Origin of the sequence: Peribacillus sp. FSL E2-0159 (assembly GCF_038643155.1) — a bacterium.
GTDB classification, from domain to species: Bacteria; Bacillota; Bacilli; order Bacillales; family DSM-1321; genus Peribacillus; species Peribacillus simplex.
On sequence record NZ_CP152053.1, the window covers coordinates 2,454,702 to 2,570,044 of the forward strand.

The following is a 115,343-nucleotide window of genomic DNA, read 5'->3' on the forward strand; positions in this document are numbered from 1 at the left end:
TTTGCACGCCCTAAATAGGAGAGCCGTACCTTGTTTCTATGGCGTTCAAACATTCCGCTTTTTATGTAGATTTCCAAGGCTGCTTGTGAAATCATGGAACTGTCAATATCAGCTGTTCTTTTATATAGTTGGAAGCTGACCGCTAATGGTTTAGGTAATACGGCAACACCTATACGTAGTCCTGGAAACATTATTTTAGAGAAGCTTTTTAAATAAATGACCATTTGATGAGTATCACCGGAAAAAATGGGGTCTACCTTCATATTCTCTTCGAAATCTGCTAAATAATCATCTTCTACAATATAGACACCATACTTTACAGCAAGTTTTAGTATCTCTTCTCTGTCCTTTTTAGAGTAAGAAGTCCCTAACGGATTATGGAAACGAGGCATCGTATAAAAGAATTTAATTTCCTGACTGCTAAAAATCCGCTCTAATTCCTCTAAATCAATACCTTCTGCAGTTCGTTGGATTCCTAGCACGGAAATCTCGTACGCTTTCAATTGTTCCACAAATAGATGATAACTAGGCTGTTCAACAAGTATATGGGTACGTTCATTTGGAAAAGGGATGAACGTTAATAAGGAAAGTGCTTGTTGCACGCCAGAAGTAATGAAAATCTGTTCTTCTTTGGCGAAAACCTGATACTGCTCTAATTGTTTTTGTATCACTTTTATTAAAGAGGGTAGTCCTTTTGGAGTGCCATAGATAAACAATTCCTGCTGATAGGTATCGATGGCTTTGTTGATGCAATGTTGAAAGTCATGATACGGAAATTGATGCCAAGCGGGAGCGGAAGTAACAAAGTCGATTTCTTCTGTTGGTTCACTTTTACCATCAAATACTTTTTGAACGACATAATATCCACTTTTAGGAACCGCGTAGATTAAATGCTTCTTTTCCAATTCTTGCAGAGCTTTCAAAACTGTACTTTTACTACATTGATGTTGTTCGCTTAATTGACGAATCGATGGGAGTTTAAACCCCGCTTTGAGCTGTCCATTCTGGATGAGAGATTCAAATTCATTACACAAAGCTACGTATTTTAACATGAATACCTCCTAAAAACTGTACCGTTACAGATGCTTCTTATTTGTATTGTATCGTAGTGGAACTTTTAATACGATACTAACAACCGGCCGGGTGTTGAAAAGGAGGATTTATTCAATATGCCAGAACATAAAAAAGCCTATATTGCGGCGATACTATATGCCTTTGTTATTGGATTTTCATTTATTTTTACAAAAATATCATTAATGGAAGCGAGTCCGTTAGATACATTGGCACATCGATTTACGATGGCTTTTTTGATCGCGATAATTATTAAGCTGTATCGGAGGACATCAGTGAAAATGAGCGCAACCGATACTTTGAAAATTCTTCCGTTAGTGTTCCTTTATCCAATTTTATTCTTTACATTTCAAGTATTTGGGCTCGTATATACCTCATCTTCAGAAGCGGGTATTATCCAAGCGACCATACCAATTTTCACGTTATTATCAGCTTCATTATTTTTGAAAGAATATGCAGGCAAAGGTCAAAAAATTTCCCTTTATTTTTCTGTGATGGGGGTTATCTTTATCTTTGTCATGAATGACTTGCAACTTGCGGCTCACAGTTTGAAAGGAACGATCCTAATCTTATTATCCTCGATTGCCGCCGCTTTCTATAATGTGGTAGCGAGGAAGGTAACAAAGCAATATTCACTATTTATGTTAACTTATGTGATGACATTCTTTGGATTTGTGACTTTTAATAGTATGGCCATCATCAACCATATAATTAACCAATCTATAAGTAGCTTTTTATTACCCTTCACAAGTAGTGCATTCCTCATATCAATCGTATATCTTGGGGTATTATCGTCACTGCTTACCGCTTTTTTATCAAACTATGCATTATCTATATTACCAGCATCTAAAATGAGCGTTTTTAGTAATTTAGCGACATTGATTACGATTATAGCAGGGGTGAGTTTCTTACATGAATCGATTCATTATTATCATATTATAGGTGCAATCATTATTCTTGTTGGGGTAATCGGCACGAATTATTTTGGTGGAATTCAATCAAAGCATATTAGTAAGACTATTGTCGATCCATTGCTGAAAAGGGAGGTAAAGTGAATGAATAAATATGTGTTGTTACTCTTGATTAGTGGTATATGGGGATCTCAATTCTTCTTTATTGCATTAGTTATAGAAAATGTTGGGGTTATTACATTGTCAGCTATCAAAGCATGTATCGGCGGTATCTGTTTACTCTTCATTGGTTTTTTTTTAGCAAAAGAAGAGCGAAGAGTACCTAGGAGTTATTATAAATGGTATATAATCATTGCTTTTTTCGAGGTTGTACTACCATTCGTGTTTATTGCACAAGGCCAGAAATCGGTGCCTAGCAGTATCGCAGCGGTGCTGATTGGGATGGTTCCTATATTTACCATCCTCTTTTTACTAGCATTTTTCAAAAGAAAAAGCACAAGGCCGGAGATTACAAGTATCCTATCCGGATTTGCAGGTATTGTCTTCCTTTCCTGGCCAACACAAGGATTCCAAGACCTCACTAACAGTATTCAGGGTAACATCCTATTGATATTGGCTGCCATGAGTTTTGGATTATCATTGATTTTCATGGAGAAATTAAACGAGGGATCTTCTGTTATTCATATGAGAAATGTATTACTGATTGCCAGTGCATTGCTCATTCCCATGTCCCTTTTGTTTGAGCAATCTTTCAAATTGGATTTAGCACGATCTCAATCTATCTATTTAGCGATTTTAGGCATTTTCCATGCAGGTGTTGTTTATGCATTATTTAATAGGCTGATTCGGCAAGAAGGCGCATTATTTACTTCATATAGTAATTATATAGTGCCGGTCATTGGAATGATTTTAGGCTTTTTCTTTTTACATGAAGCGTTGTCTATTCATCAGTTGATTGGAATGGGCATAATTATGATGTCATTAGTTTTTTTAGACGGAAAAACAATAACCAAGTTGATAAGAAAGTAGTATTTTATTATATGTGCTCTGGTCCGTTATCTTTAATTGTACTAATAAACGCAGAAAGTTTAGAATACGTATATTTAACGAAACTAAATTGAGAAAAGGGGAGCAGGTTTAATATATCTTTGTAAGATCATTTTTTGTTTTTGATCCGCAAATGATTTATATAGTAGAAGAAGCATCTGCTGAGGTTAATGCAGATGCTTCTTCTACTAAAGGTAACTGATTTATTAGCGCTAACCAGTAATAAATGCTTATATTTTATTTATTCTGCATTAGATAGTGAAGCGTTTTTATCCATCTTCATTATGATAAATCCACTCCAGGCAAACATTAAGGATGCAAGGTAAAAGATACTGCCAATCGTTAAAAAGTCGACTAAATATCCGGTTGCAATCACCGCAGCTGCAGCACCGATGGATGTCCAAACATGGTAGTTTCCAATTTCCTCACCCGCTGTTTTCTTTGTAACATATCTTGCAAGTACCGTTTTTTCAGTGTTTTTTTGTACAGCCCCTAGTATCCCCATAATGATTTGCAGGAGATATACATGCCAAATTTCATATGCGAGAGGAAAGGCAAGAAGGATAAGTGCCATCCCCCATGAATAGATAAGGAGAAATGCTTTGTCACCGTCTCTGTCAGTGAATTTTCCGATTAAAGGATAGCATAGTGCTGCAGTCAGTGAGAATATTCCATATGCCCACCCGAATTGCGAATAACTGGTGCCTACATTTTTGATTAGCAAAATATAAAAAGGGAAAATCATGCTGGCAGCCATTCCAACAGTGCCTTGGTAAAAAACAAAACGTTTATAATTCATGAATGATACTCCTCATAGAAAAGATTCATGAAGCGATTATCAGGATCATATTTCTTCTTTAATCGAAAGAATTCCTCAGTACGCGGATACGCTTCAAATAATTGTGTCTTGGTTGGATACCCATAATAGGGCAAATAGTAGCTGCCGTTATGGTCAAGCGTCACATTAATCATGTTACGGATGACCCTTCCTGTATTTTCCTTACTTTCGTTATCTGTCCCTTGATTGATGAGCATCACTAGAGCGAACATATCATCCTTGGCATAGGACATGAGGGATTCATCATTATGTTCCACATAACGAATTGTAATGTTTAATAAATTAAAATCTTTCTCATCAGATAAGGTTCTTCTTAAATCATCGATATAATCAGCAAATTGATCAATCGGAACAAAGTATTCTTGCAGCACTTCGGTTTTGGATGGGTTGCTGTAATCCATAAAGGCAGAGTCCGACCGCATCACATTATTTCTCGAAACCAAGTTACCATTAATATTGGCCGTGTAGGATTTTTGAGTTTCCCAAAACCTTTTTTTACCCCGGTCATTATAACGTGAGAGGCCAAGAAAGAATTTAGGCACGGCAATGATCGTTTCCCGTTTGAGAGAATTGTAGCTAGATAGCTTTGTTTGGTCATTTGCCCTATAATAATCCGTTACATACATTTCATCCAAATAGGAGCCAGGAGCAACGGATATTCTTGCCAGATGCATTTTAACATCATCGTTTTGAAGAACATCCCTTTTAAAGTACGACGTATATTCATCATAATGGAGTGATTTAGTTTTAATTTTATAAAGTTCGTCATCGGTAAGGTGGAGTGTTACATCGAGAATTACTCCAAACAAACCATACCCGCCAATAACCGAATGGAAGAGCTCCGAATTTTCTTCGCGGCTCACTGTAAGGATTTGTCCTTTTGCGTTAAGTAATCTAAAAGATTCCACGGTTTCTATCAAGGCATGATGACGGATATCGCGGCCATGGACATTAACGCTCAAAGAACCGCCAATGGTAAAAATGTTTTGAGATTGACTGACCTTCAGTGCAAGTCCATATGGGTTTATATATTCCTGGAGAACAGCCCAGGTTGCTCCGCTTTGGACCGTGATGAGTTTTTCTTTTACATCCAAATCAAGTATTTCATCATAGTGCTTCATATCGAGCAGGATCCCGTTTGGATATAACGTTTGACCTCCTTGGCTATGCTGCATTCCGGCAATGGAAATTGGATCATCGTTTTTTTCGGCATCCAAAACAACCTTCTTGATTGCCTCTTCACTATCTTCTGCCTTTATCGATTTCATTTTAACTGGCATCAGCCGGCTGATATCTTCTGCAATAGGGTGGTCAAGCTTGAAATTAAAAGCCTGCAGTGATAATCCAAATAATAGTGCATATAGGGTGATAAAGAAAAATCGTTTCATGATATCTGGCTTTCGACTCCTTGTTTAATATGTCTGATACTCAATTGAAATAATGAAATGTATGAACTTTATAGACTAATGGAGTTACCCTTACCACTCAGTGAGAAAGGGGTTAATTTGAATTAAATGTCAGTTTTTCCGAAAATGAATCTTTTGTTTTATGTATTAGTTCTTAGTTTTCAGCCCATTAATGATTGTTTTGGTTAGCGGTATGGAAAGTGATTCCAAGCTTTGTTCTGAGTTGTTTAATCCCCAATGATAGATGATTCCCATCAGGCTTTGGATGATAAGCTGTGAAATTTCGTTAACTGATTGGTCAGTGTCAATGTTGTTTTGTTCTTTAGCCTCTTCAACTAATGAACGAATAATTTGGAAGAGTGAGCGATTTGAATTCAAAAAGTAAGTATGTTCTTTTGAATCTAAAGCGGAACTGTAAATCACTTTCATTAAATTTTTGCCCATTTCTTCTTCCAGAAAACGCATTAATTTGCATATGAAAATAAACAATTTCTCTGTAGCGTCCATATCGACTGGGAACGAACGGAAGACTTCGCGATAGTAATCATCGACTTCTATGAATCTAACTAAAAAAATGTCCGATTTCGCTGAAAAGTGTTGGTAAAATGACCCTTTTGATGTGCCGCTTTTTTTCACGATCTCGTCAACGGTAACTTTATCATAACCTTTTTCGCTAAATAGCTTTAAAGATATTTTTAAAATTTTTTCACGAGTCTTTTCTCCCCTAAGCTGTTTCTTTCTGGGTTCAATCATAAAAAACCTCCAAATGATAATTGACAGAATATTCCTGTATAGTTTAATATCAGACTACAGTCTAGTTAAATGATTGGTGGTCTATTTAATCTAACGTAGATCATGAATATTCACAACGCTTTCTTAATTGCATTTCGCACATTCAGAAAGCGCTTACAAAGTTTTGAGATCAAGTATGGGGAAGGTTAATTCAGGTTTAAATAGGATGTTTTTCAAATAGAAGAATTAGGTGAATAGTTTGTTATATTTTTCTTAAGATTCCTATACAATCGGTTACTGTCTTGTAGAAAGGCTTATTCCTCTTTAGCCCTGAGTATATGGATTGTATTTTTAATATTGTTGGATTCAGTATATGTAGATGGAGGGGGGTGGTATCAGGATAAATTGAGAGTCTAGGAATGAACCAGAATGTCGGGAATCAGGAAAAGAGATGTGCGGTAAACTTTTTTTGGAAATAGCAGAATGAAAAGGGAGGAAATAATCATGAATCATTCCAGTGGTGAAATTGAGAAAAGAACGATCAGTAAAACGATGAAACGGATTCTTCCATTTATCTTGATCCTGTATATCATCGCTTACTTGGACAGGGTCAATTTAGGCTATGCTGCTTTACAAATGAATGCTGAATTAGCCTTATCAGCTGAAGTTTTTGGATTGCTTTCTGGTATTTTCTTCATAGGCTATTTCTTTTTTGAAGTTCCTAGCAACATGATCATGCATAAAGTGGGAGCTCGGATATGGATTGCCCGTATAATGATTTCGTGGGGGCTTGTGGTAATATTAACAGGTTTTGCGCAAACAACGATGCATTTATATATTCTCCGTTTTTTATTAGGTGTCGCCGAAGCTGGTTTTTTCCCTGGTATTATTTTGTATTTAACTTATTGGTTCAGGGCCCGCGAAAGAGGAAGGGCAACAGCGGTTTTGCTTTTAGCCCTACCGATTGGCGGATTGATTGGTGCGCCTGTGTCGACATGGATTCTTGACAATATTACCTGGTTGGGTATGGCAGGGTGGAGATGGATGTTCATCCTTGAAGGCATTCCGGCCATTATTATTGGTGTTTTTGTTGTTTTCTATTTATCTAATAGACCGACGAACGCTAAATGGTTATCTAAGGAAGAAAGTGATTGGTTAGAAGGGGAATTGAGTGCGGAAAGGAAAGTTAGCTCGAAAATAAATAAAGTCACTAAGCTTGATATGCTGAAAGATTTGAAAATCTGGAAGTTGGCCATTTTTTATTTCGCAGGGTACACATCTATCTATGGATTGTCATTCTGGATGCCAACAATCATAAAATCTTTATCGGAAAATGCAACAACCAATTTAGAAATAGGCTGGTTAGCGATGATTCCATCGTTAGTCGGTATACCTGCCATTATGTTTGTAGGCTGGAATTCAGATCGGACCAATGAACATAAATCACACTTGCTCGTTTGTCTCATGATAGCAGTTGTCGGATTTATTGGGTGCGGATTTTCGGATAGTGTCTTTATGATGGTGCTTATGTTAACGATTACATCTTTCGGGTTATACGGATTCAGTGGATGTTTCTTTGCCTATATGACATTTTTCTTCACTGAGTCCACTGCACCAGTGGGAATAGCCTTAGTCAATTCATTTGCGGCTTTAGGCGGTTTTGTAGGACCGATGATTCTCGGAACTGTTGCATTTACTCAAGGGATGTTTATTTTATCTGGATTACTTGTTATAGGAGTCATCACCCTATTATCATTAAAACTGACAAGTGCTTCAGATGAAAACATCGTAAAAGAAGTTGAAGTCAATATTAATCAATTATAACGGTTCTAAATGTATTGAAGATTAAAAGTGACTAAAAAAGAAACATCATTGGAAATCACAAGGTTTCCATGATGTTTCTTTTTATATTTTCATATAGGAAGTACATATATATGGGATGAAAATTCCAGTTAAGCATGTCAATATTTAATCTATATCGCAGGTTCTGCCCAATAAGACTTGTTTGTAGTTTTCGGCGGGATTAGAATGGAGATGAGATACAAGTGCATTCGAAAAGACCAGGGATTCCTTTCCTTTTCTTTTCAAGTGCTGACTTCATATTTATTCATTACAGGAATAACAGCAGAAATGAGGTGATGATGTGGAAATTCATTTGGTGGCAAAAGATGAGATTGAGGCTCAAGGAATTCGGTGGATAGTGGAGTCCCACCTAACGGGAGTTAAACTGATCTTATGGAAAACGATTGAAGAATTTGAAAAGGGCATGCGCAATCAGCAACCGGAATTCGTTATTTTGGATATGGATATTTGGACGGATGATAGTGAGGCGATGGGTGTTTCGTTAAAGCGGAGGGGAATACGATGGTTAGGCATATCATCTGAGCGAATCTTTCAAACGGCTTATCGAGCCTTACGTTTTCGTGCTGAAGATGTTTTATTCCGTCCTTTTTCTTCGGCGGATTTGGTAAAACATATCCAACAATTGCGTTTTCAATTGAGAAATGGTCCAGGTCTTCTTTCGACAAACACTATGGATGATGAGAATTCTCTGGATATTGGGTATCCTGATTTCTTCTTGACAGACCGGAGGCATGAAAGTCGAATAACCATGGTCGCTTTTTTGACACCTGATAACAAGACCCTTCCTTTAGTTTATGATGAACTGCAACGATATTCTTTTACTGGGAAGAATCAAATCTTCGCTTTATCGGATTTTATTTTATGTGTTCAGGAAACAAAGGAAATGGAGGTATATAAGGAAGAGTACCAAGCGTTCCTTGCTCACTGGAAAGAAAGAATGGATGAGCCCCTTGCCATCATAATAAAAGCGGCAACTTCAGATGAGTCTTTAAAAAGGATGTATCAGCAAACACGTGAATTTACGAGACAAATCTTTTTCGATGGATATGATATCATTTTAGCCGAAAGTCAACAGACTTCTCCTCAAGAAATGGATCCATTCCTCACTCCTCTTGAACAAAGACTTTGGATAGAAATGCTCGAAAGGCGGGATGCGAAAGCCATCAGGAACTGGATTGAACGTGAATTCCTAACTTATGAACGACCATACCCTGACCCGGAAATCGTTCGTATTCGCCTTACAAGCGTACTCGCGCAGATTCGTAGGCATATGAAATCCTACAACTTGCAAACTGCCTCTTTAGAAGCAATATACTATGATGTATTTCAGCAAATTGTACATAAACCTGTCATTCATCAAATAGTAAAAGAGCTGCATGCATTCACCACCCATATGCTTCTGCAGGATCATGGACAATTACAGGAAGGGGCACGCACACTTTGCGAAAAAGCAAGAGAGCTGATCGAGTCCAACTATTGGGACGCCCAGTGGAATCTAGCGAGTTGTGCAGATACTCTGCGTATCAATAAAAGCACACTCAGCCGTCGTTTTGCAGCTGAATCCGGCGAGTCTTTTCGAAATACGCTGCATCAAGTTCGAATTAGGGAAGCTAAACGTTTATTAAAGGAAACGGATTTATCATTGGAGGAAATCTCACAATTGGCCGGCTATTCACATCAAACTTATTTCAATGCCAAATTCAAACTGCTTGAAGCTTGTACACCATCAGCATATCGGTCTGGATTATAAAAAAGGACGATTCAATATATGAATCGTCCTTTTTATTTATTTCATAACAATGTAATTTGTGAAATTACTCATAAAAAAATAAAGTTAACTACAAAAGATTGCGATAAATTATAAAATTATCATTAAATTATAATAAATTATTCTGAATTTTTCTTATAGAATGAAAATATAACAAAAACAAGGGGGAAATGAAAATGAACACGATTACAAACAAGGTTATCCGATATACAGGAACAGAATTGCATACAAAAGGATGGCAACAAGAAGCAGTGCTTAGAATGTTAATGAATAATTTGGATCCTGAAGTCGCTGAACGTCCAGAAGATTTGGTGGTATACGGAGGGATTGGGAAAGCAGCTCGTAACTGGGAATGCTTTGATGCAATCGTCAAATCACTAAAAGAGCTTGAAGAAGATGAAACTTTATTGGTCCAATCAGGGAAACCGGTGGCCATTTTTAAAACGCATTCGGATGCACCACGTGTCCTGCTTGCAAATTCAAATATCGTCCCTGCATACGCGAACTGGGAAACATTCCACGAACTTGATAAAAAGGGATTGATGATGTATGGGCAAATGACAGCAGGCAGCTGGATATATATTGGATCTCAAGGAATCGTACAAGGTACATATGAGACCTTTGCCGAGCTTGCAAAACAACATTTCAATAACTCGTTAAAAGGTACCATTACTTTAACGGCAGGTTTAGGAGGAATGGGAGGGGCACAGCCGCTAGCAGTTACAATGAACGGTGGTGTCTGTATCGGGATCGATGTAAATGAGACAAGAATTGACAGAAGGATCGAGACTCGTTATACCGATGTGAAAACGGATTCATTGGATGAAGCCATTCGTTTAGCCAATGAAGCTAAACTTGCAGGGAAAGCATTATCGATTGGTTTGATTGGGAATGCTTCCGATATTCTTCCGGAAATGATCGCAAGGAACTTCATTCCTGATGTCTTGACGGATCAGACTTCGGCCCATGATCCGCTAAATGGATATACACCTTCAGGTATGTCAATGGTGGAAGCGGCAGAATTACGAAATTCCGATCCAGAAAAGTATATTGAACTCTCTAAAGCTTCAATGGCCAAACATGTAAGAGCAATGCTTGAAATGATGGATAAAGGAGCCGTGACGTTTGATTATGGAAACAATATCCGTCAAGTTGCGAAAGATGAAGGGGTAGAGAATGCTTTTGACTTCCCAGGCTTCGTTCCAGCTTATATCCGTCCACAATTCTGTGAAGGAAAAGGTCCATTCCGCTGGGTGGCTTTATCTGGTGATCCAGAAGACATTTATAAAACAGACCAAGCAATTTTACGCGAATTCGCTGATAATGAACATTTATGTAACTGGATCAGAATGGCTCAAGAAAAAATCCAGTTCCAAGGTCTGCCTTCCCGCATATGCTGGCTTGGTTATGGGGAGCGCGCCCGTTTTGGTAAAATCCTCAATGATATGGTTGCAAGCGGTGAATTGAAGGCACCAATAGTGATTGGGCGTGACCATTTGGATTCAGGCTCTGTCGCCTCGCCGAATCGTGAAACTGAAGCCATGAAGGATGGTTCGGATGTAGTGGCTGACTGGCCGATCTTAAATGCAATGGTGAATGCAGTGGGCGGTGCAACCTGGGTTTCCGTACATCATGGCGGCGGCGTAGGAATGGGTTACTCCATGCATGCAGGCGTTGTAATTGTGGCAGACGGCACAAAAGAAGCAGGAGCAAGGATTGAGCGAGTGTTGACAACGGACCCTGGGATGGGTGTAGTGCGTCATGTTGACGCAGGATATGAACTGGCAGAGGAAACAGCACGTGAAAGAGGTATTAATATCCCGATGCTTGATAAAGGAATTGATAAATAATGACAAAACCAATTTGGATAAAACATGCCGCTCAACTTGCAACCCTTACCTCTGATAGGAAAGGTCCTCGTTCCAAGGAGGCAATGTCAGAGCTTGGGTTGATCGAAGATGGAAGTATATGGATGGAATCTGGTTTGATCCAAGCGATCGGTACGACCAAAGAATTGGAAGAACTCTATGCAGATAGAATGCATGAAGCGGAAGTCTTTGATGCAACTGGCCATTTGGTGACACCTGGGCTAGTTGACCCACATACGCATGTTGTATATGGCGGGAGTCGGGAACGTGAATTTGAAATGCGTCTAGAAGGCGCAACATATATGGATATTATGAACGCAGGTGGGGGCATCCATGCTACCACCCGCATGACAAGGGAAGCAAGTGAAGAAGAATTGATGGAGCAAACCATGCGACGACTTGATTCGTTTCTCGCTCATGGCGTGACTACAGTAGAAGGTAAAAGTGGTTATGGAATGAATTTGGAAACCGAATTGAAGCAGTTGCGTGTGATGAAAAAGTTACAGGAAGAGCATCCGATTGATTTAGTTCCTACCTTCATGGGAGCCCATGCGGTTCCAAAGGATTATAAAGGCCGTGAGGATGAATTTGTTGATCATCTGATTAATGATATGCTTCCAATCGTCTCTGAAGAAAAGCTTGCAGAATTCAATGATGTCTTTTGTGAAAAGGGGGTTTTTACCCCTGAACAATCTGAGCGGATTTTAAATGCGGGGAAAAAGTACGGCTTGATCCCTAAAATTCATGCTGATGAAATTGAGCCATACGGTGGAGCTGAATTAGCTGCGAAGATAGGAGCCATTTCAGCTGAGCATTTGTTAAAGGCTTCCGATGAGGGGATTACTGCTATGGCGAAGTCAGGCACCATTGCCTGCTTGCTTCCAGCTACCGCCCTGTATTTACGAGAAGAAGCGGCCCCTGGACGACGAATGGTTGATGAAGGTGTAGCTGTTGCCATTTCGACCGACTGCAATCCCGGATCTTCACCGACGACATCCATGCCGCTTGTCATGAATCTTGCATGCATTTCGATGCGGCTTACCCCTGCAGAAGCTCTAACGGCGGCGACATACAATGCTGCTTGTGCAATCAACAGGCAAGAAAAGGTCGGATCGCTTGAAGTTGGAAAACAAGCGGATGTCGTTTTATGGAATGTTGAAAACTATCAGGAGTTGCAATATTTATTTGGGGTCAATCACGTTAAGTCTGTATGGAAAAATGGTGTGCAAGTAGTGAATGACAGAGTGAAGACTGATTCCAAAAGCCTGACTGGACTTTAAAAATCACTAAAAAAAGATACGGCCTCAATTCTCAATCAATATCTACCCATTCCATCCGCTGTAAAAATCAGGGGATGGAATGGGCTTTTAGAAGTATTTATCAAATGTAATGGTGCTGAATGGTAGGATGGTGGTTTATCATCCTACCCATTGCCAGCGTTAAATGCTTTACTGCTTTACAGTGAAATTAAATGAAAGTGTTTTAAGGAAATCGTGGAAATGAATCTTCCATGTGGAGGGAATTTTATGTGGATAATCACTATCCATTCGAAAAATGGCATAAAAATGTTTGAGTTTACCACAGAAAAGGAAGCTAGGGAAAAATTCGAGGTAATAGAAGGCTGTAAAATCCTTAGTGAAGTCATTTATTTCAATGATTTATGGTTAGTTGAATCTTAAAATTAAGAAGAGAAACTATATATTCATAGCTTAAAAGACAAAAAAGATAGAAAAATATGAAATAAATTATAAAAAGATTGTTATTTCATAATTCATTGCTGAATTTTCATTATAGTATTAAGCTTAATCATAAAATGAAAAGCTAGCTGTAAAATAATTTCTAACATGCATGCAGGTGTACATTCCTTGTTTGGTAATGTCAGTAAAATATCATTATTTAGTGGAACTGAAATCTGTTCATTTAATATCAGGGACACTGCCGGAGTATTACAGTAATAGTTTTTTGATACATAAATCTGATAAATCAAAAAATGGAGGGGATTCTTTGAACGAACAAAAATTCACTATAGACGATGCCCCATTTAATAAGTTTCATTTTCGAATTGCTGGACTTACATTCGGTTCAAGCTTCTGTGATGGCTATTCCCTTGGGATCATTGCGATGGCATTGACAGTATTCGGGCCTCAAATGAACATGAATGCTATGTGGGCAGGACTGATCGGCAGTTCCGCTTTAATCGGTCTGTTTGCCGGATCTTTAATACTTGGAAGACTTTCTGATCGTGTAGGCAGACAGAAAATCTTTCTCGTAAACTTTTTACTTATCACGGTAGCTACTATTTTACAATTTTTTGTTAGTGGTCCGGAAGAACTTTTCATTTTACGGTTACTAATTGGTTTTGGACTTGGAGGAGATTATGCCGTCGGTACGACTCTACTCGCCGAGTTTTCACCAAAAAAGTATCGCTCCTCGCTCCTCGCATCTATAAACGTAGTATGGACGCTTGGATATGTAGCATCAAACTTTGTTGGTCATTACCTGGGACAGGTTGGTTCAGACTCATGGCGTTGGATGCTTGTTAGTGCTGCCATTCCTGCTATTGTGGTTTTAATCTTAAGAATAGGAACGCCTGAATCACCAAGATGGCTTGTCAGCATGGGGCGTGTCGAAGAAGCTCGCCAGATTGTAAAAAAACACCTTGGATCAAACGTTGAAATGGGAGAAACGATTACTGGTACTGAAAATCAAAGGACTCTAGGATTTCGTGGACTTTTCAGTAAAAAGCTTCGTAAGCGTACGGCTTTTGGTGGAATATTCAAATTAACTCTTGTTATTCCGTACTTTGCAATCTACACTTTCCTTCCGTCTATACTAAGTACAATGGGTTTTGAACAAAACTTTTTTGCCGATACCATGTTAAATCTATTCTTGCTTGTTGGGGCAATTTTTGGTCTTTGGTTGCTTGCAAAATTTTCTCGTAGAGGATTTACTATCGGGGCTTTCACGATCCTTACCGTTTCATTGTTTTCACTCAGCTTCTTACACAATGGTACTCAATTCTTAATGTTGATAGCCTTCTTGATCTTTACTTTTTTCATGTCAGCAGCATCAAACCTTACATTAGTATACCCAGCAGAGCTTTTTCCAACTGAGATCCGTGGATCTGGAATAGGTATGGTTACGGCAATTAGTCGAATTGGTTCTGCGATTGGAACATTTCTGCTGCCTGTTTCTTTAAGTTCATTTGGATTAAGTGCTTCAATGGCAGGAATGGCAGCAATTCTGCTGATTGGCTTGATCGTATCGATAGCCTGGGCACCTGAAACGAAGAATCTTTCTTTGCATGAAGCAAGTGACCCTTTGCTAGAAGCGGGAAACTTATCGAAGGGAACCGATATTCCCTTTACAGAAAATAAGAAAATAACATAAGATTAATTTCCAGTTAATAAATGAGAAGGACCAAATTTTTTTCTCCTTCTTGATGAGTCATAGGTGAGGAGATGTGTAAGGATGATAACGACCGATTTTTTACACCCTAAAGATATTAAAGAGGTTGCACTAGGTGATGGTGCAGCCTCAATCGAAGAGATAATAGCGGTTGCAAGATATGGTGCAAAAGTTACTTTCACCGAGGCATATTGTGAAAGGGTAGATAAATCACGAAGCTTAATAGAAAAGTTTTTAGAAGATAATAGATTGATTTACGGTGTAACGACAGGTTTTGGCAGTAATATGACAGAAGTGATTTCTCCACAAGACGCAGAAACCCTTCAACGGAATATTGTTCGTTCACATGCTGTTTCAGTAGGGGAACCTCTTGAAAAAGAAGTCGTAAGAGCCATTCAATTGATGATACTCGTGAATTTAGGCCAGGGTTATTCAGGGGTCCGTTTACAAGTTTTAAAGCTTATCGCTTCACTGTTAAATCACGATATACTTCCCTATGTTCCAGGTGAGGGGTCAGTGGGGTATCTGTCTCCTGAAGCCCACATGTCCTTATTGGTGATCGGGGAGGGACGGGCGTGGTACAATGATGAGCTTCTTCCGGGAAAGGATGCGTTAGCACAATCTGGATTGAAGCCAGTTACGCTTGGGTGTAAGGAAGGGCTTGCTCTTATAAGCGGAACTGCTTCCGTCACTGCGATGGCTGTCCTGGCTTTATACAATAGCATGCAAGCAGCAAAAACCGCGGACATTACGGGAGCTATGTCATTAGAAGTGCTAAAAGGTACAATAAAAGCATTTGATCCCCGTCCACATGCATTGAAAAAACATGAGGAACAGGCTAAGACAGCCAGAAATGTAACAAGGATTCTTGAAGGCAGCCAAATCATTGATGCTTACAAGGAACATAGATTACAAGATGCACTTAGCTTACGATGCATTCCACAAGTCCATGGAGCCATAAAAAGAGTATTGAAAGACGCTGCTGTTTCAATCGAGAATGAAATGAACTCTGTAAGTGACAATCCTCTGATTTTTCCGGAAGAGGAAGATGGAATTGCACTAATGGCTGGGAATTTTGATGGGTCATTTGTTGGGATATACGCGGATATGATTTCCATTGCGTTAGCAAACTTAGCCAAAATAACAGAACGCAGAATAGATCGGCTTGTAAACCATCACCTTAGTGAATTACCTAATTTCTTAGTGGTTAATCCAGGTTTAAATAGTGGCTACATGATTCCACAATATACAGCTGCCGGGCTATTAAATGAAATCAGAGTGCTCTCGCATCCAGCAACAATAGATAATATCCCTACATGCGCAAATCAAGAAGACGTGATAAGTTTTGCCTATTTCGCTTCGAAGAAAGCCTATATGATTTCGAAGAAACTTGAATATATTTTAGCCATTGAACTGATGACGGCAACGCAAGCGATGGATTTTCATCTACCATTGAAACCGTCACCGGTTACGGAGAGGGTTTATCATTTAGTTCGGACCGAAGTCCCGAAGGTTGAAGAAGATCGCTTTTTCCATCCTGACATTGAAGCGATTTATAGGCAAATTCATGAAGGTGAAATAGTGAAACTCGTTGAAATGTCGATCGGGGAAATAGAGTTCTAAAACCATATGGAAGCTGTTTTACTTTATTAAATAAGGTAAAATGGCTTCCTTTTTTTAAAAGGAAGGATCATATTTAAAGGAGGAGGGATGTAAGATGCACTATGATGTAATTGTAATTGGAGCTGGATCTATGGGAATGTCCTCAGGTTACTATCTAGCAAAGAATGGACAAAAAGTATTATTATTGGATTCCTTTGCTCCTCCTCATAATAAGGGCAGCCATCACGGGGAAACAAGAATTATTAGACATGCTTATGGTGAAGGCAGGGAGTATATTTCTTTGGCACTTAAATCCCAAAAGCTATGGGGGGAATTGGAAAGAAATTCGGGGAAACAATTATTTCTTCCAACGGGGGTCCTGAATGCTGGAAGCGAAAATTCCACTTTCATTAAACAAGTGAAAGCGGGCTCAAAGGAATATGGCTTACCAATGAAAATCTTGGATTCACATGAAATTCATGATAGATGGCCTGGAATAACACTGCCAGAAGACTACATTGGGTGCTATGAATCTACTTCGGGCGTGTTGAAAAGTGAAGAGTGCTTAAGAGCGTATCACCAACTTGCGAAATCGCATGGTGCGGACATCATTGTAAACAGTGAAGTAAGGAAGATAGTTGTTCATGGCAATGGGGTCACGATTAAAACGGATGAACAGACATTTCACTCAGAATCTTTAGTGGTTGCAGTTGGGGCATGGGCCCCGAAAATATTGGCGATGTTAGATTTGAATCTGCCGCTAGAACCCATTAGGAAAACATTTGCCTGGTTTCATGCAAATGAAAAATTATATAATCATAATGATTTTCCGGCTTTTACTTTTGATACTTCAGTTGGTACATACTATGGCTTTCCTAGTATAAATGGTTCTGGAATGAAAATAGGGAGACATGATGGGGGAAAAAGTATAAATCCTGATGGCTGTATCGAGGGTTTTGGTGAATTGGATGAAGATGAGGGAGATTTGGTGAAATTTTTGCGGAAATATATGCCTGCTGATCAAAAAATGAAATATGGGAAAACTTGCATCTACACCATGACCCCTGATGAGCATTTTATAGTAGATAAACATCCTTATTATCCACACATTGCTATAGCAGCAGGTTTCTCTGGACACGGTTTTAAATTCAGCAGTGTCATGGGAGAAATTTTGAGTGACCTTATTATTTCAGGTAAAAGTGAGAATGATATCTCACTATTTTCTATAAATCGATTTAATTAAAAATGAGAAGACTTGAAAAGATATTTCGCCATAGTAATGAAAATACAAAGTCGCAAGTTTAACTTGAACCAACATATAGAATGAAAATTAAAGTCGTTGATTCCATATCATAGGAATCAACGACTTTTTTTATCAGAAAAAAAGGTTTAGCATATGTTTTTGCCGGTTTATTGATATTACATCTATGTAGATAATCTTCTGTTTAATCAAAGATAATATTAGAAGAAAACATCAATGATATTCAAGATAAATGAAAAAATACAAAAACATATGTTAGGTTAGCTAACAATTGTATTGTCGAAATAAAAAAAACATGCTAGAATAAGAATATTCCGAAATATGAAACACCAATTCCGAATTTCGGAATTTATGAAATTTAATGAATGTGAAATACTTATTTTTTTATCTACATATTTATAGGTTTTTTTGTTCGAAATTTCTGTAAATAGGAGGAGTCTACAATGAATACAGTTGATTTGAATTGTGATTTAGGAGAGAGTTTTGGCTCATATCGAATTGGAAATGATGCAGAGATTTTGGATTATGTAACATCTGTAAATGTTGCTTGTGGATTTCATGCGGGCGATCCGACCGTTATGAGAAAAACGGTTCAACTTGCTTTAGAGAAAGATGTAAAAATTGGTGCCCACCCTGGATTACAAGATTTAATTGGTTTTGGCCGACGCAATATTAATATTTCACCACAGGAAGCTTATGATATTGTTGTCTATCAAATTGGTGCATTAAATGGCTTTTTGCAATCTGAAGGCGGGAATATGCAACATGTTAAACCACATGGTGCTTTGTACAATATGGCGGCAAAGAATAAAGAGTTGTCTCTTGCCATAGCTGAAGCTGTATACAAAATTAATCCTGAACTCATTTTATTTGGCTTGTCGGGCAGTGAATTAATACGTGCTGGACAGACCATTGGATTACAAACGGCTAGTGAAGTGTTTGCAGATCGGACATATCAACAAGATGGTTCATTGACTTCTCGTATGAAAGCGCATGCAATGATAGAAAATGATGATGAAGCTGTTGCACAAGTAATTCGAATGGTTAAAGAAGGAAAGGTTTTGTCACAGCAAGGAACTGATGTGACTTTAAAGGCAGATACAATTTGTATTCATGGGGACGGAGCACATGCTTTAACCTTTGCAAGTCATGTAAAAAAATCCTTAGAAATATCTGAAATTACAGTTAAGTCTATTTCTAAATAAAATCACAAACATCTAGGAGGCAGATTCCATTGGAGCAAATCAAGAATTCAACTGACCCGAAAAAAAATCATTCTAAGCCAAAAACTAACAGGACCTTATTGCTAGGTGCAGCATTTCTTATGGCAACATCAGCCATAGGACCAGGTTTTTTAATGCAGACAACTGTTTATACCCAAAGTCTTGCAGCAAGTTTTGGGTTTGTTATCCTTATTTCAGTTATTCTTGATATTTTTGCACAAACAAATGTATGGCGCATTATTGCTGTATCTGAAAAACGAGGACAAGAGATTGCAAACATGGTTCTCCCTGGACTAGGTTATGTTCTAGCGGCACTCATAGTTATGGGGGGGCTAGCATTTAATATAGGGAACATCGCAGGAGCTGGACTTGGTCTAAATGCGATGATTGGAATTTCCCCAACAACTGGGGCAGCAATTAGTGCAGTTATTGCAGTATTAATATTTGTAGTAAAAGAAGCAGGAAAAGCCATGGACCGCTTTACACAAATTGCAGGCTTTTTTATGATCTGCTTGATGATATATGTTGCATGGACAACTTCCCCTCCAGTTGGAGAAGCAGTAGTGAAGACATTTGCACCTGATAAGATTGATATTATCGCAATCGTTACATTAGTTGGAGGATCTGTGGGTGGCTATATTACATTTGCTGGCGGTCATCGTCTATTGGATGCAGGAGTGAAAGGTGTCGGAGCACTGCCACAAGTAACAAAGAGTTCAGTAATGGGTATTTTAATAACCACAGTTATGCGAGTTGCATTATTTTTAGCAGTTCTAGGTGTTGTATCTAAAGGCTTGCAAATTGATTCAGAAAACCCTGCGGCATCCGTTTTTCAACTTGCTGCTGGAAATGTAGGTTATAAAATGTTTGGTGTCGTCATGTGGGCTGCCGCGATCACATCAGTTGTTGGAGCCGCATATACTTCCGTTTCATTTATCAGGACATTCAGCGAAAAAATAAATAATAAGGCGAACTGGATAATTGTTGGCTTTATAGTAGTATCGACTATTTGCTTTTTGTTAATTGGGGAACCGGTTAAAGTACTACTTGTAGTAGGGGCAATTAATGGTCTGATTTTACCAATTGCACTTGGTACACTTTTAATTGCGGCATATAAGAAGAATATTGTGGGTGATTATAAACATCCTTTATGGTTGACGATTTCAGGTGTATTTGTGGTAATCGTCATGGCGTTAATGGGCGTATATACATTAATGAAACAACTGCCCGCTCTTTTTTAATGATACATCAATAAAACGGGGTGGAAGTGGCGTGCGAGTTTGTCACTGACTCCCAGTTCTTAATAGGAGATGAATATTAATGATCGATCTTTCTCAAGCTACCCCGGCTGAATTGCGCGCAATGATCCGCAACAATGAATTGATTAAGCCAACTGCTGGAATGGCAAACGGATATGCACAAGCGAACTTGGCCATCTTAAAAAAAGAGCATGCTTTTGATTTTTTATTGTTTTGTCAGCGTAATCCTAAGTCTTGTCCACTTCTAGACGTAACAGAAATTGGTTCTCCTATTCCTAAATTTGCTGCTCAGTCTGGTGATATACGTACAGATATTCCAAAATATCGGATATATAAATATGGTGAATTAATGGAAGAAGTAACGGATATTTCAGATTATTGGGAAGATGATATGGTTGGGTTTTTAATCGGTTGCAGCTTTACATTTGAACATGCCCTTTTAAACAACGATATTTCCATTCGTCATATTGAAGAGAACTGTAATGTACCGATGTATAAAACGAATATTTCATGTGTTGAAGCAGGGGTATTTCACGGGAAAATGGTAGCGAGCATGCGTCCGATTCCTCAGAAAGATGTGGTGCGAGCGGCTCAAGTTACATCGCGTTTTCCTGCTGTTCATGGTGGTCCAATCCATATTGGAGATCCGGAGGCGATTGGTGTTTCTAACATAAAGCAACCTGATTTTGGTGATGCAGTAACGATTCGTGAAGGAGAAGTGCCGGTCTTCTGGGCTTGTGGAGTAACGCCTCAATCTATCGCAATGGAAACAAAACCGGCGATTATGATTACGCATGCACCAGGACATATGTTTATAACGGATATCCGTGATGAAAAATTAGGCGTTTTATAATATTACTAACAGAAAGAGTTGAGTTCTATGCCGGAAAAGCTTTTGAATACATGCATACTGTCTCCCTTAGGCGATTCCGCAATCGTGATTACTTTTGGGAATGAAATTAAATACGACATTCACAAAAAAATTAAAATGTTTAAGGATTTGCTTGAAGATGAACCTTTTGTTGGATTTATAGAATGTGTGCCGGCTTTTACAAATTTGACAGTATTTTATGATCCTCTAGTTATCTATAAGAAACAAAAACAAAGCAATAATGATGAATTTATTTCTCCATATGAAGTGGTTCGTTCTATCATGGAAAGGAAACTACAGTGGTTAAAAGAAGATAAAAAGCTGACACATCGAACTGTTTCTATTCCTGTATGTTATGGGGGGGAATATGGCCCGGATTTGGAATATGTAGCTCGTTATAATAATTTAACTACTGATGAAGTCATCCATATTCATTCAAATGGTGAGTATTTAGCCTATATGATTGGATTTGCTCCAGGTTTTCCGTTTCTCGGTGGACTGTCAGAAAAAATTGCAACACCTAGACGATCTTCTCCTAGAATGTCCATACCAACAGGAGCAGTTGGAATTGCAGGTATGCAAACGGGTGTATATCCAATATCTACGCCTGGAGGGTGGCAATTAATTGGACAAACGCCAACCAAACTATTCTTACCAGATGTAAATCCTCCAAGTCTATTACAAGCAGGAGACATTGTGAAATTCCATCCAATTTCTAATCAAGAGTATAATGAAATTATTCTTAAGGAGGGGTTACAGTGAGCCTGCGTGTAATCAAACCGGGATTATTAACTAGTATTCAGGATCTTGGAAGAAAAGGGTTTCAGCAACATGGAGTGATTGTAAGCGGCGCAATGGATGCATATTCCCTACGAATTGCCAATATGTTAGTTGGCAATAAAGAAGGTGAAGCGGCCATGGAAATTACGTTAATGGGTCCGACTCTTAACATAGAAAAAAATTGCTTGATCGCGATAACAGGTGGAAATTTATCACCTACTATTGACAGTCAAGCTGTTCCAATGTGGAAGCCTGTTTATGTAAAAAAAGGCTCTATTCTTCGATTCGCGGGATGTAAAACAGGTTGTAGGACTTATTTGTCTGTAGCGGGAGGATACGCTATTTCTACAGTTATGAATAGTAAAAGTACATATCTAAGAGGGGAAATTGGGGGCTATAAGGGAAGAGCATTAAAAGTAGATGATGTTGTGGATTTTAATGAAACTTCTACGATTCTAGATAAACGGGAGTTTAAAGAAGCGTTTATCGCTCCAAAGTGGTTTGTCAATGAAAAGGAGTTTATGCCAAGTCGCATGCCAGTTATTCGTTTCATAGATGGAAGCCAGTACGATTATTTTACGGACTCTAGTAAAGTTAGTTTTGCAGAGAATTTGTTTAAAGTTTCAAACCAATCTGATCGTATGGGCTATAGAATATCAGGTCCTTTGTTAGAGTTACAGGATAAAAGGGAGCTATTGTCTGAAGCAGTAACTAACGGGTCTGTTCAAGTTCCTCCTGATGGAAACCCTATCATTCTTCTTGCGGATAGCCAAACAACGGGGGGATATCCTAAGATAGCTCAAGTGATTACTGCAGATTTACCATTAATTGCTCAGGTCAAACCAGGGGAAGCTATTCAATTTTCACGAGTAACCTTAAAAGAAGCCGAGCAGCATTTCCTTCAAAAAGAACAACAATTAAAAGAATTAAAGGTTTCAATTTCATTAGCTCTAAAAAACATCATGTAATATAGTTACTTCATCAAGAAGTAAAAAGAAGGAAGAGAGTACTCTTATTAAAAGGGTACTTTCTTTTTTTGTTAATACATAATAAGTGAAAGATGGAGCCTCTATTTATTTTCTTTATTCAAGGCAGTTTTTCAAATAAATTGTTGCTTTATTTTACCTTAATACTTGATGGCTGATGTGACTCCAACAAGTATTAAGGTAATGACTGTATCAAGAATTACTTTATCTTGCGTTTAAGCTTAGTATTAACCATTGAATTTCTATGTGGATTTTTATAGCTCCTATCTGATTAAATGTTTCGATCTATCAGAATTCTCTATCCCATTTTACTATGTATGTGCAGTTCTTCTTTCAGTCAATAAAAATCTTGAATACTAATATCTTTTTGTGAGAGTATGTCTCAATAATTTCACCTCTATATACGTATTTTCATTAAAAAACATTTGTTTTCGGTAATCGATTTTATCATATGCAAAGACTGCAAAAACAACATACATCCCTTAATCATACTAACATCTAGAAAAACTTCCATCAGCATTTCCTCCATTGCAAACTAAAATATAAAAACTGGAAAAGAGAAAACTTGAACATTGAAATATAGTACAGGCAGTTCTGCACATCAGACCTGTTTTTTTTATTTTAAAAAGATAGGGGAATTCTCCCCTTAGGATAGGGAAGTTCCCCGATATGGAACAATCGGGCAAGATCTTACAATTAGAGTATGGTAATTGTTTGTAATAAGGAGGGAGGAATAATAATGCAGGCAAAAGTCGCTGTAAATCAAAAAACAGGCAAATCAATTGATAATGCTTTTGCATCACATTTTGCTAAGTCTATGTTTCTAGCAGTTTGCGGACTTGTATTCTTATCGTTTATTGGTACGAGAATGTTTACACACGTAGATTTAAACCTTTATGGCTATATGGTGGGGACGATTATTTTTATTGGGGGGTTCTTTTACAGGTTTATCGCATGGGGAGAAAGGCCGCCAACAAAGGTTTTTATAAAAAAAGGCATCAAACTTATATTTAGAAAATCAACGCCTAAAACATCAGTTGAACATTTAGCAACATACAATTTTATCTGGAATAGGGGAATTTACCGATGGACTCAGCACGTTCTAATCGGATGGGGATGTATCCTTTCCTGCTTCGTGACATTCCCTCTAGTATTTGGATGGATGTACTTTACCATGGACGACAATGGCTACTACAACATCATCGCAATGGGGATCCGGGTAATAACAGTACCAGCTGAGGGGATCATTGCGAACTTATCATATAACTCTCTGAACATTACAGCTGTGATGGTTATTACTGGAGTATGCATGGCTCTATACCGCCGCTTGAAAAATATGCAGGCAAGAGCAGAACAAAAATTCATGTATGACTTTCTTCCTTTATATATGCTGTTATTAGTCAGCATTACAGGATTGGCACTTACGTTTATGAACATCTTTTTGCACGGTGCAGGACAGCCAGCTATGTCACTGATTCACCAGTGGTCAGTCATTATTACATTGATTTATCTTCCATTCGGAAAACTTGCTCACATACCTTTCCGCCCACTGAGTGTATTTGCCAGAAACTACAGAGAGCATTATGCGGAACAATCCATGAAAGAATGCAAAGTTTGCGGTAATGAGTTTGTTTCAATAGAACAATCAAAAGATGTCATAGAGGTTCTCGGTAAGAATGAAATAGAATTTCAAACGAAGGATGGCCACCATCTCGCCGAAATGTGCCTACCTTGCCGAAGAAAATACCGGATTGCCCAATTTTCCGGATTTCCTATCCACGAGGTAAAAGTTAAGGAGGCTAACCAGAATGCAAAGGGATAAGTTTTTTAAAGATGTAGAGAATGTGTTACACCCTAATGAAACATTGGTTAAAACGCATTGTGCATATTGTGGAATGCAGTGCGGAATGAATTTAAGGGTAAATAGAGCGACAAATAAAATCATTGGGGTTGAACCACGTTATGACTGGCCCGTAACTGTTGGGAAAATGTGTCCAAAAGGGGTTACAGCTTACCAGCAGACGAACCATGATGATCGCATTTTAACACCGCTTATTCGTGATGATGCATCATTAAAGGGAACAAAGGAAGGCTTCCGAGAAGCCAGCTGGGATGAAGCATATGATTTAATCGCGAAAAAATTCGGTGAGCTTCAAAAAAAATATGGAAAAGATTCATTATCCGTTTTCAGCGGCGTATCAATGACGAATGAAAAATGTTATTTAACAGGGAAATTTGCACGTGTGGCTCTTGGCACGCGCTACATTGACTATAATGGCCGATTCTGCATGTCTAGTGCGGCCGGGGGATTCCTTCGTTCTTTCGGCGTAGATAGAGGTTCAACATTACCCTGGACAGATATTCATGAAACTGATTGCTTATTTCTTGCAGGAAGCAACACAGCAGAATGCCATCCAACTTCTATGTTCAGAGTCTGGAACGTTCAAGAAAGAGGCGGTTACATTATCGTGGCGGATCCCCGCGAAACGCCTGTTGCGAGAAGAGCGGATGTTCATCTTGACTTGAAACCGGGAACGGACCTTGCCCTTGCTAATGGAATCTTAAATGAATTAATTCAAAATGGTTATGCTGATGAAGAATTTATTAATAATCATACAAATGGATTTGAAGAAACAAAAGAGCTTGTAAAAGATTTTACGCCGGAATATACGAGTGAGCTTACAGGTGTTGCACCGGAAAAGATCATTCGCGCAGCAGAGATTTATGGAAGATCACCGAATGCAGTTGTCATGTTTGCCCGTGGAATTGAACAGCAGCATAAGGGCGTTGACAATGTATCTGGATATACAAACATGGCGCTTGTAACAGGTAAGATTGGCCGTCCGAAGTCTGGTGTAGCAACTTTCACTGGTCAAGGAAACGGACAGGGTGGACGCGAGCATGGCCAGAAAGCGGATTTATTGCCAGGATACCGGAAAATTACGAATCCTGAACATGTGGAAGAAGTTTGTAACGTATGGAATATCACTCCGGAAGAAATGCCTAAGCCTGGTGTTTCTGCTTATGAAATGTTTGAACTGATGGAGCAAAAAACGATTCGCGGATTATATCTGCTATGTTCTAATCCTGCAGTATCTGCGCCTAACCTGAATTTTGTCAGAAGGGCGATGAAAAACTTGGATTTTATGCTGTGTTCGGATTTCTATCTTTCTGAATCAGCAGAGTTTGCGGATGTGATCCTGCCGTCCGTAACGTGGTCAGAAGATGAAGGAACAGTTACAAACCTTGAAGGGCGAATTATTAAGATAAATAAGGCACAAGAACCAATCGGAAAATCTAAGCCCGATTGGCAAATACAAGTAGAGCTTGCAGAACGTCTTGGGAGAGGAAGATATTTTTCCCACTTGAAAACTGCAAAAGATGTGGCAGATGAATTCAGACTGGCAAGTAAAGGTGGAAATGCCGATTATTACGGCGCCACATGGGATAAGATTGACAAACAGGACGGGGTATTTTGGCCTTGTAAGGATGCAAATGACAAGGGAACGCCGCATATGTTCTTGGATAAAAAATTCTATCACGCAGACGGTAAAGCCAAAATTTGTGCACTTCCTTACCGTCCCCCTGCTGAGGAGCCAGATGAAAAATATCCGCTTCGTTTAACAACTGGACGTGTCGTTTACCACTATCTATCAGGGAACCAGACGAGAAGAATTCAGTTCCTTCGTGATATGTGTCCGGAACCTTACGTGGAAGTACATCCGGATACAGCAAAAAAATACAATATGGACCATGAGGATAAGGTCCGCCTGTATACCCGAAGAGGTGAGGCAATCTATAAAGTGAAAATTACAGAAGCAATTCGTGAAGACACTGTATTTGTTCCATACCACTTTGGGCACGAGCAATCTATCAATCTATTAACCATTGCAGCGCTTGATCCAATGTCCCGTATGCCGGAATTTAAGGTCTGTGCAGCCCAAATGGAAAAAGTCGAAATAAAGAAGGTGCAATAAATGAAAAAGAGGCTCTACTTAGAACTTGAAAACTGCATAGGATGCAGGTCATGTCTAGCGGCATGTACACAATGCGGAGGGCATGAAGAGCGGAACAGAAACTATGTATATGATGTAAACCCTCTGGTCAATCGGCAAACGATGCCTCTTATGTGCCTTCATTGCGTAAATCCTGCCTGTGCAAGGAGTTGTCCGGCCCAGGCAATCCAAATCCATGAGACAGGGGCCGTGTTATCAGCACTCGTTGAAAAATGTATCGGCTGCCAAAATTGTACGATTGCTTGCCCATATGGAATACCGAAATTTGACACTGAACAAAACTTAATGTACAAATGCGATTTATGTATCGACCGGACAAAAGACAGTATCCCGCCAATGTGTGCAAGTGTTTGCCCATCCAATACACTTCAATGGTTGACAGATGAAGAAATTGAAAATAAGAGAAAACAATTTAATCTAGATAATGGAAAATGGGTGACTAGCCTTCCTTATCTTGAAAGTGAAACGAACGTTAAGGTAAATCTCCCAGGTATTTTACAGGGGATAACCAAGCTATATTAGGAGGGATTAGGATGCCGTCAGATAAAAATAATAAAATTCCCTTTAATGAAGATAATTACACTCATAATATTGAACGGAATAATGAAAGAAAGCTTGACAGACGTGGGTTCATGAAAACATTGGTGGGTGCTGCTGGCGTATTCGCCATTTCCTCCCTCCCTTGGGGGGCGGTCGCGGCTAAAGAATTGATGGGGCTTGGGGAGAAGGAGTATCCTCACAAAAAAATCACAGATGTAAGCAAACTTGCAATTGGTGACGCAAAGAATTTTAAATTTCCAGGTGATCATGATGATGCCATTTTGATCAGATTGTCAGAAAAGAAATACGTAGCATACCAAAATGCATGCACACATCTTCGCTGCCCAGTTTTCTGGGTGAAGGAAGAGGGCGAGATGATCTGCCCTTGCCATCATGGGAAATTTGATGTTGAAACAGGTGTTCCGACTGCAGGGCCGCCAAGAAGGCCGCTGCCTGAGATTCAGGTGAAAGTGGAAAATGGGGCGGTATACGCAGTAAGGGTGAAGCGTTATGAAGTTTAAGTTTATCGGTGTCGCGTTGCTTTGTGCCTTCTTGATGATGAATATTGTATTCACCCAATTCATGGTTCACCAATTTTATTATGAAAATTATATAAATGTTCTAATATTTGGTGGATTGAACATTGTTGTGTTTCCCTTAGCGTTATTTACGTATAAAAAAACTAAATACGAAAAGGCGTGAATCAAATGAACAGTGAAACATACCTTGATTTTTGTTTTGTAAAAAAAGCATCTGGAAATTTTGCTGCTGAAATCGATAAGCTACTTTCAAACCTTTTTAAAGGTGTTCTTCTTAACTGGTATTTAGATGAAAAGTCAATAGATGGAGTCGATATTGTAGTTGCCGAAGTAAAGGGAATGAGCAAATGGGAGTCTGAAGAGGAAACTATTGAATTTATCGAGAATCATGCAGAAGATACATTCTGGAAATATTTGCAGGGTTATCAAATGAATGTTTACATGGCAAAGAGAGGATGCAATACCTGTGGAACACATTAAAATAGAAGATATACAACCATTAATATCGGAAAAAACAAGTGTAGCTATCTTAGATAATGATGGCCAGGATAAAGCTCCTTTCGTTTCTAAAACCATTGTTAAGGTGGAGCTTTGTCCTGATATAACACATCTGCGTATTTACTTTGACGACATTAATTTTTTCGCTGTCCCGTTGATATCCAATGTGACTAAAAATGAAAATGAGTGGTCTGCTTTTGACAAAAATGCGAGTTTACAATATGTAATTAGAAGAGAGAGTGGTCAGGATGTTTAGAAAAATTCAGCTTCCATTACAGACCTTAAACCTCGTTGTAGGATTTATGGTGTGGGTATTAATTTCGTCCCTGCTGCCTTTTATTAAAGAAGATATCGCAATACCGGATGGTCAGCTTGCGCTCGTAACAGCTGTTCCGGTTATTTTAGGATCTATTCTTCGCATTCCCCTAGGCTTTTACGCCAATCAGTTCGGGGCTAGGAAGATTTTCCTGATTAGCTTTATTTCCCTGTTATTCCCTGTCTATTATATCAGTATTGCGGATTCTCTTGCTGATTTGTTGATTGGAGGGCTTTTCCTTGGTATTGGGGGGGCCGTATTCTCTGTTGGAGTAACCTCTTTACCGAAGTATTATCCTAAGGAACGCCATGGCTTTATAAACGGAATTTACGGTGCAGGAAACCTCGGAACGGCTATATCAGCATTTGCAGCACCTGTTGTAGCTACGAAGGTTGGCTGGTCAACAACCGTACAGCTTTATCTTTTGATTTTGGCAATCTTTATCGCGGGTAACTTCCTATTAGGCGATAAAAAGGAACTGAGAGTAAAGACACCGCTTTTAGAACAAATTAAGGGCGTCTACAAAAATGAAAAACTATGGCTCCTAAGCTTATTTTACTTTATAACATTCGGTTCTTTTGTTGCATTTACTATTTATCTGCCAAACTTTCTTGTAGCGAACTTTGGATTAGATAAAGTTGATGCAGGTGTAAGGACAGCAGGCTTCATTGTTCTTGCTACTCTTATGAGACCTATTGGCGGGTGGCTTGCCGACCGCTTCCATTCTCTTATTCTGCTCATGTTTGTTTTTGGAGTATATACGATTTCATCAATGATCCTATCCTTTGCTCCATCAATTGGTTGGTACACATTTGGCTGTTTAAGTATCGCTCTCTGTGCTGGAATAGGAAATGGTGTTATTTTCAAGCTTGTGCCCATGTATTTCCAAAAGCAGTCTGGTATTGTGAATGGAATTGTGTCCGCAATGGGAGGTTTGGGAGGATTTTTCCCGCCGTTAATTTTATCCTTGTTATTCAATATCACAGGCCATTATGCAATAGGGTTCATGGCATTGTCAGAAGTTGCACTTGCAAGCTTGATATTAGTAGTCTGGATGTATTACCAAGGTAGAATGGCGCTTGCCAAAGAGGTGATTGACAATACAATAGAAGGCATTTTAATCACCGATACCAGTGGTAAAATCATTTCAGTAAACCCTGCGTTTACAAATATTACGGGCTATCAGGAAAATGAAGTAATTGGAAAGTATCCTAGTATACTTAAGTCAGGTAAACAGTCACAAACTTTTTATAAGGACATGTGGAAATCTATTGAAAAAAATGGTTTCTGGCAAGGTGAAATCTTGAATAGCCGAAAGGATGGACAACAATATCTACAATGGCTGACAATTAGTGCAATAAAGAATGATGCTGGGGATGTTGTCCAATATGCCGGAATGTTTAGTGACATTTCAAGTCATAAAGTGAATAAAGCATAAAACTATGTGAAGTAAATCATTGAATTCCCAGTCTTGAAGCGGAGTTTCAACGTACAAGAAGTACTAGTGCAAACTTTCCCGCTGGATAAGAAATCTTCGTCAGCTTTTACATCGCTCAACTTAAAGCGTAACTTTTGAGAGGACCGTTGCGTATTTAGTCGGCCTGCCCGATAATTTGCGACAAACGAGAAAGGAGGGTGGGAATGAATACTCAGCCACTCAAAAAAAACATTAGTTCTTATATTATTCAAACTCATGAAGAAGAGATTAAACGAATTGCAATGGAGCTTCATGAAGGCGTGGGACAGTCCCTCTACAGTCTTTTTACAGGTATGCAGCTCATTGAAAAGGCAATCGAACAGCCTGCCATGAAAAGCTATGCAGGTGATATGAACCAGCTATTGGAAAAGACAATTCAAGAAATCAGGCTATTGGCTGTAGAATTGCATCCTCCTAGCCTTACAACTTTGGGGCTGGTTTCAGCTATGAAAAGTTATCTAAATTTATACACTTCAACATATGGCATTGAAGTTGAGGTAGAGAATCTAGGTGTTGAATCGCAAATCTCAGATAGAGATAGCATTACACTTTTCAGAGTCTGCCAAGAAGCATTGGTGAATATAGCAAGGTATGCTGATACGATGAAGGCAAGTATAATATTCAAATGGAAAAAAAACAAGTTAATGATTATGATTAAAGATTCAGGAAAAGGGTTTGATGTGGAAACCGCTTTGAATAAGTCGAGCGGACTTGCTGCCATGAGTGAAAGAATGCATTTGATTGGCGGAAAATGTATCATATTTTCAAAAATAGATGATGGTACTTCTATAGAGATTTCACTTCCATTATATTAAAATGGACTAAACAAGGGGTTTGCTAATTTAGCAATCCCCGTTGTTGTTTCATATTCATTTATAACAATACATATACAAACAAAGCTAAGGGGGAGCAGCTTTGATAAAAATTTTGCTTTGCGATGATCACGCCGTTGTAAGAATGGGCTTAAAGATGCTATTAAATAATCATGCTGATATGGAAGTGATAGGGGAAGCTTCCGAAGGGAACGAAGGAATACAGCAAGCACTAGAACTTCAGCCTAATGTGGTAGTCATGGATTTAAGCATGCCTCATGGGAAAGATGGCTTATCAGCAACTTCAGAACTGAAAAAACTAATGCCAGAAGTAGCCATATTAATACTTACTATGCATGATGATGAAGAATATTTGTTCAGAGCTATTCAAGCGGGGGCTTCAGGCTGTATTTTAAAAAGTGCCCCGCATGAAGAGTTATTGGTAGCAATTCGATCTGTATCGACCGGAAATGCTTACCTTCATCCATCTGCAACAAAAAGGTTAATGGAAGTATACATAGACAGTGTAAAGCAGGGGGTCCCTGATACTTTTAATCTGCTTTCGGACCGTGAAAAAGAGGTACTGACATTGATTGCGAAGGGATTTTCCAATAAAGAAATTGCCGGACAGCTTGTCATAAGCGTGAAAACGGTTGAAACCCATAAAGGAAACCTGATGGAGAAGCTTCAGATGAAAACAAGACCTGAACTTGTTGCATTTGCTTTAAAAAAGGGGTTATTAGGGTATGGAATTTAACGGTTGCAATAAATCGAGAAAAGATCAACCATATAAACAAGCGTGTGAACAAGTACTAGAAGAATTGAGCTGTGATTTTGTTGGGCTTGCTTTACAAAACAGCAACGGACCAGACGTAAGCTGGCATTATGCCGCTGGGAACAGAAATGATAAATACAAAAGAATAACTGTTCGATATGGAAAAGGGATAGCAGGTAAGGTCATATCAACAGGCAGGCCGATGATGATTGAAGGTTTTCCTAATGATATCCTCGGCAAAGCATTAGAATATCCTATCATGCTCGCGGAAAATCTCAGCTACGCTTTCGCAGTTCCAATTCAATTAAAAGGTGTTCTCAAAGGAGTATTATTAGTAGGTAATAGAACAAATCAGCCTATTTCTGAAAGTGAACAACATACGATCCTTGATGCAGCGAAAAAATTGGAAAAGGAATTAAATAACTCAATTTAAGGGCAACAGGAGGACTATGTATGGACTGTAATAATCATTTGAAAATGGAAAAAGAGAATTCTTCTGAATCCAATGATGCGACAATTCTCGTCAATGAATCTGGTGTTATCTCTTTTGCGAATCAACAGGTATGTGAAAATTTTGGTTATTTAAATCATGAATTAATAGGAGAAAAGCTTTTAAATCTTATGCCTGGTGTAAATCTTCAGGCCAGTGGTGAAGGGGAAATTATCCACCAGCTCGGAATCCACAGAGATGGTCATGCTTTTTCACTTTTTTTCAGGGTGAATGCCTTTTCGCTTGAAAAAGAGGTCTATTACTTGGTCGTGTTCCATAAAGTGAAAGACCAATCACGGCTTAATCAACAGCAATCCTATCCCATAAATGAGCTTGTTGATTTAATGTACGCACTAGATGAATCTACGATTGTCGCTTTTACAGATGAAAAAGGCAAGATAACATCCGTTAATAAGAAATTTTGTGAGGTATCCAAATATTCAGCAGCAGAGCTTATTGGGAAGGATCACCGAATTATCAATTCAAGGTATCATTCAAAGGGATTTATGCAAGAACTTTGGCGAACAATTTCATCAGGAAGCGTATGGCGGGGTGAAATTAAGAATAAAGCGAAGGATGGAACCTATTATTGGGTGGATACCACAATTGTCCCATTCTTAAATGAAAGAGGGAACCCCTATAAATACCTGGCAATTAGGAAGGAAATTACCGAATATAAACGAGTTGTAGAGGAATTAGGAAAATCCGTTAATAAAATGACCGATTTTCAATTTGCTTTGGATGCTTCCTCAATTGTAGCAATAACCAATCATAGAGGGACCATCAAATATGTCAATGATCAATTTTGCCGGATTTCAAAGTTTTCAAAAAAAGAGCTGATTGGACAGGATCATCGAATTATTAACTCGGGATTTCATTCAAGAGAGTTTTTCAGCAGTCTTTGGAAAACAATTTCAGCAGGGGAAGTATGGAAAGGCGAGATTAAAAATAAGGCCAAGGATAGTACTTATTATTGGGTGGATACGACAATAGTCCCTTTTCTTGATGAGTACAATAAACCTTACCAGTATTTAGCGATTCGTTATGAAGTGACCCAGCGCAAGCTTGCGGAAGAAAAGATTCAGAAAATGACGGGGAAAATCATTGATGTGCAGGAAGAAGAAAGAAAACGTATTTCCCGAGAGCTTCATGATGATATCGGACAAAACTTATACAGCCACCTTATAACGATTAACAGGCTGCAAACAGAAATGGATCATCCCCTGTTAGATCAGATGCAGGATGAAGCGACCGAAATTATCGAAGCACTTCGGCAACTATCATGGGAATTAAGGCCATCGGTACTTGATGATCTTGGTCTGTTCCCTGCCATTCGCTCTTTATTGCTGCAATTTTTAGAACATCACCATATCAAGGTCCATTTTGACTGCTATTTGAATTGCCGTCTAAATACAAACAAAGAAATTACTATTTACCGTATTATCCAAGAAGCATTAACAAATATTCGGAAATATGCTCAAACCGAAGAAGCTACAGTGAAGATCTGGGAAATAGAGAAAGAAGTTCGAGTGGAAATAGAAGATAAAGGAAAGGGTTTTGATATAGAAAAAGTTAATCGTGGAGTAGGCTTATTCAGTATGGAGGAAAGAGCCAGAGCTTCCGGTGGAAACCTTATCCTTCATTCTGGTGAAGGGAAAGGTACAAAAGTAATTTTGAAAATGCCTATGGCGAATGGATTTTTGTAATTCTCAAGCAACTTAATTCGCTAACGCTTCAGCATTTCCCAATTCAGGCTCTTACTATGTGCTTGATTAGTCAATAACCCATTGGTAATTCCAATTTGCAATACAGGGGAAAAAGAAAAATCTAAGGGTGATTCAATGCTTACAGGATAATTAAAAGATTCGATCAGAATGAAAGTCAAGTCGGAAAATCTAATGAGAATACAGGATCAGAGCATTTTCGAAAAAACAACATATGGAAACAGTTATATTACATCCTTTCTTTCAAGTTTTATAATAGAATGATAGTTAAGGAAAAAATGTTTCATGAAAGGAGATAATGTATGCAGGCACATAACAAAACGGTCGTGAAATCCATGCAAATTCTAACCCTTTTCTTAAATCATCCGAAACTGACCTTTAATGAAATGATGGAACTTTCCAATTTGCCTAAAACGTCGTTACACCGTATGGTGGGATCATTGGAAGAAATGGGGTTTTTAACAAAGGACGATGATGGCCATTATTCACTAGGACTGATATTCCTGCAGTTCGGTCAACTGGTAGGGGAGCGTTTGGATATCAGGTCAATTGCCTATCCCATCATGAAAGACCTTCGGGATGATGTTGAAGAAGCAGTGAATTTAATTGTAAGGGATAAGGATGAAGCGATGTATATTGAAAAGGTGGACACCCTGCATCCTGTCCGTCTTTATACATCTATTGGAAGGCGTTCGCCATTATACGCTGGCGATTCTCGAATCATCCTAGCGTATTTGCCAGAAGAAGAGCGTGAAAATTATTTGGGAAGGATGCAATTAAAACCAATCGCCATTGGGACGATAACGGAAAAAACTAAACTCCGTCATGCTTTGGATGAAGCGAGAATGAATGGTTACACGATAACTTCATCGGAACTTGAGGATTATACAAAAGCGGTGAGTGCACCGATACTCAATGGTAAAGGTCAAATAGTAGCTGGTATTAGTGTGGCTGGGATTGAAGCAAGATTTCAGGAAGATCGCTTGCCTGAATTGATTGACAAAGTAACGAAAGCCGCCAAGGCCATTTCCATGAAGCTTGGTTCTCAAACACATTGTTGAGTAAGAAAAAAGTCGGCAAATGACAAAAATGTTGGAAATCGGACAAAAAACCCGCAAAAAACCCGGAATCTTACAAAAAAGACGGAAACCAACTCAATAATCTTTATTGATGGTAGTTATTTCGATTAAGAGTAAATTGACGAATTCAAAGAACCCTGACAAAAAGATTGTGTGGGTTCTTTGGGTATAAAGGAGTGTATTGAATGTATTCACAAAATTTGATTGAAACTATAAAAAATATGGATAACAACGATTAAATGTATTTACCAGTTTCATAGATTCATATACATCTATATTGTTCTCAAAATCGATTACATATATCACTCAAATGTTTCTCGAAGGTGATAGGCTAGCTGCATTTTTAATAGGTCTTCCGGTTTTTCCAGTGAGATTCCAAGGGTATCTTCAATCTTTCTAATTCTTTGATAGAGCGTGTTGATATGAATATGTAGGTCCTCGGCCGTTTTTGCAGCATTCCGATTACATTTAATGTAGGAAAGAAGCGTTTGTTCGAGTTCACTATTTCGTCCCCCTTGGGTTGCTAATGGGGTGAAGATTTCTTGGAGAAAATCCCCAACTTCTTCATTTGAAAGATTTAAGAACAGGCGATTAATTCCTATATCAGAAAACTCAATGGAACCTGTACGTTTACGAGAAGCAAGGTACGTTAATGATTTATCTGCCTCAGCATCCGTCTTCTTGATTGATTCAATCCCTTTGTACGACATTCCAATCCCGGCATACATTTTTTGTCCATCATATTGCTCCCACTCGCTTAAAAGTGAATTTATCTTTTTAACCACACGGGTCCTTTCAGAAGGGTGTTTTACAGAAAAGAGGATTGATACCTTGTTGTGGTTTCCAAAAATAATTTTCACTTCTTTCTGAAAGTGGTAATTCATTCGAGAAACAAAACGATGAACGGTGGTTCGAAGGACGCTAAGATCATTGTGATTAGATAATTCGATTTTTATCGTGAAAAGATCATTGTTTAAATCAACTCCATACTCCAGCCCCTGTTGATAAAGCTGGTCGGAGTTCTCATTTTTTAATAGATCTGAATAAAAGTCATGGATTTTCTTATTATGGAATTCAGTTAATAATTGTCTCTTCGCAAGTTCTAATGCTAATACCGATGCTCCTCTTTCTACTATGATATTTTCCATCTGGGTTAATTTCCGAGGAACAATGACAATGATACAGGCATCACATACCCGATTTACAAGGATCGGATAAATGAACAAAGATGTTAATTCAGTATCGATGACGTCAACATACATAGAATCATACTTTTCGGCACATATTTTCGTTATTTCATCCATACTTAAAATAGATGTTTGCATTTTACTGTCCTTATAGAATTTACTTTCATTAAAATCGACAAACAAGACAGGCAGGCCAAGCATCAGGTTTAACTCCTGTGTTATCGTTTGAATCCCTTTATTTTGGATGGAGAGTAGTGTAAGAGTACTATGAACTTCGTTTTGCTTTACCAGCACTTGATTTTTTCGATTAATTTCAGTAAATAATCTGGCATTTTCAATAGCAATGGCAATTTGTGCAGATAATCCTTTTAGTATTTGGAAATCCCATTTGGTGATATGTGCTACACGCTTTCCTCTATCAATACTTAATACGCCTAATATTTCATTTCGAAAACTTACAGGGACTGTCACACTCGTATGAATTTTTGGATATGGAAAAGCAGACTCTAGAAATTGTAGGTTTCTCTTCGATATTCCTTTCATAGATTCCTTTACATGTAGAGAAGATATATAAAACCTCGTTTGTCCATCTTGAAATGTTTTCCCGCAAACAGATTCTCCGCTTTTATATTGAACCTGTTCTATTTCTTTATTCCAACCTTTATAAGCCCTGCAGACCAAGCGGTCAATAGAAGGGCTGTACAACCATAAAGCGGATACATCTGCTCCTGGAATGACAGAGGCAACGTTATCTAGCATTGTAGTAAGTAACTCACCTAAATCAAGTGTAGAAGTGATATTTTGTACGCCGTCAATTAGTTTTTTTAATTTAACTTCCTTACTTTTGGTTGCAAGCTCGGAGTATACAGGAAACAACAGGGAATTTAAAAACTCCGTATCTTCTTTGGTTAAAAGAGGCTTGCTATCTTTAAACAAGATTGCTATTTTGTGATTTTCTGGAAAATCAAGCAGATAATAATTTTGATGATCTAAGGAGAATGTAGAATTTTCTACTGAAGAATCTGGGAGTGGATTTTTTTGAACAGTTTGTTTGATTACTAGACTCCATTTTTGTTCAAATGGGCTGAATGCCCATATCTGATAGTCTTTCAAAGACAACTTTTGACTCAAAAAGGTTCGTATCATTGAGCGGTTAATCAAGTTTCTTTCACCTCAGTGTGAGAATTTACATTGAATTATAGAAAAGAAGGGATATATACACATTGATGTAAGTTTACCAGTGTTATATTATTCTTGTAAATATAAATATTTTAAAAATTCTGATTAAATTGACAAATCGGTAAAAATGTAAAAGGGGGTGTAAGTATAACTAAAATGTAAGCGCTTAACTATTTATTAATTTTATTTGAAGAAAAGGGGAGAAAGAAAAATGAGTCAATTATTGTCATCAATGGCGGGGAATGTATATAAAATTTTAGTTAAACCAGGTGATCAAATCGAACCAGGCGAAGAAGTTGCGATTCTTGAATCTATGAAAATGGAGATCCCGATTACCACGGAGTCCAAAGTAACGGTCAAGGAATTAAAGGTAAATGAAGGTGATTTTGTTAATGAAGGTGACGTTATCCTAGTATTGGAATAAAAAACTATTTATGCAAGAACATTCCTTGCTGCCGATTTTTTCAGTTTACTAATATATAAATCAGAGGGGGGCTTTCTATGAAAAAGATTAGTAGATTATCTATTCTTTTATCATTATCAATTTTATTGATTATTGCAGGATGCTCACAGAATAACACGGCGTCAAACAAACCAGCTTCTGAAGGAACTCAAAGTAACGGTGAACCAAAAAAAGGCGGCGACATCGTAATTGGGTATGATACGGATATTGGTAATTATGATCCTATTTTGGGGAACTCAGGAAATGATCATGCGCTTTTATATCCTGTCTATGATACTCTCGTGAACTATAATAGTGATTTAGAACCAGAACCTGGGCTCGCAGAATCATGGGAAACACCTGATAATAAAACGATTATTCTCCATTTAAGAGAAGGCGTAACCTTCCATGATGGAACGGCATTTAATGCAGAAGCGGTAAAATTCAACTTGGAACGTGTGAATTCAGAGGAATCAAATGTATCCGATATCGCTAATGTTGAAACGGTAGAAGTGGTCGATACCTATACTGTCAAATTAAGCCTCAAACAGCCAGACTCTTCGATAATTCTAGCTTTGTCAGATCGCTCTGGAATGATGGTTTCACCTACAGCTGTCGAGAAGCTTGGTGCAGATTTTTCGCAAAATCCTGTTGGGGCAGGTCCATTTAAGTTTGTGAAGTGGATTCATAATGGGGAAATTAAGTTCGAAGCCTATGAGAATTATTGGCAGGAAGGTCTACCATACCTGGATAGCATAACTGCAAAAATCATGCCGGATGAAAACACCCGTTTAAATGCTTTTAAATCCAATCAATTAGATTTTTATTGGAATGTATCTGCTAATAATCTTCAAGTCTTGAAAAAGGATAAAAATATTACTCTCGATACAAATATGCGGGTCTATTTCCATAATATCTATTTGAACACAAAAATGGCACCATTTGATAAGAAAGAAGTCAGACAAGCTTTCCTTCATACCATCGATCGGGAGGCAATTGTTAAAGCTATCTATTTGGGGAATGGAGAACCAGCGTACCAGGCTTTTCCTAAAGATTATTGGGCTGCCAACCCTGATATGAAAATTGATTATGATCCAGCTAAATCAAAAGAATTGTTAAAGAGTGTAGGAATGGATAAGGTTAGTTTTGACATGTTCGTTCCAACAGTGCCTGAGTATCAAAGGGTTGGTGAAGCAATTCGGGCTCAAGCAAAAGAAGGTGGTTTTGAAATCAATATTCAAACAATGGAACTAACAAAGGGAGTAACTTTGTACTTTAACGAAAAACAAATCCCTGCAAACTTAACCTCATGGACTGGTCGTCCAGATCCACAGCAGACGGTTAATTTGTTACTAAGTGGAAACGGTTTCTATAATGCAGGCGGAGAAACAAGTGCAGAGAAGGAAGAATTGATTTCTAAGGCTGCTGCTTCCAATGACCTGAAAGAACGTGCAGACTTATATGCAAAAATCAATGAAATGGCTATTTTAGACGAAGCAATGACGGTTCCGCTTGTTTTTACACCTGTTACTGCTGCAATGACACAAAAAGTTAAAGGATTTGAAGGAACATTACTTGGAAAACCTAGAATTTCCTACCTATGGATTGATAATTAATAGAAAGTGGGGAGAGGCAAATGTTTTTTAAATTTTTACTTCGACGGTTGATGTATGTAATCCCAATGTTAATCGTAACAACTCTGATTGTCTTTTCCCTGATTCTGATCATTCCGGGGGATCCTGCACTTGCCCTTCTTGGTGATAATGCAACAGAAGAAAAACTTGCCCTGGTGAGAAGTCAACTGGGTTTGGATCAACCTGTACTGATTCAGTATTGGAACTGGCTAGTCAATGCCATACAAGGTGATTTGGGCCGATCACTATTTACAGGAGAAATTGTTAGTGAAGCAGTATTTTTAAGGCTTGGCATTACTTTTCAACTTGTTATCGCTGCCCTCCTTATTTCCTTTCTTTTCGGAATGTTTTTTGCGATTGCTTCTATTATTAAACCAAATAGTTGGATTGACTATGTTGCTAGATTTGTTGGTATCCTTGGCACCGCTGTCCCCAACTTCTGGCTGGCGATGCTGTTAATCGTCGTATTCAGTGTTAATCTAGGGTGGCTGCCGGCCACAGGTTTCACTAGTTTTTTTGATAGTCCCAGCGGTTATTTCCAAATGATTATTCTTCCTGCCATTTGTTTAGGGGCTTTTGGTTCTGCACAAATTACTCGGCAATTGAGATCCTCCCTTCTTGAAGTACTCGATACAGACTATATTCGAACTGCTTATTCCAAAGGGTTAGTACTTTGGCTAGTGATTTGGAAGCATGCCTTACGAAATTCTTTACTACCTGTCATTACAACTATAGGACTCTTATTTGGGAATATGCTCGGTGCAACGGTTGTAATAGAAACGGTGTTTGCCATTCCTGGTATGGGCCAGCTGGCTGTGAACTCAATTTTGCAAAGGGACTTCCCAATGCTTCAAGGTGTTGTACTTGTGATGGTCATGTTGGTCCTTGTGATCAATTTCGTGACCGATGTTGTCTATAGTATTTTGGATCCGAGGATCGAATTTGATTGAGAAGGAGGATAATAGATGCATTTCCGTTTGGTATTCCAACGATTAGTTAATGAAAGACTCGCATTTGCCAGTTTAATTTATCTACTCTTTTTAGTGTTTTTATCGCTATTTGCTCGTTTTATTGTTCCATTTGATCCTGAAGCACAGGATTTAGCGAAAATCATGTTGGTGCCAAATGGAACTCATTGGTTTGGAACTGATGAATTGGGAAGGGATATTTTCAGCCGTGTACTCATGGGATCACAGGCAGCTATCCAAGCAGGCTTGGTGGCAATTCTTATTCCCCTTGTTGTCGGGGTACCGTTAGGGATTTTATCCGGTTATCTTGGTGGTATTGTGGATGACATCTTTATGAGAGTTGTAGATGCTATATTATCTTTCCCTGCTATTCTTCTTGCTTTAGGAATTACAGGAGCGTTGGGCGTTAGTTTAATGAATGCAATGATTGCAATTGGAATTATTTTCACCCCGCAATTTGCTCGTTTAGCAAGAGGGCAAACGCTTCAGATAAGACGCGAACCTTATGTGGAAGCAGCTAAAATTTCAGGGGCTGGACCATTGTGGATTATGGTTAAACATATAAACCCTAATATCTTATCGCCCATAATTGTTCAGGCATCCTTTAGCTTCAGTTTAGCGATTATCGTGGAAGCTTCCTTAAGCTTTCTCGGCATGGGAGCGCAATCTCCTCAAGTCAGCTGGGGCGGCATGCTTCAACAAGCATACAGTATGATTTTTGTGAACCCATTAATGATGGTTTTCCCTGGTGTAGCCATCCTGATTTCGGTTTTAGCAGGAAACTTTTTTGGTGACGGGATACGCATTGCGATTGATCCTAAAATGAAAAGAACTTAGGGGGTATTGAATTGAGAGAAACTTTTGAACCAATTTTAGAAGTAAAAAATCTTTATTCGTATATCCCAACACGAAAGGGTGAAATAACTCCTGTTAACAATATTTCCTTTTCCATTGGAAAAGGAGAGATTGTTGCTTTAGTTGGAGAATCTGGGAGTGGAAAAAGCGTTACAGCATTATCCATCATGGGTTTGAATGCTCCATCTATCAAATATAGCAAAGATAGTATGATTAACTATAAAGGCGAAAATTTGCTGAAAATGAAGAAAAGACAATTGAAAAAGATACGAGGAAACGAAATTTCGATGATTTTCCAAGATCCGATGTCTTCCCTCAATCCACTTCACCCGATTGGTAAACAAATTGCCGAATCAATCCAGATTCATCAGGGCGTCAGTTATAATACGGCAAAAAAAACGGTCATTAATTTGCTATCCAAAGTCGGAATTCCTGATCCTGAAAGTAGACTACTCGACTATCCACATCAGTTGTCCGGAGGTATGCGGCAGAGAATTATGATTACGATTGCTCTTGCATGCAACCCATCTTTACTCATTGCAGACGAACCCACGACAGCTCTCGATGTAACCATTCAAGCACAGATATTAAACGTCATGCGTCAGCTTCAAAAAGAGACAAATATTTCTATCCTGATGATTACCCATGATTTAGGGGTGGTCGCAGAGATGGCCGACCGAGTACTAGTTATGTACTGTGGGGAAATCGTTGAGGAAGGAGATGTTAATTCTCTTTTCCAAAATCCGCAGCATCCTTATACAAAAGGATTGTTAGAAAGCGTACCTAAATTGAGAGGTGCTTCAGAAAAGTATCTCCATACGATTCCAGGAGCGGTACCTAACCCACTTGAACTTCCGGCTGGTTGTAATTTTTATACTCGATGCAGCAGTGCAACGAAAAAGTGTCTTCATCATGCCCCGAAGCTTACTAAGACTGGAACCAAGAGCCAGGCAGCATGTTGGAATATGGTAGAGCAACAAACAGAAGAGGTGACCATTCATGCATGAACCATTAATTTCCATTAATGATGTAAAAAAATATTATCCTATCGGGAACGGTTTATTTGGTAAGAAAGACAAATGGTTGAAGGCGGTTGATGGAATTAGCCTTAATGTCCGTCAAGGTGAAACGGTTGGTCTTGTTGGTGAATCCGGTTGTGGAAAATCGACACTTGGTAGAATGGTTGTAGGTTTACTTGAACCGACATCAGGAGATGTGAAATTTGAAGGAAGCTCCCTGTTATCCAAAGGAAGGAATAAGAAGGAGTTAGGAAAAAATATTCAAATGATCTTCCAGGACCCCTATTCCTCCCTCAATCCGAGGATGACCGTTGCCAACATTATCGCTGAACCACTCGTACTTCATAAAATTGGAACAAAAAGTGATAGACAGAAACGGGTGGATGAACTCCTTGAAAAAGTGGGGCTGACTTCAGCTCATGGTGCCCGTTATCCGGAAGAATTCTCTGGCGGTCAACGTCAAAGAATCGGAATTGCCCGGGCTTTAGCCTTAAATCCAAAACTGATCGTTTGTGATGAACCTGTTTCAGCATTAGATGTATCCATACAAGCTCAAATATTAAACCTGTTAAAGGATATCCAAGAAGATATGGGCTTATCTTATATATTTATTGCGCATGGATTACAAGCGGTAAAACATATCAGTGATCGGATTATCGTGATGTATTTAGGAAAAGTAATGGAAGTTTCAGAAACTAATCAGTTGTTTGAGCATCCACTTCATCCCTATACAGAAGCACTGATTTCAGCAGTACCAGAACCCGATCCATCTATTCGTGATAGAGAACGAATCATTCTAAGTGGGGATCTTCCAAGTCCTTCTAATCCACCAGTAGGCTGCAGATTCCATACTCGTTGTCCGCTGGCGGATGAGCGTTGTAGAAGAGAAGATCCGCCTCTTGAGCAAGTATCGGAAGGAAGATGGGTAGCCTGCCTCTATCATGGATAATTTAGAAATAATGACTGAAGATTACAAAGGGAGGATTTATGAATGACGTGGGAAACTGAAATTCAGGAAATACGCCGCCGTGAAGAATTAGCAAAACAAATGGGCGGCGAGGAACGGGTTGCAAAGCATAAATCCCGAGGTAAACTAACTGTCAGGGATAGAATTGCTAGTTTACTAGACGATAACTCTTTTCATGAAACCGGTGCTATTACGGGAAAAACGAAATACAATGAAAATGGGGAATTGATAGAATTTACCCCGGCAAATTTCTTATTGGGAACCGGACGGATTAATGGGTGTAAGGTTGTAGTCGGCGGGGACGATTTTACTGTTCGAGGCGGCGCAGCTGATGGTGCAATTATGGGAAAACAAATCTATGCAGAACGTATGGCCCATGATTTGCAGTTACCCTTAATCCGACTCGTTGATGGTACTGGTGGTGGAGGAAGTGTTAAATTTCTAGATACCGCGGGTCATACATATGTTCCAGTCAATCCTGCTTGGGATTTGGTCGTTGCGAATATGGAACGTATTCCTGTTGTGGGCTTGTGTTTGGGTTCTGTAGCAGGCCTTGGAGCTGCAAGGGTTGTCGCTTCCCACTTTTCTATTATGGTAGAGGAAACTGCACAATTATTTGTTGCAGGTCCTCCTGTTGTTAAATATGGCATGGGACAGGATTTGACGAAAGAAGAATTAGGTGGAATTCAAGTTCATCGTTCCAGTGGAGCTATCGATAATATTGCTAGTTCAGAAGAAGACGCATTTGAACAAACTCGTAGATTTTTATCGTATCTGCCATCAAGTGTGTGGCAAATGCCCCCTGTTGAAAAAAGCGAAGACAATCCACTTCGTAGAGAAGAGCGTTTAATTTCAGTCATTCCTAGAAACAGAAGATCTCCTTATAAAATTAGGGAAATCCTGCCGATGATTTTCGATGCAGACTCAGTCTTTGAAATGGGGCGTTATTATGGCGGGGGCACTCTTACATGTTTTGCTCGGCTTGACGGATATCCAGTTGGGGTATTAGCTTCGGATACGTATGTAAATGGCGGCGGTATGACAGCAGAGAGCTCAGAAAAAATTGAAAGATTTGTAGACCTTTGCCAAACCTTTCATTTGCCGATTATCAATTTAGTCGACCAGCCTGGAATGGTAATTGGACTCCCAAATGAATTGAAGGGAACCATTCGTAAAGGGACTCGCGCTATAGCGGCTATCTACCAGACGAAAGTTCCGTTGATAGAAATTATTATGCGTCGTGCTTTTGGAGTAGGAGGGGCCGGCATGACCAATGGACACGGTTTAAATATACGCTACGCGTGGCCTTCTGGAGATTGGGGTTCACTCCCGCTTGAGGGTGGTGTCCAGGTTGCTTATCGCCGAGAACTAGAGGCAAGTGACAATCCAAAGGAGCTATTAGCGGAAATACTAGAACGGATGGAATCCGTTAGGTCACCAATACGGACAGCTGAGGCTTTCGGCGTGGAAGAAATTATCGATCCTCGAGATACCCGACCACTTTTATGTGAATGGGTTAAGGATGCTTACGCACTTCTTCCGCAAATGCTTGGACCTTCAAGTCATGGAATGAGACCCTAATATAGAAAAAGGAGGGGAAGTATGTTGAATCCATTAATGGAAGGAGCTTTTCCGGAAGAAGTCGTTACGAAAAGTTTGGAATACTGGTCGGAAGTTGCAGGAGAAAAAACATTTCTTTACTATGGCGAAGATGAGAAACGGATTTCGTATCAAAAATTCAATCATTTAACAAATAGTATTGGCCATTCTTTGTTATCAAAAGGAATCCAAAAAGGGGACAGAATAGCTGTTTTTTTAAAGAATCCACTGATTTCAACGATGGTCATGTTCGGAATTTGGAAATGTGGAGCAGTTTTTAGTCCGATCAATTTTAACTATCGGGGCAAGCTTTTGAGCTATCAACTGAAAGATTCACAGCCCAAAATGCTCATTACGGAGCGACTGATGGTTCCAATATTAAATGAAATTTCTACAGAAGTCGGCGAAATGACCACCATTGTCCATAATCCGATGGATGGTGATCATGACTTTATTGCGGAACTTACCGATATTTCGCTGGATGTAAATTACAATGAAGCTTCTCTCGAACGTTTGTTGCGAGGGGATACTAGTAATCTTGATGTTGAATTGAATTATTGGGATACCGCTAATATCATTTATACGTCTGGAACAACTGGGCCAGCAAAAGGTGTCGTTCAATCACACCGGTGGATTAATGGTTATACCGTTGGCAGTAGGCAAATGATTTCATCTGATGATGTCATTTATAATGATCTCCCACTTTATCATGTTGGCGGTGCCTTTTTTAATATTGCAAAAGCTGCTTATGAAGGCTGTACGGTTGCACTATGGGATAAATTCAGCCCTCATCAATTTTGGAGCAGGATAAATAAAACTGGAGCAACTATGGTAACGTTACTTGATGTTATGATTCCTTGGTTGATGAACGCCACACCGAACGAAAATGATCGAAATAATACATTAAACAAGGTGCATATGCAGCCACTACCCAAATATCATAACGAAATTGCAAACAGATTTGGCTTTGATATCGTTACGGCTGGTTTTGGGCAAACGGAATCAGGTAACCCTTTGATCAGTATTATCCTCGAGATAGAAGAGGGTGAGGGTACACCGGTGTCTCTTTATAAGGGTCTTTCACGGGAGGAAATCATTGCTCAATGCAAGCTTAACAAGATCCCAATTCTAAACGGGAACCAGGAGTTGAAAAAAGGATTTATGGGAACTCCACCCGCTTACTTTGAAATCGCTATACTTGATGATCATGATTTAGAGGTTCCTGTTGGTCAGGTTGGCCAACTGGCTATACGGCCACGTTTGCCACATCTGATATTATCTGAATATTTAAATAAACCTGAATCCACAGTAAAATCCTTTAAAAACCTTTGGTTTCATACGGGTGATGCTGGATACCTAGGTGAAGATGGAAATTATTATTTCGTTGACCGGCTCGGAGGCGTCATTCGCTGTCGTGGCGAAAAAATTTCATCCTATCAATTGGAAGATATTATTAACGGACATCCTGAAATTGAACTTACTGCAGCTTTTCCAGTTCCTGCGGAGGTTGGGGATGAAGACGATGTAGCTATCTATACAGTAAAGAAGACTGGTTCCTCATTGAACGAGGAAGAATTAAAGGATTGGGTTAAGGATAAGCTTCCTAAATACATGTGGCCAAAGTATATTCGTTTCGCCTATGAATTACCTAGGACGCCTACTAATAAAATAGAAAAATATAAGTTAAGAGAGGAACTTATGTCACAGTTGAAATTACAACCTTCCAATTAATTCTTTTAAAGAGAAAAGAATCACTTTTTTGCCGAAGGAAAAATTGGTCATGGAGGTATAAGAGAATGAAAGAACTATTGCAAAAAAGCTGGCCTAAAGAAGTCTCAAAAACATTAACGTATAGACTCGGGCAAAGACCCCTGCATGAGTATGTAAAACAAAATGCCATTGATAAACCCGATCAGCTTGCCTACTCGTTCTATGGGAAGGATTTAGTGTGGAAAGAAGTTGATGAATCCGTAGATAAATTTGCTCAATTCCTAGCGGGCCAAGGTGTGGAAAAAGGGGATTGTATTTCCTTATTTATGCAAAATTGCCCTCAGTATATCATTGCCCACTACGGAATTCAGCGGCTTGGAGGAATTGTCGTTCCTTTAAACCCTATGTACAAAGAATCTGAACTTGAATATTTGATAAATGAGGCAAATGTAAAAGCAATTGTAGTAGGTCAGGAACTATATCGTCGTATTGAAAATGTTCGGACGAAAACTCCGTCTATCGATTTTGTTGTTACGACTAATTATGCTGATTACCTGCCGGAGGAACCAACATTGTCATTACCCCAGGACTTAACACTTGAAAAAGATCTGTTTAATGACTCATATGATTTCAACCGAATCTTAAGTGAAAATGAACCATTTTCTAATCATGTTGAAATCGACCTTTGGAATGATATCGGATTAATGGTTTTTACATCAGGAACAACAGGAAGACCGAAAGCTGCGATGTTACCGTATGGCAGTGGACTTTTTAAAACCGCTGCGTCGATTCAAGGCAATCAATATGATTCTAGTGAACGTTTTTTATCGATTGCCCCACTATGCCATATCGCCGGGATGGTTATGGGAGTGAATATTCCAGTATATACTGGGTGTCAGTGTAACCTTTTAACCAGGTTTGACCCTATGACAACCATTGATGCCATTGAACAATATAAGATCACGGCGTGGTATAGTATCGTTCCAATGAATGTCGCGATTTTGAACATACCGGGAATTGAACAAAGAGATTTAACTTCCCTAAAGAAGAATTTAGCGACTAGTTTTGGAGTCCCTGTTACCGAACAATTAGCAAATAAGTGGAAGCAAGTCACGAAAGGATGCATAATGCATGAAGCATCCTATGGATTAAGTGAAACACATACATGTGATACCTTTATGCCGGAAGACCAAATTAAATGGGGAAGCTGTGGAATTCCTACTTTTGAAACTTATCTCAAAATTATCAATACAGAAACAGGCGAAATTGCCGTTCCTGGTGAGAAAGGTGAAATTGTCATCAAGAATCCTGCTGTATTTAAAGGTTATTTAAATCGACCAGATGCCACAGCCGAGACGCTGAGAGATGGATGGGTTCATACGGGTGATATTGGAAGTGTGGATGAGGATGGTTATTTATTCTTTCATGGGCGTATTAAAGAGATGATTAAAAGTTCAGGTTATAGTGTTTTCCCTGAAGATGTAGAAGCTTTGCTAAATGAGCATCCAGGAATCCTTCAAAGTGCAGTAATTGGAGTACCAGATGAAAAAAGAGGGGAAAGCATAAAAGCCTTTATTGTACTAAATCCGGATTATGTTGGAAGGATTTCAGAAGAAGAAATGGTTATATGGGCGAAAGAGAAAATGGCAGTCTATAAGTCTCCTAAATATGTAGAATTCTTACAACAGCTGCCTGCAACTAGTTCAGGTAAAGTGTTAAGAAGACTACTTAAAGAACCTGAAAGAAAGGAAGTCTGACATGACCGATCAAGTAAAGGACATCGTAAAAGATTCAGTTGACGATTTAATCGAAAGGAAAGAGCATGCTTTACTAAATGGCGGCATAGAGAAAATTAAGCGTCAACATGAAGCAGGCTATTATACTGCGAGAGAAAGGATTAATCTTCTGGTTGATCCGGATTCTTTCATGGAAGTTGGCATGCTCAATCATTCTGACATACCCGGTTTAGAGCATAAAAGTGCCGGTGATGGACTTATTGTTGGAATTGCCAAAGTAGATGGAAGACCAATTGTGGTACAGGCAGGTGATAAAACGGTGTTTGCTGGGACAGAAGGTGCCGTTCACATGCGAAAAGCGAAAACCATCCATGAGTATGCGTTAAAGCGCGGTTTACCTATGTTCTTCCTCCATGAAGGCGGAGGGCTTAGAATGCCTGATGGTATGGGATCAGACGGAATCAGCGATAAACTTTTTCCACAGGAAATGCTGACACATAGCAGACAGGTTCCTTCAATCACAAGTATTCTAGGTGATAGCTTTGGAGGTCCAACATGGATGGCCGTTTCTTCTGATTTTGTCACTCAGCTAAAAGGAACTTGTATGGCCGTTGCTGGTCCGCGAATGATTGAGATGGCTACTGGTCAGCAGGTATCTACAGAAGAATTAGGCGGTTGGAAGGTCCATGCCTTAGAGACAGGTCAGGTAGATGCATTCGGTAATACAGAGGAAGAGTGTATTGCACAGATGAAAGAGTTCTTCAGCTATATGCCGTTAAATGCAACAATGGAAACTCCCTATAAAGAAACCAATGATGATCCTTACCGAAAAGTAGACAAATTGTTGGATATTTTACCAAACAAAACAAATAGAGCCTATGATATGAAGAAAATCATCACCGAAATCGTCGATGATCGTCAATTCTTTGAGTATAAGGAGTTTTATGGCCCTGCACTTTTAACGGTTTTTGCCAGAATGAACGGCAGATCAGTTGGAATTGTTGCCAGTCAGCCCATGAAATACGCGGGCGCATCTGGCGTACAGGAATGCGAAAAAGCCACTGACTTTATTTGTTTATGTGATTCCTATAATATTCCAATGATTTTTTTACATGATACCCCTGGATTCAGAATAAGCAATGAAGCTGAAAAGCAAAAAATACCAACCAAAATTATGGTCTGGAACCAAGCGCTCGCTCATTCAACCGTTCCGAAAATATCGGTTATTATTCGAAAAAGTGTGGGTGCTGCTTATGGAAACATGTGTGGACCCACAATGGGTGCGGATTTTGTTGTTGCATGGCCCACCGCGGAGATTAACTTCACGGGACCAGAAGTGGGAATCAATGTTGTATATGGCCGGCAGTTAGAGGGGCTGGAAAATGCTAAGGAAGTTCGAAAAGAGCTTCTTGAAAAGTGGGCATTCGATAGTTCTCCGTACAAAGCGGCAGGAAAACACCTTATTGACGATGTTATTGATCCAAGGGATACTCGAAGCTTTCTTTGTAAAACGCTAGAGTTTGCGGTTGTGAAAAATGGATCGATGAGTGAAAGAAGATTAGCAAACTGGCCGACAGGTATTTAAAAGAGGGAATTACGAATACAAATAGAAGAAGGTATAGGGAGGAAAAAAATTGTCTAATAGAGATGCAGTGATTGTTTCAGCGGTAAGGACTCCGATTGGAAGGCAGGGTGGTGCATTAGCCAGCCTGAATGCCCACGAATTTGGTGCAGTGGTTTTGAAGGAAGCGTTAAGAAGAGCAGGCGTAAACGCGGATCAAATTGACGATGTTATTTTTGGAAATGTGTTAAGCGGCGGAGGAAATATTGCTAGATTAACAGCTTTACAGACAGGGTTATCTCTTGAAATTCCTGGATTAACCATTGATCGTCAGTGTGGTTCAGGCATTAATGCAGTTAACATAGTTGCACAAGCGATCAAATCGGGTGCAGGAGACATCTACGTCGCTGGCGGAACAGAAAGTATGAGCCTCGCTCCCTATTTAATGGATCGAGCAACAAAAGCGTATAGTCCAGTACCGCCAAGATTTCGGTCATCACAACTTTCACCAAAGGAAATTGGGGATCCGCCAATGGGGATCACGGCTGAAAATCTTGTTAAAAAATATAACATTACTCGAGAAGAACAAGATGCGTATTCATTTAGAAGTCAACAAAGAATGGCAGCAGCCATGGAACAAGATTTCTATAAAGAACAAATTGTTCCAATTGATATTCCGGTTAGAAAAGGGGAGCCAATCACATTTTCAGTCGATGAGCATCCAAGACCAAATACCACTCTCGAAGGTTTAGCAAAACTTGCACCAGCTTTTCTAGAAGGTGGTACGGTTACCGCTGGAAGTAGTTCGGGACTTAATGATGCAGCAAGCGCTTTAGTTGTGATGTCCCGCGAAAAGGCATCTGAATTAGGATTAAAGCCTCTGGCAGTCATTCGTGATTATGCCGTAAGTGGTGTGGATCCAAACATTATGGGAATTGGTCCAGTACCAGCAGTGAGAAAGCTACTTAAGCGGACAGGTTTAACGATAAATGATATTGATTTGGTTGAACTGAACGAAGCGTTTGCTTCACAGGTTATTGCCTGCAATCGAGAGTTGGAAATCAACGAAGAAAAACTAAATGTAAATGGTGGTGCAATTGCACATGGCCACCCACTGGGTGCAACTGGAGCTATATTAATGACCAAAGCAATCTATGAATTACAACGAACCAATAAACGTACTGCAATTATTACGGCTTGCATTGGCGGCGGCCAAGGTATTGCTACCCTGATTGAACGAGAAGGATAAGAAAAGGTTGGCTTATTGATTTTTTGAACACCAGTAACATACTAACCATTTAGTATTTAACGAGGAGTGTAATAAATGGATCTACATGATGTAAAAGATATTGCGGTATTAGGTGCGGGATCCATGGGCCATCAAATTGCCATGTTATGTGCATTAGGCGGCTTCTCGACAACCATCTATGATATTCAGGAACCGGCTTTGGAAAAGGCGAAGGAAAACCTTGAATTTCAAATGGGTAAGTGGATCCAAAAAGGCAAGATTAGTAAGGAAGCTTTAGAGGAAGCATTCGCACGTTTATCTTATACTACTAATTTAGAAGAGGCTGTGAGAAATACAGACTTTGTTATTGAGGCTGTCGTTGAAAAGCTGGATGTAAAGCGGAATCTGTTTGCTGCTGTTGATCGATTGGCTCCAGCACACGCTATATTGGCTTCTAATAGCTCTACCATTGCAAGTTCAAAAATTGCGGATGTCACTTCTAGACCAGAAAAAGTTTGTAATATGCATTTCTTCTTCCCTGCTTTAGTCATGGATTGTGTGGAAGTGGTGATGAGTGATACAACTTCTCAGGAAACCGCTGATGTCACATTGGCAGTGTGTGAAAAGATTAAGCGGACAGGTGTATTGCTGCGTAAGGAAACATGGGGATTTGTAGCAAATCGTCTGCTTTTCGCTCTTAACAAAGAGGCGCTTAAGCTATATGAGGAAGGAATTTGTGATTATAAAGACATTGATATCATTGTCAAAAAGTCACTAAATCACCCGTTAGGGCCATTTGAACTAATGGATTTATCTGGAATCGATGTTGGTTATTATGCACTTGAAGAAAAATACAAAGAAACAGGAAATATTGAAGATAAACCTCCAGTAAGTTTAGAAGAAAAAGTGAATGCTGGGACACTTGGAAGAAAAACTGGTAAGGGCTGGTATGAATATAAGGGAGCAGGGGTGAAGGTAAAGTGAATAATCAATTAGTGAAATTAGAAAAGAGTGACAATATTGCTATCGTAACGATTGACAATCCGCCATTAAATGTTTTAAGCAACCAGGTAACAAATGAGTTAAAAACAACCTTTGATGATCTTGCCAATGATTCTGAGGTTGTAGTAGTAATCTTGACCGGTGCTGGAAGCCGTGCGTTCATGGCGGGTGCTGATATTAAAGAATTTCCACAATCAATCGGCCAAACAGGCATGAAGGAACGGGTATTGGAGCAGCACGCTGTCTTTAACCAAATCGATTTTCTTCCAAAGCCAACAATTGCTGTATTAAATGGGCTGACCTTCGGTGGAGGATGTGAACTTGCCATTACCTGTGATATCCGGATCGCTGAAGAACATGCTCAGCTAGGATTGCCTGAAATAAAATTAGGAATCTTTCCAGGCGGCGGAGGTACCCAGCGGCTTCCTAGAATCATAGGGGAAGCAAAAGCAAAGGAGCTTATGTTTGTTGGTAACCCTATTACTGCTCACGAAGCTGAAAAAATCGGCTTAGTAAACAAAGTGGTTGAATCAGGACAAGGAATGAACGAGGCAATGATTTTGGCCAAGCAAATTTGCGGATATTCCCTTCAAGCATTATCCCGCATAAAGAAAGCGGTTGATGAGGGAACAAATATGGAGTTTTTTGCTGGAATCGAAAGGGAAGCTGAACTTTTTGAAGAAGTATTTTTGACAGAGGATGTTAAAGAAGGTGTTTCTGCATTTATTGAAAAAAGAAAGCCTGTTTTTGCCCATAAATAGTAATGAAACAGGCCGTATAAAAATTGCAGAGAAAGGAGAGGAAATATGTTTAAGAAAATTCTTATTGCCAATCGAGGAGAGATAGCCCTCCGAATTATACGTACTTGTAAAGCTATGAATATACAAACGGTAGCTATTTACTCCGAGGCAGATGCGGAAGCCCTTCATGTGCAAAGGGCGGATGAAGCCTATTCTATTGGAGGACCGCGAGTTAACGAAAGCTACCTAAATATGGATAAAATCATTAGAATTGCTCTTGAGACAAAAGCGGAAGCGATTCATCCAGGATACGGATTGCTTTCGGAAAATGCGGTTTTTGCAAGAAGATGTGAGGAAGCGGGAATTACCTTTATTGGACCAAATCCAAAGGTCATTGAGCAAATGGGCAGTAAGATTGAATCTCGTATAGCAATGGAAAAGGCTGGAGTACCGATTGTTCCAGGTATTCGTTATCCTCTGGAAAATGTTGAAGAAGCAGTCCTTGTTGCCAATGAAATGGGCTTTCCTGTGATGCTAAAAGCTTCTGCAGGTGGCGGGGGAATTGGAATGCAGCTCGTGAATAATGCTGAAGAACTTCGAAAGTCATATGCTGGGAACCAGACTCGTGCGAGAAACTTTTTCGGTGACGGTGCTATGTATCTCGAAAAGTATATCCAAAACCCTCGTTATATCGAGATTCAAATTTTAGCCGATAAATTCGGAAATACGGTGTACTTATGGGAAAGAGAATGTTCCATTCAACGCCGTCATCAAAAGGTTTTAGAGGAAGCGCCATCTCCGTTTTTAGATGAAGCAACACGCAAGAAAATGGGAGAGGCTGCTGTTAGGGCAGCTAAATCATTAGGTTATAGTAATGCTGGTACCATTGAGTTTTTAGTAGACTTTGAAAAGAACTTTTATTTTCTCGAGATGAACACCAGATTACAGGTGGAGCACCCTATTACCGAGGAGATCACTGGAATTGATTTAGTAGAAAAACAATTAAGAATCGCATCCGGTGAACCATTAGGAATCACCCAATCAGAAATTAAGATAAATGGCCATGCAATCGAAGTTCGTATTTATGCGGAAGACCCAAAAACATTCTTCCCATCACCTGGAAAGATAACAAAATTAAGTATCCAGATGGTCCGCATATCCGACATGAATTGGGGGTGGAAGAGAATTCGGTCGTCACTCCCTACTATGATCCTATGATTGCTAAATTAATCGTAACTGCGGATACTCGTGAGGAAGCGATTGAACGACTTCATTCAGCATTAGACTCCTATCATGTCGAGGGGATCAAAACAAATGTTTTATTCCTAAAGGAGCTGACGTTACATCCAGCATTCCAGTCTGGGGAAACAACAACCAATTTCCTGGAAAGAAATCAATTTAGTTTGAGCGCTAAATAACATAGCAATTTGAGAGATAACAGTTATCTATATGAGGAGGAAGTTTTTAAGATGAAAAGTTGGATTGTTAATAAATTAGGTGACCCTAGTGATGTATTAGAGTTGAAAGAATTACCGGTACCTTCCGTTGAAGATGGGAAACTATTAATTCAAGTGGAAGCTTCCTCCCTTAATTTTTTTGACATCTTACTCTGTCAAGGTAAATATCAAGAAAAGCCGCCGACTCCATTTACTCCAGGTGCAGAGATTGCAGGGATTATCCGCGCAGTGGGCGAAGGAAGCCGGTTCAAGGTAGGGCAGCGTGTAGTAGCAACTCCTTCATTACCAAAAGGCGGATTATCAGAATGGGTCAGTGTTCCAGAAGAGTCCGTCTATGTCATCTCAGATTCATTGTCCCCAAGTGAAGCTGCATCGATGTTTATTACCTACCAAACTTCTTTTTATGCTTTATATAACCGTGCCAACATTCAAAAAGGAGAGGTCCTATTGGTTCATGCAGGAGCTGGCGGCGTAGGATCGGCTGCCATTCAGCTTGGCAAGGCAAGAGGAGCGAAAATTATTGCAACCGCTGGTGGACCTGAAAAGGTTCAATTATGTAAAGATCTTGGAGCCGATATTGCCATCGATTATCTGACTGAAGATTTTGTTGCTATCGTGAAAAAGGAAACAGATGGACGTGGGGTAGATGTCATTTATGATCCTGTTGGCGGCGATGTGTTTGATCGTTCGAGAAAATGTATCGCCTTTGATGGTCGCCTTTTGGTCATTGGGTTTGCCGGGGGCCGGATTCCAGATGCTCCAGCGAATCATGCCTTGATTAAAAACTATTCTATTGTCGGCGTTCATTGGGGTTTGTTCCGCAGATTACATCCAGAAAAGGCAGTTGAAATCCACGAAGATTTAATGAGTCTCTATGAACAAGGGTTGATTAAGCCTTTAATTTACCGTGAATATGATTTTAAGGATGTTCCTTCGGCATTAGATGTACTGGCTGATCGTCAAACCTATGGAAAATTAGTAGTTTTACCATAAGTAGAAGGTAGTAATGAAAAAAAATAATAGAAATAGGAGCTGAGTAATATGAATTTTTCTTACAGCGAAAAGGTAGTTAAGTTACAGGAAAGAGTAATCAATTTTATGGAAGAGCATGTTTATCCAAATGAAAAGTATTATAAGGAACAATTAAATCAACAGAAAACACGCTGGTCTGATGTTCCTCCAATTATGGAAGAACTCAAAAAAAAGGCGAAAGCAGAAGGATTATGGAACTTGTTTTTGCCGGAAAGTGAACATGGTTCCGGTTTAACCAACCTGGAATACGCTCCACTATGTGAAATCATGGGCAGATCCGTTATCGGACCGGAAGTTTTTAATTGTAGTGCACCAGATACAGGCAACATGGAAGTTCTCGTTCGTTATGGTACTGAAGCGCAAAGAAAACAGTGGCTTGAACCTCTTCTAGCTGGAGAAATCCGTTCTTGTTTTTCGATGACAGAGCCGGATGTGGCTTCTAGTGATGCGACCAATATTGAAACAATAATTGAAAGAGATGGCGATGAATATGTAGTAAATGGAAGGAAATGGTGGTCTTCTGGTGCTGGAGACCCACGTTGCAAGATTGCCATTGTTATGGGGAAAAATGACCCAACCGCTGTTAGACATGAACAACAGTCTATGATTCTTGTTCCATTGAATACACCGGGTGTTAAGATTGAACGAATATTACCAGTATTTGGGTACGATGATGCACCGCATGGACACGCGGAAATTGTCTATGAAAATGTTCGTGTGCCTGCTGAAAATATGCTTTGGGAAGAAGGCAAAGGATTTGCTATTGCCCAAGGCCGACTTGGGCCAGGTCGTATTCATCACTGTATGAGATTAATTGGTCTAGCTGAGCGTGCGCTTGAAGACCTTACCAAGCGTGTACAAAGCCGATCCGCTTTTGGTAAAAAAATTGCTGAACAAGGCGTTGTTCAAGAGTGGATTGCCGATTCTCGAATTGAAATAGAACAAGCACGTTTATTGACATTGAAAGCAGCTTATATGATGGACACGGTTGGAAATAAAGAAGCAAAGACTGAAATCGCCATGATTAAAGTAGTTGCTCCAAATATGGCTCTGCGCGTACTTGATCGCGCCATCCAAGCCTTTGGTGCAGCAGGTGTTAGTGAGGATTTCACTCTTGCTTATCATTGGGCCAATGCTCGTACGTTAAGAATTGCGGACGGTCCTGATGAAGTTCATCGTCGTCAAATTGCTAGATTAGAGCTGCAAAAATATCAAACAGCCGATTTTGCCACAGTCCGTTAATCAGTCCTATACCGTAAACTAACAACCAGTTTTGATTCTATTGCGGATGTTGAAGTAGTGGGAGATAGGCTCTCACTATATGAATTTTTTGCTGCTTTGTGAAAGGAGTTAAGAAAAATGAATGTATCCTTTCGTGATACGATTGCGGTTCGAAAAGGCGAGGAACTCAATGAGGAGATTCTTCAGAAATTTATTCGTGAAAATATAGTGGAAGCGCCAATAGGAGATTTAGAGATTGAGCAATTTGGTGCAGGTCATTCCAATCTCACCTATTTATTAAGGATTGGGGAATGGGAGGCAGTGTTGCGCAGGCCACCGCATGGGCCTGTTGCAAAGAAAGCCCATGATATGGAAAGAGAATATACTATTTTATCTAATTTACACCCATTATTTCCGACCGCACCTAAACCGTATATCTTTTCGAATAATCATTCAATCGTTGGCAGCCCTTTTTTTATCATGGAAAGAAGGAAAGGGATATTATTAGATAAAGAGTTTCCTCTACATCTTCATTATGATAAGGAATTAGGAAGAAAAATTTCTGAACATATGGTAGATAAATTGGTAGAACTACATCAGGTTGATTACACTAAAACTGAATTACTAAACATTTCTCAGCCGAATGGTTTTATGGAGCGTCAAGTTGCAGGCTGGATTAAACGGTATGAACACGCTAAAACGGACAAGATATCCGGTGTTGAGGAGTTAACTACATGGTTGTTAAAAAATATCCCAGTCTCACCAAAACCGACCGTCATTCATTATGATTACAAATTAAACAATACGATGTTTTCAGAGGTTTTTGATAGAATTACAGGGTTATTTGATTGGGAAATGACCACAATCGGTGACCCGCTTGCAGATGTTGGCGTTGCCTTAAGTTATTGGGTGGAAGATGGAGACTCTGAAGAATTAAAAAATGCCTTAGGTAGATCTATAACCGTAAAAGAGGGTTTCTTCACTCGCGAGGAATTTTTAGAGGATTATGCGAATAAAAGTGGTCGCGATATCTCAAGTATCCATTTTTATCTTACATTCTCGTATTTTAAAATGGCTGTTATTGCCCAACAAATTTATATCCGTTACTTCAATGGGCAGACAAGTGATGAGAGATTTTCAAATATGAATCAAGCCGTCGCAAATTTAATGCAGTATGCATTCTACTACTCCAGGGGTGTATTACCATGGTAAGGATTCACCTTCTTTTTAATTTAGGCTGTGTTAAACAAGTCTGTTGATTTCCGCTCCAGGTACACAGCGCCGAGCGGGCGGCCCAGGAGCCTCCTCAAGTACTAAGTCTGTGGGGGTCTCCCAAGAACTGATTTTCCCGCAGGAGTCTCGTGCCTTACGCTCCAATCAACAGAGTGTGCAAAATCAACAATTAGCTTTAACACAGACTTAATTTAAATTAAAAGGAGTAAAAAAATAGAAATGGGTGATTTGATGCGTTTAGAAAATAAAGTAGCAATTATTACTGGCGGTGGCGGTGGAATAGGAAGAGCTGCCGCTATTCGATTTGCAAAAGAAGGTGCCCGGGTCCTGGTTGCAGATTTAGGAGAAGAAGAGGGGATTAAAACCGTTCAGTTAATAAAGAAAAGTGGCGGAGAAGCAGAGTTTGTTCGTGTAAATATGACTAAACCAGAAGATGTAGAACACATGGTCCAAAAAGCAGTTGATACATTTGGCAAACTTGACATCCTATTAAACAATGCAGGTGTAAAAAGTGATGAGAAAAAAATACCGGATGTTACGCTAGAAGAGTGGCAGGAAGTATTTGATATCAACACAACTGGTGTATTTCTGGGAATGAAATTTGCAATTCCAAAGATGGAGTCGGGAGGTTCCATCGTAAATACTGCTAGTATCGCAGGAATCAAAGGCCAAAAGCTGGTTGCCGCTTATTCAGCTTCAAAAAGTAGTGTCATTGCTCTTACAAAAACAGCAGCAACGGAATTTGGAAAAAAGAATATTCGTGTGAATGCGATTGCTCCAGGTATTATTGATACAAATATGGTGGAAGATTGGAAACAAACAAAAAAATGGCCAATTTTATCTACTGCCAATGTATTAAATCGAATCGGAAAGCCTGAGGAAATCGCAAATACCCTTTTATTCCTAGCTTCCGATGAGTCTTCCTTCATTACAGGTGAAACGATCGTAATTGATGGCGGTACATTAAATCTCTAGATACCAATATATTTATCCTGAATAGTTCCTTTGTAAAATGCTCTTATCAAAAAATATGGTTCTGGTGCTATAATGATGCAATAGAATTATAGAATTGTAATATCCTGTTAACTTTGGGATTAAGCAGCTACTCCGAACAACTTATGAATGAATTCAACCTCATTTTGGTCAGACTTTGCCCGTTGATGAGGTTGATCTTTTTTAACCATATGCATAGCTTCGATACCACTCAAAATATACGTGGCTGTTCGAAACGATTTCAATCCCAACATAGAACGAACCCGTTTTTTTATAAAACGATGATCTTGTTCCACAATGTTGTTCAGATACTGTATTTGTCGTACTCGTATGCCTTCTGGCATACTTTTTTCTTCTTTTAACTCTTGAATCGCTACAGGATAAAATGGGTTCTTATCAACCGTAATCACACGTGGAGTTGTAGAATGGCAAGCAGCCAAGGCTTTCTTAAAAAAGCGCTTGGCAGCTTGTTTATCTCTTAATTCACTTAGATAAAAATCAATCGTATTCCCATCTGAATCGACTGCACGATACAAATACATCCATTGTCCTTTTACTTTTATGTATGTTTCATCTACTCTCCACGAGTCATTGGTCTGCTTGAGATGACGACGAATCCTCTTATCTAAATCAGGTCCATAATGATGTACCCAACGCATATCGTTGTATGAGCCATTGATAGGCCACGTTCCCCCATCATTTCTTCAAAATTACGAAAACTAAGGTTGTACCGTAGGTACCATCTGACAGTGAGAAGAGTAATTTCTGGTTGATAATGTTTCCATTTAAATAAATTTTCCTTGGACATACTGATGATCACACACCTTTTTTAGAGTAATAGTATTAGTATGTCCAAGATTTAGAGATTAATTGCAATTGTCTTGAAGTTTTTGCACCAGAACCGGGTTCTTAAGTGGGTCCAGTTGGTAGTTAACAGGGGGGTTACTTCAATAAGGGAGGTTGCTGCGACTAAAGGGACAGGTAAGGTTATGCGTAACGTGTGTAAATGAGGTTTTATTTATTATTCTTAATAATAAATGAACTACATCATTATTCAAGAAGCTTTGCTACATCAGTAACAGTTTTTTATAGTTGGTTTCCGACTTTATTTTTCATTTTTTGTAATTATTCTTATAAAATAAGCTTTTAGAGCTTGAAAAGTTGCCGAGATTTTTGTTAGTACACACACATTAATGAAAATAGAAAAATCATGTCATTCTCGGAAAAAATTTTCCTGAAATAAGATAACGTACATAAGATAGTCAATTCCTACATATAGGAAGTAAAGCCACTGCTTATGGTGGTTTTTTGCCGTTCTTGATCTTCGAGTAAATACAGAGCCAAATCGAAAAGGGGAACCATTCGGGGTTCACCTTTTCTGATATCGTAAGACTTGTACTCAAGATTGTTGGTTCGCCATTAAATACGCACAAAGTCAGATTGATTTATATTTCTCGGCACCCCGATGTCAGCCATTGTAAGTAAACCTGGTTTACGAAGGGCATCAATTTGCTTAGCGGTATTGATAATCATTGCAGCGGTTGCGGTATCTCCAAAGATGCCGTTTGGAACAATCAACCTTTGGGTTTCGTTCCCCTCAATAACGATTTCATCTTCCTGTTTAATTCCTGCGGACATCGTTAAATCCAAGGTAATTTCCTTTCCGTCCTCAGTCTTGCCCGTGGAAATTTGATGAAGCCCCATAACATCCCCTGGTTTTAAGGTAGTTAGCGGAACGGTCATATTTTCGCTTGCAATCGTTGGTTCAATGGTATTGTTTACACTTGATAGTTTCCAATTCAGCCCATAAGCGATTAACCTGACAGACTCCTCAAGACCTACATGCCCAATTTTATTCCGTTCAGCTAGATATTCAAACTCTTCTCGGGTCATCCCGATTCCGACCTTTTTTTGTAAGGGGAGGCGCCTTTTCGAAACATCAACTTTACGATTGACCTTAATGTGGTTAACCATGGTCAATATTGTTGTAAAAGAAATGGCCATAGTATCCATGATGTACCCAGGGTTGATTCCGGTCCCAATGACACTAAGTCCTTTTGCTTTAGCATAATCATCTATTCCTTTTGCAAGTAGAGGGTAGCGATGCCAGGGGAAAGAGAGCTGTTCACAGGTGGAAACCACTGAAAAGCCGTGATCTAAAAGCTCTTTGATTTGGGGCCATACTTGTTGTGCGTTAGAACGGGTTGCATGTAGGGCGATAGGGTGGTCAGCTTCAGTATTTACTTCTTGTATATGGGAGACTACATACTTGTTCGTTTCTTTTTCATTGATTAGTAAGCCAATATCTTTTCCTACCTTATCGGGATCAATATCGACAACACCGATAATCGATTGTGGATTGGTTTGGTAAGCACTGCGTAGAATTTCAATTCCGATGGGACCCAATCCGAATACTGTGAACTGAGAATATTGTATAGTCATTCATCTCTCATCCTTTCAAATATCGTATAACAAAAGGCTAACATTGAGTGATAAATAATAAAAATAGTTAATTTTTATATATTTATAAAGAATAGTTATAAAAGAAAGCCAATGAGTGAGCGGATATAGTGAAGAATCATTCTTCTATTTTGGGTTACCTATCGAAGGGATTGTGGAATTCCGGTTCAAGCCGCAACATAAGTTGGATGTTGGACAGCGATACATGTTAATCTTCTATGGAGAAACCGCCATACTGTCCCCGGTTAAAACCTTTTACTTGAAGGGACTCTAGACCTAGCAAATCTCAGTCCATAGCATCTCCGTTTTTTTTGCATGTTGGACATTTTCTCGCTTCGGTTAATGAAGTTTCAAAAATAATTATTGAGTTGCATTACCTAAGGCTCGAGAATTTGCAGAAACGTTATCCGGTTTTATGTGATACAGAGAAAGTTAATGAAGAGAAGGTATTGTTTCGTTTTTTTATCGAAACAATACCTTATTTAGTTTTGTATATAAAACCACTTTTTCTGTTGGAAAAATATTAACCTGAATATTATTGACTATTATGAAAATTCAATATAACATTAAATATCGGTAACATTGTTTGTTATATAAAACAATGTTTGCTGTCATCTTTTGAAAGGAGGAGTTGGTGAAGTATGATAGTTTGATAGACATTTCTTTATCGAAAATCATGAAAGCGCATTCAAATGAGCCTATTATAAGGGGGAAATAACATGTTACAAGGTCAAAAAAGATGGTTGTACATTGCGATTCCTATTTTTTTCTTCTGGTTTTTCGGTCAGATTGATAAAGTAGGTATCTCTGTTATCCAAACCGATCCGGGTTTTTTAAGTGATCTTGGTTTAACTGGACCGGATAAAAATGCGAAAATTGGCTTGATCTCCTTTATATTCATGATTTCATACTCTTGTTCCAACATTTTTTGGGGAGTTATTATCGACAAGTTAGGGGCACGGAAAACAGCAGTTTTAGGTTTACTGGTATGGACAGCGACAATGGTCATGGGAGGGCTGTCCACTTCATACGAAATGTTTTTAATTAGTAGAGTCATCCTCGGAATAGGGGAAGGTATGATGATCCCGATATCGGGTAAATTCATTTCGAATTGGTTTAATAAACGAGAGCTTGGCAGGGCACAGTCATTCTGGATTACTGGAAACTACCTTGGCCCGGCAGTGGGTACCGTTATGCTCATTCTAATCATTTCAACATTTCATTGGCAGGCCGCATTCTTTGCTCTCGCCGCCTTTAACTTGTTTATAAATATTCCAATGTTCCTGTTTTTGACTCGTAATACACCGGAAGAACATCCACGCATGAGTAAAGAAGAAGTCTCCTATATTCGCCAAAAAGACGAAGCGGATGATGTGCAGTCGAAGCAATTCTTCGCAAAGGATTATCGTTATTGGGTTGTCTGGTTTGGCAATTTGATGTCGTCCTTTCTTTTCTTTGGAATCAGTATTTGGCTTCCTACATATCTCGTTGAGGCCAAAGGCTTTGAAAGGGAAGCAATGACTGGTATTACTTCATTATCTTGGCTATTCGCGCTTGGATTTGTCCTGGCTGGCGGATTTCTGGCGGACAAAACGAAGCGCCCGAGTTTGCTTGCGACGATTCTTTTCATACTAACAGCTGTATTTTTGACAATCGCTGTCATTGCACCAAATCCAATTTTTGCAGGCGTTTCCATGGGGCTCGCCATGGGAACTCAGGGAGGAATGTTTCATCTAACCAATTTCTTCATCATCAAATTTTCAACACCTGAAACAGCGGGCCGTGCAGCCGGTTTAATGGGGTTCACAAATATTATGGGTGGATTTTCAAGCTATATTATGGGGTGGAGCCGAGATTTGTCTGGCGGTGATTTTGGTCCCTCCATTGCCATGTTGATTGTAGCAGCCACTCTTGGGTTTGTGGCGTACTTGTTTATGATTAAACAAGAAGTTGCCGAATATCACCTAAGTAATACGACAGGAAACAAAGTAACTTTATAGAGCGCTAAAAAGTTAATAAAATACGTTTTTAGAAGGGTTTCAGGGTTTCTCAGTAAGAAGGGGTACTAGAACCTTACTGAGAAACCACAATAAAATCTTGAATACTTATTGACGAGTACACAGGAGTAAGGATAACCACAGATTGATATAGAACAAGTAACGTATTCCCGAACAATGGTTTCAGTTTTTTTCACAGCTTACATTGACAATAAAGCGATTACATTTTAGAATTGTTTATATAAAAAACATTGTTTTTCATACAAAACAAATGGTGATTTTGAAAAAATATATGCTAGTATACAAGACCGTATACTTGATTGGAACCTAGATCTTTGTATAACCGTTCATCACGTTTGAAAGATAACAGAAGGGGTGGAGACAATGGGCATGGCCTTAAAAGATAAAGTCGTATTGATTACAGGGGGAGCTTCTGGAATAGGAGAAGCTGTCACACGCCGTTTTATACAAGAAGGGGCAAAAGTGAGCATTATTGGCCGCTCCAAAGACACGTTAGCGAAAATGAAAGAAGAATTTGGTGAAAATATCCTTACATATCAGGGAGATGTAAGCAAATACGAAGACAATGAGCAAGCGGTCCAAGCTACTGTTGAGCAATTCGGAAAGTTAGATGTTTTCGTTGCGAATGCCGGCGTCTTCGATGGATTTGCCAAATTTGCCGATGTGACTCCTGAGGCGCTTTCCGAAGCGTATGATTTTCTTCTCAATATTAACGTAAAAGGCTCTTTTTTCGGAGCGAAAGCCGCTCTTGAAGAACTGAAAAAAACAAATGGCAATATTATTTTTACCGTGTCAGGTGCAAGTTTTTATCCAGATGGCGGCGGTGTTTGGTACACAGCGAGCAAACACGCCCAAATTGGATTGATGCGCCAGCTTGCGTTCGAACTATCTCCTTCTATCCGGGTAAATGCGGTGGCACCAGGGGGCACATTGACAGCACTCACGGTGATTCCACCGCTGCGTCCATTTGTGAAAATCGTCGATAATGATACGAAAGCAAGCAGCATTAAAAAACGGAATATTCTTCAACTCGCCCAGATGCCGGAAGATCACGTTGCGGCGTATGTACTGTTAGCTTCTGACGAATCACGCGCGATCACAGGTGAAGTCATTTCCAGCGACGGCGGATTGTCAGTTCGAGGACTTGGCTAGGCTGACAAAGTTTTTAATACTGTTTTTAGCTAAATTGTAAGACAGGATCGGAAGTGGATTTTCCTGCTTATCTTCAGGAAAGGAAGCACTTTCTTTATCAGATCAAAACGAAAGCTATTTCCAAGCGAAATATAAATGTAGTAAATCATTCGCTATTTTAAGAAAGATATTTCAAGAATAGGTGTTTTAAGAGTTAGAGATTTTCCTTGAAAAGTTCAGTAGTCTTAAACTCTACTGTTCAAAGAAATGCCAAAAATAAATAAGGGGGGACTGATATTATGCCATACGTAAAAGTGGAAGATTTAAGTATTCATTATGAAATAGAAGGTAATGGAGAACCATTAGTATTATTACATGGTATGAGTAATAATTCACAGTCATGGAAGGAGCAAATCCAGGAATTAAAGGAGCATTATACAGTAATTGCATGGGATGCTCCGGGTTATGGGAAAAGTTCAGATCCAGCAGAAGAATTTAGAAATTTTAAAGATTTTGCACATATTCTGAACGGCATGCTAGATCAGCTAAAGTTGGAAAAAATCTATCTGCTCGGCCATTCAATGGGAGCGGCAATTGCGATAGAGTACTGTAGCCTGTACCCTAATAAGATTAATAAACTTATATTAGCCGACTCGACAAGAGGGGCTGCTGCTCTTACCCCAGAAGAGAACGAGATGAAATTGAAAAATCGATTATTTTCAATTGAAAACCTTTCTACTGAGGAGATAGCGGATAAGAGGATAAAAGCATTGCTATCTCCCCATGCTTCAGAAAGAGTCTATAAGCGAGTAAAAGAGATCATGACACAGATAAGACCGGCAGGATATCGTTCGGTAGCCAATTCACTTTATCATCTGAATCAAATGAGATTGTTATCTCATATAGATGTTCCTGTTCTTGTAATTTGTGGTGAGTTGGATACAGTAACTCCCATAAAGGAATCGGAAGCAATTCATGAGGAACTAATAAACTCCAGGCTAGTGATAATTCCAGAAGGCGGTCATTTGTGTTACCAGGAAAATCCTGAAAAGTTTAATTCGAGCATTTTGGAATTTTTGAACGATATTGAGTAAAAAAACAAATTGGAATTGCTTAAGGCTTCTAAACCATATTTAGAAATGCCTTTGTAAAAAACAGAAGCTTAGATTATTGAAGGGGATGGATAGTAAAAATGCCTAACTATACAATCGTGGATAAAGAAACTTGTATTGCTTGCGGAGCATGTGGTGCTTCAGCTCCGGATATTTATGATTACGATGAAGAAGGTATTGCGTTTGTTATATTGGATAATAATGTTGGGGCAGCGATCATACCTGATGAACTAGAGGAAGATATGCTAGATGCTTCAGAAGGATGTCCAACCGATTCTATTAAAGTAGCTCAAGCGTCATTTGATGGCAATCCTAATAAATTTGAATAATATTTCTAGATACAAGATAAAGGACTTTTTGTTATTGATAATAGATGTATAGATTTATTAATTAGGAAATTGAAAAGTCTAGTGTTTTAGAAATGGTGGATTTTCAACAGTCTTTATCCATCATTTGTTGGAACGATTACTCGAATAATCATTAAGTCTATCCCTTTATCTATGTTCGATATGAACAACCAACCTAGAAGAACAAGGAGTGATTACATTGACAGAAGAAAAGAAGGTCTATGACATAACAATTATTGGCGGCGGCCCAGTTGGCTTGTTTACGGCGTTTTATGGGGGAATGAGGCAGGCAAAGGTGAAAATCCTTGAAAGTCTTCCTCAATTGGGAGGACAGCTTTCGGCTCTTTATCCCGAAAAATTCATTTATGATATAGCTGGATTTCCAAAAGTAAGGGCACAGGAATTGATAGAGAATTTAAAAGAACAAATGAAAATATTTGAACCAACAATTTGTCTTGAAGAAGCAGTTGAACAGCTGGAAAAGCAAGCAGACGGAACATTTAAGATCACCACAAACCTCGATACTCATATCTCTAAATCAGTGATCATTACTGCTGGAAATGGAGCTTTTCAGCCTCGTAAACTGGAATTGGAAGATTCAACACAGTTCGAAAATAAGAATTTGCATTATTTCGTGAATGATATGAACCGCTTTAAAGGAAGAAAAGTGGCGATTCTAGGTGGTGGGGATTCTGCTGTTGATTGGGCCCTTATGTTAGAGCCGATTGCTGAAAAAGTAACATTGATACACCGTAGAGATAAATTCCGTGCGCATGAACATAGTGTAGAAAAATTATTGAATTCCTCTGTTGACGTCAAAACACCTTATATTCCCTCTGAACTGGTTGGAGCAGATCAGATTACTCAAATTGTTTTAGAACATACTAAGTCTCAACAGAAAGAAGTGGTTGACGTAGATGATTTAATTATTAACTATGGCTTTGTCTCTTCTCTTGGTGCGATTAAAGAATGGGGTCTAAACATCAATAAAAATGCAATTATCGTTAATTCCAAACAAGAAACAAATATTTCAGGCATTTACGCAGCCGGGGATATTTGTACATATGATGGAAAGGTTAAATTAATTGCTTCTGGATTTGGTGAAGGTCCTACGGCAGTTAATAATGCTAAAGCCTATATTGATCCTATGGCAAAAGTTCAGCCGATGCATAGTACTTCCTTATTTAGCTGACCTATATATCTAGCAACAAGGTCTTCTGAAGAAATGAATTAAAAAACATATAGGAGAGACCCCTAATTTAAATTGTGAGAGATAGGGGGTCTCGATTATCCTGATTTTAATGGAAATGAAAAGTAAAGTAGATTATAATCCCTTAAAAATAACGTTTTTCGAGGCTTAACAGGTTTTGTTCCCAAGTAAAGCAATAGGTTGATAGTTCAACATAGGGGAAAGGTTAATATGATTGCAATAAAATAAAAGTCGAAATCCTTTACAGCTAGGAATTCGACTTTTTAGTTTGTTTTAAGTAACGCCTCTATAGCAATTCTTCACAATATTAATTCCAGGTGATTCCTAATACGGAAGCTTAAACAGCCCTAGACGTAAAAAATTTTCGATAACGGCTATTCTGTTTAAAATTCAAATGTTCCTTTTACCAACGGAATGCCCTTTTCTACCATAACTTGTCCTCTTGCCACTACAGTGGCGATTGCCAAAGTTTCCTTTTGCAATAATACGATATCAGCATCCTTCCCGGTTTGGATACTGCCCTTGTTTGAAAGTTTCAGCACTTGTGCGGGATTCGTGGTGATGACCTTCAGTGCCGTTTCAAGGGGGATTCCTTCTTCTAAAACAGAATCACGCACTTCCTGATATAGTGAAGATACTTTTCCTACTTGAAGGCCTGCATACTCACCATGGGTGTTGAAAAATGGAAGGCTTGCCTGCCCGTCTGAAGAGAAGGTGATGTGTCCGACTGGAATCCCTTCTTCAAGCATCATGCGCAAGGCCATGCTGCACTTCACTTCGCCATCATCAAGAAACTGAGGTATGGTGCTTGTAGTAAAGTCTACGTACCCGCCCCGCTTAGCGTAATCAATTCCCGCCTTGAATAATTTTTCATTTCGGTTAATATGTGTCGGATGGAGCTGCCGAATCGGGATGTTGGTTTTATCAGCAATTGCATGTAACAACGAAAGCTCGCCATCTCCGTCTCCTACATGAACTTCTAATATACCTGCTTTTCCTGACAGAATACCGCCGTTGCGTGCCGCTGCGGCGATTTTTGTCAATTCCTCAAAAGTGGGTTCTGATGATCTATGGTCGGAGATGGCAATTTCCCCGACACCGATAATTTTGTCGATAAAAATAAGGTCATCTTCGATTTTTCCTGTCAATGTTTTTACTGGCACTTGGTAGGAACCTGTATGTATGAAACAGGAAATACCCTCTTCTTCAAGCGCCCGGGCCTTGGCAAGCAGGCTTTCCATTCTACGCGTAGTCCCGTCCGTTCCAAGCAAGCCGACAAGGGTTGTAATACCTGAAGTCGTAATGTCCGTAAGCATCAGCTCGGGGGTTCGGGTTTTGAATCCGCCCTCGCCGCCTCCGCCAATAATATGAACATGTGAATCTATGAAACCTGGAACAACCAAAAGATTGGTCGCATCAATGATTTGAATAGGGGCAAAGTTTTCAGGAACCTCGATTCTGTCATCTATGAATGCGATTTTATCGCCTGTAATTAAAACGTCTTTTCTTCCTAAGTAATTGGGTGAGTATATCTCGCCATTTTTTATTAAAGTAAGCAATGCGTTTCTCCTCCTGTTATTAATTCGTGTTTTATATCAGAATGGACCATAACCGATGAAGTGAGCCGAGATGACAGCTATCAATCCGATGAGATATTGAATGAGTACCAGCGGCAGAATCCACTTCGCCCATTTCGTCCATGGTATGCCCGCGATTGCCAAGCCTGCCATCAAGGTGGTTGCGGTCGGGAAAATCATATTTCCAATTCCGTCCGCAAAAGAGAAAGACAACACTGCAGTTTGGCGTGTAATATCCAATAAGTCTGCGAGCGGAACCATAATTGGCATGGTCAACATCGCATGACCGGTGCCGGAAGCTAGAATAAAATGAATGAGAGTTTGGAAGCTGTACATGCCGGCAACACTTAAATACGCCGGAATATGCTGAATAGCTTCAGATATTTGATGCAGCATAGGGTCGACGATATGTCCCTCATTCAATACGACAAGAATGGCACGTGATACGCCGATTATCAAAGCGCCGCCGAGCAAGGCTGCAGATCCATTGGTAAAGGAGCTGACGATATGATCTGCAGACAATTTTCCGATGATTCCAATTACAATAGTCAATATAATGAATAAGGCAGCGATTTCTGTCATGTACCATTGGAACTTGATGACTCCAAACGCCAAGACGATATAGTTAATTAAGAAACTGCCTAAGATGAACTTATGTCTCGCTGTTAACTTCACACTTGATTGCAACAGTTTTTTCGATTCTTCTTTAGTATATTTTCCATAGATTCCGATGGAAGGATTTTTCTTTACCTTCATTGCGTAACGATGGATATAAAAAACGGAAACAAGGTAGACGATAATAAATAAAATAAGACGCAACCCTATTCCTGAGAACATCGGCAATTCAGCAATCCCTTGCGCAAGTCCTACTGTGAATGGATTCATGATTGCAGTCGTGAACCCTGACAATGCCCCAACAATGACGATGGCGGTTCCCGTAATTGTATCGAATCCTAGAGCCAACGCCAGCGGAATGATAAGAGGAAGATAAGCTAGTGTTTCCTCCGCCATTCCCATTAAGGAGCCGCCTACAGCAAAAAACAGCATCACGACAGGAATCAATAGCTTTTCACGTGTCGCCAACTTCCGAGCCATTGTGGCGATAAGCACATCAACAGTCCCTGTTGCTCGTAAAACACCGAAAAATCCTCCGATTATCAATAAGAAAAAGATAATATTTCCGGCTTCTACCATTCCGGTGTGAATCGCTTTTATCATATCGAAAAATTCGACCGGTGCAGATTCTATCCATTTAAAAGAACTGGCGTCAACAGTTGTACGTCCATCTGCTTCAATCCTTGCATATTCCCCGGCCGGCAAAATGTAAGTGAATATAGTTGCTATTGCGAGAATGCAGAGTAGCAATACAAAAACATTGATTTTTCTCTCTTTTTTCCCCTTTGTTTCAAGCGAAACAGCCTTCTCTTCTATTTGGCTCATAAGTGTCTCTCCTTTGTTTTTAAAATAAGTGCATGGAAGTAATACGCTTACAAAATATTGCCGGCCTATCGACTATCATCTGTTTATTTCGTATTCTGCTGTTTCCCTCCTTTTCAAGTACATAGGCACTTCAATGCTTTTATATATGCAAATTCCGTGCCAACATCAGGTAATTGATTTTTATGGAAACATTATGGTTGGATTGAAGTTTAGGGTCTTTATTGGTTCTTTTTGGTGATATAATAGTACCAATTAAAAGACAGGTAGGTGTTTTTATGTCAAAATCATCACTTACACTTATAGCGGGAAGCTCAAAAACAAAGGAAGCCTTGCAGGAGCAACTGGAACAACTGCTGGGAGACTATGTTCATATCAAAAGCCATGCTGCCGATGAAGGAATACCTCGATCTCTGGGAGATGGGATTTTCTTGTATTCATCAGATGCCGCTTATGATAAGAAAAAGGGAATGTGTAGCGTAAATGCCGAGAAAATAATTGTGGGAAAGAGAACTGTTAATCATGAATACATTGACAAGCTATTAAGAATACCAGTGGGTTCGGCAGTTCTTTTGGTGAATGATGATGATGATGCAACTATAAACCTTATTGAATCCTTATATCAGCTTGGTATCGATCATGTTCAATTTATCCCTTTCAGGAAGGGGATTTTATTTTATGAGAATGTCCAAATAGCCGTTTCACCAGGAGAAACACATTTGTGCCCCCCTTACATAAAAGAAGTAATCGATATAGGCGTGCGTCTTTTTGATATAACAACAATTCTGGAAATTGTAGAATGCTGCGGTTTACAAAAAGATATATCGTCGAAGATTTCAGAGAGGTATATTAGCAATATCATTGAATTACAACGTAAGCTGTTATATGCAGAGCGTGATGCCAAGCAGATGAGCGATCATATCCAAAATGTGTTGGGGACTGTCGATGACGGAATATTAGTCGTTAACGAGGAAGGGCTGATAACGGTATGCAATAATCAGCTTGCGGCTTTGTTCCATATTGATGCACAAGATGTGGTCAATAAGTATCTAGAGCATGTAATGAATCGCCGGGATATTATCGATTTCATCATGGAAAGTAATGATGAAAGCAAGTTCTTCAATATAGATGGCGTGGATGTCGTAATTTTTCGGTTACAAATGATGAAAGAAAATACAATCGTTGCAACCTTCAAAAGCGTACATCAAGCCTTTGAAATAGAAAAGACCGCTCAAAGAGAAATGCGAAATAAAGGATTTTATACAAAATACTGCTTTGATGATATTATCGCCGAGGATGAAGTAATGAAAGAGCGTAAGCAGATTGCCAAGAAGCTTGCCCTGTCGGAGCATCCGATTTTAATTCAGGGAGAGACAGGAACAGGAAAAGAACTATTTGCTCATGCTATTCATGAGCATTCATTGCGAAAGAACGGACCGTTCCTGGCTGTCAACTGTAGCGCTTTAACAGAAACGTTACTTGAAAGTGAATTGTTTGGCTACGAAGAAGGGGCATTTACAGGGGCACAAAGGGGAGGCAAGAAAGGACTGTTTGAAATGGCGGATAACGGGACTATCTTTTTGGATGAAATTGGTGACATAAGTCTCACGGTTCAATCCCATCTGCTTCGAGTTCTTCAGGAGGGGGAAATCCGTAGAATTGGGGGCAAAAGAATCGTTCCCATTAATGTTAGGGTGATTACCGCGACGAATAAAAATCTTCATGATAAGATACGGGACGGTTCATTCAGAACAGACTTGTTTTACCGGCTGAATGTACTCAATCTTTACATACCGTCACTCAAAGAGAGAAAAGCGGATATTCCACTTTTGATAAAGCATCTCATCACAAAAAGCGGGAAGTGGGTAAAAGTAGAGCACGACGTTTTGGAGTATTTCATGCAATATGAATGGCCCGGCAACATACGGGAACTTAAAAGCACAATCGATTATATGCTGACGGTTTGTGAGGGGAATGTCGTGACGAAAAGTGACCTTCCGTTCATGCAAGGGCATGCGGAAGACAGTGTGACGGCAGATTATCCCGTCTGTAAAAGTATGCTGGAAATTCAGGAGCGCGCTTTCATCTTGGAAGTAATCAAGCAATACAACGATAAAGGAAAAGCGGCAAGCAGAGAACTAATTTCTAGTCAAAGTCAAGAATCGGACTTTGTCTTGTCCCCTCAGCAGATCCGACGCCGCTTGGATATTTTAGAAATCGAAGGATTTGTCGTCAAAGGAAGAGGAAGGGCCGGCACTAAGATCACCGCTGAGGGAATAGAGTATTTATATTTTCTTAAGTCAAAGCATGCTATGCACTGATATAATTAGTCACTACCAATATGGGTGGTTCGCACATTTGAACGTTTTTATTCGTTAAGCGAAACCTAAACTCAATACCGGGGTCCCGCCCCAGCGCCAACAAGCCAGTATTTAAGGATAGTACTTAGCGAAGTTTAGGAGGTAAAATAATATAGCCCAATTTCTCAGTGTCATAAACGAGAAATTGGGCTTTTTTAACATCCCAAGAATCTCATATATCGCTAAAAGCATGATCATTTTTTAACGTTTTCAAAATATGCTTAGTCAGCATTGATGCATCCGTGTTTTTCCAAACTGCAGATATGGAACTTGATAATTCCGAGTTATCGATGTTCAAGGCTTTGACTTTGCTTTTTCCCAACAAACTCACCATATCTTCCGGCATGAGTGCTACGCCTAGGTTATTGGATATTAGATTGGCTATCGTCAGTAATTCAGAGCCTTTACATAATTCTTTAGGTGAAAATCCAGCAGTTAGACAAGCCTTTTCCAAAAGGAATTGAAGGGAGTGTGCTTGTACGGCATCATAATGGATAAAAGGTTCGTCTTTTGCTTCGTATAAATGTATAGCATCCTTTTGGGCTAGCGGATGATCAATTGAAACGACCAATTGTAAAGGGAACCTCATGAATTCAATCATGCTTAATCCTTCATTGGCGATGATGTTACTATGAATGGGCGTTCGGATGAAACCGATGTGATAATTTTGTTGGTTTACGAGTTTTACAGCCCTTGAGGATGTTGTTTCATGAACGTAAAATTCTGTTTCCGGGTATTCTCCTACAATCTTTTTCAATAGCTTCGGGATAAATATGCTAGCTGCAGAGGGGACAGTAGCAATCTTCAGTTTAGGCTTGGGGATGGTTTTATTTTCAACTATGTAATTCACTGTTTTCTCAATATCTTCAAAGGAAGGAGCTAGTTTTTTATAGATGTACTCCCCTTCTTCTGTCAATGTAATTTTTCTTGTCGTACGATTCAATAATTTAAAGCCTAGTTGTTTTTCGAGGGATAAAATCTGTTGGCTAAGTCCGGGCTGGGATATATGCAGGGTTTTGGAAGCCTCACTGAAACTAAGATGGTTAGAAACCTCTATGAAATAGCGGAGGGATAGGAAATTCAAACAATCACCCACTTCGATCGGAATTGGAAATAAAAGGAAAAAGTATTGACAATAGAAAGGGTGGACTTCTAATTTTCCCTCTCAAGCAAAAGCTGGAAGCAACGATTAAAAGCTAGAAATATGCTAGGAAGGTCATTTTATAATATAGACTTATAAGTTTATAACAATAATATATTTCTAAAATGGAAGAGTCAATATTATCCTTAAAGAAAGGAAGAATAGGTAATAAAAGGTAAAATATTACTATTTAATAGCGGATTTTCCTTGTTTTTAATAGGTGTTTTTACACAATTATGCTTGTTATTTCGATTTATATAAAAGTTTTTAAGAAAATACTAGTTCTTTTGGTTTATGTGTCTAATTTTGTAAAAAAAGGTAAAGTGAGGTGGTCGGTAGAATAATAAAACTATCATCTTTTGCGGATGAAGAAAATAAATGAGGGGGGAGTTTTATGAAAAAATTTCATAAGTGCTTTTTATTGGTTATGATTTTGACGGTAACCGGTATTATCGCGGCTTGCGGAGACAGTAAAGCAGGTGTCTCGGGCAGCGGAAACCAAAACCTGAGTCTGTTGACTGGTGGAACAGGAGGTACATACTATCCACTTGGAGGACAAATTGGAAAAATCATTTCCGATAATACAAAAGCGAATATAACACCTCAGACATCCGGTGCCTCCGCTGAAAACATGGAAACTTTAAGAGTTGGAGAAGCTGAAATCGCTTTTTCACAAACGGATATCGCGGCATATGCTCTTGAAGGAAAAGAAATGTTCGATGGGAAACCCATAGACAATATACAAGCGATCAGCTCGTTATATCCTGAAACGGTACAAATTGTAGCGACTGCAAAGAGTGGAATTAAATCAATCGAGGATTTGAAAGGTAAAAAGGTATCAGTAGGCGCACCAGGTTCTGGTGCTTACATCAATGCCATGCAAATCCTGGAGATACATGGGTTGTCTGAAAAAGATATTAAAGGACAAAATCTATCATTCGATGAGTCGGCTGAAGGAATCCAAGCAGGCAATATTGACGCAGCTTTCATTACGGCAGGCACGCCGACTGGTGCAGTTGAGGCGTTATCCGTCCAAAATGATATTATTATCCTGCCTATTGCAGAGGACAAGATTCAAGCATTAGTAAAAAAGTACCCATACTATGCTCCAGAAACAATTCCAAGTGGTACGTACAAAATCAAATCCGAGGTGAAAACAGTTGCTGTTAAAGCGATGTTAGTGGTTACAAAGGATCTTGATGAAGATTTAGTTTATGAAATGACTAAGGCTGTTTATGACAACACAGATAAAATCACACATGCAAAGGGCAAGTTCATTACAGCAAAAACTGCACTTGAAGGGCTAGGGGATATGGAAGTTCATCCTGGAGCAGCAAAATACTTTAAAGAAAAAGGTTTTTCCAAGTAATGTAATTGGGTCGGTAGCTCGCTTAATGTGACCTATCGGCTTCGTTTTTTTCAGAATGGGATATCTGGTTTTGAAAGGGGTACCTATGAAATTCACGAGGTTCATGGCTTTTGGTATACCTCTGTTCATCGCTTTTTTATTATTTTTTCCTTATAAGCATGTAATTGCCTTTTCCTTCGAGGACCAAGGGGAATTAGTCGCATATTTTCCATTGAAAAAAGAAAAAGAATTCAAGATTAAGTATACTCACTCCATCCACCTCACGGATGTCTTGGAATCATATCGGTTATCGGATAAGCAAATCGAACAAACCGAACTTGCTTATAATGATTTTGCAGTCGGTATGCCTTCTAATGCAGAGGGGGAGGAAGTATTCAAAGAGAAAGACGGTACCTACTTCATAAAAAATATGAATCGCAATTTCGCCTATATAGATTTACGAGTAGGACAAGTCAGAGCTAACCATCGTTTATTATACGATGAAAAAACTTATACATTGGCAGACTTTATTAAACCAGGGACATGGGTCAGGATTTCTTCGGAAAGAATTTCTTTATGGGAACAGTTGAAGGGAGTGAAGATTAGTGACTGATCAAGAAAAAACGAAGTATTTAACCGAAGCAGAACAACAGGAGTTATTGGAAAAATATGATCCTGAAGCTGGGACAAGGAAATTAACTGGTGTCTTGGGACACATTGCGTTTATTGGACTCTTGGCTTTTTCGTTATTCCAATTATATACTGCTATTTTTGGCGTTTTTACAGCACAAATCCAACGGACGATACATTTAGGGTTTGCACTCTCCTTGATTTTTTTACTATTTCCTGCAAACAGGAAGAAACGTCAAAAAGGAAAGTTTCAAATTGCCTGGTACGATATCATTTTAGCGATCGTTAGTATCGGGGTAGGTGCATATTGGCCCTTATTTTTTGAAGATATCGTCATGAATGTAGGACGTTTGGGAGCTTTGGATTTTGCGGTTGGCATAATGGCCATTCTGCTGGTTTTGGAGGCAACCAGGCGTGCAGTGGGACTTCCTATTATGGTCATTGCTTCATTATTCATTTTCTATGGAATTTTTGGTCAGTATATGCCTGGGTTCCTTGCTCATCGCGGTTTAACTCTGGAACGTTTGGTGCAAACGATGTTCTTCTCGACAGAGGGCATTTTAGGTACTCCGTTAGCGGTGTCATCGACATTCATCTTCCTATTTTTACTGTTTGGATCCTTTCTAGTCCGGACAGGTGTCGGTCAATACTTCAATGATCTTTCAACCGCCATTGCAGGCAGAAGGATCGGGGGACCTGCAAAGGTTGCGATTTTTTCCAGTGCTCTTCAAGGAACGATTAGCGGAAGCTCTGTAGCCAATGTTGTCACTTCAGGAGCATTTACGATACCGATGATGAAAAATCTTGGTTATAAGAAGGAATTCGCAGGGGCAGTGGAGGCGGCTGCTTCGACAGGCGGTCAATTGATGCCTCCGGTAATGGGGGCAGCGGCATTCTTAATGGTTGAGTTCATTGGGAATGGAATAACGTATTGGGATATAGCAAAGGCGGCAGCGATTCCAGCTATCCTTTACTTTTCAGGAATTTGGATCATGACCCATTTTGAAGCGAAACGACTTGGGCTACGTGGATTAACGAAAGAAGAGATGCCTAGTAAGAAGGAAGTGTTCGGCAAATTTTATTTACTAATACCGATCCTTGCCATTATCCTCTTGCTCATGCTGAATATCACAGTTACACATGCAGCACTGTATTCCATTGCCATCTCGGTACTTGTAGGATTCATAAACAAGGATGTCCGCATGAAATTCATCGATATCATTTATGCATTGGTGGATGGAGCTAGAACGGCACTTGCGGTTGCAGCCGCAACCGCAGCGGCCGGCATTATTGTTGGAATTGTTACGAAAACTGGATTAGGGCTGAAGCTGGCTAATGGTTTGATCGATTTGTCAGGCGGATATTTGATTCCGACACTGATGCTAACGATGGTAGCGGCACTTATTTTAGGAATGGGTTCACCTACGACCGCCAATTATGTAATCACATCAACCATTGCAGCACCTGCGATTATTTTGCTTGGTGTTCCTGATTTATCTGCACATTTATTCGTCTTCTATTTTGGCATTATAGCAGATATAACTCCTCCAGTTGCTTTAGCGGCATTTGCAGCGGCAGGGGTGGCAGGCGGTGAACCGATAAAAACGGGGATTGAGTCATCAAAACTTGCTATCGCTGCATTTATCATTCCATATATTTTTGTTCTTTCCCCACAAATGCTGATGATCGATACGACATGGATGGAGGTTGCCTGGGTCGTGCTTACTGCAATGTCAGGCATGATTGCAATTGGTGCGGGTGTTATAGGGTACTGGATGAGGGGAATGCACTGGTTGGAAAGAGTCCTCGCTATAATCGTTGGTTTACTATTAATCTATCCTGAAACGATATCGGACATCATTGGTTTAGCCGCTTTTATCGTATTACTGGCTTTACAATATCTTTGGAAGCGTGAAAATCACAACAGCCCCAATTTCTTGGAAAATAATCAAAGCATAGAGAAAAATTGAGTCTACGAATCTCGATCCGGAAGTAAAGGTTAGAGCTGAACCATTTGGGGGGTGATTTTTTGAAGTGAAACATCATTGAAAACGCAAGGCCCAATAGGAATGTGCAGACTGCTTTTATATCGAGCTCAACCAGCATATTCCTACTAAATTCATCTGTTCGTACTTCCAGTTGCCTTATGGTAAAACCCTAATTTGTTTTATTTTGAAAGGAGACTAAGTCATGAAATTTTTAAAAAGTTTTATTTTAGTTACTTTCAGTTTCTTTTGTATGATCACACCAGCTTTTGCAAGTGTCCCTGGAGTAGACGAGTCAATGGGAAAGGGGGCTACAAAAGGAATCGTATCAGTTTCCCACCCTTTAGCAGCTGAAGCAGGTATAAAGATATTAAAACAAGGTGGAAACGCAGTCGATGCAGCAGCAGCCATTCAATTATCGCTAAATGTAGTTGAACCGATGATGTCTGGAATCGGCGGCGGTGGTTTTATCATGATTTATAATAAGAAAGAAAATAAAATAAAGATGATCGATAGCCGCGAAATGGCACCGCAAAATGTTACGCCTGAACTATTTTTAGAAGAAAAGGGAAAACCTGTTCCTTTTAGTAAACGGCACACAACTGGTAAAGCTGTTGCAGTCCCTGGAACCCTTAAGGGAATGGAAGCTGCACTTGAGAAATATGGAACAATGAAATTATCACAAGTTATGGACCCTGCCATTAAACAGGCCGAAAAAGGGGTTAAAGTCAATTGGATAACAGCACAATATATCGATGAAAATGTAAAAAAACTAGAAAATAACCAAGCGGCTGCAAAAGTTTTTGTGCCTAACGGAAAACCCTTGGATGAGGGAGACACCCTCGTTCAGCCAGATCTGGCAAAGACTCTTAAGCTAATAAAAAAACAAGGTTCTAATGTTTTTTATAAAGGTGAAATCGGGGAAGCACTTACCAAAGAAGTTCAAAAACGTGAAGGAACGATGACAACCGAGGATTTGGAAAACTATGTGGTGAAAGAGAGAGAGCCAATTAAATCGGAATATAGGGGCTTTGAAGTGGTGGGGGCGGCTTCACCAAGTTCAGGCAGCTTGACTGTCCAACAAATCCTGGAGCTAATGGAAGGATTCGATGTACAAAAGATGGGGGCGAACTCCCCTGAGTATCTACATTATCTAACCGAAGCCATGCATCTAGCTTTTGCCGATCGCGCTGCATATATGGCAGATGAAGATTTTTATGATGTACCTACAAAAGGACTATTGGATGAAGATTATATAAAAGAAAGAAGAAAACTCATTAATCCAAATAGATCAACAGCTGATGTCAAAGCAGGCGATCCATGGAAGTATGAGGGCAAAGAACCCACTTCAATGGAGAAGGTAAAAGAAGAGCAAACCCCGATCGGACAAACGACTCACTTTTCTGTAATGGATAAGTGGGGAAATATGGTTGCTTATACGACTACAATCGAGCAAGTATTCGGTTCAGGTATCATGGTACCTGATTATGGATTCATGCTTAATAATGAAATGACGGATTTTGATGCCACACCGGGTGGAGTTAACCAGGTGGAACCAGGAAAAAGACCAAGAAGCAGTATGTCCCCGACCTTTGTATTAAAAGATGGCAACCCCTTCATGGCCATTGGTTCACCAGGCGGGGCGACGATAATCGCATCGGTATCTGAAACGATTATGAATGTGCTTGATCATCAAATGCTAATTCAAGATGCGATACTTGCGCCACGCATTTATTCTGCTGGTTATCCGACAGTTAGATGGGAACCGGGAATTGAACAAAATACAAGGTTAGAGTTAATGGCAAAAGGCCATGTTTATGAAGAAAAACCCCAACATATCGGAAATGTGCAAGCTGTTATTTTTGATTATGAAAAGGGGAAAATGTATGGAGGAGCCGATAATACGAGAGAAGGAACTGTTCAAGGAGTTTATAATGTTTCCTATAAATCGAAAAAGCCAAAAGAAATAAAAGAAGAAAAAAAGGGACCGTTTACCTTAAAAGTGAATGGAGCCGTTTATCCTTATACAGCTGAACAAATGAAACTGATAGATGAAAAACCCTATATCCAATCAGACAAATTGCTACTTGGTTTGGGTGTAATCCAAACAGGGGACTTAGAAACATTTAAACCAGATAAAAAATCGTATCTACCGGTGTTAAGAGTAGCAAAATCATTAGGATATAAAGCAAAATGGAACGAAAAAGACAAAGAGGCACTATTGGAAAAAGATTCGGCGGATATTGAAGATCCAGACGAAGATGGTAGTGTCACGAATTAATTTTACCCTGACGAATATAGACTGAAATTCCTTTAGCAAGATGGAACTAAGGAAATCGAGGAAAGTGGCCAGAGCAATGACAAAAAACATTCCCCTTGTGCAATGTGCATAAGGGGAATGTTTTTTGTCATTACCGTTGGATTCTTTTTTAGTCATCGAACCTAACATCACTCTTAAAAAAGCTCTGTATGTCCTCTATTAACCTATATACTGCAGGAGACAGATAACGGTCTTTCAAATAAGCTATGTAAACAGTCCTTTCCAAAAAGTTCGAATCGATTGCGCGAATTGCAGTATTTGGTGTAGCAGCGGATTTTATATAGCTTTCAGGTAAAATTGTAACCCCAAGCCCTTCTTCTACCAAACTGCAAGCTGTTTCAAGCCTTTCTATTTCGTATAGGATATTGGGAATTGCATTTTCACCCTTAAATGCTCTTAAGATATCATCTCTTGTTTGAAATCCAGTTGTGCTGATGATCAATTCTTTCTTTGCAATGTCTTGGAAAGTGATGGACTCTTTTTCGTTTAACTCGTCATCTTTATGGATCAAAAGCATGAATTTTTCATTATAAAGGGGAGTGGACAGAATTTCATCGTTGTTGATGGGCTGGTTCGTGATGGTGAAATGAACATTATACCGGTTTAACGAATCGAAAACCTTCTCTTCCCCTAATATTTCCCTGACCTTTATTTGAATACTAGGATAATTGATTTTAAAATTCCTGATTATTTTCGGGAACCAAAATTTAAATGACTCTATGGAACCTATAGATACAGTTCCGCTTCCAACATCCTTCATTTCCTTAAGCTCCACTTGCATATTATCGAATCTTCTTAACAGATCAACAGATCTCGTATAAAAAATCCCTCCTGCTTCCGTAAGCTCAAGCCCCCTTGTATTACGTTCCAAAAGCTGAAAACCAACTTCATTTTCTAATTTCATTATGGCATTACTTAGGGAAGGTTGTGATATATGCAGCATTTTTGCCGCTTTTGAGAAATTCTTTTCCCGGACAATTGTAGTGAAATATCGAAGTTGACGAAGGTCCATATATGCTCCTTTCTATAGCTTTAAACTATAGATATATTGAAATTTTGTATTGGTAATTATATATTATCTCATTTATAATTTTGAAAAAAGATATTTCGGAATTTTTTAAATAAAGGAGAAATTATGTATACAAATCCGACTTTAAAATATTGGAATGGAAGAATTGATTCCCAATCTGACATGGACAGCTTCAGATACCACCAAAGAGTACGTTTGGCACCGATTTCGGAATTAGCCATCTCTTCCAATGCATCAAGGACCTTTGGATTGATTGGCTTCAAATGTGATGAAGGCGTCAAAAGGAATAAAGGGAGGATTGGTGCTGCAGAGGGTCCTGATCATATTAGGCAGTCATTGGCAAAATTACCCTGTCATTTACCTTCCCAAACCGAGCTGGTGGATGCTGGCAATGTAATATGTGAAAGTACAGAGATGGAGGCCGCCCAATCCCAACTGGGATCAGCTGTTGCCGGGATATTGGAGAGTAAAGCGATTCCTATCATACTTGGGGGAGGACACGAAACCCTGTATGGCCATTATCTTGGGATTAGGAAATCCATTGGACCAAAAGCTAGATTAGGGATTATTAATATTGATGCTCACTTTGATATGAGACCTTATGAAAAAGAAAGTTCATCAGGAACGATGTTTAAGCAGATTTTGGACGAAGATCAAAGTTGTGGATATTTATGTGTCGGAATTCAGAAGCAGGGGAATACGAAGGCACTGTTTGAAACTGCTGAGAGAAGTAAGGTCGACTACATTTTGGAAGAAGATTTATCATTGAACGAAATGGATGAAACTAAGCGGCGGATAAATGCTTTCTCTAAGGAATATGACTACATTATTCTTACATTATGTACAGACGTTATTGATTCAGCCTACGCACCTGGGGTAAGTGCTCCATCGCCGTTTGGACTGAATCCGAAATTGGTCCGTGCCATTATCAGGCATATCGTATCGAATGAAAAGATCCTCTCCTTTGATATCTCGGAAGTGAATCCTTCGTTGGACGAAAATAATAAAACCGTTACATTGGCAGCACATTTAATAAATGAGGTTTTACTGCATTTTAAATAATGAATGGACATGGAATAGGGGCAACTCCTCCATTTGGTTCTTCTATAAGAGCGAGCCTATTCGTACCGACTGTTGGGGCTTTCCTCAATGCTATTTCCATAATCAATTATCAGTATTGAAGCGAAAAACCTTTGACAGCGCCCAGACTGTCCATGAATCATTCATGGACAGTCTTTTTTCTCGCCTCGTTTACAAAAAGTTATGGTCCCAACCCTTAGAAGTATAAAGGAACCTCCATGCGGCCTCCCCATTAGAAGATTAACCGTGACTCTGCCAAAGTTCAGTACTGATACTTGGGGGTTTTTAGTTTATAATAACAACCATCTAGCCTTTTGAGGGGGAATTACATGAATGAATATAAAGTAACGGTCAGGAATGGCAGTACCTTAATTTTGTCGGAAATCATTAAAGCTGAAGATGAAAGAGAAGTCCTTGGCACCCTTTTGATTTCCAGCGAATTATTTAATCAACCATTTACCGACATCAGGATTTTAGAAAGTTGATTTGTGCCTGCCCGTTCCATTTGTTACACTGTAATAAATCTTAATACGGTAGGCGATATTATGTGTGGACGTTACACCCTTTTCACTGACATTGAAGAAATAAAAGAACGGTTTGATATTCAAGGATCATTTGATGAGGAATACCAATTCAGCTACAATATTGCTCCCTCCCAATCCGTGCTCTCTGTCATTAATGACGGGGCGAGGAATCGACTTGGATATCTTCGGTGGGGACTCATTCCTTTCTGGGCAAAAGACGAAAAAGTGGGCTATAAAATGATCAATGCCAGAGCGGAAACCATTTCAGAGAAAGCAAGCTTCAAGAATTCGTATAAGAAGAAGAGATGCTTGATAATCGCTGACTCTTTTTATGAATGGAAGAAGACATCAGAGAGAAAAATACCGATGCGAATAAAACTGAAGAACCATGCTCCATTTGGAATGGCCGGTCTCTGGGAATCCTGGAAATCTCCTGAAGGCATCAGCATCTATTCGTGCTCCGTTATAACAACCGTTCCTAATAAGCTAATGACCAGCATTCATGATCGTATGCCTGTCATCCTTAAACCAGAAGATGAAAAAGATTGGTTGAATCCATCCATTAATGATCCTGCATATCTGCAACAGTATTTAAAGTCATTCGATTCGGAACAGATGGAAGCATTTGAAGTATCGACTGATGTGAACTCGACTAAAAATAACTCACCTAATCTAATACAACAAATTTGCTAAGAGGTCATTAGACCTCTTTTTTATATTAGTTCCGTCCCGAAATGGCTTTTTGGTGTTTTATCCAAATGTAACAAGAGTTTCATTTATTGAAATAAAATGAATAACTGCACATGTCAAGATCTCTTTATAATCATTAAGGAGCATGTGAAATACTTTAAAACTAAACCTTGCGAAAATAGACAAAATGCTGTACTCTTATATTTGCTTTTCAATACGACTTTCGATGTCACTTTCACAAACTAAGATGGTTTCAGCAAGTTTCCAGCCTGGTACTTTTCTGACAGGCATCGTAATATTTGATAAATTATATAATTTTGATCTTCTTATCAAGAGAGACGGAGGGACTGGCCCGAAGATGTCTCGGCAGCGGACTTAATAGGAGTGCTGTGCCAAATCCAGCAGGCTGATTTTCGCCTGAAAGATAAGGAGGGTGTTTTTTATAAATTAAAAGACCTCTTCTTGTTGTTTAATAGAAGGGGTCTTTTTTATGCTGACAGTTTTTTTTAGCTATAGCTCCATGAATGGGTAATCAAGTTTGGTGTTATTTGCGAAAACTGTTAAAAGAATAAAAGCTATGACACATGTCATGGGAAAAATAAAAAGAGGTGTACATCATGAGTGCAAACAATAAAGGGAATCCATGGGCATTGATTCCATTTGTCGTATTTTTAATTTTATTTATAGGGTCCGGAATCGTCACTAAAGATTTTTATTCATTTCCAGTGATTGTAGCAATTTCTATTGCATCAGCAGCTGCATTGGCAATGAATCGGAAAGAAAGCTTCAATCAAAAGGTTGATATTTTCTGTAAAGGTGCCGGTGACGCCAATATTATGTTAATGGTTATCATTTTCCTTTTAGCCGGCGCTTTTGCCGAAGTTGCAAATGGCATGGGGGCAGTTGAATCAACGGTGAATCTTGCCTTAGCCGTTTTTCCGCAAAATCTTTTAATGGTAGGGATATTCATTATCGCGTGTTTTATTTCTCTATCTATGGGGACTAGCATGGGAACGATTGTAGCCCTAGCACCTATCGGGGTGGGAATTAGCGAGCAAACCGATATTTCGCTTGCCTTTTCAATGGCTGCCGTTATTGGTGGTGCGATGTTTGGAGATAACCTATCCTTCATTTCAGATACGACAATCGCTGCAGTTCGAACACAGGGAACGAAAATGAAGGATAAGTTTAAGGTGAATTTTTTCATCGTTTTACCTGCGGCCATCATCACATGCGCCATTCTTGGAATTTTAACGATGGGTGAACAAGCCGACATCACCCAAAATTCTTATAATTGGGTGAAGATTCTTCCATACCTTTGCGTATTGATCACTGCATTGGCAGGAGTCAATGTGTTCCTGGTCCTTTCTATCGGTATCGTATTTGCCGGAATAATCGGCTTGGCAGATGGAAGTTATCAACCGTTGGGTGTCATTCAAAAAGTTGGTGAAGGAATGGCGGGAATGTATGAAATATCCTTCCTTGCCATTTTAATTGCAGGCATGGTTGCTGTAATAAAACATAATGGTGGCATCGATTATCTGCTCCACCTCGTGACCCGAAATAGCAAATCAAAAAAAGGGGCGGAATTCAGCATTGCCGGGCTTGTTGGTTTGACGAACCTTTCAACGGCAAATAACACGATTTCGATTATCATTGCCGGGCCACTTGCCAAAAATATTGCTGAAAAGTATGGGATTGATCCGCGTAAATCGGCGAGCTTACTTGACGTTTTTGCCTGTTGTATCCAAGGGTTGATTCCATATGGGGCACAGCTGCTTGTTGCAGCAGGAGTAGCAAAGATTTCACCGATAAGCATCTTGCCTTATTCATATTACCCAATACTAATTGGACTTTGTGGAGTCGTTGCCATCTTGATTGGTTTTCCACGGTTTCGGTCTGAAGAAGATGTAGCGAAGAAACGTACTTCTTAAAATGAGAATAGGAAATGAAAAACACCCTGGATCATTGGATACAGGGTGTTTTCTGTATGATCGAAATACTAAAACATAAGCGTAAAAATTATTCAGAAGTCATCCTCGCTCTTATTTCAGAATAAGTGTCCTAAACTAATCAAAGCCGACTTCATCTGACCTGAAAATTCCAATTCATCTGTTTGATATTTCTTTAAATTATGATAAACAATTTTTTTCATAACCAAAATATCTGTGCTTCATTCCGGTCCATATTGATAATGGTTTTGCTTGAGGCATTTGTCATGAATAGAGGACAACACCAACTAAACCAGAAAGAATAATTACATAGGCTGGGTGCCAGCGTAATTTCATTAGGGCAAATAACGATAATCCAAAAACGAGTAATAAGCTAATCGTATGCCATGAAAAGTTCGGAGCTATCATATGATTGGAAAGTGCCAAACTGATTGCCGCAAAGAGGATTAAACTAGTGACAATGGGTCTTAATCCATAAAACATGGATTGAATAACTGGAAAATGATTCAATTTGCTGAAGAATGTGGCTATAACGGTCACGAATATAATAGCAGGTAGCAAGATTCCGAGAGTGGATGAAATGGCTCCTGCTAATCCAGCAGTAGAATAGCCAACGAGAATGGCACTATTGGCTGTGACAGGTCCTGGTGACATCCCGGAAATGGCGATTATATCGGTAAATTGCTGCGTTGACATCCATCCATGCTGTGAGACTTCCGATTCTATTACGGGAATCATGGCGTATCCGCCACCGAACGATACAAAGCCGATAATAAAGAAGGTGCTAAACAACTCCCACAATTCCATCATAATATCACACGCTTTCTTGAAAATTAGTTAGACCTTTTTTGATTTACCTATATGCCAGCACCCATGAAAGGTTCGAAATCATTTTCTTCTTTTCTCATATCTTTTCTGTCCAACTTGACATCGTATCCTAATTTTCTCTTAATGGAGATTGTCACAATACCTGCTACAGCTCCTGCTAATATAACCATCACTGGGTGAAGAAAGAAGAGGACTGGAATTCCTACTAATAAAATACAGAAAGTTGCTTTGTCTACAACAGCCGTTTTTCCTATCTTGATAGCTGCATAGGCGATGATGGCTACTATGGAAGCTCTGATCGATATGAATGCGGATTCTATCTTCGGATTATCCTGAATGAAAAAATACAAAATGCCTAGGAGCAGAACAATTAAAAAGGTAGGTAATGAAACACCGATCATGGCTGCCATTGCCCCCTTCATTCCGGCAATTCGATGGCCGATAAAGGTGGCGGAGTTAATGGCTACAGCTCCCGGTACGGACTGAGATAACGCAAAAACATCCGTAACTTCTTCGCTTTTCATCCATTTCCTCTTTTCGACCACTTCTTTTTCGATTAAAGGGATCATCGCAAACCCGCCTCCGAATGTGACAGGTGCTATTTTAAAAAAGGTCCAAAATAAATGGAATAGAGTTTTCCATTGTCCTTTCATTGACATCAGTCACTTCCTTTGCATGCTTTGTTTAAATCTTATTACTAACATATCAAAGAAAAAGGAATGGGTAAATTGCAACAAAATCATCGGGTATAACAAAACGTTATACCCAGAAGATTTATCCGTTTTATAAAGAATGTCGCCAATAATTTAATAGCCTCACTTATTCGGGGATGTAGCACTCGTTTTTCATTTCACCATTTACCTTTATGATGCTATCATTTTAATTAACTATCAAAAAACATGGAGGTCGTTTTCTTGAAATTAGAAAATCTAAAAATGTTTTGTTTAGTGGTGGATGAAGGAAGCATAAGCCAGGCAGCGAGGTTAAGTTTCCTATCTCAACCCGCTGTAACAAGACAAATCCATCAACTGGAAAATTATTATAACACATTGTTATTCGACCGTGAGGAAGGAAGGCTGAGAGTTACAGAGGCAGGAAAGTTGTTATACCCTTTTGCAAAAGCTATTGTAAATGACTTCAACCATTCAAAAGAAGTGATTCAACAATCAACTGGCAAGTACAATGCAAACCTCATAGTAGGGGCATCCTTGACTATCGGTGAGTATTTGTTGCCAAGCTTGCTTGGGAGATTTAAAAAACAACAGCCTGAAATAAAAGTGACATTAACGATAAAAAACAGCCCCCGGGTTCTGGAGGATCTTTCAAACGATGTCATTGATTTGGCCTTGGTGGAAGGACTTGTGGAAAACACCGATTTTATTGTAGACAAGTTCGCCGAGGACGAATTGATATTGGTATGTCCATCCGACCACACATGGAAAGACAGAAAAGAAATTCAGCTAGAGGAATTGGGAAATGAAAGGATGATTTGGCGTGAATCCATTTCAGGAACACGGCTTATTGTAGAAAATATGTTAAGGGAGCATGGTGTTTTAGAAAAAATAGAAAGCTACATGGAGATCGGCAGTACACAAGCGATAAAAAGTGCGGTTGAAGCTGGACTTGGAATCAGCATTTTGCCAAGGTTGACAGTGGCCAGAGAATTGGAGCAAGGCTTTTTGCGGGAAGTGGGCATTTCCAGAATAGATATAACAAGAAATTTATGGCTAGTCAGGAAAAACAAGCGTTTTAATAAAATAGGGGTGTCTAAATTTGTTGATTTTCTTCAATAAAGAGTGAAAGCTACCTTGGTTTACTATTACAATATTGGAAAAGTTTTCAGTTTCGTGGTTAAGGTGTGGCCCCGAACCCCTTACCTTGCAAAAGTCATAGCAAATTGAAAATACCGCATTCATAAAAGCTCTTCTCTATCGAGAGGGGCATTTTGTATTTGGCTGTTCAGTCTAGGGTTAGCCATCATGATGGAAACAAGCAGTTTTTTATATAAGTAAAATTGAAGTTACTATTAGAAACAGGAAATATACTTAATGGCAAATTAATTATAAAATAAATTCATATTATTCTAAAAATTTCTAAAAAAAGAGAAAGTTTACTGCTTTAACATCTGGAATATAGACATGATATCTACTTAGAAAGGGGTATGAAATGTCCAAAGTATCTTTTATTAAAGGAATGGTTTCCGTTCCCATTGTTTTTGTTTTACTAGCAGGGTCTTCTGTTACAAATGCTGCATCAGATGAGCCAATGCCGGCAACAGATGCAACAATTTCAGCAAATAAGGCTTTTTATGAACAGTTGAATTTTAAAGACAAGGAAGATTTCAAGAATGCACATAAAGGATTCATTGCACCCTTGAATATGAATCCAATAAAAAATTCAAAAGGTGACGTAGTATGGGATAGTAATCGATATTCATTCATCAAAGAAGATCAGCCGGCAAGTTTTACTGTAAACCCTAGCTTGTGGAGACAGGCACAACTACAAAATATAACAGGCTTATTTAAAGTGGTAGATGGCGTTTATCAAGTTCGGGGCCAGGATTTATCAGTGCTTACCATTGTGGAAGGAAAAACAGGATTAATCGTTTTGGATACACTTTCTACAATTGAAACGGCCAAAGCAGCGATGGAGCTTTATTTTGAACATCGACCCCCAAATCCGGTAAGTGCAATTGTTATTAGTCACAGTCATGCGGATCACTTTGGTGGTATAAAAGGCATTGCTCAATACGCTGAAAATCCAGCTAAAGTACCCATTATTGTCCCAGCAGGTTTTAACGATGAAGCTCTAAGTGAAAACATACTACTAGGTAATATAATGTCTCGCCGTGCAGGTTATATGTTTGGAAATCTTTTACCCGCAAATGAAAGAGGATTTGTTACTTCTGGTATTGGCCCGGGATTAAGTAACGGAACTTTTAGCTATTTACCTCCAACAACGGAAATAAAGGATGATATTCAAACGATGGAAATAGACGGAATAACATTTAAATTTTTATTGACGCCGGATTCAGAAGCTCCATCTGAGATGCATTATTATATCAATGATTATAAAACTTTAGTGGTAGCCGAAAACACCGGACACACGTTACATAATATTTATACATTAAGGGGAGCTAAAACCAGAGATACTTTAAAATGGGTGAAAGCACTTGATGAAACAGTCGATCTGTTTGGAAATGAAGATATAGATGCTATGGTTACCGCCCATACATGGCCTATATGGGGAAAGGACCATGTTCTGGAGCAGTTGGAAAGTCAGCGTGATTTGTATAAATATATTCATGATCAAACCATACGATTAGCTAATTTAGGTCTCACACCTGATGAAATCGCGGAAAAGTTAAAGCTTCCTGAAAAGTTGGATAAAGTTTGGGCCAATCGGGGGTATTACGGAACATTGAAACACAACGTAAAAGCGGTGTACAACTTTTACTTAGGATATTTCAACGGTAATCCATCCGACTTGGATCCATTACCACAAGAGGAATCGGGAGCTAAATATATAGAATATATGGGTGGGGAAAAGAAGGTCATTAAACGGGCAAAACTTGATTATAAAAAAGGGGAATATCGCTGGGTGGCTCAAGTCTTAAAGCATGTAGTCATGGCTAACCCCAAAAATACAGAAGCAAAAAACTTACTAGCAAAAGCTTATGAGCAATTAGGATACACAGCTGAATCCTCTGTGTGGCGTAATTTCTATCTTACCGGCGCAGATGAGTTAAGGAATGGTGTGGCAGACTCGAAGGGAACAGGCGGAATGATGAATCTCGATACGCTGCTCAATATGCCAATGGATGATTTTCTGAAATTCTTGTCCATTAAATTAAACGGAACAAAAGCGGAAAATAAAAAAATGGCATTCAATGTGACATTTACAGATTCGAAAACCAATTACATGATTAATGTGGATAATTCTGTACTGAATTTCAAAAAGGGGAAAATGGCCTCCAACCCTGATGCAACGTTAACATTAGATAGAATAACCTTCTATCAGATTGCTCTAGGGCGTGAAGATTTATCCAAAATGGAGGCGGCCGGTAAAGTTTCCATTTCCGGTGATAAAGAGCAGTTTGAAGATTTCCTGTCTTTGCTGGATCAATTTCAACCAAAGGTTAATATCGTTACTCCGTGATAATCAACTACTTTATATTCGGAAAGCAGGATCGATTGGTGACCAATATCCGTACCCACGAGTCTAATTTTTAGTCTCGTGGGTATGAATGTATCAATTAATCTTGTATGAATCCAGTTTCGTTTTAATAAATTCATTCATTGTTTTTTTTTAAGATTGAAACGCTCCTAAAAGTCACAGAACAAAAATCAATAACCGTAAAAAGAAAAATTCAAGTCTTGTAATTCAAAAGTAATTGTAAGCGCTTCCTATTTAGCTGAAGTTTTGTGGAAATATAAAAAAATGGAGTGATGGGGAATGGAGCTGTATGCAAGTAAGAAACGAAAATTAATGATCAGCGGCCTTTTATTTGTTGGAATGATATTAAGCTTTTTTGATCGCGTTGCCATAAATGTCGGGATTATTCCAATTGCAGATGAGTTTCATCTCAATACGTCCCAGACAGGTTTATTAATTAGTATATTTTTTGTTAGTTACTCACTCATGCAACCGCTTGGTGGATGGATGACCGATAAGTATGGAGCTAGAGTCATGGTTACTGTTTCTTTGTTTAGTTGGTCTTTGTTCACTGTAATGTCTGGGTTTGCATGGTCATTTATGTCTTTATTATTCATTCGTTTTCTGTTCGGGTTAGGTGAAGGGCCTTTCTATCCTGCCAGTATGTCCACTATAAGAGATAACTTCCCGGAAGAAGAAAGGGGCCGGGCAAATTCGTTTTTCTTGTCTGCCCAAAATATTGGGGGGATATTAGGTACTGCACTAGCCGCATCCATGGTGGTAGCTTTCGGTTGGCGGGGCATGTTTACCATTGCCGGGATTCTAGGGATATTAATTTCTTTCGGAATTTGGTTCATTCTAAAGCCTCAAGAAACTCAAGAGGTTAAAAAAGACAAACCGAAACAAAAAAAGGTTGCTCTGAAACGATTATTTAATATCGAAAACATTTGGAAACTCATAACTTTCAAGTTTATATCAAATATTATCAACTATGGTCTGATCACTTGGATGCCTATATATTTAGTTAAGGAAAAAGGGGTTGATTTAATAGCCGCCGGGGGTTTATTGGCAATCCCCTATATTTTTGGTTTCTTGATGTTTAATGTAAGCGGATGGCTTCTGGATAAGCATATGGCTAACCGGGAGAAGTATCTTGCCGCTGCAGGCGCTTTATTATCGGCAATTTTTCTCTTTTTAATGTCTAACGCCACATCTCTAGCACTTATCATCACTTATCTCACTCTCAACTCCGTAGCACTGTCTTTCTTTGGAACCGTTCTATATACGATCATCATAAAATACTCACCAAAGGAACTTACGGGATCTGCCTCCGGACTCGTAACTTTTGCTGGTCAAATTGCAGGTGCGGTTTCTCCTTTAGCCCTCGGTTTGATTATCAGTATGTTTAATGACTCCTATAATGCAGCTTTTCTGTTTTTGGTAATAATAGCGCTATTGGGAACGGTTGTTGCCGTATCTATTAAAAATAATCAGGCACAACCCGCTAAAGAATACGAAAAAACAACTACCATTGTATAAAACTGACATTCTGCTTTTGAGTTTAGATGTACAGCTTCCACTTCTCTAAAATTGAAAGGGCTTTCTGTTCGAGGTATGATATTAGTAATAGGCTAGAAGGAGAATCAACCATGAATATTGAACAATTGGAATATATCATAAAGGTAGCCGAGGTTAACTCGATTTCCACGGCTTCAGAAAGCCTCCATATCTCTCAATCTGGAATCAGCATGGCCATTACGAGTTTGGAGAAGGAATTAGGTATAAAAATCTTCAAGCGGTCAAGGTTAGGAACCATACCTACAGAAGACGGAAAGGAAATCATCCAGAAAGCTCTTGAAGTATTAAGTAAATTGGAAGAAATAAGAGACAGTGCCCAAATACATTCAGATACGATGGAAAAAGAGTTACGCCTATCATCTACACAAGGTTTATTTCTTACGGTTTTACCTAAATCGTTGGCCTTATTTAAGAAGAAGTATCCCGAGGTGAAAATCGTGATTGAAGAGAAAGGGGGACAGGAGATAACCGATGAAGTACTGAATGATAAGATTGACATCGGACTATTAAATATTCCAAAGGTTAAACCAAAAGAAAATGAGTTGGAGTTTCAACCCTTGATGGAAGCAAAAGTGATTGTGTTGGTCAGTAAGAACTCGCCTTTAGCCAACCGTAAAAGCATAACCCCACAAGAGTTGATGGACGAAAATTTGGTCGTTTACAATGGACCAAGAATGAAGGCGTTCATCAAAGGTTTTTTTGATCAGTACGGTGAGATGAATATTTTGTTTTTCACAAATAATACAGAAATCATCAAAAAAACCGTCGCTGAGGGATTAGCCATTGCCTTTTCCTATGATATTGGAGTTAACAGCGATCCTTATTTCCTAAGCGGGGAACTTGTGGCCATTCCTTTGGTGGAGCTAGAAAATAATACAATGGAATTCGGTTATGTTCGCTCTAAGAAGCAGTATTTTTCAAAAGCTGCCAGGGAGTTTATTAAATGTCTCGAATTCTATACTACTCTTAAATATTAGTTTCCTTTGCTGAAGGGAACTAATATTTTTTGTATTTACATCAATTTTTCTTATGTTTATATCATATATCATTATTTTACTTAAATATTATTTACATTTAAAATTAATTTTATAACATTTTAAATATTTGAACAGTTTGACAATAATCGAGAAATGAAAGGGGACACTTATGGTAACAACTCAGGAAGAGAAATTAGAGGTACTTCAAGCAAAGTTGCAGGATTTCATTCAAAATGAATTGCTTCCATATGAACAGGAGCATGGATTGAACGCTGAAGAGGATATACCGATGGAAGCCATACAATGGGCAAGAAAACGATCCAGGGAATTGGGTTTTTACGGAATTAACCTCCCTGAAAAGTATGGTGGACAAGATGTTAGCTTAAAAGGATTATGCATGTTCAAGGAGGAATTGGCCCGTTCCGGAGCGGTGTTATGGGGGCAGGTTATCGGCGAGATTGGCGGGCCGCTAAGAATTGGTCAGATGTTGGAAAGCTTTACACCTGAGCAAATAGAAAAATATGTGATGCCCGTCGTGAAGGGGGAAGGGAGCTGCTGCTTTGCCCTTACAGAACCAAATGCCGGATCGGACGCCTTTGCTATCGAAACAACAGCCATTAAAGACGGAAATGATTATATATTGAATGGAAAAAAGCATTTTATCAGTGCTGCACCCTATGCTGATTTCGCCATTGTCATAGCCAAAGAATATCAGGAAGGAGAAAAAGGAAGAATCACTGCTTTCCTAGTAGATAAAAAAACATCCCAACATTCGGGGTTTGAACTAGGAGACATTCAAGTTCCCCTATCAGGAGAGCGCATACATGCTGAATTAAATTTCAATCAATGTCGAGTGCCTGCCGCCAATATAATCGGAGAACCAGGAAAAGGGTTGCTGCTCGGATTGAAGAGAATAAACACAAATCGCGCTTCCCATGCGGCCGGCTTTATCGGAATGGCTCAACACCTTCTCAATTTATCAATTGAGCATGCTAAAACGCGAGTCCAACACGGCCGGCCCATTGGTGACTTCCAGGCAATTCAGCATATGCTCGCAGAAATGGCGACGGAAATCTATGCAGCAAGGTGCATGGTCTATGATGTGGTTGAAAAAATTGATCAAGGAAAAGAGGATCGGGCCGGCACGTCCATGGCAAAGCTGTTTGCTTCGGAAGTTAATAGCCGTGTGGCTGATAAAGCCATCCAAATCTTTGGCTCCAAAGGCTTGGTAAAAGGGCATCCAGTAGAAAAAATGTACAGGAGTGCACGGATGTATCGGATTCTGAGCGGAACCTCGGAAATTCAAAAAAATACAATTGCCAAAGCATTATTAAAAGGGTAAAACCTTTTTCGAGGGAGGAAAAAATACATGCTGCATAATTTGACATTTCAGTCACTGTTGAATAAAGGAATGAAACGATTCGGCGAACTGCCGGCTATAACCTTGTTGCCAACCGGGGAAACGATAACCTACGACGAGTTATGGAAAAAAACAGATCTTATCTCTTCTTATTTACTTCGTTTAGGTGCAGGCAGGGGTGTCCGCATAGCGTCCATCATTCCAAACAGTTTTGAGAGTGTGATGTTTGGTTTGGCCATCCAGCAATGTGGAGCTACCTTAGTGCCATTAAGTGAAAAACTGGGGAAAAGAGAATTAAAATTCATTTTAAAGGAAGCAAAACCAGAAGTGGTCATAATAGCTACACAAACACACTTTGACACTATTCTTGAGTATTTGGAAGAAATGAAGAAGGAAGTTGTCCATGTCATTGGGCTTCCTGGCTTTAATCTTGATTATCCAGAGGAGTTTGAACGGTTTCAATGGCCCGGTGAAATAAATAATTTAGACTTGCCATTAGCTGAAGCGGAAGACATTGCCCTTCTGTCATATACAGGCGGGACAACGGGTACACCGAAAGGCGTCATGCATTCCCAGAAGGGACTCGGCGCCGCCATACTTTCTGCCGCTATCGAAGACCCACTTGACGACCGAGACCGAGTATTGCTAAGTACGCCTATTGTGCATTCAGCCGGTTCATTACTTTGGAGATCGCTTGTTTCGGGCGTCCATGTCTATGTGATGGGCTCATTCGACGCTGCAGCATTCATACGGGCGATAAAGGAACATGAAATTACGACGACATTCATGGTACCGACCATGTTATACAGACTACTTGATCAGACAAAGAAGATGGAATATGATATGAGTTCAATGCGCAATATTTTCTACGGCGCGTCACCAATTTCACAAAAGCGCCTTAAAGAAGCTTTTGAAGTATTCGGGCCCATTATGCGCCAGCAATACGGCATGACAGAATGTAATATTGTCATTACAAGACTATCGAAAAGCGCTCATGTATGGGCCTATCATAACAATTCGGAAATTTTGAAAAGTTGTGGAAAACCGTGCATTCTTACCGAAGTTCGACTGATTGATGATGAAGGAAATGATGTAAAACCTTCCGAGCTTGGCGAAATTATCGTAAAATCGCCAGCGATGATGGCAGGCTATTATCAAAGACCTGAACTTACCCAGGAATACATCCGTGATGGCTGGTTCTACACTGGTGATATTGGCAAATGGGATGAAAGCGGTTACCTTTATATTGTTGATCGAAAGAAAGATATGATCATTTCAGGCGGGATGAACGTATATTCTTCAGAAGTGGAGCGGGTGGTGAACCTGCACCCTTCTGTTGCATTAAGTGCTTGCATAGGTGTTCCCCATACAGATTGGGGAGAAGTAGTGTGTGTCGTTGCATCACTGCAAGACGGGTTAAACTGTACTAGTGAGGAATTAATTGATTTCTGCAAACAAAGAACCTCAAAGTATATGGTTCCTAAAGTAGTCTATTTTCTGGATAAGTTTCCATTAACGCCGATTGGAAAAATTGATAAGAAAGAATTAAGAAAGATGTTTGCACAAGGTATTCTAACCATATAGGAGAGGCAGAACAAGCCGCCATGATGCAGGGAATCAAGCGCGGCCTATTTTCTAATGAAGCCGGTACGGCATTGGGATCTTTGGCTGGTATTTTCCATGTCATAATTGTACTGTTATTCGCCTTTAGCTCCATTGTGGGCAACTATTATTATCGAGAGTCGAACATTAGCTTCATCAATGAAAATAAGGTTTGGTTAAACATCTATCGTATCGCAGTCGTGGGGATGAAGATATTCGGTTCGCATGCCTCACTGGACTTTGTTTGGGGACTGGCTGATGGCCCTTATGGCAATTATCAACCTATTCGCGATAGCATTACTAGGGAAGAGTGCATTTGCTGCACTGGAGGATTATCAAAAGCAAAAGAAAAGTGGGGAAAATCTTGTCTTCCATGTGAACAATATTAAAGGTTTGAAGAATGCGGATTGTTGGGGTGACCCAAACGATAATGTGGATGTGAAGAAAGAGGCCAAAGCTCTCATTAAGCTTACAAGTAAAGTCCTTGAAAGGGGATTTTACTTGTAAGCTTTTTTGTCTTTTCCCTCCTTTTTTTATCATTATTGAATATTGCTTCGTTTTTTACACAAAATACCTTTGTCTTTAATACTGCTGTCAATCGATGATTGGATAATTTAAAAACTAGGAGTGAAAACAATGGATAGCAAGCAATCAAAAAATGAATCTTCAGAAATTGCCGGAAGAATATATGATGTTAGTGATTATAAACGGGAAGATACTTTATCTTCTGGACTGGCTAGAACCCACGAACAAGTCTCGGATACTTATGCGGAAGGCGAAATAAAAGCAGTTGTAGATGATGTAAAGGGAAGAGATATTGAACTTGCAAAAGAAAGATCTGAGGAAGAAAAGTAATAATAGGATTTTTGTTTTTTTAGGAACAAGAATTATCGCCTGCTATTCGGTTTGATCCCCTAGCTTTTGAAAAATGAAACAAGAGCTAGGGGATACATAATTAATAAATCCGTTCTGTCTCCAACTTTTGAAGCAATTCTTCCTTCGTTCTTGGGAAAAGGTCCCGTTCTGCAGGTTCCCTTGATTGATGAAGGGCTTGAAACATTTCAAAAACCCATGGCTTCTCCAGATGCGCTTGCAGCAAAACGTCTTCATCATGGAAAACGGATACGGGGTCCCCTTGGTATATGACCTTACCATCGTTCATGACCACGACTTCATCAGCCCATTGATAAGCTAAATTAACATCATGAGTTGATAGGATTATCGTTTTGTCCTGGTGGTGGATACTGTCCAGCAGAGCCATGATCTGCTTTGAGAAATAAGGATCCAATCCAGCGGTAGGCTCATCCAAGAGCCAGACATTGGGTTCCATGGCGAGTACCCCTGCAATGGCGACACGTTTTTTTTGCCCTAGGCTCAAAAAATGGGTGGGTCTGTCTTTCAGTTCGGTTACTTCCGTTTCAGCCATTGCCCAATTTACTTTCTCCTGGACTGCATTTCTATCCCAACCTAAATTCATCGGTCCAAACGATATATCCTGTTGTACATTTGCGGAAAAGAGCTGCGAGTCGGGATCTTGAAAAACGATCCCGACTTGCTTTCGTAATGATAATAATGCCTTACGGTCATATTTCATTTTCTTGCCCTTAAATCTGATCTTTCCTGCTGTAGGTTGTAAAAGACCATTTAAATGCAGGAATAAAGTCGATTTGCCGGCACCATTATTTCCTAATAACGCTATCTTTTTACCATGTTGAATCGTTAGCGAAAGATCGTTTAAAGCGAACGTTCCATCTGCGAATTGATGGGTGAGGCCTTCTATATGAAAAATATGCTCGTCCATTCTTGGTTTGCCTCCAATTTACAAAAATCCATTAATAAAGATTAAGCTTCCTAGTATTACAATCGCGATCAGCCAATTGCGTGCGGAATAGGTGAAAGTATCCTCGATAAAAGAAAGGTTCTCTTGATAGCCTCTTGCGTTCATCGCCATCGTCAAATGTCCAGAGCGCTGCAATACTCCTAAAAATAATGATGAGATTAGTAATCCGAGAGATCGAATGCCTTTCCTTAACGAACCATACCCCAGCCGTGAAGCTTGTGATTGGTGAATGGCCAAAGCTGTATCTAAAAAAATAAAGATGAAGCGATAGGTCAGCTCTATTAAATCGACCAATAAGGAAGGCACTTTAAGTTTTCGCATCACCGATAGGATGACGGTAATGGGTGTAGTCAAGGTAAGGAAATATAAACAGCTGATGCTGCCTAATACGACAGTGATCAAATTGATCACTGTACCTATGCTGTCATCGCTGATGAATATTTGCCAGTTCCCGACCTTCCAGGACCACCATATATTCGAAATCGAAGTAAATTTGCTTGTAAAAGAAAAAAGGATGGTAATTGTTCCTGATAGTATAAAAAATCCTGGTAATAGCAGTAATTTAAGATAATAAGAAAGCGGGATTTTTGCCGCAAAAATGATTAAAGCGCTCATCACCGTAAAAGTGATGAGCGAAACGGTCATATCCCTTACCGTTAACGAAAATAGCAATAGGGAGAGTGCAAAAACCATCTTTTCCAACGGATGTACATCCTTTAGCCCATTGAAATAGGCATATTTATCAATGAGTAACATGCTTCGATTTTTCGGGGATTTCTTGTTTGGTTTGTTTATTTCTTTGTCTCGTTACACCTATGAAATAACCAATGAAACCAGCTCCGATCGCAGCTTGCAGCGCAAATAATAAGCTTTCGGTTTCTGCACCTGGCGGCTCCCAAATACTGTTGAACCATGGCTTGTATTGCGGCTGGATTTTAGTGATGGCTTCTTCAGCTTCGCCATCGGCACCGCCAAATTCCGTTCCTTGTTGTGTGATTAACGGTATGGTAGCAAGAATGACGACCAGGAAAAGCAGCAGTAAACTTTTTTTCATGTTAACGGGCCTCCTTAGATAAAACTCGCAGCAATTTCAATTCGCCTAGATTGTATTTTTTCAAGAAATTCATCACGACGACTGTCAATAACCCCTCACTGATTGCCAAGGGAATTTGGGTCAGGGCAAAAATCCCTGCAAATTTACTGAAAGAGGCCATGAATCCTCCTACCTCGGATGGAAAAGCAAGAGCAAGTTGAACGGAAGTCACCACATAGGTTCCCAAATCTCCAAAAGCAGCTGCCAAGAAAACGGCAAGTGAAAAAGACCACCTCAATTTAGTTGCGCCCTTGAAGACGAAGTAAGCAATGAACGGTCCGCAAACGGCCATGGAAAATGCATTGGCCCCTAATGTCGTCAATCCACCGTGAGCCAGTAAAACAGCTTGAAATAACAGAACGATGGAGCCAACGACACTCATGGCCAATGGTCCGAATAAAATGGATCCCAAACCAACTCCGGTAGGGTGTGAAGAACTTCCCGTAACGGAAGGAATCTTTAGGGCCGATAAAATGAATACAAATGCACCCGATAGGCCAAGCATCATTTTTGTTTCTGGGTTTTCCCTTACCTTGGATCTAATGGACCGGTAACCCAAGATTAAAAATGGAAGGGTAACGGCCCACCAGAATATAGCCCATTCAATGGGTAAAAAGCCCTCCATGATATGCATGGCCATTGCCCTTTTTGGGACAAAAAGCAGTAAAATGACAAAATAAATAATTTTCCAATTGGTTCTTTTCATTCTTTCTCCTTTCAACACTTTTAATTTTTCTGATCAATCTTGACAAGAAAGGCGCGCCCAACATAAAAAGCACTTCTCTCAAAGGAAAGAAGTGCGTAATGAACAGGAATTTTGCAGCATAAACCAACCATGGGCCTTTCTGCCTGATCCGCACACCCATCCTCGTAGGTTGAAACAGTTTCACGCTTCATGGCAGGTCTCCTGGCTTTGGTTCATCATCCCATTACATCCTTCCCATCTCATTTGACAGTGGATTAAAGTTAAAGTAATAGGACTTCCCTTTACAGTGGCGGGACCGCTCCGGATTTTCACCGGCTTCCCTTTTAAGCTGAATTCCGAAAAATTCAACACCATAAAACTTATGTAATTATTTAGAAAATTCTCGTATAGTGTACCATAAAGAAATAATTCCAGCTACACTATCTTTTTTTTTTGACTAAGTTTGTTGCAAGGAAAGGCTTGTGGGAAGGATATACACTATTAAACTTTTCTAAACAGTCGGAATAAACTATTGAATTTTGATAAAGTTGTTATATGATAGATAAAGTTAGTTAGAAATGTATATTAAAACCAAATATTAAATTTTAAAAGTGCTCTTGTGTGAATAACCAAGGGATAATAGGGAAATCGGTGAAAATCCGATGCAGCCCCCGCTACTGTAAACGCTGATGAAATTGTCGATAGCCACTGGCATTGTTGCCGGGAAGGGACAAAGTAAAATGAAGCGTAAGCCAGGAAACCTGCTTTTAAAATTGCATGATACTTTTCGGAGGGAAAGGTAGAAGGACTATGACGATTTTGGGAGATTGGGCATTCTTGCCTGGGGCTCCTCATTCATATAGTTTTTTTAAACCTTGACTCTTATGTTAAGGTTTTTTATTTTGCCTTTTCCCTGAACGCAGGAGGAAGAAGATGACTACTTGGAACTTAATGGGTACAAATACACATCTGTTGATTTGTAATGGAAGCAGCTGCATGAAGAAGGGCGGGGAAGAAGTAACCCAAGCGATTCGCGATGAAATTACTTCCAAAGGACTGGATTTGAAAATCCATACAACCAGGACACGGTGTAACGGAAGATGTAAGGATGCCTGCGTTGTGATTGCCTATCCTCAAGGAAACTGGTATCGAGTGGAAACGCCTGATTTCGGTCGCCAAATTGTCAGCCATATTGATGATGGGGAGTTTGTTCCACAAATGATCTACCAATTCAATGATGGGGAAATGACACCGAATCCAGATTTTCCTGCTCATACGGGTATTTCAAAGAACAAATCGTAAAAAGGAGATGTCTTAATGAGTACAAACGGTAAATTATTCGTCGTGGGCTTTGGGCCAGGGAATTTTGAACACATTACCAAACGTGCTGTCGAAGCCCTTCAAGAAAGTGACTACATCATTGGTTATAAAACCTATGTTGAACTCATTCAGGGACTGCTCACAGATCAAACGATTATTAGTACGGGGATGACTGAAGAGGTATCACGTGCACAGGAAGCAGTGAAACAAGCGGAGCTAGGTAAGAAAGTTGCGGTAATTTCCAGCGGGGATGCCGGAGTTTACGGAATGGCTGGGTTGGTTTATGAAGTATTGATTGAAAAAGGCTGGAAAGAAGAAACTGGAGTGGGCATTGAAGTCATTCCTGGCATTTCGGCAATTAACTCTTGTGCATCTTTACTTGGGGCACCAGTCATGCACGATTCGTGTACGATCAGTCTCAGTGATCATTTAACTCCTTGGGAACTGATCGCTAAAAGGGTTGAAGCAGCTGCAATGGCAGACTTTGTCATTGCCCTGTATAATCCGCGCAGCGGCAGGCGGACCAGGCAAATTGTTGAAACACAGAACATTCTCCTTCGCTACCGTTCTCCTGATACACCTGTCGGGTTGGTGAAAAGTGCTTATCGCGATAGGCAGGATATTGTCATAACCAATTTGAAAGATATGTTGAATCACGATATTGGAATGTTGACCACCGTCATTATTGGTAATTCATCCACCTTTTTCTATGATGACAAAATCATCACACCAAGAGGCTATCAGAGGAAATATACTTTGAATTCGGAAAAGCAACCATTGAAGCCGCATCAGCGTCTGCAAAAAGAAGCGGAACCGTGGGCGTTAGATCAAGAAGCCGATTCTGTGCAAGAAGTCTTCATCGAATCTGCTGGAGGAGTTGGATTACTTACAAAAGCACCAGAAAAGAAGCCAGCTTCCTTTGAAATGGCAATGGAAGCACTGTCAAGAGTCAAGGGTCAAACCGTTCAGCAATCCATTGAGCCAATTGTTCAGCAAAAAATGGAGTCGGTATTCGAACTTGCCGTTAGTCCTGGTGTGGCGAATAAACAATTCACTCCCAAACAAATGATGACACTTGCGGAAGTTGTCGGGGAAAAGGGCACTATGGAATACACGCCAAATCATAAAATCGTATTAAAGATTCCAACAACGGATCCGGAAGTCATTACGGGGAAATTGCAATCAGCAAACTTTCTATTATCGCCGATTGGAGATGTACTGACATTAAAAGCCTGTGATTTCTGTGATGGTGAAAAAACGGAATCCATTCCTTATGCGGATGAAATACATCGGGTGCTTGGCGGAATGAAAATGCCCAAGGAACTTAACATCGGTTTTAATGGGTGTGGGATGGCTTGTTATAGTGCTGTGATGGATGATATCGGGATTGTCTTCCGAAAAGGGAAGTTCGACTTATTTCTTGGAGCTAAACCGGTTGGAAGAACAGCCCATCCAGGTCAGCCGGTTGCGGAAGGCATTGAACCGGAACAGCTTGTTGAACTGATTACGGACATTGTCGCGGAGTATAAGCAAAATGCCCATCCAAATGAGCGGCTTTTTAAATACTTCAAACGTTCGAAAAAGATAAAGAATTTTTCTTATCAGGACATCGCTCCCAAAATAAACATAGAGCCTGCGCCTTGTGAAGACTAATCAAGAGGGGGAAAGTAAATGAAAGCAGTCTTGTTCGTAGGACACGGAAGCCGCTTGGCTTCGGGAAATGAAGAAGTCCTTCATTTTATTGAAAATATGATTCCGGTAATGGACGATCGCTTCCTAGTAGAAACGTGCTTCTTGGAATTTGCGGTACCGAATATATCTAAAGGCATCGATAATTGTGTAAAACGAGGAGCTACTGAAGTTATCGTCATACCGATCATTTTATTGCATGCAGGACATTCGAAATTACATATCCCAGCTGAAATAGAGGATGGGAAAACCAAGTATCCAGAAGTGAAATTCACATATGGCCAAACGATCGGGGTTCACCATGATGTATTGACAATCCTGACAGACCGTCTTGAGGAAGCGGGATTCGATACCACCGCTGAACATGCTGAGACAGCAATATTGCTAATTGGCCGAGGTGGCAGTGATGCTGATGCAAATAGTGATATATATAAAATTTCACGATTATTATGGGAAAAATTAAACGTTAAATGGGTCGAAACAGCTTTCATGGGTGTAACGGACCCGCACGTTGATGAAGGTATTGAACGATGCATCAGGTTAGGGGCAAAAAAAGTAGTGATGCTGCCATATTTCCTCTTCACAGGGGTGTTGATGGAAAGAATGGAGGATATGCTTAAAGGCTATCAAGAGCAATATCATGATCGAGAATTTATTTTGGCGAAGTATTTTGGGTATCATCCAACATTACAGAACATTCTCCAAGAACGAGTAATTGAAGCCAGTGAAGGCAGGTCAAGTGGGGATCGTGATTTGGAAAACTATCGTAAACATGTCGAGGAACATGGTCATGCCCACCATCATCACCATCACGACCACGACCACCACCATGATCACGACCACCACCATGATCACGACCATGATCACGGCCACCATCACGATCAAGATGGGCAAGTGGTGGGGACGTCAAAATGATTTTGTTCTTGGCGGGTACAAGTGATGCAAGGGAACTAGCGATTGAGATGCAGCAGGTGGGATTCAAGGTTTTGGCAACTGTTGTAACCGGGTCGGCGGCTAAGAGTTTGCAAGATGCAGGGATATCTACCCGGATTGGCCGATTAACTGCAGAGGATATGACATCTTTAATCTCTGAAAAAGGTTTTCATGCTGTAGTTGATGCAAGTCATCCATTTGCGGAAGAAGCATCCAAAAACGCCCTTAATGGAGCAAAGGCAGCCAATGTTCCTTATATTCGTTATGAGCGTGAAAGCCAACGTTTTCAGAATGATAAATTGATAGTTGTCCGTGATTATGAGGAAGCTGCCAAACTTGCCGCTTCAAAACGGGGAGTCATCATGCTCACGACCGGAAGTAAAACCCTAGCCGTGTTCGCAAAAGAATTGGTTGGGCTCGAGAATACCAGAGTCATAGCGAGAATGCTGCCACGCATGGACAATATGGAAAAATGTGCCCAACTGGGCATTGAACAAAAAAATATCGTTGCGATTCAAGGTCCATTTTCCAAAGAATTAAATAAAGCTCTATATGAACAGTATGGCGTCACATTGATGATAACCAAAGAAAGTGGCAAGGTCGGTGCGGTTGACGAGAAATTGGAAGCCGCGTTGGAATGTGGAATAGAGACGATTATGATATCGCGACCGGATGTGGACTATCAAAATGTACATTCCAGTTTTGATCATGTCATTGCCGAGTTGAATAAACAGCTAAATGAAAATTAGGAGGAATGTAAGATGGATTTTAAAACGGATTTTAAACCACTAACTGTAGACCCGGACAAAATATATGATTATAGCTTTTCAATCATTGCTGAAGAAATGGGCAATCATGATTTTTCTGAGGATGAATGGAAGATCGTCCGCCGGGTCATTCATGCTTCAGCGGATTTTGAATTGGGAAGAAGTGTCATCATCCACCCAAATGCCATTCAAGCTGGTGTGGAAGCCATTCGCAAAGGTAGACATGTCATTGCTGATGTGCAAATGATTGAGAGCGGTACAGGCAAAAAAAGATTTCAAAAACACGGCGGGGACGTTCATTGCTATATTTCAGATCCAGATGTGATGGTCGAAGCAAAACGTTTGAATACGACAAGGGCGATCATTTCGATGCAAAAAGCCGTTAATGAAAATGAAGGGGGCATTTATGCCATTGGCAATGCACCTACCGCTTTACTTGAGCTCATTCGCCTTATTAAAGAAGGGATTGCAAAACCGGACTTAATCATTGGAATGCCTGTTGGGTTTGTTTCTGCAGCGGAATCTAAAGAGGAACTGGCTAAGATCACAGAAGTGCCATTCATTACGAATATTGGCCGAAAAGGTGGAAGTACTGTCACTGTTGCAGCATTGAACGCGATTTCCCTTTTAGCTGATAGTTAAAAAACATGGAAAAGAAAGTGAAAAAAGACCCCTCACAAATGCGTCATGGGTATACGACGGGAGCATGTTCGACAGCCGTGACCAAAGCGGCATTGACCGCTTTGATCACGGGGGATGCACTTGAGGAAGCAACGATTTCCTTGCCCATCGGCCGAGATGCCACTTTCACTATTGAGAAATATGATATATCGGAAAATGCGGTTAGTGCGGAAACGATTAAAGATGCCGGAGATGATCCCGATGCCACCCATCGGGCACATATTATCTCTACTGTCAGCTGGTCGGATGCACCTGGGATTATCCTGGATGGAGGGACCGGTGTGGGCCGTGTGACCAAACCCGGTCTTCCCGTTCCTGTAGGAGAAGCTGCCATTAATCCGGTACCGCGCAAAATGATTTTAACCACTGTGCAACAAACATTGGAAGAATTTAAAATCAATAGAGGAGTGAAAGTCGTCATCTCCGTGCCCGCAGGTGAAGAAATAGCGAAAAAAACATTAAATGGCCGCTTGGGGATTGTGGGAGGCATTTCAATTTTGGGAACTAGGGGCACTGTCGTCCCTTTTTCCAGTTCCGCCTATATGGCAAGTATCGTCCAGGCTATCAGTGTCGCCAAAGCGAGTGGGTGTGAGCACCTTGTCCTAACCACTGGCGGGCGCAGTGAAAAGTATGCAATGGGCCTTCTCCAGGATTTACCTGAGGAAGCCTTTATTGAAATGGGTGACTTTGTAGGCTTCTCACTTAAGCAATGTAAGAGGCAGGGAATTAAAAAGGTCTCACTGGTCGGTATGATGGGTAAATTCTCCAAAGTGGCCCAAGGTGTGATGATGGTGCATTCAAAAAGTGCCCCGGTCGACTTCGGTTTTCTATCGGAAATAGCTCAGAGTGTCGGAGCTGAAGATGATCTTGTACTTGATATCAAGAATGCAAACACAGCATCACAAGTCGGGGATATGATGTCAGCGATCAATAATTTTGATTTTTTTAATAAACTTTGTGAATCTTGCTGTCACTCTGCCATAAACCAAGTGAAGGGCGGCATTGAAATGGAAACGGCGATTTATTCGTTGAAGGGACAATTACTGGGAAGGGCTGTTGGAATTGAGTCAATCGATTAAATTAATCGGGATAGGGGATAACGGTCAGGAAAGCTTACTGCCCCAATATGCCCAATGGATAGAAGAAAGTGAAGTGCTGGTCGGAGGTGAACGGATCTTATCCTTCTTTCCGAATTATTCTGGCAAAAAGATTGTCATAAAGGGCGGTTTGAAAAAGGTCGTGGAACAACTGCAGGATGAAACTCGTCCAACAGTTGTCTTAGCTTCAGGTGACCCATTGTTTTATGGAATGGGGGGCTATCTTTCCAGCAAAATCAACATGGAGGTTTACCCATATTTCAGTTCAATTCAGCTTGCTTTTGCAAAAATGGGGGAAAGCTGGCAAGATGCCTTCCTGGTTAGTGTTCATGGCCGCAGTATGAAAGGGCTGGCCCAAAGGATTGATGGGAAAGCGAAAGTTGCCTTGCTTACAGACATCGAAAACAGTCCAAATCAACTGGCTAAATATCTCCTTTCATTCGGAATGACTGAATACCGGGGATTTGTGGCTGAAAATCTTCAAGGAGAAACCGAAGACTCTGGCTGGTATGAACTTGATGAAATGATGGAGCGGGAATACTCCCCGTTGAATGTCGTCATTTTGAAAAGAAAATCAGAAGGTCCAAGCTGGTCCTTAGGGATAGAAGATGAGGAATTTTCCCAGCGTAAGCCGGATAAGGGACTCATAACCAAAAAGGAAATTCGGGTATTAAGCCTGCATGCGTTGAAGCTCAGGAAAAACAGCATAGTTTGGGATGTTGGAACGTGTACGGGATCAATGGCAATTGAAGCGGCTAAGCTCGCTTCAGAAGGCCAAATCTTCGCAATTGAAAAAAATGAGCCTGATTTAGAAAACTGTTATCAAAACCAACGTAAATTCCGTACCGATATAACGGCTATTCATGGAAAAGCTCCGCAGGGATTAGAAACTTTTCCGGATCCTGATGCAATCTTCATTGGAGGGACTGGCGGCGAAATGGTAGATCTAATCAATACATGCTGCAAACGGCTTAAAGAAGGCGGCAGGATCGTTCTAAATGCTGCGACGATTGAGAATCTTTACCGGGCTAATGAGGCATTTGCGGAAGCTGGTTTTCACACTTCCATCATGCATGCGCAAATCTCCAGAAGTAAGCCAATATTGGGAATGAACAGATTTGTACCGCTTAATCCGGTTTATATCATTACGGCACAACGAAAGGAAGACATGAATGAATAATCTTGGTACATTATATGGCCTAGGTGTTGGCCCAGGCGATCCAGAGCTTATTACAGTAAAGGCATTCCGCGTGATTCAGGAATCTCCGGTCATTGCGTATCCAAAAAAAAGAAAAGGAAGTAAAAGCTACGCCCATCGCATCGTTGAAGTTTACATTCGTCCTGAAGAGAAGGAGATGCTGGGCCTTGTTTTTCCGATGACGAAAGATCAATCGATTTTGGATCGGGAATGGAACGGAACGGTTGAAAAAGTTTGGCAAAAATTATATGAAGGAAAAGATGTTGCTTTCGTTACGGAAGGCGATCCGCTTTTATATAGTACGTTCATACATATGATGAAATTGATGCAGGAGTTGCATCCCGAAGTCGAAATCAAGACAGTCCCAGGCATTTCTTCCTTTAATGGATCAGCGTCAAGGCTGGGCATCGCTTTGGCTGATGGTGATGATCATGTTGCTATAGTTCCTGCAAGGGATGATTATGAAGCGATGAAGAAGGCGATCGAAGATCATGATGCCGTGGTGTTCATCAAAGTGGCAAAGGTCATCGATTTAATGATTACCGTTTTAAAAGATTTGGACTTGCTTGAAAAGGCCTCGGTCGTTACCAAAGTCACTTCTGATGAAGAAGTGATTTGGAAAGTGAGTGAATTGGAAGGACTTGAACTGGAATACTTAACATTGATGGTGGTGAGAAAATGAAGATATATATTGTAGGTGCTGGCCCAGGTGACCCGGATTTGATTACTGTAAAAGGATTGAACATTCTTCAAACGGCTGACGTGATTTTATATACGGATTCATTAGTGAATGAAGAATTGATTGCTAAGGCAAAACCCGATGCTGAGGTGCTAAAAACAGCTGGAATGCATTTGGAAGAAATTGTTGGCATCATGGTTGATCGTGTTAAAGAAGGAAAGATGGTTGCAAGAATCCATACAGGGGACCCTGCCATGTACGGCGCAATCATGGAACAAATAGTCTTATTGAAGAAAGAGGGTATTGGTTATGAGGTGATCCCAGGCGTAAGTTCGGTATTCGCCTCAGCAGCGGCAATAGGAGCAGAGCTAACCATCCCTGATTTAACTCAGACACTCATATTAACGAGGGCTGAAGGACGTACGCCTGTTCCGGAATTTGAAAAGTTACGTGATTTGGCAAGTCATCACTGTACGATTGCCCTTTTCTTGAGTGCGACCTTGACCAAAAAAATCGTTAAAGAACTCCAGGAAGCCGGTTGGAAGGATGATACTCCTGTAGCAGTCATTCAACGGGCAACATGGCCGGACCAAAAAATTGTCCGAACCACGTTAGTGAACTTAGATGATGATATGCGTCAAAATGGTATCCGCAAGCATGCGATGATTTTGGCAGGATGGGCGTTAGACCCTACCATTCATGATAAAGATGAATACCGTTCCAAACTTTATGATGCGAGTTTTACCCACGGTTTCAGAAAAGGTGTTAAGCCATGATCATTGAATTGAAAGAAGCGGAACTTGCTCCCATTAAACGGTCTCATACTTATGCAATCGTGGCGATTACAAAGCATGGTGTCGAGCTGGCAAGAAAATTACATACCGTTTTTTCGAATTCCGATCTATATTACATGAGCAAGTTTGAAAAAGGGGACGAAGAGCATAAACAGATCCAGCTTTTTTCGGGCAGTGTCCGTATGCTATTACCAGCTTTATTCAAGGAATATAAAGGAATCATATTGATTATTTCACTCGGTGCAGTAGTCAGGATGATTGCACCAATTTTGAAGGATAAGAAAACGGATCCGGGTGTCGTTGTCATTGATGATAAAGGGGAAAATGTTATCAGTGTACTGTCAGGGCATCTGGGAGGAGCGAATGAACTGACTAAAGAAGTGGCTGCAGCCCTTGACGCAAAAGCTATAATCACTACGGCTTCGGATGTACAAAAAACGATTCCTGTCGACTTGTTCGGCCAGCGATTCGGTTGGATTTGGGATTCCGCAGAAAAGTTGACGCCAGTAAGTGCGTCCGTTGTAAATGAAGAGCATGTTGCCGTTGTACAGGAGTCAGGTGAACGGAACTGGTGGCATTATGAAACGGCATTACCTGAACGAATAATCGTATATCCATCCATTGAAGAAGCGCTTCAAGCAAAGCCGCAAGCAGCTCTGGTCGTGACTCACCGCATGCTTAGCAAGTCGGAAAAGAGAATCCTGGAAAATGGGATCGTATATCGTCCAAAAGTCATTGCTCTCGGTATCGGGTGCAATAGGGGAACAGCGACTGCTGAAATTGAGCAGGTGATTGCAGAAACACTAGCCGAATTATCGTTTTCTTTAAAAAGCGTTAAAGCGCTCTGCACAATTTCCATAAAGAAAGACGAAATCGGCTTGATTGAAGTAGTTGAAAAATATGGCTGGGAATTCGTGCATTATGAACCGGAAGAGCTTAATCAAGCCAAAATCGAAGCTCCATCCGATACTGTATTTAAATACACAGGTGCATATGGTGTGAGTGAACCGGCTGTGAGGATTTATACTAAAGCTGATCAATTGGAACTAGTTAAGAAAAAATCGGGGAACGTAACCATATCAGTTGGGATCATTCCTTTTTAAGGAGGGAGAAACAAATATGAACGATAGAAGATTGGTAATTGCGGGTACCGGAAGCGGTGTCGGTAAAACGACATTGACCATCGGCATCATGGCAGCCCTCCAGAAGAAAGGCTATACCGTTCAGGGGTTTAAATGTGGTCCCGACTATATTGATCCTACTTATCATACCGCAGTTACAGGACGGATTTCACGCAACCTTGACAGTTGGATGTTCGAACATGACACTGTCCTGGAAATCCTTAACAAAGCAGGTACTGGAGCTGATATATCGATCATTGAGGGAGTCATGGGCTTCTTCGATGGCAAAAGTCCTTTATCCAATACAGGATCGACGGCTGAAATCAGCATCATCACCCAAAGCCCTGTCCTTTTGGTAGTCAACTGTGCCAGCATGGCACGGAGTGCAGCTGCCATTGTAAAAGGCTTTCAGGATTTTTCGACCGGTCCGAACATCATAGGCGTCATTGCCAATCAAGTGGGAAGTGCAGGCCATTACAAAATTGTCAAAGCAGCCATTGAGCAAGAATGCGATGTACCGGTGCTGGGTTATATGAAGCGGGAAATGGATATTGATATTCCTAGCCGCCATTTGGGTTTAATTCCTGCTATTGAACGCGGGGAACTAAACCCGTTTTTCGATAAGCTGGCACAATTAGTCCTGGAAACGATCGATATCGATCAGTTGTACCGGTTGTCCAAGACAAGTGCCGTTTCCAGTGGGAACTCAAATATATTTCAACCTCAAAATGAAAAGGATGTGTGCATTGCCGTCGCAAAAGATGCAGCATTCAATTTTTATTATCAGGAAAACCTTGAGTTGCTTGAAGCATATGGGGCGAACATCAAGTATTTTTCTCCATTAAAAGGGGAAGAAGTTCCATCGGATGCTGCTGGTTTATACCTTGGAGGCGGTTTTCCTGAGGAATTTGCAGATGAACTTTCACGTAACGTGGGTGCTATCAGATCCATAAGAAGTTCCATTGAATTGGGGATGCCGACTCTAGCGGAATGTGGCGGTTTCATGTTTTTAAGCAAATCGATTGAAACAACTTCAGGAGAAACGCATCAGATGGCAGGAATGATACCAGGCCGGATTAAAATGCAGAAAAAGCTTGCGGCACTTGGGTATCGTGAAATTACAGGAACTTCAAGCAATTTTTTGATCAATGAAATGGAACAGGCAAAAGGTCATGAGTTCCACTACTCGACATTTGAAGCGGATGATGATCTTACACATGCATATGAAGCCAAAGGCAGATTTGGTTCGAAACAAGAGGGGTGTGTATTAGGTAACCTTGTTGCTGGGTATACTCACTTTCATTTTGCTTCCAATCCAACACTTGCAAAGAACTGGATCGATGCTTGCTTAAAACAAAAAAACAGATCAACCCATGAAACTATCAACAAGGAATAGGTATTTTTTGAAGATTAAGAGGAGGAGCTAGCATGAAACCGGGAAAAGTTCATCTGGTCGGTGCGGGTCCCGGAGATCCGAAACTGATTACGGTATATGGACTGGAATGTATCCAAAAGGCGGATGTTATTGCATATGACAGGCTTGTCAATCCAGAACTATTAACCTATGCAAAAGAAGGTGCAGAACTGGTGTATTGCGGGAAATCACCAGGGAAACATCATCTCATTCAAAATGAAATACATGAACTTTTAGTGGAGAAAGCCTTACAGGGGAAAAACGTCACCCGTCTTAAGGGGGGAGATCCATTTGTCTTTGGGCGTGGCGGTGAGGAAGCAGAGATACTGGCTGCAAATGGTATTGAATATGATATCGTCCCAGGAATCACAGCTGGAATCGCAGCACCGGCGTATGCGGGCATCCCGGTAACACACCGTGAACATGCCTCAAGTTATGCCATCGTGACAGGCCATGGCCGTGATTACAAGGGGCAGGATAACCTGAATTGGCAGGCATTGGCTCAAGGCATCGATACCATCGCCTTTTATATGGGGATAGGTAATATGCCGTTTATCTGTGAAAAGTTGATGGAGCATGGCAGGGACGGTAAAACGCCAGTGGCCGTCATTGAATGGGGCACGACAGATAAACAAAGGACAATCACCGGTACTTTGAGTTCGATTTCTTTGAAGGCTGTAAAAGAAGAAATTCAAAATCCGTCAATCTTTCTAGTAGGGGATGTCGTCCAATTAAGAGAAAAAATCCAATGGTTTGAAAGAGTGATTGAATCTGAGTCCATAATGGAAGGGAATGAGTCGGAATGTCCATCATTCAAGAATTGAAGGAACGTCGGGCAATAAGGAATTACGAAGAAAAAGAAGTGGAAGACCAAAAAATCAGGCAGTTATTGGAAGCGGCTACTTATGCTCCTAACGACAGATTGCGTGAACCTTGGAGTTTTTATGTAATCAAGGGAGAAGCGAAGCACCGTTATGAAAGATTGGCAGAAAGGTATTTACTTGAACGCTTCCCGACCAAACCAAAATTGATTGAAAGTTCACTGGAAGTTGTTAAGACGACACCGCTTATCATTGTCGTGACTTCTGATATTTTGCCTGAGGATCCAGATTCATCCGAAGACAATGTATTCGCTTCTTGTTGTGCCGTCCATTCGATGTGGCTTGCCGCAAAAGAACTTGGTCTTGGATTCGTTTGGCGCACTAGAGGAGTGGGACTTGTCAGGGATGAACGCCTGCACGAATTTATCGGTTCACCTGAAAACAAAAAAGTGATCGGCACCATTTTTGTCGGATACCCTAAAGGAGATCAACCGGTTCCTGCTACTAAAAGGACTTCATACATAGAAAAAACAGTTTGGCTATGAAGGTAGGTGAGTGAGTGGCACGCAGAGGATTAATGCTAATTTATACAGGAAACGGGAAAGGGAAAACGACTGCCTCATTAGGGGTGACATTAAGGGCAATCGGCAGAGGAATGAATGTCAAATACCTTCAGTTCATAAAATCTCCTGAGCGTACATATGGGGAAGCCTTGGCTTTGAGAAAATTAGGAGTTGAAATGGAACAGCTAGGCATTGGTTTTACGTGGACCAAAACTCCAGAAGAGCATCGCAGAGCATTAGCGTTAGCATGGGAAAAGGCGAAACTGGCCCTTAGTGATCCAGGCATTGATTTACTTGTTCTGGATGAGTTAAACAATGCGTTAGCGATCTCCAAATTCCCGATTGAAGATGTCTTACCATTGGCTGAAGTCATCGATGCCATTCGAAATCGTCCCGCTCATATGCATATAGTCATTACCGGTAGGGATGCCAAACCAGGGCTTATGGAAATGGCGGATTTGGTTTCATCGATTGAGGCGACCAAACATTATTATGACGAGGGTATCGGTGCTGTCAAAGGATTAGAGTTTTAGGGGGTGAGTGTAATGAAGGCACGATCCATTATGATACAAGGGACATCATCTGATGTAGGGAAAAGCTTGATTTGTACGGCGTTTTGCCGGGTATTTTCCAATAAAGGATTACGTGTTGTCCCATTCAAATCACAAAACATGGCTTTGAATTCTTATGTAACCTTGGATGGCGGTGAAATCGGACGGGCTCAGGGAGTACAGGCGGAAGCGGCACGGATCACGGCAACGACCGATATGAATCCGATATTACTGAAACCGAAGCAGGATATGGTTTCGGAAGTCATCGTGCACGGAAAGCATTTTCTTGATATGAATGCAAAAAGCTATCGATCACAATTTGTCCAGGAGGCCATGCCCATCATCCGTAAATCGGTGGAAAAACTTCAAGATGAATATGACATCATCGTACTCGAAGGGGCAGGAAGTCCGGCTGAAATTAACCTTAAGGACCGGGATATTGCGAATATGCGAATGGCAAAACTCACGGATGCGGCTGTCATTTTAGTGGCTGATATTGATCGTGGTGGAGTATTTGCGTCCATTATCGGGACACTTGCGTTATTGGATCAAGATGAACGAGATAGTGTAAAGGGTATCATCATCAATAAATTTCGTGGCATGCGTGAATTGTTGGACGATGGCATTGAATGGGTGGAAAAGGAAACCGGGATTCCAGTTCTCGGCGTGCTGCCCTATCTAGACGTGAATATTGAAGCGGAAGATTCACTAGCACTCTCTTCCTTACGTTTTAAAAAGCCTAAAAAGGCTGAGTTTCCGATCGATGTAGCCGTCTTGAGATTTCCGCGGATCTCCAATTTTACAGATGTGGATCCTTTTTTCGATGAACCCGGAGTAGGAGTCCGCCTAGTAAGCAGTGTCCATGAGTTAGGTAATCCCGATCTTCTTATTTTGCCTGGTACAAAAAACACGATGGAAGATTTAGAGTGGCTGAATGGTATGGGGTTGGTTGGGGCCATCAATGAACTGCGGAAACAAGGAACGTTGATATTCGGTATATGCGGCGGTTTTCAAATGCTAGGGACCAAACTTTTCGATCCTGACGCGGTCGAAGGTGACGGTGAGAACGCAGAAGGGCTCTCGCTTCTACCCGTGGAAACCGTATTTCAAGCAGAAAAGAAAACGGTACAAATGGAAGGTGTCCTTTCTGCTGGGATAATGGAAGGTCAAATGAACCTTAACGGTTTCGAAATACATTTAGGCAGAACGACATTGAAGTCACAAGTAAGGCCCTTTCTTTTATTGAAAGATGGAAGAGAGGATGGAGCCATTTCCAATGACAACAAAGTAATGGGAACATATCTTCATGGGATATTCCATAATCGCTTGTTCACTAGATTACTAGTTAACCAAATTCGACGGAACAAGGGGCTGGATGAAGTGAAGGAAAACGTTCAAAGCGATTCGGAGCGTAGGGAGGAAGCGTATAATCTCCTGGCTTCCCATTTAGAAGAAAACATTGATATGGATACCATCTATCAATGGCTGCAGCTGGAAACTGCAGAAAGTTGAACAAGAGTCAGACAGTGCTTAGGTTAATGCTAATCAAAGCCCTTTTATCTTCAAAAAAGATCAATTTAGAGTAGCAATTCCTTTTATTTGGCCATATTAAGTGACAGAGGCATACAAGATATGTTATGTTGTCTTCTCTACATACTTTATACAAAATAAAAGGATGAGGTGTTCATATGAATAAAACAGAATTAGTGAGCAGTGTTGCAGCACAAGCTGAACTGACAAAAGACGACGCAAAAAAAGTAGTGGACGCATTGTTTGAAACAATCACGGCTACACTTGCTAAAGAAGAAAAAATCCAATTAGTTGGTTTCGGTACATTTGAAGTGCGTGACCGTGCTGCTCGTACAGGAAGAAACCCGCAAACTGGCGAAGAAATACAAATTGCAGCTAGTAAAGTACCCGCTTTTAAAGCAGGTAAGGAATTAAAAGAAGCTGTAAAATAAAAATGAACGAAGAAAAACCTGGCGATGAAATATTCGCCAGGTTTTTTTGTTTACTGCCTGATTTTCATTCATGAGCAAAGCGATTCAATTCACCATAAATAAACTTAAATGGTAAAGATTAAATAACGGTTTGTCATGTATCGGTGAGGCAGGATATAGTTATGATAGGCTATTAGGAGTTTCTTTAAATTGGTTATTTTTATAAATTCGGCGCCATTTTCAAAGGAAGGCATATAGGGCTTTCACATTTGACCAACAATGAAATAAGCCCACTCCATGAAAAAAGTAAGCAGTAATGGAATGTAATACAAATGAAAAAAATTTATAGTACTTATTAATAAGGTTTATACTGTGACTATGT

General features: G+C 39.9%; 100 protein-coding genes, 2 pseudogenes and 3 riboswitches (1 of these 105 only partly in view). Of the genes and pseudogenes, 84 read left to right on the forward strand and 18 right to left on the reverse strand.

Annotation, left to right across the window (positions count from 1 at the left end; genetic code table 11):
• Positions 1-1,052, reverse strand: partial view of a PLP-dependent aminotransferase family protein gene (locus NYE63_RS12110; protein ID WP_342605315.1) — the 5' portion only. The gene continues 292 nt to the left of window position 1, outside the view; the window shows 1,052 of its 1,344 coding nt (coding positions 1-1,052); the start codon lies at positions 1,050-1,052; the stop codon falls past the left edge of the window.
• 117 nt (positions 1,053-1,169) lie between these two features.
• Here NYE63_RS12110 and NYE63_RS12115 point away from each other — a divergent pair, with 117 nt between their 5' ends.
• Entirely contained in the window at positions 1,170-2,126 is a 957-nt protein-coding gene (locus NYE63_RS12115) for a DMT family transporter (RefSeq protein ID WP_342605316.1), read from the forward strand.
• Positions 2,127-3,011 (forward strand): EamA family transporter, encoded by an 885-nt coding sequence (locus NYE63_RS12120; protein ID WP_342605317.1) that lies wholly within the window; start codon positions 2,127-2,129, stop codon positions 3,009-3,011.
• Positions 3,012-3,270: 259 nt separating this feature from the next.
• Here the strand turns inward: NYE63_RS12120 and NYE63_RS12125 are convergent, their stop codons facing one another.
• From NYE63_RS12125 to NYE63_RS12135, 3 genes are all read right to left on the reverse strand, one after another.
• Positions 3,271-3,828: an MFS transporter gene (locus NYE63_RS12125; RefSeq protein WP_342605318.1), complete on the reverse strand. Its 558-nt coding sequence runs from the start codon at positions 3,826-3,828 to the stop codon at positions 3,271-3,273.
• Positions 3,825-5,255: an FAD-binding oxidoreductase gene (locus NYE63_RS12130; protein WP_342605319.1), complete on the reverse strand. Its 1,431-nt coding sequence runs from the start codon at positions 5,253-5,255 to the stop codon at positions 3,825-3,827. Before NYE63_RS12130 ends, NYE63_RS12125 begins: the two co-directional genes overlap by 4 nt.
• 165 nt (positions 5,256-5,420) lie before the next feature.
• Positions 5,421-6,026: a TetR/AcrR family transcriptional regulator gene (locus tag NYE63_RS12135; protein ID WP_342605320.1), complete on the reverse strand. Its 606-nt coding sequence runs from the start codon at positions 6,024-6,026 to the stop codon at positions 5,421-5,423.
• 483 nt (positions 6,027-6,509) lie between these two features.
• Here NYE63_RS12135 and NYE63_RS12140 point away from each other — a divergent pair, with 483 nt between their 5' ends.
• The 26 genes from NYE63_RS12140 (at position 6,510) to NYE63_RS12265 (ending at position 35,142) form a co-directional block, all read left to right on the forward strand.
• A complete protein-coding gene (locus tag NYE63_RS12140) occupies positions 6,510-7,829 on the forward strand; it encodes an MFS transporter (protein ID WP_342605321.1) in 1,320 nt (439 codons plus the stop codon).
• Positions 7,830-8,148: 319 nt separating this feature from the next.
• The gene (locus NYE63_RS12145) at positions 8,149-9,618 is read left to right on the forward strand and encodes a helix-turn-helix transcriptional regulator (RefSeq protein WP_342605322.1); all 1,470 of its coding nucleotides are present in this window, start codon (positions 8,149-8,151) and stop codon (positions 9,616-9,618) included.
• A 194-nt stretch (positions 9,619-9,812) separates the two neighbouring features.
• Positions 9,813-11,486: a urocanate hydratase gene (hutU, locus tag NYE63_RS12150; protein WP_342605323.1), complete on the forward strand. Its 1,674-nt coding sequence runs from the start codon at positions 9,813-9,815 to the stop codon at positions 11,484-11,486.
• Positions 11,486-12,784 (forward strand): imidazolonepropionase, encoded by a 1,299-nt coding sequence (hutI, locus tag NYE63_RS12155; RefSeq protein ID WP_342605324.1) that lies wholly within the window; start codon positions 11,486-11,488, stop codon positions 12,782-12,784. The genes hutU and hutI overlap by 1 nt, the downstream gene beginning before the upstream one ends.
• A gap of 246 nt (positions 12,785-13,030) precedes the next feature.
• A complete protein-coding gene (locus NYE63_RS12160) occupies positions 13,031-13,183 on the forward strand; it encodes a hypothetical protein (protein ID WP_169803980.1) in 153 nt (50 codons plus the stop codon).
• Between the two features lie 325 nt (positions 13,184-13,508).
• Complete coding sequence (locus NYE63_RS12165) at positions 13,509-14,894, forward strand: MFS transporter (protein ID WP_342605325.1); 1,386 nt, start codon at positions 13,509-13,511, stop codon at positions 14,892-14,894.
• A gap of 81 nt (positions 14,895-14,975) precedes the next feature.
• Complete coding sequence (gene hutH, locus NYE63_RS12170; protein ID WP_342605326.1) at positions 14,976-16,535, forward strand: histidine ammonia-lyase; 1,560 nt, start codon at positions 14,976-14,978, stop codon at positions 16,533-16,535.
• A 94-nt stretch (positions 16,536-16,629) separates the two neighbouring features.
• Positions 16,630-17,757 carry an N-methyl-L-tryptophan oxidase gene (gene solA, locus NYE63_RS12175; protein WP_342605327.1) on the forward strand — a complete coding sequence of 376 codons (1,128 nt, stop codon included), beginning with the start codon at positions 16,630-16,632 and terminating at the stop codon, positions 17,755-17,757.
• 461 nt (positions 17,758-18,218) lie between these two features.
• Positions 18,219-18,980: a 5-oxoprolinase subunit PxpA gene (gene pxpA, locus NYE63_RS12180; RefSeq protein ID WP_342605328.1), complete on the forward strand. Its 762-nt coding sequence runs from the start codon at positions 18,219-18,221 to the stop codon at positions 18,978-18,980.
• Positions 18,981-19,099: 119 nt separating this feature from the next.
• A complete protein-coding gene (locus NYE63_RS12185) occupies positions 19,100-20,239 on the forward strand; it encodes an NRAMP family divalent metal transporter (RefSeq protein WP_342605743.1) in 1,140 nt (379 codons plus the stop codon).
• A 79-nt stretch (positions 20,240-20,318) separates the two neighbouring features.
• Positions 20,319-21,110 carry a putative hydro-lyase gene (locus NYE63_RS12190; protein WP_342605329.1) on the forward strand — a complete coding sequence of 264 codons (792 nt, stop codon included), beginning with the start codon at positions 20,319-20,321 and terminating at the stop codon, positions 21,108-21,110.
• 27 nt (positions 21,111-21,137) lie between these two features.
• Positions 21,138-21,890 (forward strand): 5-oxoprolinase subunit PxpB, encoded by a 753-nt coding sequence (gene pxpB / locus NYE63_RS12195; protein ID WP_342605330.1) that lies wholly within the window; start codon positions 21,138-21,140, stop codon positions 21,888-21,890.
• Positions 21,887-22,876 (forward strand): biotin-dependent carboxyltransferase family protein, encoded by a 990-nt coding sequence (locus NYE63_RS12200; RefSeq protein ID WP_342605331.1) that lies wholly within the window; start codon positions 21,887-21,889, stop codon positions 22,874-22,876. Before pxpB ends, NYE63_RS12200 begins: the two co-directional genes overlap by 4 nt.
• Before the next feature lie 757 nt (positions 22,877-23,633).
• Positions 23,634-24,716: a hypothetical protein gene (locus tag NYE63_RS12205; RefSeq protein WP_342605332.1), complete on the forward strand. Its 1,083-nt coding sequence runs from the start codon at positions 23,634-23,636 to the stop codon at positions 24,714-24,716.
• Positions 24,703-26,871 (forward strand): molybdopterin oxidoreductase family protein, encoded by a 2,169-nt coding sequence (locus NYE63_RS12210; protein WP_342605333.1) that lies wholly within the window; start codon positions 24,703-24,705, stop codon positions 26,869-26,871. The genes NYE63_RS12205 and NYE63_RS12210 overlap by 14 nt, the downstream gene beginning before the upstream one ends.
• Positions 26,872-27,432: a 4Fe-4S dicluster domain-containing protein gene (locus tag NYE63_RS12215; RefSeq protein ID WP_061462858.1), complete on the forward strand. Its 561-nt coding sequence runs from the start codon at positions 26,872-26,874 to the stop codon at positions 27,430-27,432.
• 11 nt (positions 27,433-27,443) lie between these two features.
• Positions 27,444-27,971: a Rieske (2Fe-2S) protein gene (locus NYE63_RS12220; protein WP_098371811.1), complete on the forward strand. Its 528-nt coding sequence runs from the start codon at positions 27,444-27,446 to the stop codon at positions 27,969-27,971.
• Positions 27,961-28,152, forward strand: a complete 192-nt coding sequence (locus NYE63_RS12225) for a hypothetical protein (protein WP_289335571.1) — start codon at positions 27,961-27,963, stop codon at positions 28,150-28,152. Before NYE63_RS12220 ends, NYE63_RS12225 begins: the two co-directional genes overlap by 11 nt.
• A 5-nt stretch (positions 28,153-28,157) precedes the next feature.
• Positions 28,158-28,469: a hypothetical protein gene (locus tag NYE63_RS12230; RefSeq protein ID WP_342605334.1), complete on the forward strand. Its 312-nt coding sequence runs from the start codon at positions 28,158-28,160 to the stop codon at positions 28,467-28,469.
• The gene (locus tag NYE63_RS12235) at positions 28,456-28,743 is read left to right on the forward strand and encodes a hypothetical protein (protein ID WP_342605335.1); all 288 of its coding nucleotides are present in this window, start codon (positions 28,456-28,458) and stop codon (positions 28,741-28,743) included. Before NYE63_RS12230 ends, NYE63_RS12235 begins: the two co-directional genes overlap by 14 nt.
• Positions 28,736-30,241, forward strand: a complete 1,506-nt coding sequence (locus NYE63_RS12240) for an MFS transporter (protein WP_342605336.1) — start codon at positions 28,736-28,738, stop codon at positions 30,239-30,241. Before NYE63_RS12235 ends, NYE63_RS12240 begins: the two co-directional genes overlap by 8 nt.
• A gap of 203 nt (positions 30,242-30,444) precedes the next feature.
• On the forward strand, positions 30,445-31,095 hold the full coding sequence (locus NYE63_RS12245) for a histidine kinase (protein WP_342605337.1): 651 nt from the start codon (positions 30,445-30,447) through the stop codon (positions 31,093-31,095).
• Positions 31,096-31,195: 100 nt separating this feature from the next.
• Positions 31,196-31,849, forward strand: coding sequence for a response regulator transcription factor (locus tag NYE63_RS12250; RefSeq protein WP_342605338.1), 654 nt, complete (start codon positions 31,196-31,198; stop codon positions 31,847-31,849).
• Complete coding sequence (locus NYE63_RS12255) at positions 31,839-32,300, forward strand: GAF domain-containing protein (RefSeq protein ID WP_342605339.1); 462 nt, start codon at positions 31,839-31,841, stop codon at positions 32,298-32,300. Before NYE63_RS12250 ends, NYE63_RS12255 begins: the two co-directional genes overlap by 11 nt.
• Before the next feature lie 20 nt (positions 32,301-32,320).
• On the forward strand, positions 32,321-34,063 hold the full coding sequence (locus NYE63_RS12260) for a PAS domain-containing protein (protein ID WP_342605340.1): 1,743 nt from the start codon (positions 32,321-32,323) through the stop codon (positions 34,061-34,063).
• Positions 34,064-34,383: 320 nt separating this feature from the next.
• The gene (locus NYE63_RS12265; RefSeq protein ID WP_342605341.1) at positions 34,384-35,142 is read left to right on the forward strand and encodes an IclR family transcriptional regulator; all 759 of its coding nucleotides are present in this window, start codon (positions 34,384-34,386) and stop codon (positions 35,140-35,142) included.
• Between the two features lie 320 nt (positions 35,143-35,462).
• On the opposite strand, the gene NYE63_RS12270 is transcribed toward NYE63_RS12265, so the two are convergent.
• Positions 35,463-37,508 (reverse strand): helix-turn-helix domain-containing protein, encoded by a 2,046-nt coding sequence (locus NYE63_RS12270; protein ID WP_342605342.1) that lies wholly within the window; start codon positions 37,506-37,508, stop codon positions 35,463-35,465.
• A 229-nt stretch (positions 37,509-37,737) separates the two neighbouring features.
• Here NYE63_RS12270 and NYE63_RS12275 point away from each other — a divergent pair, with 229 nt between their 5' ends.
• The 18 genes and pseudogenes from NYE63_RS12275 (at position 37,738) to NYE63_RS12360 (ending at position 58,905) form a co-directional block, all read left to right on the forward strand.
• Complete coding sequence (locus NYE63_RS12275; RefSeq protein ID WP_342605343.1) at positions 37,738-37,950, forward strand: acetyl-CoA carboxylase biotin carboxyl carrier protein subunit; 213 nt, start codon at positions 37,738-37,740, stop codon at positions 37,948-37,950.
• A gap of 77 nt (positions 37,951-38,027) precedes the next feature.
• A complete protein-coding gene (locus tag NYE63_RS12280; protein WP_342605344.1) occupies positions 38,028-39,584 on the forward strand; it encodes an ABC transporter substrate-binding protein in 1,557 nt (518 codons plus the stop codon).
• 20 nt (positions 39,585-39,604) lie between these two features.
• The gene (locus tag NYE63_RS12285) at positions 39,605-40,552 is read left to right on the forward strand and encodes an ABC transporter permease (RefSeq protein ID WP_342605345.1); all 948 of its coding nucleotides are present in this window, start codon (positions 39,605-39,607) and stop codon (positions 40,550-40,552) included.
• A gap of 15 nt (positions 40,553-40,567) precedes the next feature.
• Entirely contained in the window at positions 40,568-41,407 is an 840-nt protein-coding gene (locus tag NYE63_RS12290) for an ABC transporter permease (protein WP_342605346.1), read from the forward strand.
• An 11-nt stretch (positions 41,408-41,418) separates the two neighbouring features.
• Entirely contained in the window at positions 41,419-42,432 is a 1,014-nt protein-coding gene (locus NYE63_RS12295) for an ABC transporter ATP-binding protein (protein WP_342605347.1), read from the forward strand.
• Positions 42,425-43,393, forward strand: a complete 969-nt coding sequence (locus NYE63_RS12300) for a dipeptide ABC transporter ATP-binding protein (protein WP_342605348.1) — start codon at positions 42,425-42,427, stop codon at positions 43,391-43,393. Before NYE63_RS12295 ends, NYE63_RS12300 begins: the two co-directional genes overlap by 8 nt.
• Positions 43,394-43,435: 42 nt before the next feature.
• Positions 43,436-44,992, forward strand: a complete 1,557-nt coding sequence (locus tag NYE63_RS12305; RefSeq protein WP_342605349.1) for a carboxyl transferase domain-containing protein — start codon at positions 43,436-43,438, stop codon at positions 44,990-44,992.
• Positions 44,993-45,013: 21 nt separating this feature from the next.
• On the forward strand, positions 45,014-46,741 hold the full coding sequence (locus NYE63_RS12310; RefSeq protein ID WP_342605350.1) for an AMP-binding protein: 1,728 nt from the start codon (positions 45,014-45,016) through the stop codon (positions 46,739-46,741).
• A 65-nt stretch (positions 46,742-46,806) separates the two neighbouring features.
• Positions 46,807-48,477 (forward strand): AMP-binding protein, encoded by a 1,671-nt coding sequence (locus NYE63_RS12315; RefSeq protein WP_342605351.1) that lies wholly within the window; start codon positions 46,807-46,809, stop codon positions 48,475-48,477.
• Between the two features lies 1 nt (position 48,478).
• On the forward strand, positions 48,479-50,041 hold the full coding sequence (locus NYE63_RS12320; protein WP_342605352.1) for a carboxyl transferase domain-containing protein: 1,563 nt from the start codon (positions 48,479-48,481) through the stop codon (positions 50,039-50,041).
• A 49-nt stretch (positions 50,042-50,090) separates the two neighbouring features.
• Positions 50,091-51,266 (forward strand): thiolase family protein, encoded by a 1,176-nt coding sequence (locus NYE63_RS12325; RefSeq protein WP_342605353.1) that lies wholly within the window; start codon positions 50,091-50,093, stop codon positions 51,264-51,266.
• Between the two features lie 75 nt (positions 51,267-51,341).
• Complete coding sequence (locus NYE63_RS12330) at positions 51,342-52,229, forward strand: 3-hydroxyacyl-CoA dehydrogenase family protein (RefSeq protein ID WP_342605354.1); 888 nt, start codon at positions 51,342-51,344, stop codon at positions 52,227-52,229.
• Entirely contained in the window at positions 52,226-53,008 is a 783-nt protein-coding gene (locus NYE63_RS12335; RefSeq protein ID WP_342605355.1) for an enoyl-CoA hydratase, read from the forward strand. Before NYE63_RS12330 ends, NYE63_RS12335 begins: the two co-directional genes overlap by 4 nt.
• Positions 53,009-53,053: 45 nt before the next feature.
• A pseudogene (locus tag NYE63_RS12340) lies at positions 53,054-54,405 on the forward strand (acetyl-CoA carboxylase biotin carboxylase subunit).
• A 51-nt stretch (positions 54,406-54,456) separates the two neighbouring features.
• Complete coding sequence (locus tag NYE63_RS12345; protein ID WP_342605356.1) at positions 54,457-55,437, forward strand: NADPH:quinone oxidoreductase family protein; 981 nt, start codon at positions 54,457-54,459, stop codon at positions 55,435-55,437.
• 48 nt (positions 55,438-55,485) lie between these two features.
• On the forward strand, positions 55,486-56,718 hold the full coding sequence (locus NYE63_RS12350; protein WP_342605357.1) for an acyl-CoA dehydrogenase: 1,233 nt from the start codon (positions 55,486-55,488) through the stop codon (positions 56,716-56,718).
• 117 nt (positions 56,719-56,835) lie between these two features.
• Positions 56,836-57,909, forward strand: coding sequence for a phosphotransferase family protein (locus NYE63_RS12355; RefSeq protein WP_342605358.1), 1,074 nt, complete (start codon positions 56,836-56,838; stop codon positions 57,907-57,909).
• A 252-nt stretch (positions 57,910-58,161) separates the two neighbouring features.
• Complete coding sequence (locus tag NYE63_RS12360; RefSeq protein WP_342605744.1) at positions 58,162-58,905, forward strand: SDR family oxidoreductase; 744 nt, start codon at positions 58,162-58,164, stop codon at positions 58,903-58,905.
• A gap of 119 nt (positions 58,906-59,024) precedes the next feature.
• Here NYE63_RS12360 and NYE63_RS12365 read toward each other — a convergent pair.
• Together NYE63_RS12365 and NYE63_RS12370 are read right to left on the reverse strand one after the other, a co-directional pair.
• Positions 59,025-59,731, reverse strand: a protein-coding gene (locus tag NYE63_RS12365) for an IS6 family transposase (RefSeq protein WP_342605359.1) whose coding sequence is annotated in 2 segments (ribosomal slippage) — positions 59,025-59,581 and positions 59,581-59,731 — 708 coding nt in all. Because the reading frame shifts where the segments join, the coding sequence is not laid out codon by codon here.
• 611 nt (positions 59,732-60,342) lie between these two features.
• Positions 60,343-61,365: a hypothetical protein gene (locus NYE63_RS12370; RefSeq protein WP_342605360.1), complete on the reverse strand. Its 1,023-nt coding sequence runs from the start codon at positions 61,363-61,365 to the stop codon at positions 60,343-60,345.
• Between the two features lie 737 nt (positions 61,366-62,102).
• Here NYE63_RS12370 and NYE63_RS12375 point away from each other — a divergent pair.
• From NYE63_RS12375 to NYE63_RS12395, 5 genes are all read left to right on the forward strand, one after another.
• Complete coding sequence (locus NYE63_RS12375) at positions 62,103-63,383, forward strand: MFS transporter (RefSeq protein WP_342605361.1); 1,281 nt, start codon at positions 62,103-62,105, stop codon at positions 63,381-63,383.
• A gap of 381 nt (positions 63,384-63,764) precedes the next feature.
• Positions 63,765-64,553: an SDR family NAD(P)-dependent oxidoreductase gene (locus NYE63_RS12380; protein ID WP_342605362.1), complete on the forward strand. Its 789-nt coding sequence runs from the start codon at positions 63,765-63,767 to the stop codon at positions 64,551-64,553.
• 278 nt (positions 64,554-64,831) lie between these two features.
• On the forward strand, positions 64,832-65,626 hold the full coding sequence (locus NYE63_RS12385; protein WP_342605363.1) for an alpha/beta hydrolase: 795 nt from the start codon (positions 64,832-64,834) through the stop codon (positions 65,624-65,626).
• Positions 65,627-65,724: 98 nt separating this feature from the next.
• Positions 65,725-65,973: a ferredoxin gene (locus tag NYE63_RS12390; protein WP_307261757.1), complete on the forward strand. Its 249-nt coding sequence runs from the start codon at positions 65,725-65,727 to the stop codon at positions 65,971-65,973.
• Positions 65,974-66,190: 217 nt separating this feature from the next.
• Positions 66,191-67,183 (forward strand): NAD(P)/FAD-dependent oxidoreductase, encoded by a 993-nt coding sequence (locus tag NYE63_RS12395; protein WP_342605364.1) that lies wholly within the window; start codon positions 66,191-66,193, stop codon positions 67,181-67,183.
• Between the two features lie 401 nt (positions 67,184-67,584).
• On the opposite strand, the gene iadA is transcribed toward NYE63_RS12395, so the two are convergent.
• Together iadA and NYE63_RS12405 are read right to left on the reverse strand one after the other, a co-directional pair.
• On the reverse strand, positions 67,585-68,760 hold the full coding sequence (gene iadA / locus NYE63_RS12400) for a beta-aspartyl-peptidase (protein WP_342605365.1): 1,176 nt from the start codon (positions 68,758-68,760) through the stop codon (positions 67,585-67,587).
• A gap of 36 nt (positions 68,761-68,796) precedes the next feature.
• Positions 68,797-70,218: a C4-dicarboxylate ABC transporter permease gene (locus NYE63_RS12405; protein WP_342605366.1), complete on the reverse strand. Its 1,422-nt coding sequence runs from the start codon at positions 70,216-70,218 to the stop codon at positions 68,797-68,799.
• A gap of 275 nt (positions 70,219-70,493) precedes the next feature.
• Here NYE63_RS12405 and NYE63_RS12410 point away from each other — a divergent pair, with 275 nt between their 5' ends.
• A complete protein-coding gene (locus NYE63_RS12410) occupies positions 70,494-72,536 on the forward strand; it encodes a sigma 54-interacting transcriptional regulator (RefSeq protein WP_342605367.1) in 2,043 nt (680 codons plus the stop codon).
• Between the two features lie 211 nt (positions 72,537-72,747).
• Here NYE63_RS12410 and NYE63_RS12415 read toward each other — a convergent pair whose 3' ends face one another.
• Positions 72,748-73,659, reverse strand: coding sequence for a LysR family transcriptional regulator (locus NYE63_RS12415; RefSeq protein WP_342605368.1), 912 nt, complete (start codon positions 73,657-73,659; stop codon positions 72,748-72,750).
• A gap of 451 nt (positions 73,660-74,110) precedes the next feature.
• On the opposite strand from NYE63_RS12415, the gene NYE63_RS12420 reads away from it, so the two are divergent.
• From NYE63_RS12420 to ggt, 4 genes are all read left to right on the forward strand, one after another.
• Positions 74,111-75,085 (forward strand): TAXI family TRAP transporter solute-binding subunit, encoded by a 975-nt coding sequence (locus NYE63_RS12420; RefSeq protein ID WP_342605369.1) that lies wholly within the window; start codon positions 74,111-74,113, stop codon positions 75,083-75,085.
• An 85-nt stretch (positions 75,086-75,170) separates the two neighbouring features.
• The gene (locus NYE63_RS12425; protein ID WP_342605370.1) at positions 75,171-75,677 is read left to right on the forward strand and encodes a DUF1850 domain-containing protein; all 507 of its coding nucleotides are present in this window, start codon (positions 75,171-75,173) and stop codon (positions 75,675-75,677) included.
• Positions 75,670-77,664, forward strand: a complete 1,995-nt coding sequence (locus NYE63_RS12430; RefSeq protein WP_342605371.1) for a TRAP transporter permease — start codon at positions 75,670-75,672, stop codon at positions 77,662-77,664. The genes NYE63_RS12425 and NYE63_RS12430 overlap by 8 nt, the downstream gene beginning before the upstream one ends.
• Positions 77,665-77,884: 220 nt before the next feature.
• A complete protein-coding gene (ggt, locus tag NYE63_RS12435) occupies positions 77,885-79,960 on the forward strand; it encodes a gamma-glutamyltransferase (protein WP_342605372.1) in 2,076 nt (691 codons plus the stop codon).
• A gap of 148 nt (positions 79,961-80,108) precedes the next feature.
• Here the strand turns inward: ggt and NYE63_RS12440 are convergent, their stop codons facing one another.
• Complete coding sequence (locus NYE63_RS12440; protein WP_342605373.1) at positions 80,109-81,011, reverse strand: LysR family transcriptional regulator; 903 nt, start codon at positions 81,009-81,011, stop codon at positions 80,109-80,111.
• Between the two features lie 123 nt (positions 81,012-81,134).
• Between NYE63_RS12440 and hutG the strand changes: the two genes are divergently transcribed.
• The 4 genes from hutG to NYE63_RS12460 all read left to right on the forward strand — a co-directional run bounded on the left by hutG (position 81,135) and on the right by NYE63_RS12460 (position 85,257).
• Positions 81,135-82,091 carry a formimidoylglutamase gene (gene hutG / locus NYE63_RS12445; RefSeq protein WP_342605374.1) on the forward strand — a complete coding sequence of 319 codons (957 nt, stop codon included), beginning with the start codon at positions 81,135-81,137 and terminating at the stop codon, positions 82,089-82,091.
• A 347-nt stretch (positions 82,092-82,438) separates the two neighbouring features.
• Positions 82,439-82,594, forward strand: a complete 156-nt coding sequence (locus NYE63_RS12450; protein WP_156404305.1) for a hypothetical protein — start codon at positions 82,439-82,441, stop codon at positions 82,592-82,594.
• 60 nt (positions 82,595-82,654) lie between these two features.
• Complete coding sequence (locus NYE63_RS12455) at positions 82,655-83,326, forward strand: SOS response-associated peptidase (protein WP_342605375.1); 672 nt, start codon at positions 82,655-82,657, stop codon at positions 83,324-83,326.
• A 320-nt stretch (positions 83,327-83,646) separates the two neighbouring features.
• A riboswitch (SAM riboswitch) is annotated at positions 83,647-83,754 on the forward strand.
• 186 nt (positions 83,755-83,940) lie between these two features.
• Entirely contained in the window at positions 83,941-85,257 is a 1,317-nt protein-coding gene (locus NYE63_RS12460; protein WP_342605376.1) for a Na+/H+ antiporter NhaC family protein, read from the forward strand.
• 282 nt (positions 85,258-85,539) lie between these two features.
• Here the strand turns inward: NYE63_RS12460 and NYE63_RS12465 are convergent, their stop codons facing one another.
• The gene (locus tag NYE63_RS12465; protein ID WP_342605377.1) at positions 85,540-86,085 is read right to left on the reverse strand and encodes a chromate transporter; all 546 of its coding nucleotides are present in this window, start codon (positions 86,083-86,085) and stop codon (positions 85,540-85,542) included.
• Between the two features lie 47 nt (positions 86,086-86,132).
• On the reverse strand, positions 86,133-86,762 hold the full coding sequence (locus NYE63_RS12470; RefSeq protein WP_342605378.1) for a chromate transporter: 630 nt from the start codon (positions 86,760-86,762) through the stop codon (positions 86,133-86,135).
• A gap of 255 nt (positions 86,763-87,017) precedes the next feature.
• Between NYE63_RS12470 and NYE63_RS12475 the strand changes: the two genes are divergently transcribed.
• The 8 genes and pseudogenes from NYE63_RS12475 to NYE63_RS12510 all read left to right on the forward strand — a co-directional run bounded on the left by NYE63_RS12475 (position 87,018) and on the right by NYE63_RS12510 (position 96,630).
• Positions 87,018-87,896: a LysR family transcriptional regulator gene (locus NYE63_RS12475; protein ID WP_342605379.1), complete on the forward strand. Its 879-nt coding sequence runs from the start codon at positions 87,018-87,020 to the stop codon at positions 87,894-87,896.
• A gap of 373 nt (positions 87,897-88,269) precedes the next feature.
• Complete coding sequence (locus tag NYE63_RS12480; protein ID WP_342605380.1) at positions 88,270-90,261, forward strand: alkyl sulfatase dimerization domain-containing protein; 1,992 nt, start codon at positions 88,270-88,272, stop codon at positions 90,259-90,261.
• Positions 90,262-90,558: 297 nt separating this feature from the next.
• Positions 90,559-91,797, forward strand: a complete 1,239-nt coding sequence (locus NYE63_RS12485; RefSeq protein ID WP_342605381.1) for an MFS transporter — start codon at positions 90,559-90,561, stop codon at positions 91,795-91,797.
• A 110-nt stretch (positions 91,798-91,907) separates the two neighbouring features.
• On the forward strand, positions 91,908-92,813 hold the full coding sequence (locus NYE63_RS12490) for a LysR family transcriptional regulator (RefSeq protein ID WP_342605382.1): 906 nt from the start codon (positions 91,908-91,910) through the stop codon (positions 92,811-92,813).
• 169 nt (positions 92,814-92,982) lie between these two features.
• Positions 92,983-94,155, forward strand: a complete 1,173-nt coding sequence (locus tag NYE63_RS12495; protein ID WP_342605383.1) for an acyl-CoA dehydrogenase family protein — start codon at positions 92,983-92,985, stop codon at positions 94,153-94,155.
• 27 nt (positions 94,156-94,182) lie between these two features.
• Positions 94,183-95,757, forward strand: a complete 1,575-nt coding sequence (locus NYE63_RS12500; protein WP_342605384.1) for an AMP-binding protein — start codon at positions 94,183-94,185, stop codon at positions 95,755-95,757.
• A gap of 101 nt (positions 95,758-95,858) precedes the next feature.
• A pseudogene (locus NYE63_RS12505) lies at positions 95,859-96,282 on the forward strand (alanine:cation symporter family protein); the annotation flags it as partial.
• A 129-nt stretch (positions 96,283-96,411) separates the two neighbouring features.
• The gene (locus tag NYE63_RS12510; RefSeq protein WP_063233503.1) at positions 96,412-96,630 is read left to right on the forward strand and encodes a YozQ family protein; all 219 of its coding nucleotides are present in this window, start codon (positions 96,412-96,414) and stop codon (positions 96,628-96,630) included.
• 100 nt (positions 96,631-96,730) lie between these two features.
• On the opposite strand, the gene NYE63_RS12515 is transcribed toward NYE63_RS12510, so the two are convergent.
• The 5 genes from NYE63_RS12515 to NYE63_RS12535 form a co-directional block, all read right to left on the reverse strand.
• A complete protein-coding gene (locus tag NYE63_RS12515) occupies positions 96,731-97,576 on the reverse strand; it encodes an ATP-binding cassette domain-containing protein (protein WP_342605385.1) in 846 nt (281 codons plus the stop codon).
• Positions 97,577-97,594: 18 nt separating this feature from the next.
• Complete coding sequence (gene cbiQ / locus NYE63_RS12520; RefSeq protein WP_342605386.1) at positions 97,595-98,371, reverse strand: cobalt ECF transporter T component CbiQ; 777 nt, start codon at positions 98,369-98,371, stop codon at positions 97,595-97,597.
• A complete protein-coding gene (locus tag NYE63_RS12525) occupies positions 98,358-98,669 on the reverse strand; it encodes an energy-coupling factor ABC transporter substrate-binding protein (RefSeq protein ID WP_342605387.1) in 312 nt (103 codons plus the stop codon). Before NYE63_RS12525 ends, cbiQ begins: the two co-directional genes overlap by 14 nt.
• 1 nt (position 98,670) lies before the next feature.
• Positions 98,671-99,414, reverse strand: coding sequence for an energy-coupling factor ABC transporter permease (locus NYE63_RS12530; RefSeq protein ID WP_342605388.1), 744 nt, complete (start codon positions 99,412-99,414; stop codon positions 98,671-98,673).
• Positions 99,415-99,434: 20 nt separating this feature from the next.
• Positions 99,435-99,605: a hypothetical protein gene (locus NYE63_RS12535; RefSeq protein WP_342605389.1), complete on the reverse strand. Its 171-nt coding sequence runs from the start codon at positions 99,603-99,605 to the stop codon at positions 99,435-99,437.
• Positions 99,588-99,784: riboswitch (cobalamin riboswitch) on the reverse strand. (Overlaps the previous gene by 18 nt.)
• Before the next feature lie 201 nt (positions 99,785-99,985).
• Positions 99,986-100,177, forward strand: a riboswitch (cobalamin riboswitch).
• Positions 100,178-100,326: 149 nt separating this feature from the next.
• Between NYE63_RS12535 and NYE63_RS12540 the strand changes: the two genes are divergently transcribed.
• From NYE63_RS12540 to NYE63_RS12615, 16 genes are all read left to right on the forward strand, one after another.
• The gene (locus NYE63_RS12540) at positions 100,327-100,695 is read left to right on the forward strand and encodes a (2Fe-2S) ferredoxin domain-containing protein (protein ID WP_342605390.1); all 369 of its coding nucleotides are present in this window, start codon (positions 100,327-100,329) and stop codon (positions 100,693-100,695) included.
• 15 nt (positions 100,696-100,710) lie between these two features.
• Complete coding sequence (gene cobJ, locus NYE63_RS12545) at positions 100,711-102,366, forward strand: precorrin-3B C(17)-methyltransferase (protein WP_342605391.1); 1,656 nt, start codon at positions 100,711-100,713, stop codon at positions 102,364-102,366.
• A gap of 18 nt (positions 102,367-102,384) precedes the next feature.
• Positions 102,385-103,317: a sirohydrochlorin chelatase gene (locus tag NYE63_RS12550; RefSeq protein ID WP_342605392.1), complete on the forward strand. Its 933-nt coding sequence runs from the start codon at positions 102,385-102,387 to the stop codon at positions 103,315-103,317.
• Complete coding sequence (gene cobK, locus NYE63_RS12555) at positions 103,314-104,084, forward strand: precorrin-6A reductase (RefSeq protein WP_063233511.1); 771 nt, start codon at positions 103,314-103,316, stop codon at positions 104,082-104,084. Before NYE63_RS12550 ends, cobK begins: the two co-directional genes overlap by 4 nt.
• Positions 104,085-104,096: 12 nt before the next feature.
• The gene (locus tag NYE63_RS12560; protein WP_063233512.1) at positions 104,097-104,744 is read left to right on the forward strand and encodes a precorrin-8X methylmutase; all 648 of its coding nucleotides are present in this window, start codon (positions 104,097-104,099) and stop codon (positions 104,742-104,744) included.
• A gap of 5 nt (positions 104,745-104,749) precedes the next feature.
• Positions 104,750-105,862 (forward strand): cobalt-precorrin-5B (C(1))-methyltransferase, encoded by a 1,113-nt coding sequence (locus tag NYE63_RS12565; RefSeq protein ID WP_342605393.1) that lies wholly within the window; start codon positions 104,750-104,752, stop codon positions 105,860-105,862.
• Positions 105,846-107,060: a precorrin-6y C5,15-methyltransferase (decarboxylating) subunit CbiE gene (gene cbiE, locus NYE63_RS12570; protein ID WP_342605394.1), complete on the forward strand. Its 1,215-nt coding sequence runs from the start codon at positions 105,846-105,848 to the stop codon at positions 107,058-107,060. The genes NYE63_RS12565 and cbiE overlap by 17 nt, the downstream gene beginning before the upstream one ends.
• Complete coding sequence (cobI, locus tag NYE63_RS12575; protein WP_342605395.1) at positions 107,053-107,760, forward strand: precorrin-2 C(20)-methyltransferase; 708 nt, start codon at positions 107,053-107,055, stop codon at positions 107,758-107,760. Before cbiE ends, cobI begins: the two co-directional genes overlap by 8 nt.
• Entirely contained in the window at positions 107,757-108,533 is a 777-nt protein-coding gene (gene cobM, locus NYE63_RS12580) for a precorrin-4 C(11)-methyltransferase (RefSeq protein WP_307272483.1), read from the forward strand. Before cobI ends, cobM begins: the two co-directional genes overlap by 4 nt.
• Positions 108,530-109,654, forward strand: coding sequence for a cobalamin biosynthesis protein (locus tag NYE63_RS12585; protein WP_342605396.1), 1,125 nt, complete (start codon positions 108,530-108,532; stop codon positions 109,652-109,654). The genes cobM and NYE63_RS12585 overlap by 4 nt, the downstream gene beginning before the upstream one ends.
• A gap of 16 nt (positions 109,655-109,670) precedes the next feature.
• Positions 109,671-111,068 carry a cobyrinate a,c-diamide synthase gene (locus NYE63_RS12590; RefSeq protein WP_342605397.1) on the forward strand — a complete coding sequence of 466 codons (1,398 nt, stop codon included), beginning with the start codon at positions 109,671-109,673 and terminating at the stop codon, positions 111,066-111,068.
• Between the two features lie 32 nt (positions 111,069-111,100).
• Complete coding sequence (gene cobA / locus NYE63_RS12595) at positions 111,101-111,910, forward strand: uroporphyrinogen-III C-methyltransferase (protein ID WP_342605398.1); 810 nt, start codon at positions 111,101-111,103, stop codon at positions 111,908-111,910.
• Positions 111,889-112,452 (forward strand): nitroreductase, encoded by a 564-nt coding sequence (locus NYE63_RS12600; protein WP_144479981.1) that lies wholly within the window; start codon positions 111,889-111,891, stop codon positions 112,450-112,452. Before cobA ends, NYE63_RS12600 begins: the two co-directional genes overlap by 22 nt.
• Positions 112,453-112,466: 14 nt before the next feature.
• On the forward strand, positions 112,467-113,003 hold the full coding sequence (locus NYE63_RS12605; protein ID WP_063233520.1) for a cob(I)yrinic acid a,c-diamide adenosyltransferase: 537 nt from the start codon (positions 112,467-112,469) through the stop codon (positions 113,001-113,003).
• Positions 113,004-113,015: 12 nt separating this feature from the next.
• The gene (locus tag NYE63_RS12610) at positions 113,016-114,533 is read left to right on the forward strand and encodes a cobyric acid synthase (RefSeq protein ID WP_342605399.1); all 1,518 of its coding nucleotides are present in this window, start codon (positions 113,016-113,018) and stop codon (positions 114,531-114,533) included.
• Positions 114,534-114,709: 176 nt separating this feature from the next.
• Complete coding sequence (locus NYE63_RS12615; protein WP_063233522.1) at positions 114,710-114,982, forward strand: HU family DNA-binding protein; 273 nt, start codon at positions 114,710-114,712, stop codon at positions 114,980-114,982.
• Positions 114,983-115,343 lie beyond the last annotated feature (361 nt).

Coding starts and splice junctions, on each gene's coding strand:
- NYE63_RS12115 (WP_342605316.1), top strand. CDS start 1,170: ATGCCAGAACATAAAAAAGCCTATATTGCGGCGATACTATATGCCTTT.
- NYE63_RS12120 (WP_342605317.1), top strand. CDS start 2,127: ATGAATAAATATGTGTTGTTACTCTTGATTAGTGGTATATGGGGATCT.
- NYE63_RS12125 (WP_342605318.1), bottom strand. CDS start 3,828: ATGAATTATAAACGTTTTGTTTTTTACCAAGGCACTGTTGGAATGGCT.
- NYE63_RS12130 (WP_342605319.1), bottom strand. CDS start 5,255: ATGAAACGATTTTTCTTTATCACCCTATATGCACTATTATTTGGATTA.
- NYE63_RS12135 (WP_342605320.1), bottom strand. CDS start 6,026: ATGATTGAACCCAGAAAGAAACAGCTTAGGGGAGAAAAGACTCGTGAA.
- NYE63_RS12140 (WP_342605321.1), top strand. CDS start 6,510: ATGAATCATTCCAGTGGTGAAATTGAGAAAAGAACGATCAGTAAAACG.
- hutU (WP_342605323.1), top strand. CDS start 9,813: ATGAACACGATTACAAACAAGGTTATCCGATATACAGGAACAGAATTG.
- hutI (WP_342605324.1), top strand. CDS start 11,486: ATGACAAAACCAATTTGGATAAAACATGCCGCTCAACTTGCAACCCTT.
- NYE63_RS12160 (WP_169803980.1), top strand. CDS start 13,031: ATGTGGATAATCACTATCCATTCGAAAAATGGCATAAAAATGTTTGAG.
- hutH (WP_342605326.1), top strand. CDS start 14,976: ATGATAACGACCGATTTTTTACACCCTAAAGATATTAAAGAGGTTGCA.
- solA (WP_342605327.1), top strand. CDS start 16,630: ATGCACTATGATGTAATTGTAATTGGAGCTGGATCTATGGGAATGTCC.
- pxpA (WP_342605328.1), top strand. CDS start 18,219: ATGAATACAGTTGATTTGAATTGTGATTTAGGAGAGAGTTTTGGCTCA.
- NYE63_RS12185 (WP_342605743.1), top strand. CDS start 19,100: ATGGCAACATCAGCCATAGGACCAGGTTTTTTAATGCAGACAACTGTT.
- NYE63_RS12190 (WP_342605329.1), top strand. CDS start 20,319: ATGATCGATCTTTCTCAAGCTACCCCGGCTGAATTGCGCGCAATGATC.
- pxpB (WP_342605330.1), top strand. CDS start 21,138: ATGCCGGAAAAGCTTTTGAATACATGCATACTGTCTCCCTTAGGCGAT.
- NYE63_RS12205 (WP_342605332.1), top strand. CDS start 23,634: ATGCAGGCAAAAGTCGCTGTAAATCAAAAAACAGGCAAATCAATTGAT.
- NYE63_RS12210 (WP_342605333.1), top strand. CDS start 24,703: ATGCAAAGGGATAAGTTTTTTAAAGATGTAGAGAATGTGTTACACCCT.
- NYE63_RS12215 (WP_061462858.1), top strand. CDS start 26,872: ATGAAAAAGAGGCTCTACTTAGAACTTGAAAACTGCATAGGATGCAGG.
- NYE63_RS12220 (WP_098371811.1), top strand. CDS start 27,444: ATGCCGTCAGATAAAAATAATAAAATTCCCTTTAATGAAGATAATTAC.
- NYE63_RS12225 (WP_289335571.1), top strand. CDS start 27,961: ATGAAGTTTAAGTTTATCGGTGTCGCGTTGCTTTGTGCCTTCTTGATG.
- NYE63_RS12230 (WP_342605334.1), top strand. CDS start 28,158: ATGAACAGTGAAACATACCTTGATTTTTGTTTTGTAAAAAAAGCATCT.
- NYE63_RS12240 (WP_342605336.1), top strand. CDS start 28,736: ATGTTTAGAAAAATTCAGCTTCCATTACAGACCTTAAACCTCGTTGTA.
- NYE63_RS12245 (WP_342605337.1), top strand. CDS start 30,445: ATGAATACTCAGCCACTCAAAAAAAACATTAGTTCTTATATTATTCAA.
- NYE63_RS12255 (WP_342605339.1), top strand. CDS start 31,839: ATGGAATTTAACGGTTGCAATAAATCGAGAAAAGATCAACCATATAAA.
- NYE63_RS12260 (WP_342605340.1), top strand. CDS start 32,321: ATGGACTGTAATAATCATTTGAAAATGGAAAAAGAGAATTCTTCTGAA.
- NYE63_RS12265 (WP_342605341.1), top strand. CDS start 34,384: ATGCAGGCACATAACAAAACGGTCGTGAAATCCATGCAAATTCTAACC.
- NYE63_RS12275 (WP_342605343.1), top strand. CDS start 37,738: ATGAGTCAATTATTGTCATCAATGGCGGGGAATGTATATAAAATTTTA.
- NYE63_RS12280 (WP_342605344.1), top strand. CDS start 38,028: ATGAAAAAGATTAGTAGATTATCTATTCTTTTATCATTATCAATTTTA.
- NYE63_RS12285 (WP_342605345.1), top strand. CDS start 39,605: ATGTTTTTTAAATTTTTACTTCGACGGTTGATGTATGTAATCCCAATG.
- NYE63_RS12290 (WP_342605346.1), top strand. CDS start 40,568: ATGCATTTCCGTTTGGTATTCCAACGATTAGTTAATGAAAGACTCGCA.
- NYE63_RS12300 (WP_342605348.1), top strand. CDS start 42,425: ATGCATGAACCATTAATTTCCATTAATGATGTAAAAAAATATTATCCT.
- NYE63_RS12305 (WP_342605349.1), top strand. CDS start 43,436: ATGACGTGGGAAACTGAAATTCAGGAAATACGCCGCCGTGAAGAATTA.
- NYE63_RS12310 (WP_342605350.1), top strand. CDS start 45,014: ATGTTGAATCCATTAATGGAAGGAGCTTTTCCGGAAGAAGTCGTTACG.
- NYE63_RS12315 (WP_342605351.1), top strand. CDS start 46,807: ATGAAAGAACTATTGCAAAAAAGCTGGCCTAAAGAAGTCTCAAAAACA.
- NYE63_RS12320 (WP_342605352.1), top strand. CDS start 48,479: ATGACCGATCAAGTAAAGGACATCGTAAAAGATTCAGTTGACGATTTA.
- NYE63_RS12330 (WP_342605354.1), top strand. CDS start 51,342: ATGGATCTACATGATGTAAAAGATATTGCGGTATTAGGTGCGGGATCC.
- NYE63_RS12345 (WP_342605356.1), top strand. CDS start 54,457: ATGAAAAGTTGGATTGTTAATAAATTAGGTGACCCTAGTGATGTATTA.
- NYE63_RS12350 (WP_342605357.1), top strand. CDS start 55,486: ATGAATTTTTCTTACAGCGAAAAGGTAGTTAAGTTACAGGAAAGAGTA.
- NYE63_RS12355 (WP_342605358.1), top strand. CDS start 56,836: ATGAATGTATCCTTTCGTGATACGATTGCGGTTCGAAAAGGCGAGGAA.
- NYE63_RS12360 (WP_342605744.1), top strand. CDS start 58,162: ATGCGTTTAGAAAATAAAGTAGCAATTATTACTGGCGGTGGCGGTGGA.
- NYE63_RS12370 (WP_342605360.1), bottom strand. CDS start 61,365: ATGACTATACAATATTCTCAGTTCACAGTATTCGGATTGGGTCCCATC.
- NYE63_RS12375 (WP_342605361.1), top strand. CDS start 62,103: ATGTTACAAGGTCAAAAAAGATGGTTGTACATTGCGATTCCTATTTTT.
- NYE63_RS12380 (WP_342605362.1), top strand. CDS start 63,765: ATGGGCATGGCCTTAAAAGATAAAGTCGTATTGATTACAGGGGGAGCT.
- NYE63_RS12385 (WP_342605363.1), top strand. CDS start 64,832: ATGCCATACGTAAAAGTGGAAGATTTAAGTATTCATTATGAAATAGAA.
- NYE63_RS12390 (WP_307261757.1), top strand. CDS start 65,725: ATGCCTAACTATACAATCGTGGATAAAGAAACTTGTATTGCTTGCGGA.
- NYE63_RS12405 (WP_342605366.1), bottom strand. CDS start 70,218: ATGAGCCAAATAGAAGAGAAGGCTGTTTCGCTTGAAACAAAGGGGAAA.
- NYE63_RS12410 (WP_342605367.1), top strand. CDS start 70,494: ATGTCAAAATCATCACTTACACTTATAGCGGGAAGCTCAAAAACAAAG.
- NYE63_RS12420 (WP_342605369.1), top strand. CDS start 74,111: ATGAAAAAATTTCATAAGTGCTTTTTATTGGTTATGATTTTGACGGTA.
- NYE63_RS12425 (WP_342605370.1), top strand. CDS start 75,171: ATGAAATTCACGAGGTTCATGGCTTTTGGTATACCTCTGTTCATCGCT.
- ggt (WP_342605372.1), top strand. CDS start 77,885: ATGAAATTTTTAAAAAGTTTTATTTTAGTTACTTTCAGTTTCTTTTGT.
- NYE63_RS12440 (WP_342605373.1), bottom strand. CDS start 81,011: ATGGACCTTCGTCAACTTCGATATTTCACTACAATTGTCCGGGAAAAG.
- hutG (WP_342605374.1), top strand. CDS start 81,135: ATGTATACAAATCCGACTTTAAAATATTGGAATGGAAGAATTGATTCC.
- NYE63_RS12450 (WP_156404305.1), top strand. CDS start 82,439: ATGAATGAATATAAAGTAACGGTCAGGAATGGCAGTACCTTAATTTTG.
- NYE63_RS12455 (WP_342605375.1), top strand. CDS start 82,655: ATGTGTGGACGTTACACCCTTTTCACTGACATTGAAGAAATAAAAGAA.
- NYE63_RS12460 (WP_342605376.1), top strand. CDS start 83,941: ATGAGTGCAAACAATAAAGGGAATCCATGGGCATTGATTCCATTTGTC.
- NYE63_RS12465 (WP_342605377.1), bottom strand. CDS start 86,085: ATGATGGAATTGTGGGAGTTGTTTAGCACCTTCTTTATTATCGGCTTT.
- NYE63_RS12470 (WP_342605378.1), bottom strand. CDS start 86,762: ATGTCAATGAAAGGACAATGGAAAACTCTATTCCATTTATTTTGGACC.
- NYE63_RS12480 (WP_342605380.1), top strand. CDS start 88,270: ATGTCCAAAGTATCTTTTATTAAAGGAATGGTTTCCGTTCCCATTGTT.
- NYE63_RS12485 (WP_342605381.1), top strand. CDS start 90,559: ATGGAGCTGTATGCAAGTAAGAAACGAAAATTAATGATCAGCGGCCTT.
- NYE63_RS12490 (WP_342605382.1), top strand. CDS start 91,908: ATGAATATTGAACAATTGGAATATATCATAAAGGTAGCCGAGGTTAAC.
- NYE63_RS12495 (WP_342605383.1), top strand. CDS start 92,983: ATGGTAACAACTCAGGAAGAGAAATTAGAGGTACTTCAAGCAAAGTTG.
- NYE63_RS12500 (WP_342605384.1), top strand. CDS start 94,183: ATGCTGCATAATTTGACATTTCAGTCACTGTTGAATAAAGGAATGAAA.
- NYE63_RS12510 (WP_063233503.1), top strand. CDS start 96,412: ATGGATAGCAAGCAATCAAAAAATGAATCTTCAGAAATTGCCGGAAGA.
- NYE63_RS12515 (WP_342605385.1), bottom strand. CDS start 97,576: ATGGACGAGCATATTTTTCATATAGAAGGCCTCACCCATCAATTCGCA.
- cbiQ (WP_342605386.1), bottom strand. CDS start 98,371: ATGTTACTCATTGATAAATATGCCTATTTCAATGGGCTAAAGGATGTA.
- NYE63_RS12525 (WP_342605387.1), bottom strand. CDS start 98,669: ATGAAAAAAAGTTTACTGCTGCTTTTCCTGGTCGTCATTCTTGCTACC.
- NYE63_RS12530 (WP_342605388.1), bottom strand. CDS start 99,414: ATGAAAAGAACCAATTGGAAAATTATTTATTTTGTCATTTTACTGCTT.
- NYE63_RS12535 (WP_342605389.1), bottom strand. CDS start 99,605: ATGAAGCGTGAAACTGTTTCAACCTACGAGGATGGGTGTGCGGATCAG.
- NYE63_RS12540 (WP_342605390.1), top strand. CDS start 100,327: ATGACTACTTGGAACTTAATGGGTACAAATACACATCTGTTGATTTGT.
- cobJ (WP_342605391.1), top strand. CDS start 100,711: ATGAGTACAAACGGTAAATTATTCGTCGTGGGCTTTGGGCCAGGGAAT.
- NYE63_RS12550 (WP_342605392.1), top strand. CDS start 102,385: ATGAAAGCAGTCTTGTTCGTAGGACACGGAAGCCGCTTGGCTTCGGGA.
- cobK (WP_063233511.1), top strand. CDS start 103,314: ATGATTTTGTTCTTGGCGGGTACAAGTGATGCAAGGGAACTAGCGATT.
- NYE63_RS12560 (WP_063233512.1), top strand. CDS start 104,097: ATGGATTTTAAAACGGATTTTAAACCACTAACTGTAGACCCGGACAAA.
- NYE63_RS12565 (WP_342605393.1), top strand. CDS start 104,750: ATGGAAAAGAAAGTGAAAAAAGACCCCTCACAAATGCGTCATGGGTAT.
- cobI (WP_342605395.1), top strand. CDS start 107,053: ATGAATAATCTTGGTACATTATATGGCCTAGGTGTTGGCCCAGGCGAT.
- cobM (WP_307272483.1), top strand. CDS start 107,757: ATGAAGATATATATTGTAGGTGCTGGCCCAGGTGACCCGGATTTGATT.
- NYE63_RS12585 (WP_342605396.1), top strand. CDS start 108,530: ATGATCATTGAATTGAAAGAAGCGGAACTTGCTCCCATTAAACGGTCT.
- NYE63_RS12590 (WP_342605397.1), top strand. CDS start 109,671: ATGAACGATAGAAGATTGGTAATTGCGGGTACCGGAAGCGGTGTCGGT.
- cobA (WP_342605398.1), top strand. CDS start 111,101: ATGAAACCGGGAAAAGTTCATCTGGTCGGTGCGGGTCCCGGAGATCCG.
- NYE63_RS12600 (WP_144479981.1), top strand. CDS start 111,889: ATGTCCATCATTCAAGAATTGAAGGAACGTCGGGCAATAAGGAATTAC.
- NYE63_RS12610 (WP_342605399.1), top strand. CDS start 113,016: ATGAAGGCACGATCCATTATGATACAAGGGACATCATCTGATGTAGGG.
- NYE63_RS12615 (WP_063233522.1), top strand. CDS start 114,710: ATGAATAAAACAGAATTAGTGAGCAGTGTTGCAGCACAAGCTGAACTG.